Here is a 112751-nt window from a genome sequence, read left to right as displayed (position 1 = left end):
CTTTCCCCAGCGGGCTCGGGAACTCAACGTCGAGACAGCTACGCAGCATGTCGCCAATGTTGATCATCCCGGTGGGCTCAACCGAGCAACATGGTCCGCACCTGCCCCTGGACACCGACACGCGCATCGCGACGGCTGTCGCCCACGAGGTCCTCGAGCAGCTCGACGACGCCTCGACCGGAGACTGGATGGTCGCCCCGCCGGTTTATTACGGGGCCAGCGGCGAGCACGAGGGATTCCCCGGCACGATATCGATCGGCACGGCCGCTTTGCGGTCGTTGCTGGTGGAGTACGGACGCTCGGCCTCGAGCTGGGCCGGCAGGCTCGTCTACGTCAACGGTCACGGTGGAAATGTGGAGGCGCTGGTCGCTGCGGTGGCCCTGTTGCGCCAGGAGGGCCGCGACGTTGGCTGGGTTCCGTGCATCGCCACGGGGGCCGACGCCCACGCGGGGCATACCGAAACATCTGTATTGCTACATATTTCGCCTGGCGATGTCTGGACCGATGATCTGACTGCGGGGAACACGGCCCCGCTGGCCGAGCTGATGCCTGCGATGCGCAGTGGCGGAATCGCGGCCGTCAGCGAAGCCGGGGTACTCGGTGACCCGACAACCGCCACGGCTGTCGAAGGGGAGCGTATCTTTGCTGAAATGGTCAACGGCTGCGCCGGTCGCATTAGGCGGTGGCAGCCCGACCGGAACGGATTACTGACATGACCGGACCCAGGCTGCCCGACGGTTTCGCCGTGCAGGTGGACCGCCGTGTCAAGGTGCTCGGGTCCGGCGCGGCGCTGCTCGGCGGGTCGCCGACTCGGTTGCTGCGGCTGGCGCCGACGGCGCGGACCATGCTCAACGGTGGCCGCCTGGAGGTGCACGACGCCCAGAGCGCGCAACTGGCGCGGACTTTGCTCGACGCCACCGTCGCCCATCCTCGTCCGCCCAGTGGGCCGTCGCATCGGGACGTGACGGTGGTTATCCCGGTGCGCGACAACGTATCCGGTCTGCATCGGCTGATCACCGCGCTGCGGGGGCTACGGGTGATCGTGGTCGACGACGGCTCGGCGGTGCCCGTCGCGCAATCGGAGTTCGCCGGGATGCATTGCGACGTGCAGGTACTGCGGCACCTCCGTAGCAACGGTCCGGCGGCCGCTCGCAACACCGGTCTGGAGGCGTCCGAGACCGACTTCGTGGCGTTCCTCGACTCCGACGTGGTGCCCCGGCGCGGGTGGCTGGAGGCGTTGCTCGGACACTTCTGCGACCCGGCGGTGGCTCTGGTGGCTCCGCGCATCGTCGGTCTGCACACCGCCGACAATGTGGTGGCCCGGTACGAGGCGGTGCGTTCGTCGTTGGATCTCGGGGTGCGCGAGGCGCCGGTGGTGCCGTATGGCCCGGTGTCCTACGTGCCGAGCGCTGCCATCATCGGCCGGCGATCGGCGCTGGCCGCGGTGGGGGGATTCGACGAGACCATGCAGTCCGGTGAGGACGTGGACCTGTGCTGGCGTCTGATCGAGTCGGGAGCCCGGCTGCGGTACGAGCCGATTGCGCTGGTGGCGCACGACCACCGGACAGATCTGCGAGAGTGGTTCAACCGCAAGGCTTTCTACGGGACCTCGGCGGCACCGCTGAGTGTCCGGCACCCAGGTAAGACCGCCCCCGTGGTGATCTCCGGGTGGACGTTGATGGTGTGGCTGTTCCTGGCCATGGGGTCGTGCTTCGGCTATCTGGGCTCCGTGGTGATCGCGATCGTCACCGGCAGGCGCATCGCACGCTCCCTCAGTACCGTCGACACCGAACCCACCGAGGTCGCCGCGGTGACCGCACGCGGACTGTGGTCGGCGGCCCTGCAGTTGTGTTCGGCGATCTGCCGCCACTACTGGCCCGTTGCCTTGATCGCCGCCCTGCTGTGCCGGCGGGCCAGACACGCGGTCGTGGTGGCCGCGGTGCTCGACGGCGTGGTGGACTGGGCGAGCCGGCGCGGCAATGCCGACGACGACACCAAGCCGGTCGGCCTGCTGGCTCATATCCTGCTCAAGCGCCTGGACGATCTGGCCTACGGGGTAGGCCTGTGGACCGGGGTGGTGCGGGAACGCCAGCTCGGTGCCCTCAAGCCGCAGCTGCGGAGCTAAACCAGTTGCAGCTGCCATCTAGTCCTACTCGCGTGCGGGACGTCCTGATCGTCGGCGCCGGAAGCGCCGGTTCGGTTCTGGCTGAACGGCTTTCCAGCGATCCCAGCTGCAACGTCACCGTTGTCGAGTCGGGTCCGGCGCCCAGCGACCCTCGGGTGGAAGCGCAGATCACCGACGCCCTGCGGTTGCCGATCGGGGCCGCCAGCTCGGTGGTACGCCACTATGCGTCGGTGCTGACGGAGAACCCGCCGCGGCCCACCCAGATCATGCGCGGGGCGGTCGTGGGTGGTTCCGGTGCCGTCAACGGTGGTTACTTCTGCCGGGGGTTGCCGACGGATTTCGATGCCTGGGCGGTGCCTGGCTGGGCTTGGGACGATGTGCTGCCGCATTTCCGCGCCATCGAGACGGACCTGGATTTCGGCACCTCGCTGCATGGGGACCGCGGCCCGATCACGGTCCGCCGGGTGCGTGAATTCGACGGTTGCACAGCTTCATTCGTCGACGCTGCGACACGCTCAGGATTCGGGTGGATCGAGGACCTGAACGGCTCGGACGCCGGCGCCGCCTTGCCGGCCGGTGTGGGCGCGGTCCCGCTGAACATCAACGGCGGCACCAGGGTTGGGCCCGGTGGTGCCTACCTGAAACCGGCGCTGGAGCGGCCCAATCTCGAGCTCCGGGCCGACACCCGGGTCCATCGCGTGTTGTTCCGCGCGAACCGGGCGGTCGGGGTGTCCTGTACGGACGGTTCTGTTCTGCACGCCGATCGAATTGTGCTGTGTTCCGGTGCGATTGGGTCAGCGCATCTGCTGCTGCTGTCGGGCGTCGGGCCGGCGTCCGATCTCGAGCCGCTGGGCGTCGGGGTGGTGGCCGGCTTGCCGGTCGGGATGCACACGGTAGACCACCCGGAATGGGTGCTTCCGGTCTCGTGGGTGCCCACCCATGACCTGCCTCCCCTGGAGGCGGTCCTGACCACTTCGGACGGCATCGAGGTGCGACCGTACACGGCCGGCTTCGCGGCCATGGTGCACGGTCCAGGACACGACCCTGCCGAGCTTCCGCACCTCGGGGTGGCGCTGATGCGTCCGCATTCTCGCGGACGGGTCCGGTTGGTTTCGCCGGACCCGATGGTGGCGCCGATCATCGAACACCGCTACGACACGGTGGCGGCCGATGTCGACGCCCTGCGCCGGGGTTCTGCGCTGGCCCGCGAATTAGTCAGTGGTGCAACCGAAGTCGGTGAGGCATCGTGGTCGACATCGCAGCATCTGGCGGGCACCGCGCCGATGGGGGCCGGGGCGCAGGCAGTGCTCGATCCGATGTGCCGGGTGCTGGGCGTTGAGGGCCTGTGGGTCGTCGACGGGTCGATCATGCCGGCCATCACCAGCCGCGGCCCGCACGCGACCATTGCCATGATCGGTCATCGGGCGGCGGAGTTCGTCGCGTCCTGAGTCTCCGGACGATCCGGAGTTGTTCACCGTCGCGGCCCGGTGCCCAGACTCCGACGAACACTGCGGCCACCGTGAGTACCACCGCCATCACCAGCAGAGCGGAGTTCGTCGCGTCGAGGAACGCGCGCTTGGCCAGTCCGGCGACGGCCTCGCCCTGCGGGCCGAGCCGTGGTGTCACGGCAAGGGCTTCGGCCAATGAGCTGAGGATCGGCTCGCGCACTTCGGTCGGCAGTCCGGTCAGCTTGGGTAGCAACTGATTCTGGTAGTGGGCGGCCAGGATCGAGCCCGCCACCGCGATGCCCAGGGCGGCCCCCACCTCCCGGGTGGTGTCGTTGACCGCGGACGCCACCCCTTGCTTCTCGTCGGGGACCGCACCCATGATGGCCGATGTCGTCGGCGCCGTGCATAATCCGATGCCGACGCTCATGATCAGTAACGGCCAGGCGTATTGCGGATAGCTGGAGTCGATGTCGAGCCAACGCATGCACAGCAGGCCCACCGAGATCACCAAGAGTCCGATGAACACGCATGCTCGCAGGCCGAGCCGCGGCAGATATAAGTGGGTGGTGGCACTGAGGATCAGCAGCGGTACAGCCAACGGGCACAACGCGATTGCGGTTTGAATCGGGCTGTAGCCCATCACCAGCTGGATGTATTGCATGCTGACGTAGAAGTAGCCGAAGTTCACGAAGAACAGGAATGTCACGCCCACGGCGCCGGTCGCGAAGTCGGGTTTTCCGAACAGTCGAACGTCCAGCAATGGGTGCCGTTGTCTGAGTTGAACCACGGTGAACGCGGCGGCCAGGGCGACACCGGCGCACATGCAGCCCCACACCATCGGATGCGTCCAACCCCGGCTTGGGGCCTCCACCACGCCCAGCACGAAGACGGCCACCGCAGCACCGATCAGGATGGCCCCGAGCCAATCCACTGGAGCGCTGTTCTCGTCGCGCGAGGACGGCACGGTGCAGGTGAGGACGAACAGCCCCGCACCGGCGACGACGAAGGTGGCGAAGATGGACTGCCATGGCCAGAAGTGCAGCAAGCCACCGGTGACCAGGAAGCCCACGATGGCTCCCGACCCGACGACGCCGGCCCAGATGCCAACCGCTTTGTTGCGCTCCGTCTTTGGAAAAGCCGCGGTCAGCAGCGACAGGGTGGCCGGCATGATGAAGGCCGCACCCGCCCCGGCGACCGCGCGCGCTGCGATCAGTTGTGCCGGGGCGTCGAATACCAGTGGCGCGGCCGAGGCCAGGACGAAGACCGCGAGGCCGGTCAGCAGGGCTCCGCGGCGGCCGTAGCGGTCGCCTATCGCCCCGGCCGGCAACAGCAGGCAGGCCAGCACCAGGGTGTACCCGTCGATCACCCAGGTGAGTTGGGTCTGGGTGGCTGAGGTCTGGCGGGCGATGTCGGGGAGTGCGGCATTGAGCGCCACCATCGATGCGATCACGATCGAAACGTCCATGCAGGCAACTGCGAGCAGCCAGTACCGCTGCTTGATCGTCAGATCCGCCATGCCCGGGTCGATATCCTGGCTGGGCTCGACGAGGGTGTCGGACATGCTTGGCCCCCTCCGTCGATGAAGTTTTGAGACTAACAGTCTCGGAGCGAGATGGTAAGTCTCTTTTATGGAGGTGACGGCGAATGACTGCCGAGAGCGGTGACCCGCGCCCGGCCCGGTCCCGGGCCAGGCTGCTGGAGGCGGCGACGGCGCTGTTGCGATCGGGCGGACCCAGCGCGGTCACCGTCGATGCGGTCACCAAGCAGGCCAATGTGGCCAGGGCGACGTTGTACCGCCACTTTCCGAGCGGAAATGATCTGCTGGCAGCGGCATTTCGCGCCCTCATCCCGGCCGCGCCGATGCCGCCCGCGGAGGGAACGCTGCGTGACCGGCTGATCGCGCTGGTTCAGGCGCAGGCCGATTCGATCGCCGAGGCGCCGATCAGCATCACCGCGCTGTCGTGGTTGGCACTGGGTGGCGACCTGGAGAAGCTGCCCTGGCGGACCGGCGACAGTGCCGAGGTGCGGACGTTGCGTGAGCGGGTGGCCGAGCAGTATGCGAAGCCGTTCGAGGCCATCTTCGACAGCCCCGACGCTCTCGCCGAGCTCGGCGAGGTGGATCGTACGCAGGCCGCCGCGCTGCTGCTGGGCCCGATCGTGTTGGGCAAGCTCAGCACGGTGTCTGAATTCGACTACGCCTCATGCGTGCGGACCGCGGTGGATGGCTTCCTGGCCACCCACCTGCGAGACCCGCAAAGGCCGGGCCCTCAGCGCAACGAGTAACGAACCGGCAGGTGCTTGAGCCCGCCGACGAACGTGGTCGCGGAAAGCTCTGGGGTTCCGGCCAATTCGATGGAGTCCAGCCGGCTCATCAGCTCGGTGAACAAGCTGTTCATCTCCATCCGGGCCAGCGCCGCGCCCAGGCAGAAGTGCACGCCATAGCCGAATGCCAAGTGCTTGTTCGGATCCCGGGCGACATCGAAGCGGTGCGGGTCGTTGAACACGTCCTCATCGCGGTTTCCCGAGACGTAGGCCAGGTAGACGGAGTCGCCCTTGGCGATCGGTGTGCCGCGCACCACGGTGTCGGCCGTGGCGGTCCGCATGAACTCCTTGACCGGGGTGGACCAGCGGATCATCTCCTCGACCGCGGTGCCCATCAGTTCGGGCTGCGCCTGCAGCTTGGCCAGCTGGTCCGGATTCTCGATGAGTGCGTGCAGTCCGCCCGAGATCGCGTCCTTGGTGGTGTCGTGTCCGGCGCTGGCGACGATGACGTAATAGGACGCGGTGTCGACATCGGACAGCGGTTCCCCGTCGATGGTGCCGTTGGCGATGGCCGACGCGAGATCCTCGGTCGGGTTGGCGCGCCGTGACGCGGTGAGCGTCGAGAAGTAAGCGAAGAAGTCCATCAAGACGGCGAGCTGGTCTTCCAGGGATCCTCCGTCGCGCTTGTACTCGTCATCGTCGCCACCGAACATCTCCTGGGTCAGCATGTGCATGCGGCCGAAGTCCTCTTCGGGCAGGCCGAGTAGCGACATGATCACGTAGAGCGGGAAGTCCACGGCGATCGCGGTGACGAAGTCGCATTCGGGTCCGATGTCCCGCATCTTGTCGACATAGCGTTTGGCTAGCTCGTCGACCCGCACCTTGAGGGCTCGCATCGCCTTGGGGCGGAACCAATCTGCGCCGATGGCCCGCACCTTGCGGTGGTGTGGGTCGTCCATGTGGATCAGGGTGCGCAGGCCCATGCCTGCCTCGAGCTGCTGTTTGGCCAGATCGTCGGCGGCCGCGGTGGCCAGCAGCGGCCGAGGCTCGCTGATGAACAGCTCGTTGTCCCGCTCGACGGCCATGATGTCGGCGTGCTTGGTGATCGCCCAGAACGGTCGGTAGGGCCGATTGTCCACCCAGGCCACGGGATTGTTGGCGCGCAAATGGGTCAGCGCGGTGTGCAGCCGCGAATCGTCGGCGTAAGCCGTCGGATCGGCGAGCACCTTCGCGGCTTCGTCCATCGTCGGCGCGCTCATACAGACTCCTCCCGGGGCGGGTACTTGACGGGTGTCAATTCCCACCATATGTGATCGCCGCCACGCAAGGGAGCTGATTTTGTCGATCCGCCCCGTACGCTCGCAGCCATGCGGTCGGGACGTTGCGTCGTCGCGTTGCTGGCTGTGCTGGCGATGCTGGTGGGGGGCTGTGCGCAAGGTGGCGGCCACGCGGTGACGCCCGGCCGGCCGGTCGGTGTTCCGTCCGGACGCGCCCAGGGGCCGGACCCGGCGCTGGTGCGCACCGCGGCCGGAACCCTTCGCGGCACAGTGACATCCGACCATCGGCTGTTCGCCGGGATCCCGTATGCCGCCGCGCCGGTGGGCCCCCGGAGGTTCGCTGTGCCGGCCCCTGCGCCGGGCTGGGCGGGGGAGCGCGACGCCACCGCACCCGGACCGCGGTGTATCCAAGACCCGGATTTGGATCCCGAGCGCGGAGCCAACACCGCCGAAGACTGCCTGAACCTGAATGTCTGGACGCCGCCGGTCTCGCAGGAGAAGCGCCCGGTGATGGTCTGGATTCACGGCGGCGGGTTCGCCGGCGGCAGCAGCGGTATCTACGACGCGGGGCGGCTCGCTGCGCGCGGCGGCATCGTCGTGGTGACGATCAACTACCGGCTCGGCACCCTGGGGTTCCTCGCTCACCCGGCCCTCGGGGCCGGCGGCGATGTCGGCAACTACGGTCTGGCCGACCAGCAGGCGGCGCTGCGGTGGGTGCGGGACAACATCGCCGATTTCGGCGGCGATCCGGAAAAGGTCACTGTCGCCGGTGAATCCGCCGGAGGAATGTCGGTGTGCGACCATCTGGTCTCACCGGGTTCGGCAGGGCTGTTCCGCGCAGCGATCCTGATGAGTGCGCCGTGTCAGGCGCAGGCCGGTCTGGCCGTCGCGACCCGCCGCTCGCTCGATTACGCGGCCGCGGCCGGATGCCCTGATCCGGCGACCGCCGCCATGTGCCTACGCGCCCTGCCGGTCGACAGCGTGCGGAAACCCGTGTGGTACTTCAATATCGGAAGTGACGAGTTGACCGGTCCGGTCACCGGCTCGGCAGCGATTCCCCAGCCTCCGTTGGCGGCTTTCGGTGCCGGCCTGGCGGCCCCGGTGCCGCTGCTCATCGGCACCACCCGCGACGAGTTCACCCTCTTCGTGGCATTGCGCTACCTGCGGCAAGGTCAGCGCTACGTCCCGGCGGACTACCCGAGGTTGCTGGTGGAGACGTTCGGCTCCGACGCTGCGGCCGTCGCCGCACACTATCCGATCGATCGCTACGGCGGTGTGGCGCAGGCGTATTCGGCGGCCGTCACCGATGGTGCGTTTGCCTGCGTGTCGGAACGGGCAGCCGGTGAGCTGGCGCGCGTTGCGCCGGTCTACGCCTACGAGTTCAACGATCGCTCCGCCCCCGCTCCCGAGGTCATGCGGACGCTGCCCTTCCCGGTCGGCGCCAGTCACTCACTTGAGCTTCGCTATCTGTTCGATGTCGGTGGGGCACCACCGCTGAACCCGGCCCAGCAACAGCTCTCAAACCAGATGATCGACTACTGGAGCGCATTCGTGCGGGCCGGTGAGCCCGCGGTGGACGGTCAGCCGGACTGGCCCGAGTTCAGCGGGGGCCGAATGTCGTTGCAGGCCGAGGGGAGTCGTGTCGACAATGACTATCCGCACGTTCATCAATGCCCGTTCTGGGCGGAGCTGAAGGAGAAATGAACCCGATGGCGACACCGGATCCACAGGCCTTCGCACACGAGTGGGTGAGTGCGTGGAACGCGCACGACGTGGACGCGGTGCTGGCGCATTTCCACGATGACGTGGTGTTCAGCTCACCGGTGGCAGCACGATTGTTCCCGGAGACCGGGGGTGTGGTGCGCGGTAAGGATGCGCTGCGTCATTACTGGTCGACGGCGCTGACGGGTATGCCGGATCTGCAGTTCGAGGTGCTGGCCACCTACCGCGGCGAATCGGCCCTGGTGATCCACTACCGCAATCAGAACGGCGGGTTGGTCAACGAGGTGCTGTTGTTCGACGGTGCCCTGGTGCGCGAAGGTCACGGCACGTATCTGGATTAGCCCGCTCAGACCGGTGTCACCCAGGTGGTGATGTCGGCATGCACCACCTCGACGCCATGGCGGTCGGTGATGCTGACCGGCACCACGATGTCGGTGCCCTCGGTGATCGCACCGAAGTCCGGCGGCGCGAGTTCGGCTCTGGCCCGCAGCGAGGTGGTGGCCTTGGCCAGGTATTGCACATTCATCGCCTTGGGGATCCAGCGGTGCGTGGTGGGCACCGTGGCCTCCATGAGCATGCCCATCGCCATCTCGGCGGCGTTGCACGACGCGATGGCGTGCACGGTGTGCAGGTGGTTGTAGACGTAGAACCACTTCGGCACCGTCACCTCGGCCAGTCCCGGCTCCATGCGGACGACGTGGGGCAGGATCGACGCGAAATACGGCACCCGGGCCATGGCGGCGGCCGAAAACGCCCACGTGCCGCCGGGCAGTGGTGACATCTTCTTCCAGGCGCGATACGTGGGGCTGGGCTGCGTCATGGGGCCATACCTTACTCAAAAGTAAGTTCGGTGAAACGGGCTGGGCCCCTCGCGTGCGAAGCGCTGTGGCGGTCGGAAGCGGGATTTTCCGCCATGGCGCTTCATCCGCGGGGACCGCGTGCGGCGATCTGGCCGACGGCACGCGAAAATCGCTGGGAAACCCGGATCTCGAACGCTGTTTTTCCCGCCCGCGCCGATGGCCCCCTACCTGCTCGATCGCGGATTTGGAGGACGCCCCGATCTAGGGCATACTGTTCGGGTTGCCTTGAGCCGGGTATTTCTGGCCGGGCAAACGACCGGCGCCCCCACGGGCGCATCCGGTCCCAACACTAGATCGCGACTGATTCCCAGGGCGAGAAAGTGTGCGAGAAGGCGACACGCCCGACCGCGGGGGTCGGTGGACCATAGACAGGTAAACAGCGGCGGCAATTCTCGGCGCACCCGCGCCGGGGCACCAGGCCCGACGGGCTTTCGGTGGGATTCCCATCGAGACTCCGATACGGCCGGCCGATGTACGAAGTAGAGGTAGGAGAAGCGTGGCGGGACAGAAGATCCGCATCAGGCTCAAGGCCTACGACCATGAGGCCATTGATGCCTCGGCGCGCAAGATCGTCGAGACGGTCACCCGTACCGGTGCCAGTGTGGTGGGCCCCGTGCCGCTGCCGACCGAGAAGAACGTGTACTGCGTGATTCGGTCGCCGCACAAGTACAAGGACTCGCGGGAGCATTTCGAAATGCGCACCCACAAGCGACTGATCGACATCCTCGACCCGACGCCGAAGACGGTTGACGCGCTCATGCGCATCGATCTGCCGGCCAGTGTCGACGTCAACATCCAGTAGGAGAACAGAAATGGCTAACAGTGCTAGTTCTGCCGCTCCGCGGCGTGGCATTTTGGGCACCAAGCTGGGCATGACGCAGGTGTTCGATGAGAACAACAAAGTCGTCCCGGTGACGGTCGTGAAAGCCGGCCCCAACGTGGTGACCCTTATCCGCACCCCCGAGCGTGACGGCTACAGCGCCGTGCAGCTCGCCTATGGCGAGATCAGCCCGCGCAAGGTCAACAAGCCCGTCACCGGTCAGTACGCCGCCGCGGGTGTCAACCCGCGCCGCCACCTGGCCGAGCTGCGGGTCGACGAGGCCGCCGCCGCCGAGTACGAGGTGGGCCAGGAGCTGACCGCCGAGATCTTCGCCGACGGTGCTTACGTCGACGTGACCGGCACCAGCAAGGGCAAGGGCTTCGCCGGCACCATGAAGCGTCATGGCTTCGCCGGCCAGGGCGCCGCCCACGGTGCCCAGGCGGTGCACCGTCGTCCCGGCTCCATCGGTGGCTGCGCCACCCCGGGCCGCGTGTTCAAGGGCACCCGGATGTCGGGCCGCATGGGTAACGACCGGGTGACCACGCAGAACCTGAAGGTTCACAAGGTCGATGCCGAGAACGGCGTGCTGTTGATCAAGGGCGCCATCCCCGGACGCAACGGTGGTCTGGTGGTTGTCCGCAGCGCAATCAAGCGAGGCGAGAAGTAATGACTTTGAAGATTGACGTCAAGACCCCGGCCGGCAAGAAGGACGGCTCCATCGAGCTGCCCGCCGCGCTGTTCGACGTCGAACCCAACATTGCTCTGATGCACCAGGTCGTCAACGCTCAGTTGGCCGCCAAGCGCCAGGGCACCCACTCGACGAAGACCCGCGGTGAGGTCTCCGGTGGCGGCAAGAAGCCGTACCGGCAGAAGGGCACCGGCCGGGCGCGTCAGGGTTCGACCCGCGCACCGCAGTTCACCGGTGGTGGCATCGTCCACGGCCCGCAGCCGCGCGACTACAGCCAGCGGACCCCGAAGAAGATGATCGCCGCCGCCCTGCGCGGTGCGCTGTCGGACCGGGCCCGCAACGAGCGGATCCACGCGATCACCGAGCTGGTCGAGGGCCAGACCCCGTCGACCAAGAGCGCCAAGGCGTTCCTGGGCACGCTGGTTGCCGAGAACACGGCCAAAAACAGGAAGGTTCTCGTCGTCATCGGCCGCACCGATGAGGTCGGCGCCCGCAGCGTTCGCAACCTGCCTGGTGTGCACGTGATCTCGCCGGATCAGCTGAACACCTACGACGTGCTCAACGCTGACGACGTGGTGTTCTCGGTCGAGGCTCTGAACGCCTACATCGAGGCCAACACGAAGAAAGAGGAGGTGTCGGCCTGATGGCTACCGTGACCGACCCCCGCGACATCATCCTGGCCCCGGTCATCTCGGAGAAGTCGTACGGGCTGATCGAGGACAACGTGTACACGTTCATCGTGCATCCGGACTCCAACAAGACGCAGATCAAGATCGCGATCGAGAAGATCTTCGACGTCAAGGTGAGCTCGGTGAACACCGCCAACCGGCAGGGCAAGCGCAAGCGCACCCGCTCGGGCTTCGGCAAGCGCAAGGACACCAAGCGCGCCATCGTCACCCTGGCCGCCGGCAGCAAGCCGATCGACCTGTTCGGAGCCCCGGCGTAACGGCCGGGAACTAAGAGGATTTAACTGATATGGGAATTCGCAAGTACAAGCCGACGACCCCGGGTCGTCGCGGTGCCAGCGTCTCCGATTTCGCCGAGATCACTCGCTCGACTCCGGAGAAATCGCTGATTCGCCCGCTGCACGGCAAGGGTGGTCGTAACGCCCATGGCCGGATCACCACCCGGCACAAGGGTGGTGGCCACAAGCGCGCCTACCGCGTCATCGACTTCCGTCGTCACGACAAGGACGGCGTCGACGCCAAGGTCGCGCACATCGAGTACGACCCCAACCGCACGGCCAACATCGCGCTGCTCCACTTCCTGGACGGCGAGAAGCGCTACATCATCGCGCCGCAGGGCATCAAGCAGGGCGACGTGATCGAGTCGGGCGCCAACGCCGACATCAAGCCGGGCAACAACCTGCCGCTGCGCAACATCCCCGCCGGCACCGTGATCCACGCTGTGGAGCTGCGGCCCGGTGGCGGTGCCAAGCTGGCCCGCTCGGCCGGCGTGAGCATCCAGCTGCTGGGTAAGGAAGGCACCTACGCCTCGCTGCGTATGCCGTCCGGTGAGATCCGTCGCGTCGACGTGCGCTGCCGCGCCACCGTCGGCGAGGTCGGCAACGCCGAGCAGGCGAACATCAACTGGGGCAAGGCCGGCCGTATGCGGTGGAAGGGCAAGCGCCCGACCGTCCGTGGTGTCGTGATGAACCCGGTCGACCACCCGCACGGTGGTGGTGAAGGCAAGACCTCCGGTGGCCGTCACCCGGTCAGCCCGTGGGGCAAGCCCGAGGGCCGCACCCGCAAGCCCAACAAGCCGAGCGACAAGCTCATCGTCCGTCGCCGGCGCACCGGCAAGAAGCGCTAGGCCGCGGAAGGAGTAGCAGCGATGCCTCGTAGTCTTAAAAAGGGTCCGTTCGTCGACGACCATCTGCTCAAGAAGGTCGACGTTCAGAACGAGAAGAACACCAAGCAGGTCATCAAGACCTGGTCGCGTCGGTCGACCATCCTCCCCGACTTCATCGGGCATACGTTTGCGGTGCATGACGGCCGCAAGCATGTCCCGGTGTTCGTCACCGAGGCGATGGTCGGGCACAAGCTCGGCGAATTCGCCCCGACGCGCACCTTCAAGGGTCACATCAAGGACGACCGGAAGAGCAAGCGGCGATGAGTACCACAGTCAGCAATGTCATCGAATACCCGTCGGCAACCGCCAAGGCGCGCTTCGTGCGCGTCTCGGCCAGCAAGGCCCGCCGCGTCATCGATCTGGTCCGCGGCAAGAGCGTCGAGGAAGCCCTCGACATCTTGCGGTGGGCGCCGCAGGGTGCCAGCGAGCCGGTCGCCAAGGTGATCGCCAGCGCTGCCGCCAACGCGCAGAACAACGAGGGGCTGGACCCGACGACGCTGGTGGTTGCGACCATCACCGCCGACGAGGGCCCGACCGCCAAGCGCATCCGTCCGCGTGCCCAGGGGCGTGCGTTCCGGATCCGCAAGCGCACCAGCCACATCACCGTGATCGTGGAGAGCCGTCCGCCCAAGAGCAACGGAGGCGCGGGTACATCTACCTCGGCGCGTAGCCGTCGTGCTCAGGGCAGCAAGGCTTCCGCTGCCGCGAAGGCCACGGCCGAGACGAAGGGAGGCTCGGAGTAGTGGGCCAGAAGATCAATCCCCACGGTTTCCGGCTCGGTATCACCACCGAGTGGAAGTCCCGCTGGTACGCCGACAAGCAGTACTCGGACTATGTGAAGGAAGACGTCGCCATCCGGCGTCTGCTGGCCACTGGTCTGGAGCGCGCCGGTATCGCCGATGTGGAGATCGAGCGCACCCGGGACCGGGTCCGCGTTGACATCCACACCGCGCGTCCCGGCATCGTCATCGGCCGCCGCGGCACCGAGGCCGACCGCATCCGCGCCGACCTGGAGAAGCTGACCGGTAAGCAGGTTCAGCTCAACATCCTTGAGGTGAAGAACCCTGAGTCGCAGGCTCAGCTCGTCGCCCAGGGTGTTGCCGAGCAGCTGAGCAACCGCGTGGCGTTCCGTCGCGCGATGCGCAAGGCGATCCAGTCGGCCATGCGTCAGCCGAACGTCAAGGGCATCCGGGTGCAGTGCTCGGGCCGCCTCGGCGGTGCTGAGATGAGCCGGTCGGAGTTCTACCGCGAGGGTCGGGTTCCGCTGCACACGCTGCGCGCGGACATCGACTACGGCCTCTACGAGGCCAAGACCACCTTCGGCCGGATCGGTGTGAAGGTGTGGATTTACAAGGGCGACATCGTCGGTGGCAAGCGTGAGCTCACCGCCGCCGCGCCGGCCAGTGACCGGCCGCGTCGTGAGCGTCCGTCGGGCACCCGGCCGCGTCGTAGTGGTGCCTCGGGCACCACGGCGACGAGCACCGAGGCCGGCCGCGCCGCGACCGGTGACGATGCACCGGCCGCAACCGAGGCCGCGGCTGCTTCGGCTGGGTCTGATTCCGGCAAGCCGGAAGCAACGGAGAACTAATCATGCTGATTCCCCGCAAGGTCAAGCACCGCAAGCAGCATCACCCACGGCAGCGTGGCATCGCCAGCGGCGGCACGTCGGTGAGCTTCGGTGACTACGGCATCCAGGCACTGGAGCACGCCTACATCACCAACCGGCAGATCGAGTCCGCTCGTATCGCCATCAACCGGCACATCAAGCGTGGCGGCAAGGTGTGGATCAACATCTTCCCGGACCGTCCGCTGACCAAGAAGCCGGCCGAAACCCGCATGGGTTCCGGCAAGGGTTCGCCGGAGTGGTGGGTCGCCAACGTCAAGCCCGGTCGTGTGCTCTTCGAGCTCAGCTACCCGGACGAGAAGACCGCCCGGGACGCCCTTACCAGGGCGATCCACAAGTTGCCGATCAAGGCACGCATCGTGACTCGAGAGGAGCAGTTCTGATGGCAGTGGGAACTACGCCTGGTGAACTGCGCGAACTGTCCGACAGCGAGTTGACGGACAAGCTGCGCGAGTCGAAGGAAGAGCTGTTCAACCTGCGCTTCCAGATGGCGACCGGTCAGCTGGCCAACAACCGTCGGCTGCGCACTGTGCGCCAGGAGATCGCACGGGTCTACACCGTGCTGCGTGAACGTGAGTTGGGTCTGGCTTCCGGGCCCGGAGGTGAGGAAAGCTAATGGCGGAGACTAAGGGCCCCAAGCACACTCCGCGCACCGAGGAGACCCGTGGCCGTCGCAAGACCGCCATCGGCTACGTGGTGAGCGACAAGATGCAGAAGACCATCGTGGTCGAGCTGGAAGATCGCAAGAGCCACGCGCTCTACGGCAAGATCATCCGGACCACGAAGAAGGTCAAGGCGCACGACGAGAACGGTGACGCCGGTATCGGCGACCGCGTCTCGCTGATGGAGACCCGGCCGCTGTCGGCCTCCAAGCGCTGGCGCCTGGTCGAGGTGCTGGAAAAAGCGAAGTAGCGAAGGCCTCCGTTTTTTCTCGCGAGCAGACGCAAATGTCCCCCAAACCTTCGGGTTTGGGGGACATTTGCGTCTGCTCAGTCCAATTTGGTGGCCATTTCGAGGCGGTCCATACCCGAGGGTTCGTCGTGGTCGCCGAACGTGAACGTCACCGACTCGAACCTTCCGGTGAACGGGAACGGCGCCTTGTCGGCATAGTCGTCACAGACCGGTGAGACGTTGTCCATGCCGACGTCGAAGCATTCGGTGCCGCAGCGCTGCGGCACCTGTCGCTCGACGCGGGTCTGCGCGGCCTGGTTGCCGTCGACGGACACCGTTACCGATGCAGGTGACCCCGGTTGGGGGCCGTCCGGGGTGAAGTCGACTGTGATGACGTGTTTACCGGGGACCAGCGGTTCCTCGGCCGTCGCGTCATAGCGTTGGAGGCCGAAATAGTTGTAGTGGTAGCGAACTTTGCCTTCCCACAAGAACAATGCGAATCCTGCGGCATCACCGCCGAGGGCAGCCAGGACGCCCTCGGCCCCACCCTCGGGAATCTCGACGGGCACCGTGATCCGGTGCGGGACTCCGACCATCTTCGGCGCCGACCCTTCGGGCAGCCGGATCATGCCCGGGTGGAAGGTGACCTCCTTGCGGCCGGTGAAGAAGCTCGGCCGCAGGGTGACGTCGAGGCGTTCGGCGAACCGGTCGTCGATGGGCAGCACGTTGTACTTGGCCGCCTCGGCCAGGAACATGTCCTGCAACTCTTTGAGTTTGGCCGGTTCCTGCTCGGCCAGGTCCACCGATTCGCTGAAATCCTCGGCGATGTTGTACAACTCCCACTTGTCGTCGTCGTAGGAGAAGGTGCCCGCGGTCTCCCACGGCAGCCGGCCGTGCCGCACACAGGCGATCCAGCCGTCGTGATACATGGCCCGGTTGCCCATCATTTCGAAGTACTGCTTGTCTCGGGTGCTCTTGGCTGCGCCGTCGGCGAATGAGTACGCGAAGCTGACGCCTTCGATGGGACGCTGGATGTAGCCGTTGACCTCGACCGGTTCGCGGACTCCGACCACCTCCAAAAGGGTGGGCAGCACATCGATCACGTGATGGAACTGGGAGCGCACCGCTCCGTGCTCGGAGATCTTGTCCGGCCAGGACACGATCATGCTGTTGCGGGTGCCGCCGAAGTGCGAGGCCACCTGTTTGGTCCACTGGAACGGGGTGTCACCGGCGTGCGCCCAACCCACGGCGTAGTGCGGGGACGTCCCGGGCAGTCCCCAGTTGTCGATGAAACGTAGCGATTCCTCGATCGACGGCTGCTGACCGTTGAGGCTCATCAGCTCGTTCGGTGTGCCGATCAACGAGCCCTCGCCCGATGAGCCGTTGTCGCCGAGGATGTAGATGACGATGGTGTTGTCGAGCTCGCCGATCTTCTCGATCGCATCGACGACGCGGCCGACCTCGTAATCGGTGTGTTCCAGGAAGTCGGCGAAGTTCTCGGCCTGGCGGGCGAACAAAGCCCGATGTTCGGCGGGCTGGCTGTCCCATGAGGGGATCTGGTCTGGGCGCTCGGTCAGCTGGGTGCCGGCCGGAATGATCCCCATGTCGAGCTGGTTTTGATGGACGGTCTTGCGGTATTCGTCCCAGCCCATGTCGAAGCGGCCCTTGTTGCGTCCGCGCCAGTCCAACGGAGGCTGGTGCGGCGCGTGCGCCGCACCCGTCGAGAAGTATCCGAAGAACGGCCGGTCTGGGGCGATGGTCTTCTGAGCCTGGATCCAGGCGATCGCGTCGTCAGCGAGGTCGCGCTGCAGTTGATATCCGTCCTGGGGCCGCGCGGGTGGCTCCACCGGGGTGGTGTTGCGGATCAGCGACGGATAGAACTGATCCGTCTCGCCGGAGATGAAACCGTAGAAATAATCGAAACCCTGGTTGGTGGGCCAATTGTCGAACGGTCCGGCCGGGCTGGTCTGGTTGTCGGGGACATTGTGGTTCTTGCCCCACCAGGCACAGGTGTAGCCGGCTTGTTTGAGCAGCTCGCCCATGGTCGCGCAGCTTTTGGGGATGATGCCGCAGTAGCCCGGATAGCCGGTGGCCATCTCCTGGATGACGCCGGTGGCCACCGAGTGGTGGTTGCGTCCGGTCAACAGCGCGGCACGGGTGGGTGAACACAGTGCGGTGGTGTGGAACTGGTTGTAGAACAAGCCGCGCTTGTGCAGGCGCTCGGCTGTCGGCATCCGGACCAAACCGCCGTTGACGCTCGGCCAGCCGAAGCCGACATCGTCGAGCAGGACGAGAAGGATATTGGGTGCGCCTGCCGGGGCCAGACGCACCGGCGGGAAATCCGGAGTCGAGTCCTGCGCGTAGAGGTTGATCGTGGCGTTGGGGAATGTCCACTCCGGCTCCGGCAGGTGATAGCGATCGAGATGCAGCGGGAATTCGGAACTGCGGTCATCAGCCATGATCACGATGGTGTCACGACGGTTGCCGATTCGCCAGGATTGAGCACCAAAAATGCTGTGCTGGTAGACAATTGCGCAGAATAGCGGGCCCGGTAGTGATTCCGGGCGACGAGCGCTATCTGCGGCCAATGTACACGCTGGGCCGGCCTGCCACGGATGATTCTCAGATGAGGCTCGCGGTCAAACCGCCGTCGACGACGTACCCGGACCCGGTGCAGAACGACGACCGGTCACCGGCAAGGAACAGAGCCACTGCGGCAACATCTTTCACGTCGACATAGCCGCCCTGCGCCTGGGCGATCACGGCATCGAAGTCCACCCCGAGCGTCTCGGTGTAGGCCTGCTTGTTCCCGCTGACCAGAGCGGTCTCAGCGAAGCCCGGAAGGATGGAGTTCACCCGGATGCCATGCGGTCGCAGTTCCAGCGCAGCGGTTTTGGTCAAGTTGACCACCGCTGCCTTTGCCGCACCGTAGTGCCCGACCAGCGGTGTGCCACACAGGGCGGTGACCGAACCCATGGTGATGATCGAACCCGGCGCGCCGCCGGCCAGCATCGCCCGCGCGGCATGCTTGACGGTGAGGAACACGCCGTCGAGATTGACCGACATCATGGTCCGCCACGTTTCGAACGACATTTCGGTCAATGGTGACACCGTGGCGATCCCGGCGTTGGCCACCACAATGTCGACCTGCCCGTGGAGTTCGAGGGTGTGGTCGATCAGCTGGGACACGCTGTCCTCGCTGCGGACATCACACGCGTGCGCCGTAGCGTCCGGCAACTGTCCGGCTGCCTCGGTGGCGGCTGCACGGTCGATGTCGGAGACCATCACTTTGGCGCCGTGGGCGGCATACGTTCGCGCGATCTCGAGGCCGATGCCGCGGGCGGCGCCGGTGACGATCGCGACCTTGCCCGCCAAGGATCGGTCGGTCGCCTGGGCACGGTCGAGGGTATGGGTGTGCTGTGTCATGAATGTGCTCCTTTCAGAATAGGTTTGCGGTCAGGCCGCCGTCGACCAGGTAGTGGCCGCCGGTGATGAACTCGGCGTCCGAGGAGGCGAGGAAGGCCACCATCTCGGCGACGTCGACCGGTGCGCCGAAACGGCCCTGTTTGAGGGCGATGAGATCGTCGAACGGGATCGGTGAGATGGCCTCGATCGGGGCGGCCAGTCGGTCGGCCATCTCGGTGGCCACGATGCCCGGGCAGACCGCGTTGACGCGAATACCGGCGGTGCGCAGTTCGACGGCGGCCGATTCGGTGAACCGGACCACCGCACCCTTGGACGCACAATAGGCCGACAGCAGCGGGCCGCCCGCGGTGCCGGCCACCGAGGCAATGTTGACGATCGCCGCGCCACCGGCCTGGCCCAGAGCGGGCACGGCGGCCCTGGTGAACCGGAAGGTGCCGACGACGTTGATGTCGAGGATCCGGGTGAACTCCTCGTCGGTGATGTCGAGTACCGGTTTGGCGATCTCGATGCCGGCGTTGTTGACCAGCAGATCGAGCCCACCGAAGGCATCGACGGCAGCTGCGACGGCCGCGGTCACGTCGGCGGTCGAGCGGACGTCGCAGGCAATGCCGATACAGCCGTCGCCCAGCTCGGCGGCTGCGGACCGGGCTCCGTCGCCGTCGATGTCGGCGATGGCCACCCGCGCACCGCCGGCCACCAGGCGCTGGGCGATCGCGAGGCCGATGCCGCGTGCGGCACCGGAGACGATCGCGCGCCGATTCGTCAGGTCATTCATCGAGATACCTCCTGGTGGTGGGTCAGTTTGGTCAGTGCGGATCGCGCCGCGTGGTACCCGCACATGCCGTGGGCTCCGGGGCCCGGAGGCGTTGCAGCAGAACAGATGTAGTGGCCGGGAAGGCCGGTTGAATACGGTGACAAGGTGATTCGTGGCCCGAAGGTCAACTGCCGGATGTCTTTGGCGCCGGTCATGATGTCGCCGCCGGTGTAGTTGGCGTTGTAGTCGGCCATCGCCACCGTGGATCGCGTCGTGTGGTCGAGGATCCGATCGCGGAACCCCGGAGCGAACCGCTCTATTTGGGCGATGATCGCCTCGGTGGCGTTTCCGGTGTAACCGTTGGGCACGTGCGCATAGCTCCATACCGGGTGCACGTCGCCGACGGAGCGTTGCGGGTCGGCCAGATATTGCTGGCCGACCAGGACGAAAGGCCGATCCGGCAGCCGGCCGGCGTGGATGGCGCGTTCGGTGGAGACGACCTCTTCGAAGGATCCCCCCAGGTGTACGGTGCCGGCTCGGTGCGCATCCGGATTGCGCCACGGGACTCCGCCCTGGACGGCGAAATCGACTTTGAAGGCACCCGGTCCGCGCCGGAAATTGCGGTACGCACGGGATACCCGCCGCGGTAGGCGGTCTCCGAGAATCTGTGCGACGGCCTCGGGCGCGAGGTCGAACATCGTGATCTCCGAGGGTGGTAACTGGTTTGCCGCGCTGACCCGAACACCGGTCTCGATGCTGCCGCCGAGTCGGGTCAGCTCGGCAGCCATCGCGGTCGCGATCGCACCGGAGCCGCCGGCGGCGACCGCCCAGCCGTGCCGGTGGCCCGCGGTCAGGATGCCCAGTCCGATCGCGGAGGTCATCGGCAGGTGCAGCGGTCGGAACGCATGGGCGGCGACTCCGCCGAACAGTGCCTTGGCTGCCTCGGAGCGGAACACCCGCGCCAGGGCGGTCGCGGGCAACACCGTCGGAGCGCCGAACCGGGCCAGGGCCAGTGGGTGCCGCGGCATTCGCAGCAGCGGGCCCATGATGTCCTGCGAGAGTGCGTCGAAATCGGCTGCGGGACCGCTGAACAGGGTCCGCCACCGCGAGCCGTCGATGCCGAGTCCGGCGGCAGTGTCCTCGACCGAGCGGTGCAGCACGCCGGCCGTGCCGTCGTCGAGCGGATGCACGCAGTCGAGTTCCGGCCACCGCCACTGGATGCCGAGGTCGGCCAGCAGCGGTGAGCCGACGGCCATCGGGTGGATCGCCGAACAGTGGTCGTGCAGCAGGCCTGGCAACAGGGCTTCGCTGCTGCGGGTGCCCCCACCGATCTGGTCGGCGGCTTCGAGCACCGTGACCGTAATGCCCGCGCGGGCCAGGGTGAGGGCCGCGGCGAGCCCGTTGGGCCCGCTGCCGACCACTGTCGCGGTGCTCACGCCAGTGCCCCGTGCCGATCGTTGCGCGACCAGGTGACCTGCGTCGGGATCGGACCGTTGGGCAGCCAGGGCTGTTCGGCCACCGCGTCAGCGACGTTCCAGGTGCCGCGTTCGATCACGCCGAGGGCCGCATCGATCAGCTTGTAGTGCTGCACCTTGCTGCCCCAGGCTTGAGATTCCACCCAGGCCACGATCAGCTCGCCGGGCTCGAACTGAGCTTCGCGCTGGACTGCCTTGATCATGTTCTCGTCGTGCAGGTGCCCGTCGCCGAAGTTGAACCCGATCAGGGAATTGCAGGTGAACTCCGCCTCGCGCACGGTTCGGGAGTCGATGTCCGACAACGAGTTCAGCAGCACCGAGAACAGGCCCCGGCCCTGACTGTGCATCGTGCGCCAGGCGATCGGCTGGTTCATCGTGACCTCGGCCCACTCGGGCTCGTAGCCGAACGCGACGAACTGGTCCACCGTGTTGCGTGCCGACCGCGTGACCCGGTTCAGTTTGGCCTCGGCGCCCGGAGTGAAAGTCCAGGTGGCGCTGGCCCAGTTGCCCGCGTACTGACGCATGGACGGCAGGAAGGAGACCTTGTCCGGCCGGAAGTTACCCAGAATGGGGAAGAACGCCAGCGCCGCAACGATGGCTGCGGTCAACCATGGCGAGGACATGTCGGTCACTGCATAGCCGTCCCACGCGGGGAATCCGGCGAACACGAACACCGAGGCGTAGGCGAACAGGACATTCCACTCCAGCGGCACGGCCAGCGGGAAGGTCGACACGATGAACAGGTGGAAGCACACCATGAGGACGACGGCTGCCAGCGTGAGCGCCTTGTTCGTGGAGAAGAGCAGGGTCAGGGGGGCGAGGATCTCCACCGTGGTGCCCAGCACGTGGGCCATCACGTCGGCGACCCGGGACGGGCGCAAGTCGTGCGGAAAGTCGCGGTAATGCGCGCGTTTGACCCATTTGGACGGGATCAACGGACTGTTGCTCACCATCGGCGGGATGACGTTGGAGAAATGTTTGCCGAACTTCGAGATCCCGGCGCCGACCCAGACCACCACGATCAGCAGCTTCAGCGCGATGATCATGTCGACGAACGGCAATACGGTGAAGAAGAACAGCGCAGGCAGGTACTGCTCACCGCGGGCGCCGAGGAATATGGTCTTGTCCCGCAGGCCGATCGCCACCAGCAGCACCATGGGAGCGATCAGCAGCGCCGGGTTGACCAGACCGGAAGTGTTGTCCGGCAAAACCTTCGACAGCGACTCACTGGGAATCCCGGGGAGCACGAGCGCTACGGTCAACGTCGCCAACAGCCCCAGATAGATCGCGACGTCGCACCAGGTGCGCCGGTCGCCGGCGGTGAACGGAACCCGCTTGTACGGGCGCAGCCGGATCGTGCCCGGCCGAGCCCAGAACAAGATACCGCCGGTCATCGGCTTCACCTTGCCGGCCAGTGGCCCCCAGGATCCGGCCACACCGATGGCCTCCAGTAGTACCGTCCACAATATGGCCTTCTGATAAACGATCGGCTGGTTCCACCACTGTGAAACATGCCAGAAGGGAGGCAGGTCCGAGGTGACGGTGGCGACGATGACGCCGCCGAGCGCGTAGAAGAAGATAAGTTTGGCGATGTAGATGGTGTGCACCATCGTCGGTGAGCCGAAGCCGTGCTCGACCCAGTTGACCGACAAGATTCGCATCCGTTCCATCAACGGCTTGCCGAGGAACTCCTGGGGGTCGACCGCGGGTAGGTCGGGTTGTGTGAATCCCATTGTCAAATCTCCTGTTTCGGTGGGATAAGTCGGTCAGACCGGGTGGGTGGCGGTGGCGGTGCGCTTGCGCAGGGCCGGCTTGTCGATCTTGCCGACAGCGTTCTTGGGTAGCTCGTCGAGAATGGTGATCTCCACGGGGCGTTTGTATTTCGACAGTGCCGCGGCGAGGTGTTCACGCACCTGATCGGCCTCGATGATGCTGCCCGGCGTGGTGGTCACGAACATCACGGGCTGCTCGCCGTACAGGGGGTCGGGCCTGCCGACAACTGCTGCCTCGGCGATGCCGGTCAGGCGGTAGGCGACGGTTTCGATCTCTTTCGGGTAGATGTTCTCGCCGCCGCGGATGATCATGTCCTTGGCGCGGTCGACGAGAACCAGGTAGCCGTCTTCGTCGAGCCGTCCGATGTCGCCGGTGTGCAGCCAGCCGTCGACGACCGTCTTCGCGGTCTCGTCGGGACGGTTCAGATAGCCCCGCATGACGTTGGGTCCGGAGATCAGCACTTCACCCAACTCGCCCGTCGGCACCGCGTTGCCGTCGGCGCCGGCGATTCGGATGGTCTGTCCCGGTAGCGGCGGGCCGACGGTGCCGGGCTTGCGCTTGCCGTGCAACGGATTTCCGGTGCTCGCACATGACCCCTCGGACAGCCCATACCCCTCGATGATGGGTACGCCGTAGCGGCTCTCGAACATCTCGAGCAGTTCCGCGCTGGCCGGTGCCGCCCCGCACACGGCGAACCGCAGTGTGGAGGTATCGGGTTCCTGCTCGGCCGGCAGGTTGGCCAGCATCGTGTAGATGGTCGGCACTGCCGAGAAGTACGTCGCGCGGCTGCCTTTGACCCGATCGAAGAAGCTCTTCGGGTCGAAACGGCCGGCGATGGTGGTGCGCCCGCCCGCCAGCAGGGGCGAAAGCGTGCTCACCACAATGCCGTTGACGTGAAAGAGCGGAAGAATCAGCAGGCTGTGGTCGGCGGCGGTGAGGTCGAAGGCGTTGATGATCATCTGGCACATCGCATCGAGATTCGAGTGGTCGAGCATCACGCCCTTGGGGCGACCGGTGGTGCCGCTGGTGTAGATCAGCAGTGCCAGGGCGGAGGCATCGCACACTGGTTCGGGATCCTGTGCATCCGGTTCCGAGGTGAGATCTCCCGTCGTGACGACCACGGCAGTCGCGCCGAGATCGACTGGTTCGGCGACGAGGAGAACCTTGGCGGCGGCGTCGCTCACCTGATAGGCGGCCTCGTCGGGCGACAGTGATGGATTCAGGGGAGTCACCGCCGCACCGATGCGCCAGGCGGCGAACAGCGTGACCACCAGATCGACGGTGTTGGGCAGCATCACTGCGACCACATCGCCCGACCGGACACCGTGGCTGCGCAGTGTCGAGGCGGCGCGGCGCACGGCGTCGAGGAACTCGGCGTTGCTCAGGGACGCGTGGTCGTCGTCGAGGCACGGTGCCTCGGGTGCCGCTGCGGCGCGGCGGTCGGGCAGGGAGGGCAGGTGCACGTTCGGTTCCTGGGAGGTCGTTGGTGGTGTGCCACAACGGTAGGAAGTGGTGACCCGCCTCACACCGTGGTGACGTCACGAAGATCGCCCATCGACTTGTATCGAGAATCCAAAAGTGTGCGCGGTGGCCGATTCAGGTGTTTACCGTTCAGGTATGAGTGCTGGGCAGGGTGGATCGGAAGCCCCTACAGGCACGGTGGCCGACATCGTGGACCGGTTGGGCGAGCGCAGCGGCGAGATCATCGGCGCCATCCAGCAGCATCTGGCCACCGAGATCGGTGAGTTGCGCGGCGACCCCCAATTGCTCGAACTGTTGGGCGCCAGCGTGGCCGGCAATGTCGAAACCGTTCTGGACGCGGTGCGCTACTCCATCGACATCGAACGGGTCGAACCGCCGACCGCGGCTCTGGAGTACGCACGCCGCACCGCTCAGCACGGTGTCCCGGTTACCGCACTGGTTCGGGCTTACCGGTTGGGGCACCAGCAGATGCTGGACCACGTACTCACGGAGATCCGCCGTGCGGGACTCGAGCCCGGACGTGCACTGGTCGCCTTCGAGACCATCAGCGGTGTCACGTTCCGCTACATCGACTGGATTTCACAGCAGGTCATCGACGCCTATGAGGCCGAGCGTGAACGCTGGGTGGAGAACCGCAACAGTGTGCGCGCCGTTCGGGTGCGCGAGTTGCTCGAGATGGCGGAGGGCCAGCTTGGTCAGCTCGACATCGATGCGGCGAGCACAGCAGTTCGCTATCCATTGCGGCGCACGCACCTCGCGTTGATCCTGTGGACAGACAGTGATGACACATCCGGTGGGGAGTTGCTGCGGCTCGAGCGATTCGTACGCGAGCTCGCCGAAGCGATGGACCTGCCGGACGGAGCCTTGTTTGTCGCGGCAGACCGGGTCAGCGCGCACGGCTGGCTGGCGTTGCCCGCGGCGCAGGCCGACGCTGCGGTCGCCCGGGTTCGCCGATTCGTCGCCGACGGAGTCGATCCGCCGCGGTTGTCGGTCGGTAAACCCCTTGCGGGGCTGAGCGGATTCCGGCGATCGCATCGATTGGCGCGCATCGCCCAGCGGATCTCTGTTGCGGGTGACTCGGGCCGGCGATTCACCGCCGCCGATGAACCCGGTCTGGTGGCGACGGCGATGCTCGCAGAGGATCTGGGTCAAACCCGCGAGTGGGTGTGGGAAGCTTTGGGCGCGTTGGCCGGCAACACCGACAGCGACGCGCGCCTGCGCGACACCCTGCGGGTATTCCTGGGTGAGGGAGGCAGCTATAAGGCCGCGGCCGAGCGACTCAACTTGCACCACAACTCAGTTCGCTACCGTGTCGAACGAGCGATCGACCGACGTGGCCGTCCGATAGGCGAGGATCGCATCGACGTCGAACTCGCGCTGCTGGCCTGCCACCATTTCGGCGGCGCGGTCCTGGCCGGTCGGCAGATCGGGGTAGCCCAGTAATGGCCCAATAGGCTTTCGCCTCGCCTATTTCAGGTGATGCGGCGGACGGGTGAAGCTGGAGATCGCCAATGACGTTGACCGCCAGACATATTGGCGGTGGCGCAGATCTGAATACGCTGGTCGTCTTGGATAGCTGATTGGTCGATCCGGTGACTCCGGCCAGACAGAGAGTTATAGTCCGGGTTGGCTTCAACGGAGATTCGAGGTGCTCGTGTCCAATTGGCTGCGCACGCTACGTTTGTCGTTTGTCTGGTCGCTGGTGGTGGCGGTCGTGTTCGCCATGGCCGCCTGCGGCTCAGATGGTGAGTCGGGGGCGCCGTCAGGCGCGCCAGAAGGTTCCACCGCGTCGGAAACCGCGGGATTGCGGCAAAAGGCCAAGGATGCCTACATTTTCGCCTACCCGCTGGTCATGAACTATCGAACGATGTACAAGCAGGCAATTGAGGGCGACCACGCGTTCGGCAAGTGGCTGCATCTCGGGGTGTCGTCACCTGCCGACACCGACATTGTGACCCCCAATAACGATTCTCCGTATTCCTATGCCTGGGTGGACGTACGATCCGAGCCTTGGGTGCTGACGTTGCCGCCGATTGAGCCGGATCGGTACTACACCAGCCAGTGGGACGACCTGTGGGGTTTCGTGTTGGACAATCCCGGCTCGGTCAAGGACGGCAACAAGGGCATGTCGGTGCTGGTGGCCGGTCCGGATTACCAGGGCCAAGCGCCGCCGGGAATCTCACGGGTGATCAAAGGGGAAAGCGAATTGCTGGGCACCCTGACCCGCACACAGTTGATGGCCGCCGACAACGGGCTTGACCGGGTGAAGGAAATCCAGCAGCAGTACCAGCTGCAGCCACTCAGCGCCTTCCTCAAACAGCCCGCGCCGGCTGCCGCGCCTGCGCCGAACTGGCCGGTCTGGACCGAGGGCGACGAGGCTACCCCGAAATTCTGGGACTACGTATCCTTCCTGCTGCCGTTTACCAGCAATAATCCACAAGATCGTGCGATGTACGACGATCTGGCGGCCCTCGGTGTCAAACGCGACGAACCCTTCAAACAGGACGCGCAGTCGCAGGAGGTGCAGGATGCGCTCAAAGGTGGCATCGAGGACGCGCAGGCTGCACTCAAGGCACGCAGCCAACAGAAAGACGTGCATTCGGAGGACCTGTTCGGCGACCGGGCGAAGATGGGCACCGATTACTTCAATCGGGCACTGGGCGTCTACATGGGCATTTTCGGCAACGTGGCCGAGCAGGCCATGTACTTCACGCTTCCCTCGGATGCAGCCGGCGAGGCGCTGGACGGGAGCAAGGCCAGTTACTCGGTGACCTTCCCACCCGGTCAGATTCCACCGGTGAATTACTTCTGGTCTTTCACGATGTACAGCGTTCCGGATCGGCTTCTGGTGGCCAATCCGATCAATCGGTATTCGATCGGCAGCGGGACGCCGGGGCTCAAGCAGAACCCGGATGGTTCGTTGACGCTCTATTTCTCCGCACAGGATCCAGGAGTGGACAAATCGAGCAACTGGCTGCCCGCGCCGGCCGGCCCCTTCTGGGTGGTGCTGCGCACCTACGGTCCCAAACAGCCGATTCTCGATAAGTCGTGGCAGCCGCCGAAAGTCGAGAAGCAGGCCTGACCTGTAGTCCACGCACCGCATCCGACTGCGGTGGAGAGACGAAATCGGTTGTCCCGGGCGGACACTTGTCGCCTTACGTCAGGGCCTGTCGGGGCGAGCCGGGCATCCCGGGTGAATCGTGGAAGGCGCCGGCGGTGCGGGCAAGGTCGTTGGGTTCGTGCAGTCCGTCGCCGGCCGCCGGTGCAGGGTGACCCGTGCCCGCTCGTGTGGCAGCAGCAGCACCGTATGTGATGTCTGGATTTCATCGGATGCCGATGTTGGTGCAAACGTCATCTCCCGCAATATGGTTCGGAGTAGAACGCGAGCTTCGAATTGCGCCATTTGTCCGCCGAGGCAACGATTGATCCCGCCGCCGAACGGCAGCCAATGCGATGGATCGGGAGTGGTGCCCACGAAGCGTTCGGGCCTGAACTCGTCGGGCTCGTCGTACAGATCGCCGCGACGGTGTATCCCGTTGATGTACAGGAACACCATGGTTCCGCGGGGCAGGAACACATCGTTGACGACGACGTCGCGCTGTACCAACCGGACCGTGAACGGCACGGTGGGGCGCAAACGCAGCGTCTCGGTAATGACGGCGTCGAGGTAGGAGTCGTCACCGGCGGCTTGTGTTTCTTCGAGGCGTTGCAACACTTCGGGATGTCGCACGAGCCGCTCTGCCACCCAGGACAGCGTCGCCGCCGTCGTGTCGTAGCCGGCGACCAGTAGCAGACGTTGGAAGCCGGCGATCATCTCGTCGTCCAGGAGTCCCTCGTCGTCGGACTGCTGAATCTTGAGGAAGATGGACAGGCAGTCACGCCGATCGGCCTCTTCTTGGGTTGAACGCCGGTATGCGATCTCGTCGTAGGTCACCTGGTCGAGGTCGCGGAGTATCCGCTGGAGTGCCGGGTAGGGGAGCCAGCGCCCGCCTGAGGCCATCGATGCGGCATACCGCATGGCGAGGCCCCGGGACGCAACGCACGCGTCGAGCTTCTCCAGCTGATCGGCAAGCCGGGCGCGACGTGCGGGTTCGGTGACCCCGAAAACGACAGACAGGATCACTTCTCGCGCCAATGTTCGCATGTAACTGTGGAATTGGATTGGCCGGCCGGTAGGGATATCGCGCAGTAGATCCCGAGCCACCTCCTCCATGACCGGCTCGTACCCCTGTAGTGCCTTGCCCATGAACGCGGGTGCGATCTTTCGCCGCACCACGGTGTGGTCATCGCTGGCCCACCACTGCATGATGCGGTTGCCGAACAGCAGTTCGTGCGGCGCCAGCCGACGCAATCCGGCGCCGAAGGACATCGCCCGGGTCTTCTCCTGGAACACCGCTCGTACGTCGTCCGGCGACGTGGTCCAGAACATCTTCGGCAGCAGCGGTACATCCATGACAAACCTGTCACCGAGCTCCCGGAACTGCTGCCGGGCCGCCTCGGGTGATCGCCACAAGGTGAGCCAGCCGCCGAGGGAATGCGGGCGCGGACGTGGCAGGTCGTCGAGTGTTGTCACCGGCCCGGTCATGGTTGTGAGGGTGCTCATCGGTTCTCCCAAGAAGGTTGTCAGCGTTGACCGTCAATCAATAGTACGAAGGCGTACTTTTGTTATGCAATAGGCATGTCCGGTGGCGTAAAGTCCCTGGGGGTGAGTAGCTTGTCGGGTTCGGTCCCCAAGTCCGCCCCTGGGCTACCCCGCGGGCGGGCCAGCCTCGATCCTTCGGATGTGACCGCCCACCAGCGCGCCCGCTTGTTGCGCGCTGTCGTATCGGCAGTGGCCGACAAGGGCTTTCAGCAGACCACCATCGCTGACATCGTCGAACGGGCGAGGGTGTCGCGTGCTGTCATGTACCGCGAGTTCGACAGCAAGCTCGACTGTTTCTTGGTGGCGATCGACGCGGGCCGCACCTTGCTCATGGAACGTCTCGAGCAAGCGGTGCGAGAGGCGGGCGGCGGCCCGTTGGAATCCGTGGCCCGCGCAATCAGTCACACGTACCTGCAGACGTGCGTGCACGAGCCGGACCATACGCGTGCCTGGGTGCTGGAACTCGGCACGGCAGGCCCGGAGGGCATCGCAATGCGAACCGACTACCTGGATGCACTGGCCGCATTGATGCGGAATATCGACGCGGAGCACGGCGCGGGCACCACGCGCCCGCCGGGGCACTATGTCGCTTTGGTGGGCGGGATCACCGAACTGGTTGCACGGAAGGTTCATTCGGGCGAACAGGGCCGGCTCCTCGATATCGAAGACACCCTCGTCGCTGTCATCGTGACGATGTTGCGCTGAGGCCGCTGCGCTCATCGCACGACCATTGGATGAATTGATCGTCAATCGCATGTCGGCGGGGCTCGGACATGTGTCGGAGGCGTCGGCGTCCGCGATCGCATTGAAACGGTAGGTCGAGCACCAGACTCATCTCGAATCTTGTTGAGCCGGGGGGCTCTTCATCGCATTACTTTGCCGGAATCACCTATAACGGGTGAGTTGTCAACGCCAGGTGGACGTGGTGCGGTGCGGGCAATTCCGTTGACGGGAAAATCGCAGTGTGGGATGAGCACCGGGCTATGGTCGAAATCGATCGCTCTGCGAGATCCGAACAGAACCGGAAAGGCACTGTTGAAGACATGGATATGCAACTGACGCGCCGCGGGGTGTTCCGCACCGCAGGACTGGCAGCCGCAACAGCCGGGGTCGCCACCGCGATGGCCGCGTGCTCGACCGACAAGGAATCGACCGGCAATGATTCGACGCCGACTGACCAACCTGCATCAGTTGCACCCAACGCGCCTGCCGCTGCCGCGGACCTCACCCAACCAGCTACCGGTGTCGGGATGTTCCCCGGCTATGCCCAGACGATCGCGCAATTCGCTTACGTCTGGGGCTGGCCGATGGTCAACATGCTCAACCGGCGCACCCAGATCACCCAGGCTCCGCACCCAGGACTGCTCAACGGCGTCCTGCCGGTCGCCCCACAGGGCCGGCTCGGGATGTTGTCCAACTACATCGACCCAGCCGAGACGTTCGTAACCTGCCCCAACCAGGATGTGGTGTACGGGCTGGCGTACTTCTCGCTCGACGACCAGCCGGTGATCGCCCAAGTGCCTGATTTCGGTGACCGATTCTGGGTGTATGCGATGTACGACGCACGTACCGATCAGTTCAGTGAGGTCGGCAAACCCTATGCGACCAAACCTGGCTTCTATCTCCTGGCCGGTCCCAACTGGAAGGGTGACACCCCCGATGGTGTGCAGGCGGTGATCAGAAGCTCCACGTCACTGGCCAATGTGGTGCCACGCGTTTTCATGGACGACACTCCCGAGGACCACGCCGCCATCCAGTCGGTGATCAACCAGATCGATTTCTATCCGCTCAGCGAATTCGACGGCAAGATGAAGACCACCGAGTGGGCCAAGTTGCCTCCCATCCCGGGACCGCCGTCCGACGCGGCGGCGGGTGAGACGAAATGGGTTGTGCCCGAGAAGTTTTTCGACGAGTTCGGCACGATTCTGGACCAGGTTGATCCGCTTCCCGGCGAGGAAGCCCTCTACGCCCAGTTCCGAGCGCTGCTGGACTCGGCGAACCAGAATCCCGACATCAAAAGGGTGCTCGTCGACACCGCGGTGGCCGCCGAACGTGACGTTATCGGGCCGTTCTTCCAGTGGGCCCACAACGGCCGGCCGGCCGGCAACGGTTGGAACCGCTCGACCAACAACGCCCAGTTCGGCATCGACTACTTCGACCGCACCGGTACCGCGAGATCGAACATGTTCGACAACCGGCCCACCGAGACCCAGTACTTCTACACCGACAACGACGCCACCGGCGCACCCATGGTCGGCGAGAAGTCGTACAAGGTGACGTTCCCGGCCGGGCAGGAGCCGCCCGTCAAGGGCTTCTGGTCGCTGACGTTGTACAACGACAAGCACCTGTTCCACCCCAACGACCTCAAACGGTATTCGCTCGGTACCAAGAACAAGAACCTCAAGCGCAACTCCGACGGGTCGTTGACGCTGTATGCCGGTGCGAAATCGCCCGGGCCGGACAACGAGTCGAACTGGCTGCCTGCACCGGCCGGACCGTTCTCGCTCTACATCCGCGCCTATTGGGGCGAGCCCGGCATCACGGAGGGGACTTGGAAACCTCCGGCTATTGAGGTGATCTGAGTAGCGGGGCTTTAGAGATCAGCGGTCGATCGCCCGGACTGAATGTGAATAGACAATTCCCTCACCCAAAAAGGGTGAGGGAATGTCATCTTGTCGCCTTTTGATGGCCGCGATAATTGTGGCCAATCCGAAGGCCGAGATATCTGATTCGTACTACGGTCAAACGCGTTCGCACATTTTTCCCAGCACAGCCCGCTAGGCGAAGGTGAACATGACCGATAAAGGTATGCATTACGACGTGATCGTCATCGGTTCCGGATTCGGTGGGAGTGTCGCCGCAATGCGGGCCGCGGAGAAGGGTTACCGCGTCGCGGTGATGGAGTCCGGCAAACGTTGGCCCGATGACCAGATACCCAAGACCAGCTGGAATGTCCGGAAGTTCCTGTGGCAGCCAGAGTTCGAGATGTTCGGTGTGCAGCGCATCGAGCTGCTCGATGACGTGCTGATCCTCTCGGGAGCCGGGGTCGGCGGCGGGTCCCACGTGTACGCGAACACGCTGTATGTGCCACCGCGGCGCTTCTTCGATGCGCGGGAGTGGGCCGGAATCACCGACTGGGCTGACGAACTGGCGCCCTACATCGATCAGGCCCGGCGAATGCTTGGCGTGGTCCGGGTGCCGTACCTGCCCACCGATGTTGATCGGCACATGCAGAAGGTTGCCAACGACATGGGGATCGGGCATACCTTCAACCGGGCGCCGGTCGGCGTGTACTTCGGCACCCCCGACGAAGAAGCCGACGACCCCTACTTCGGCGGTGTCGGTCCCCGGCGGCGTGGCTGCGTCAATTGCGGCGATTGCATGATCGGCTGCGGACGCAACGCCAAGAACAAGTTGACCGTCAACTACCTGTACCTGGCCGAGAAGCTCGGCGCCGTCGTCCACGAACTGCACGAGGTCTACGAGATCGACAAGCTGGACGGCGGAGGGTTCGAGGTGCTCACCCGCCATCCTGGATGGGCGCATCGAGCGGCGCGGGCGCAGCGCCGCCGTTACACCGCCGACCAGGTGATCGTCTCAGCACACGCGTACGGGACGGCCAAACTGCTGCTGCACATGCAGCACGACGGCAAGCTGCGCGGGATGTCCAGTCACCTCGGCCAACGCGCTCGCACCAACTCCGAGCAGCTGCTCAGCGTGGTGCGGCCGCACAGCGAGTGGAAGCAAGATCCGGAGAAGATCCACATCACTCCCGGCGCCGTGTCGATCACCTCCGGTGTCTGGCCAGATGAGATGACCAGCATCGAGCCGGTCTATTACGGGGTCGACAGCAACCTCATGGCGTTCATGTTCAGCCTGCACCAGACCGGAGATCAGGCACATCCGGTCCGAAACTGGTTGAAAGAGGTGGTCAGCAACCCGCGCAACGTCTTCGGGGGCAACGATCCCCGGAGCTGGTCGGAGCGGATGGCGGTGCTGCTGTGTATGCAGGCCGACGACACGTCGCTCAATCTGTACTGGAAGAACGGCATGTTGCGCAGCCGCAAGGGCAGCGAGAAGTCGCCGCCGGTGCACATCCCGATCGTCGAGGAGTATGCCGGGAAGCTCGCGAAACAGATGGGCTGCGACCAGTACGCGTTGATGTTCGAATCGCTCAACCGCACCGCGTCTGCTCATTTCATCGGTGGCATGCCGATCGGCGATACCCCAGAGCAAGGTGCGGTCGACCCGTATCAACGAGTTTTCGGTCAGCCTGGACTGCACATCCTCGATGGCAGCGTGATGCCGTCCAACCCCGGCGTCAACCCGTCGCTGACCATCACCGCGATGGCCGAACGGGCAATGTCGTTCTGGCCCAACAAGGGTGACGAAGATCTACGCCCGCCGTTGGGTTCCGGCTACGAGCGGCTCAAGCCGACGATGCCGCACCGTCCGTTGGTTCCGGCCGGCGCGCCCGGCGAACTCCGCCTCGACGCCCGCCAGCAGGACGTCATCCCCGACTATCCCTACTGAGTGCCGAGAACCTGCGAGGTCACCATGACGACACCGAATACGTCGATACCGAGGCGCCTCGGCGCCGCGGACCAGCTGCCCGAAGGCTCCGTCAACCCCTACTACCTCGAAGACCGCAAGTGGCGGGTATCAGTCGCGCGGGTCGACGGGAAGCTCTACGCATTCGACGACCTGTGCACCCATGAGGCCTGTCCGCTATCGGCGGGAATGCTGACCGGCACCACGATTCTGTGCCAGTGCCACGGGTGCCGCTATGACATCACCACCGGAGCTGTGCTCAAGGGGCCGGCGGCGCGGCCCCTTGCCACCTACCACGTCGCCGAGGCGGATGGTGTGATCAGCATTTCCGATTGAGCCGTGGCGACTTTCGTGTGATCACCGGTCACGGCAATCCGACACCCATTTGGTTGCTGTGTAATTCGGTCTGCGGTCAATGCGACGGCAGTGATGGCGGCATGTCCGCAAATTGGTTCGCCCACGGTGATTTGCGCCCGAATTCGGCGGGCCGGCGGCATAATTGGCCCGCATGGATGCCAATTCGAAGTCATATCAAGCCGATAAGCCTGACGAATTGCGTGCGCAGCTCCCACGGCGCAGGATGTTGGGCGGCCTGGCCGTAGCGGGTGTCGCGACCACGCTGATCGCCGCGTGTAACGACGAGTCCAGCGGCGGATCGTCCGGCGGCAGCGGCGGTTTGAAGACCGACAACAGCGTCAAGGGAGCCAGTGAGGCAACCAAGGAGGCCAACAAGAAGGTGTTGGACTCGTTGCCCTTCAATGAAAAGGGCGACTTTGAGAATGCCAAGCGCGGTCTGCTCGAACGGCCGGACACCCTGACCATCAAGAACGACAAGGGCGACGTCGTCTGGGACATGGAGCAGTACAAGACCTACATCGGTGACGACAAGTCTGCGCCCGACACGGTCAACCCCAGCTTGTGGCGTAATGCGCAGCTGAACATGCAGTACGGCTTGTTCGAGGTGGTGCCCGACCGCATATATCAGGTCCGTGGCTACGACCTGTCGAATCTCACCCTGGTCCGAGGCGACACGGGTTGGATCATCGTCGACACCCTGGTCTCGGCCGAGACGGCCAAGGCGGCCTTGGATCTGGCGAATCAGAAGCTCGGTGCGCGGCCGGTCCTGGCGGTGATCCACAGCCATTCGCACGTCGACCATTACGGCGGGGTGCGCGGCATCGTGAATCAGGCCGACGTGGACTCGGGCAAGGTTAAGATCATCGCCCCGGTCAACTTCGTCGAAGACGTGGTCAGCGAGAACGTGATCGCCGGCAACGCGATGAGCCGCCGTTCGATCTACATGTTCGGTGCCCTGCTCCCACGCAACGCCGAAGGCGGCGTGAATGCCGGTCTCGGACAGACCAACTCGACCGGGACCGCCGGCATGATCGTTCCGACCGACATCATCTCCCAGACCGGGCAGAAGATGACGATCGACGGCGTGGACATGGAGTTCCAGTACACGCCCGGGACCGAGGCGCCCACGGAAATGAATACGTTTTTCCCGCAGTTCAAGGCCATGTGGATGGCCGAGAACACCACCAACACCATGCACAATCTTTTGACGTTGCGTGGTGCGCAGGTGCGCGATGCACGGATCTGGGCGAAGTTCATCGATGAGACGATTCGTCGCTACGGCCCGAACACGGAGGTGAAGTTCCAGAGCCACCACTGGCCGTTGTGGGGCAACGCCAACATCATCGACTACTGGAAAAAGCAACGTGATCTGTACAAGTACATCCACGACCAGTCGGTGCGGATGCTGAACAACGGTCTGGTGGGCTCTGAGATCGCGGAGGAGATCGCGCTTCCGCCGGAACTGAGCAACTTCTGGCCCGACCGCGGCTACTACGGCACGCTCAAGCACAATTCGCGGGCGGTGTATCAGCGCTACATGGGGTGGTACGACGGGAACCCGTCCGATCTCGACGACCTGCCACCGGAGCCGGCGGCCAAGAAGTACGTCGAATATATGGGTGGTGAAGGCGCCGTTCTGGACAAGGCCAAGAAGGACTTCGACAACGGGGACTACCGCTGGGCGGCAATGGTGCTCAAGCACGTGGTGTTCGCCAACCCGAACAACACCGATGCCAAGAACCTGCTCGCAGACTCGTACGAACAGATGGGGTATCAGGCGGAGTCGGGCCCGTGGCGCTCGGTATATCTGCAGGGCGCCTACGAACTGCGCAACGGCGTGCCCGACTCAGGCGGGATGGAGACCGCGAGTCCCGACACCGTCAAGGCGATGCCCCCGGACATGTTGTTCGACTATCTGGCGGTGCGGTTGAACGGGCAAAAGGCCGCAGGCAAGAACCTGACGATGAATGTGAAGTTCAAAGACATCAACAAGGAATACGGCCTCACCGTCGAGAACGGTGTGCTCAACTATGCGGCCGATGCCCCGGTGCCCAACGCGAATGCGACCGTCACCCTCGACAAGGCCACGCTCGACGACATTCAGCTCGGCAACGTGAAGCTGGAGGACGCGGTCTCGCAGAACAAGGTGACCATCGATGGAAACCGTGGGTCGTTCGACGAGTTCATGGGCCTGCTCGACACCTTCCCGTTCTGGTTCAACATCGTCACCCCTTAGCTGCGACAATGGTGTGCTGTCCCGGTTTGCCGCCGGGGCAGCACACCGTTGTCGAGGCAGTGACGGAGAGGAACCAGCGTGCAGCCCTCCGGAACAGCATCGATGCAGCCGGTGCCGTGGTTTCTCGCCACCACACCGTCCTCGAGCCCGGGGATGCTGCTGCGCCAGGCCGTCGCCGACAGGCTGGATGAGCACAGGGCCGGCCGGCGCGCCGTGCTCGTCGCCGCTCCCTCGGGGTTCGGCAAGACGGTCGCCGTCGCGCAGTGGGCCCTCGAGCGTCAACGGGCCGAACCGGGCTCAGTGGCGTGGCTGACGCTGACCGAGCGGGTCAACGACCGCAGGGATGTACAGCGCGGCATGTTGACCGCTTTGCTGAACAGCGCACGCGACGCGGGGGATGGCCCGCTGGACCAGTCCTTGTCCGGGGCGTTCGACTCAGCGTCGTACGATGCGGCGGTGGCCGCCCTCATGGCCATCGATCCGCGCCGGGACGTGACCATCGTGATCGACGACTTTCAGTTCGCGCGGTCGGTGTGGGGCGATGACGATGTGGTCGAGCTGGTCGAGAACGGGCCGCAGTGGCTGCGCTTCGTCCTGATCACGACCGACCCGGTCAGCCCGTCGTGGGCCCGGTTGCGGGTGCACGACAAGGTGGCGGTCATCGGTTCCGCCGATCTGGCCTTCACCCGCGATGACATCCAGGCGCTGGTGGAACAGCGCGATGCGTCGGCGCGGCCCGAGGACATCGAGCGAATCATGACGGCGAGCGGCGGCTGGCCCGGTGCGGTGCGCCTCATCCTGGTCAGCGGTGACGAAGCCGCGGCCTTCTCCGTCGATGTCGATCTCACCGACTACATCGACGCGGCGGTGCTGGCCCGGATACGGCCCGACCTGGCCGATTTCGCGCTCAAGGCCACCGTGTGCCCGCGCGTCGACGAACAGCTGGCGCGTACGCTCACCGGCCGGCCCGACAGCGGCGAGCTGCTCAACGACTGTATTGCTGCGGGTCTGTTCCTCGAGCGCATCGGGTCGGGGGAAAGTGCCGTCTATCAATGGCATTCGATCTTTGTCAAGCATTGTCAGGAGATCTTGAGGCGGCGAGACCCAGCGGACTGGAAGCAGCTCAACCGATTGGCGGCGGCCGAGCTGGCATCGAAGTACCCGTTGGAGGCAGTCGAGTTGTCGATTCGAGGTGACGACCGCACCGGATACGACGTCGTCGCCGATCACTGGCTCGAGCTGTTGCTGCAATCACGTTCGGGCGCACTCGATCTGGCCTGCGTACGGCTCGCCGAGGCCTTCGGCGAGACTCCTGAGATCCTGATGATCCGGTCCAGCTGTCGAGCCATGGCCGGCGACGACGTCACCGCGGCGCTGTTGTTCAATCGGGCCGCAAGGATGTCGCAGTCGGAGGCGGCGCCGGGGCGACTCGACCTCATCGCCGACCTCACCCAGCTCCTGATCTCTGACGACCGCGAGGTGATGGACCGAGCGGCGGGGCGCGTCGAGGTCGCTCTCTCGGACCGTGATCTGGTCGCGCCGCGCGTCTATGCGTGCGCGTTGTTCGTACTGGGCTGGGCGGATTCGCGGCTGCGGCGCAGCCCGACTCGCGGTTCGGCGTATCTGGAGGCCGCGGTGCACGAGTGTGCGGCTCTTGGGCTGCCGGAGGTGGCTCACCGGGCCCGGCAGAGCCTGGCCTTCGCGCTGGCCCACTCGGGCGAATTGGGCCGTGCGCAGCGGTCGCTGCACCTGGCCGTGTCATCCGACGAATCGACTCCCGAACTTTGGCTTTCGCACGACGGTGACGGTATCGAACGCTTCACGGCAGGCTGGATTCACTTCTGGCATGGTGAACTCGCCTCGGCCGTCGAGGATTTGATCCCGTCGAGCGGAACCGTCGGCGTCGGTTACCCCGACACGTCGCGGATGTTCCTGGCGTTCAGTGCGGCGACCTTGCGTGACAACCGTGTGCTCGCCGTCGCCGAGGCCGCCGTGGCCCGCATGCCCGATGCTGATACCCACGGAGTGCCGTGGATCAGCTACAAGACGGCCAGCCGTGCCCGGCTGGCCGAAGCCCGCGGTGATCGTGACCTCGCGTTGGAACTGGCCGCGAGTGTGGTTGGTTCTCAACATGTTCCGATGGTGTCGGCGGTGCTGGCCGGAATGTGCCGGCGTCTGGGTGTTCCCGATCTGGCCGATCGTCTGGCCGGCCAGGCGCTGGAGCCGCAGGTACCCGGTTACATCGCGGCCTATGCGCTGTACACGCTGGCGTTGCTGGCCTGGCAGGACGGGCGGGCTGAGCCGGCGCATGAGCGGATGGAAGAGATGTTGGCCGCCGCGTACCCGGAGCACGTGCGCTACCAGTTCGTCGACAACCCGGATTCGGTCTGCCAAGAACTGCTGGCCGCCCATCGCTCGTACACCGCGTACCCCGATTTCGTCGAGCAAGCCCTGCTGGCCAGCGAGCATCGTCGGCCGGATTCCGGTACAGCCGGCCTGACGCCACGTGAGCGTGAGATTCTGGCCTTCCTGCGAACGCCGATGACCATGCAGGAGATCGCCGGCAAGATGTCGATTTCGGTGAACACGCTCAAGACCCACCAGCGCGCCATCTATCGCAAACTCGGTGCGACCAACCGCAGGCAAGCCATCAACCGGGCGGCCCGCTAGCGTGGAGCGGTGACCGACGAACTCGTCAGCGTGTACGACACCGACGGCAATGTGGTTGGCGCGGCGCCTCGCTCACGGGTTTACGCCGAAGGTCTGTGGCATGCCAGTGCAGGCGTCTTGGTGCGTTCCGCGGATGGCGCGCGCATTTACGTCCATCGCCGCACCATGACCAAGGCGGTGTTCGCCGGTATGCACGACTGCCTGGCCGGCGGGGTTGTCGATCCGGGGGAGACCCCACACCAAGCCGCAACCCGGGAATTGGCCGAGGAACTCGGCATCAGCGGCGCCCCTTTGACGCCGCTTGCCTCGACAGCCTGGGACGGGCGGTGGGATGCAAAACCCATGCGCTGTCATCTGTTCGCGTTCGAAGTGCGCTGGGATGGCCCGATCCGCCATCAACCCGAGGAAATCGCGGATGGCTGGTGGTGGACCGATCAGGAACTCGCCGCGCACCTGGCCGATCCGGACTGGCCGTTCGTGCCGGACACCCGGGTGTTGATCCCGCAGTTGCTGCGCTTACGTCAACACCGTTGAGGTAGGGCGGGAAATCCTTCTTACTGGTGGTACCTCACCGTCAAGGAAGATTTCCGTGCAGACCGCATTTGAACGAAACGCTCCAGCTGCGAGCCTCGTCGATCACTCATTGGCCAACAGCGTGTTGCAGCCTTTCTGGCTCGACGACATGCCGGACCGGCTGGACTACCCGGTGTTGACCAGCGGCTCGTTGCACTACGACCTGGTCGTGGTCGGCGGCGGATACACCGGCCTGTGGTCCGCCCTGCTGGCGAAGCAGCGGGACCCGGGTATCCGGGTCGCCCTCGTCGAGGGGCAGACGGTCGGGTGGGCCGCGTCGGGCCGCAACGGCGGTTTCGTCGAGGCGTCGCTGACCCACGGTGCCGAGAACGGTCGCAGCCGCTGGCCGGAGGAGATCGATATCCTCGAGCGGCTGGGGCTGGAGAACCTCGACGGCATCGAGAAGACTGTCGAATCGCTCGGCCTCGATTGCGACTTTGAGCGGACCGGCTCGATCGCAGTCGCGGTCGAGCCGTACCAGGCTGCCGAGCTGGCCGGCGCCGCACTGCGGCCGGATCAGGTCTACTTCGATCAGCAGGCCATCTGCGGCGAAGTGCGCTCACCCACATACTTGGCCGGGGTGTGGTCGAAGGACGCTGCCGCGCTGGTCCATCCAGCCAAGCTCGCGAGCGAACTCGCCCGTGCCGCAGGGGCACTCGGTGTGGACATCTACGAGCACAGCAAGGTGCTGGGGCTCGATCAGGAGCGTCGCAGTGGGTCGCTCTCGGTGCGTACCGAACGGGTGTCGGTGCGTGCCGACCGAGTCGTCCTGGCGACCAACGGCTTTCCGTCACTGCTGAAGCGGTATCGCTACCACACGGTGCCGGTCTACGACTATGCCCTGATGACCGAACCGCTGACCGATTCTCAGCTGACCGAGATCGGTTGGAGTAACCGGCAGGGCATCAGCGACATGTCGAACCAGTTCCATTACTACCGGTTATCCAAGGACAACCGCATCCTGTGGGGCGGGTACGACGCGATCTATCACTTCGGTGGCCGGATCAGGCCTGAGTACGAGGACCGCGACGCCACCTATCGGCGCCTGGCCGGGCACTTCTTCACCACGTTCCCGCAACTGGAGGACGTCGCGTTCACCCACCGATGGGCCGGGGTGATCGACACCTCGACGCGGTTCTGCGCCTTCTTCGGCTCGGCGTACGGCGACCGGGTCGGATACGCCGCCGGTTTCACCGGGCTCGGTGTGGCGGCGACCCGGTTCGCCGCCGAGGTGATGCTCGATCGGTTCGCCGGTAAACCGACGGCCCGTACCGAGCTCGACATGGTCAAGTCCATGCCTCTGCCGTTCCCGCCGGAACCCTTGGCATCGGCCGGGATTCAGGCCACGCGCTGGTCGCTGGACCGTGCTGACCATCACGAGGGACGCCGTAACGTCCTGTTGAAGGCACTCGATTCCGTTGGGCTCGGGTTCGACTCGTAGTTGGTTCGCGCGCGCGCCGGTGCGGTGACGCCGCACAATGTCAGGAGGATGTTGACGTAAGCGCGCGCGAAGAAGGCAATACCGATGGCCAGAACACTGAAGTCTGAATCGCCGAAGCGACGGCGGCGGCAGACAAAGCAGGGCGTGGTGTTGTCGGAGGAGCTCATCGTCGGGGCCGCGTTGCGCGTGTTGCAGTACCACGGCGCCGCCGGTCTGACGGTGAGGCGCCTCGGCCTCGCGCTGGGGGCTGACCCGACCGCCCTGTACCGCTACTTCCGCGGCATCGAGGACGTGGTGCTCGCCATCACCGAGGAGTTGCTGCGCCGGGTGGCTGACGGGTGGGAACCGACCGGTCGGTGGCGGGAGGACATGAGGGAACTCGGGTTGCGCGTGCACCGCGTCTACGTCGAACACCCGCAGGCCGGGGTGCTTGCCGCGAGCCGGGTGACCGGTGGTGCCCACGAGATCCGGATCATCGAGACGGTCCTGGGATTGCTCCGCTCGGCCGGTTTTCCCGAGCGGGAAGCAGTCGAGGTGTACCACGCCTTCATCGACCAGATGCTGGGGTTCGCCGCGCTCGACGCCGCCTTCGAAGCCTTGCCGGTCGAACATCGCGAGCACGACGACGAGACGTGGCGCGACACGTATGCGCAGTTGCCGGCCGAGACTCACCCCAACATCGCCGCCACGAGCCGTTTTCTCGACGAGTCCATGCGGCGCAGCGGCTGTGAACCGGCCCTGGAGTTGCTGCTCGACGGCATCTCGTCGCGGCTGGACGCCTTCCGGTCTTAGCGGCTCAGACCGCGTTGGCCGCGATCGACGGCTCCGCCAGTTTCCCCGCTGAACACCCGCAAGCAGGTGTAATCTCCTCCGCGATCACTCTTACCGGTGCTGCATTGCCAACCAGGATGAGGTCGCCATGGCTACCGGATTCAACTCAGCGTTCAACGGCAAGATCGAGCTGGACATCAGGGATTCCGAACCGGACTGGGGGCCATACGCGGCACCCACCGCCGTCGAGAACGCCCCGAACGTGCTGTATCTGGTGTGGGACGACACCGGCATCGCCACCTGGGACTGTTTCGGTGGCCTGGTGGACATGCCCGCGATGAGCCGGATCGCCGAACGCGGAATTCGACTGTCGCAGTTCCACACCACCGCGCTGTGCTCACCCACTCGCGCCGCACTGCTCACGGGACGCAACGCCACCACGGTCGGGATGGCCACCATCGAGGAGTTCACCGACGGGTTCCCGAACTGCAACGGCCGGATTCCGTACGAGACCGCCCTGCTCTCGGAGGTGCTCGCCGAGAACGGCTACAACACCTACTGTGTGGGCAAGTGGCACCTGACTCCGCTGGAGGAGTCGAACCTCGCTGCGACCAAACGGCATTGGCCTTGTTCGCGGGGTTTCGAGCGGTTCTACGGATTCATGGGCGGCGAGACCGATCAGTGGTATCCGGACCTGATGTACGACAACCATCGGGTCGACCCGCCGGCCACGCCCGAGGAGGGCTATCACCTGTCGCGGGACCTGGCCGACAGGACCATCGAATTCATCCGCGATGCCAAGGTGATCGCCCCCGACAAACCTTGGTTCACCTACCTGTGTCCGGGCGCCGGGCACGCCCCGCATCATGTGTTCAAGGAGTGGGCCGACCGGTACGCCGGGCGGTTCGACATGGGCTACGAGGCTTACCGCAACATCGTGCTGGAGAACCAGAAGCGGCTCGGTATCGTGCCGGCCGACACCGAGCTCTCACCAGTAAATCCTTATGCGGAAGTCAAGGGGCCCAACGGCGAACCGTGGCCCGCGCAGGACACCGTCCGGCCGTGGGACACCTTGAGCGAAGACGAGAAACGGTTGTTCGCCCGCATGGCCGAGGTGTTCGCCGGGTTCCTGTCCTACACCGACGCCCAGATCGGCCGGGTGCTGGATTTCCTCGAAGAGACGGGGCAACTCGACAACACGATCATCGTGGTGATCTCCGACAACGGGGCCAGCGGGGAGGGCGGGCCGAACGGCTCGGTCAACGAGACCAAGTTCTTCAACGGCTACATCGACACCGCCGAGGAGGGGCTGCGGTTCGTCGACCGCCTGGGCTCACCGGAGACCTACAACCATTACCCGATCGGGTGGGCCATGGCGTTCAACACGCCCTACAAGCTGTTCAAGCGCTACGCCTCCCACGAGGGTGGCATCGCTGACACCGCAATCATCTCCTGGCCCAAAGGCATTCGCGCCCATGGTGCGGTGCGTGACAACTATGTCAACGTTTGCGACATCACCCCGACGATCTACGACCTGCTCGACATCACGCCGCCGGCCAGCGTGCGCGGCGTTCCGCAGAAACCGCTTGACGGTGTGAGCTTCAAAGTGGCCCTGGACAACCCGGAGGCGCCGACGGGCAAGGAGACGCAGTTCTACACCATGCTCGGCACCCGGGGCATCTGGCACAAGGGTTGGTTCGCCAACACCGTCCACGCCGCGACGCCGTCGGGGTGGTCGCACTTCGACGCCGACCGATGGGAGCTCTTCCACATCGAAACCGACCGCAGCCAGTGCCGTGACCTGGCCGACGAAGAGCCCGACCGGCTCGCCGAACTGAAACAGCTGTGGTTCAGCGAGGCCGACAAGTACAACGGCCTGCCGTTGGCCGACCTCAACATCCTCGAGACGATGACCCGGCGGCGGCCCTACCTGGTCGGCGAGCGGTCCCGCTACACCTATTACCCGCACACCGCGGAGGTAGGACTGGGTGCGGCCGCCGAACTGCGCGGGCAGTCGTTCACCGTGCTGGCCGATGTCACGGTGGACGGCGCCGACGCTCAGGGCGTGTTGTTCAAACAGGGTGGCGCGCACGGCGGTCACGTGCTGTTCCTGGCCGACGGGCACCTGCACTACGTCTACAACTTCCTCGGCGAATACGAGCAGTCGTTGGTCTCGCCCGATCCGATTCCGTTGGGGCGGCACATATTCGGCGTCCAGTACGTGCGGGCCGGCACCGTCGAGGGCAGTCACACGCCATTGGGTGACACCACCCTGTACGTCGACGACACCGCGGTGGCCACGCTGGCCGGGATGCAGACCCACCCGGGCATGTTCGCGCTCGCCGGTGGCGGCATCTGTATCGGCCGCAACACCGGATCCGCAGTGTCCCGGCAATACCGGGCACCGTTCGCGTTCACCGGCGGTACCATCGGGCAGGTCACCGTCGACCTGTCCGGCGAGCCGTACCAGGACCTGGAGCGCGAACTCGCCGTCGTGTTCGCCAAGGACTGAGCGGATGAACGCCATGCTGATCCACTTGGGTACGGGCGCGATTGCCGTCGCGGCATTGTCAGCCTGTGGCAGCAGCCCCGTCGAGGGACCACGTGCCTCGACGACGATTCCCAGAACGACCCCGACCGACCCAACGCCACCCCGGACCACGACGACGTCTGCGGACGCGACATCGTCGGCGCCGTCGTTCGAGATGCCGGCCTACGGCGTCGAACCGACCACCACCCGGGTGCTCGCGCCTGGTGAGGTCACCTGTCCGGCCCCGGGTGGACCCGCCGTCACCGTCTACAGCTCGGTGCCGGGCTCGCCGACGCTCACCGTCGAGATCCCGGCGGGGTTCACCGAGGTGACATCGCACGGCGAGGGGGCGAAGTTGGCCGGGCCCGCCGGGATGACCGTCGAGATCACGCTCAGCCCGACGAACAAGGACGCCAAGGATGCGTTCGCGCAATACAGCGACGATCGGGTCGCGAAGTACCCGATCAACAGCGTCAGCGTGATACCCGGTGACCTTTGTGGTTACAGCGGCCAGGAGCTGATCGGCATCCTGGCCGAGCAGCCGGGCAAGGGCACCGAGTACGCCGATCGGATCGTTCACCTGTGGACCGGCAGCGGCGATTACCTGGCGGTCGTGCGCCTCGAAGCGCCAAGCGGGACAGCGGGATTCGACGAAGCCAGGCCGGCGGTGCTGGCCGACTTCGGAATCACCATGCCGGGCTGAACCGGTCGTTCATCGGTTCCGACTAGCCTCGTGCCGTGGCCACCGAACTGATCGAGCTTCCCGGCGGGACCTTCCGGATGGGTTCGACGGCGTTCTACCCGGAAGAGGCGCCGGTGCACCCCACGACCGTCGCCGCCTTCGCCATCGAGAAGGACCCCGTCACCACCGCGCAGTTCGGCGCATTCGTCGAGGCCACCGGATACGTCACGATCGCCGAACGCCCGATGGATCCAGAGCTGTATCCCGGGGTGGACGAGGCCGACCTGGTGCCCGGTGCCCTGGTGTTCAGGCCCACCGACGGCCCCGTCGACCTGCGGGATTGGCGCCAGTGGTGGGACTGGGCGCCCGGCGCCAACTGGCGGCATCCCTTCGGGCCCGATCGTGACCCGGCCGCGCCTGACCACCCCGTCGTGCAGGTGGCCTACCCCGATGCCGCGGCGTACGCGGCGTGGGCCGGGCGGCGCCTGCCCACCGAAGCCGAGTGGGAGTACGCAGCCCGCGGGGGAGTCGAGGGCACCTATGCCTGGGGCGACGAGGTGACCCCCGGCGGCCAGTTGATGGCCAATACCTGGCAGGGGCGGTTCCCATACCGCAACGAGGGCGCGCTCGGCTGGCGCGGCACCTCGCCGGTCGGAAGTTTCCCGGCCAACGGGTTCGGGTTGTCGGACATGATCGGCAACGTGTGGGAGTGGACCACCACGCGGTTCACCGGACAGCACCGGCCAGCGGCCGACGCGCCGGCGTGCTGCCCACCGCCGTCCGACCCGGATCCCATGGTCAACCAGGTGCTCAAGGGCGGTTCGCACCTGTGCGCACCGGAGTACTGCCACCGGTACCGTCCGGCGGCACGGTCGCCGCAGTCACAGGACAGCTCGACCACACACATCGGATTTCGCTGCGTGAAGTCTTGAAGCTTTGTCAGTGCAGGGGAGTTTGATGGGCGGCATCCGCCTTCTTGGCCTGGGGGGGGCGAGGCGCAGGCTTGGGTGACGTTGATCGTTGGAGGCCTGGCGGCGATCGGCGTGATCGTCACCTGGCAGCAGAAGAACAAGGCCGACCGACGGAGCGAGTGGTGGCGACGCACCACCTGGGCGCTGGAGCGCACGTTCACCCCGGATGACATCCAAGCGGAGGTCGGGTGGAGCGCGCTGACGTCGAGCGGTCTCACCGCACGCTCGAGAGGAAACGTCGGCGATTTGGCGCATTCGCGGTGCTCACCTAGTATGTAGGGGTTGCCTTGGGCAGACCTCGGTTGACTGCTGTTCTGAGTCAGCCCCGCGTGCCCTTCGGAAACAAAGACCGCGCACGTCCAGGTCGGTATCTGGCGTGCATACAAAACCAGGTCAGGAGATCGAGTGATTCAGCAGGAATCGCGGTTGAAGGTCGCCGACAACACGGGCGCCAAGGAGATCTTGTGCATCCGCGTGCTCGGTGGCTCATCGCGACGCTACGCAGGCATCGGTGATGTTATCGTCGCGACCGTCAAGGACGCCATCCCCGGCGGCAACGTCAAGCGCGGCGATGTCGTCAAGGCCGTCGTGGTGCGCACCGTCAAGGAGCGCCGCCGTGCCGATGGCAGCTACATCAAGTTCGACGAGAACGCGGCCGTGATCATCAAGGCCGACAACGACCCCCGCGGGACCCGCATCTTCGGGCCCGTCGGCCGGGAACTGCGCGAGAAGCGCTTCATGAAGATCGTCTCGCTGGCGCCGGAGGTTTTGTAATGAAGGTCCACAAGGGCGACACCGTGCTGGTGGTCTCGGGCAAGGACAAGGGCGCGAAGGGCAAGGTCATCGAGGCCTATCCGACCCGCGACAAGGTCCTCGTCGAGGGCGTCAACCGGATCAAGAAGCACACCGCGCAGTCGCAGAACGAGCGCGGCGCATCGTCGGGCGGCATCGTCACCCAGGAAGCCGCGATCCACGTGTCCAACGTGATGGTCGTCGATTCCGACGGCAAGCCGACCCGTGTGGGTTACCGCGTCGATGAGGAGACCGGCAAGAAGGTCCGCATCGCCAAGACCAATGGCAAGGACATCTGATGACTGCACCAGAGAAGGTTCAGCCCCGGCTGAAGCAGCGCTACCGCGAAGAGATCCGTGAGGCGCTGAACAAGCAGTTCGAGTTCGACAACGTCATGCAGATCCCGGGCGTCGTCAAGGTCGTCGTCAACATGGGTGTCGGCGACGCCGCCCGTGACGCCAAGCTGATCAACGGCGCGGTCAACGACCTGGCCCTGATCACCGGCCAGAAGCCGGAGATCCGCAAGGCCCGCAAGTCCATCGCACAGTTCAAGCTGCGTGAGGGCATGCCCATCGGCGCCCGCGTCACCCTGCGTGGTGACCGGATGTGGGAGTTCCTGGACCGGCTGATCTCCATCGCCCTGCCCCGTATCCGCGACTTCCGCGGCCTGAACGCCAAGCAGTTCGACGGCACCGGTAACTACACCTTCGGCCTCAACGAGCAGTCGATGTTCCACGAGATCGACGTGGATTCCATCGACCGTCCCCGCGGCATGGACATCACCGTCGTCACCTCGGCGACCAACGACGACGAAGGCCGTGCGCTGCTGAAGGCGCTGGGCTTCCCCTTCAAGGAGAACTGAGCACATGGCAAAGAAGGCGTTGATCCACAAGGCCAACAAGAAGCCCAAGTTCGCGGTCCGCGCGTACACGCGGTGCAACAAGTGCGGTCGTCCGCACTCGGTTTACCGCAAGTTCGGGCTGTGCCGTATCTGCCTGCGCGAGATGGCGCACGCGGGTGAGCTGCCCGGCGTGCAGAAGTCCAGCTGGTAACCAGCAGACACCGCGCGCGAGCGCAAGCAGACCACAGACCAATCCAAACAGGTTGCGGAAGGCCCTGACCAGGGAACCGCCGCGAGGAAGGTGAGCCGGTTGTCATGACGATGACTGACCCGATCGCAGACTTTTTGACACGTCTGCGCAACGCCAATTCGGCGTACCACGATGAGGTGACTCTGCCCCACTCGAAGCTCAAGGCGAACATCGCCGAGATCCTCAAGAAAGAGGGCTACATCAACGACTACCGCACCGAGGATGCTCGTGTCGGCAAGTCTCTGGTGGTCTCGCTCAAGTACGGCCCCAGCCGTGAGCGCAGCATCGCCGGCCTGCGACGGGTGTCCAAGCCCGGCCTGCGGGTCTACGCAAAATCCACCAATTTGCCTCGGGTGCTCGGCGGCCTGGGCGTGGCGATCATCTCCACGTCCTCGGGCCTGCTGACCGACCGCCAGGCATCACGACAGGGCGTGGGCGGCGAAGTCCTCGCTTACGTCTGGTAGGGGGCAGCAGAACATGTCGCGTATTGGAAAGCAGCCGGTTCCGGTTCCCGCCGGGGTCGATGTGACGATCGACGGCCGCAACGTCTCGGTCAAGGGCCCCAAGGGCACCCTGGTCCTGGACGTCGCCGAGCCGATCACCGTCGAACGCAACGAAGACGGCGCCATTGTGGTGAGCCGTCCCGACGATGAACGACGCAGTCGCTCCCTGCACGGGCTGTCCCGCACCCTGGTGGCCAACCTGGTCACCGGCGTCACCGAGGGCTACAACCAGAAGATGGAGATCTTCGGCGTCGGCTACCGCGTCCAGCTCAAGGGCTCCAGCCTGGAGTTCGCACTCGGTTACAGCCACCCCGTGGTGATCGAGGCGCCCGAGGGCATCACGTTCGCTGTCGAGACGCCCACCAAGTTCTCGGTCTCGGGCATCGACAAGCAGAAGGTCGGTCAGATCTCGGCGGTCATCCGCCGCCTGCGCCGCCCCGACCCATACAAGGGCAAGGGTGTGCGTTACGAGGGTGAGCAGATCCGCCGCAAGGTCGGAAAGACAGGTAAGTAAGTCATGGCTACTACAAAGACTGACGCAGCAGCTGTCACGAAGAAGAAGCCGGTGGGGCAGAACATCTCTGAGGCCCGCCGCAACTCCCGGCTGCGCCGGCATGCCCGGTTGCGCAAGAAGGTCTCCGGCACCGCCGAGACCCCGCGTCTGGTGGTCAACCGCTCGGCACGGCACATCCACGTCCAGCTCGTCGACGACCTGGAAGGCGTCACGCTGGCTGCCGCCTCGTCGATCGAGGCCGACGTGCGTGCGGTCGAAGGCGACAAGAAGGCACACAGCGTTCGGGTCGGTCAGCTGATCGCCGAGCGCGCCAAGGCTGCCGGCGTCGAGACCGTGGTGTTCGACCGTGGTGGCTATACCTATGGCGGCCGGATCGCCGCGCTGGCGGATGCCGCGCGCGAGGGCGGGCTGAAATTCTGATGACTGTCAACGAGAGGACTGCATGATGGCCGAGCAGGCAGGAGCCGCTCCGGCGCAGGAGAACCGTGGCGGCCGCGGCCGTCGCGACGACCGCGGTGGCCGTGGCGGCCGCGACAGCGGCGAGAAGAGCAATTACATCGAGCGCGTGGTGTCGATCAACCGCGTCTCCAAGGTGGTCAAGGGTGGTCGGCGCTTCAGCTTCACCGCTCTGGTCATCGTCGGTGACGGCAAGGGCATGGTCGGCGTCGGCTACGGCAAGGCCAAGGAAGTTCCGGCCGCCATCGCCAAGGGTGTCGAGGAAGCTCGCAAGAACTTCTTCCGCGTCCCGCTGATCGGTGGCACCATCGTCCACCCGGTCCAGGGTGAAGCGGCCGCCGGTGTGGTCATGCTGCGCCCGGCCAGCCCCGGTACCGGTGTGATCGCCGGTGGCGCGGCCCGTGCCGTGCTGGAATGCGCCGGGGTGCACGACATCCTGGCCAAGTCGCTGGGCAGCGACAACGCGATCAACGTGGTGCACGCCACCGTTGCCGCGCTGAAGATGATCCAGCGGCCGGAAGAGGTGGCGGCCCGTCGCGGCCTGCCCCTCGAGGACGTGGCGCCGGCCGGCATGCTGAAGGCCCGGCGCGAGAGCGAAGCGCTGGCTGCCGCAGCAGCGCGTGAGGGATCGGCATAACCATGGCAGAACTCAAGATCACGCAGGTGCGCGGAACCATCGGCGCACGCTGGAAGCAGCGCGAAAGCCTGCGCACCCTGGGGCTGAAGAAGATCCGTCAGTCCGTGGTTCGTGAGGACAACGCGCAGACCCGCGGTCTGATCAAGACTGTGCATCACCTCGTTGATGTGGAAGTGGTGGAGTCCTAATGTCTGTTATCAAACTGCACGACCTGAAGCCCGCTCCCGGGGAGAAGAAGGCCAAGACCCGCGTCGGTCGTGGTGAGGGCTCCAAGGGTAAGACTGCCGGTCGTGGTACCAAGGGCACCAAGGCCCGCAAGAACGTCCCCGCGACGTTCGAGGGTGGCCAGATGCCGATCCACATGCGGCTCCCGAAGCTCAAGGGTTTCAAGAACCGCTTCCGGACCGAGTACGAGGTCGTCAACGTCGGCGACATCGCCAAGGCCTTCCCGCAGGGCGGCACCATCGGTGTCGACGAGCTGGTGTCCAAGGGCCTGGTTCGCAAGAACAGCCTGGTCAAGGTTCTCGGCGACGGCAAGTTGGCCGTCAAGGTCGAGGTGACCGCCAACAAGTTCAGCGGTAGCGCCCGCGAGGCGATCACCGCTGCCGGCGGTTCGGCCACCGAACTGTAATTACTGCGCGAGCAGACGCAAAACTGCCCCAAAACTTCGGTTTTGGGGCAGTTTTGTTGGGGGCCCTCCCGCTCGCGGGGGACTGCTCGGCTAACTGCCGGGCGCGCGCGCAAGGTGCGGATCGGTAGGCTCGATTCATGTTCGCCTTTCTCCCCGGGATACCGGGCCAGGACGATCTCAAGGTGTTGGCCCGGCGGATCGACACCGCCCGTCACAATGGAGTCCCCAGCGGATGCGTGCTGGAGTTGGATCTGCTGTCGATACCGCCGGAGACCGCCGGCTTCGACCCGCTGGCGATGATCGCGGGTGGCGGCCGGCCGCTCGTGCTGCGGCAGGCCATCGCGGCAATCCACCGAGCCGCTGAGGATGATCGGGTGGCCGGACTGATCGCGCGGGTGCAGCTTCCCGCCGCCGCGCCAGGTCCGGTGCAGGAACTGCGGGCCGCCATAGCGGAATTCAGTGACACCAAGCCCACATTGGCCTGGGCCGAGACCTACCCGGGCACGCTGTCGTACTACCTGGCTTCGGCGTTCCGCGAGGTCTGGATGCAGCCGTCGGGAACGGTGGGCCTGGTCGGTTTCGCCACCAATGCGATGTTCCTGCGAGACGCGCTCGACAAGGTGGGTATCGAGCCACAGTTCGTCGCGCGCGGTGAATACAAGTCGGCTGCAAACGTTTTCACCGAGGATCGCTACACCGATGCACAGCGCGAGGCCGACGGCCGGATGATCGAGAGCCTGCAGTCGCAGGTGTGGCAGGGCATCGCCGAATCCCGCCAGTTGAGCACCGAGGCGGTCAACGCACTGGCCGACCGGGCACCCGTGCTGCGCGATGATGCGGTGACGGCCGGTCTGGTCGACCGCATCGGGTTCCGCGACGAGGCCTATGCGCGTATCGGCGAACTGTCAGGCGGCCCGGTCGAGGCCGGTATCGACGCCGACAACCATCCGGATGCCTCGCCGCGACTTTATCTTTCGCGATACGCACGGACGTCTCCCAAGGTCCCCGCGCCGCAGATCCCGGGCCGCAAATCCAAGCCGACGATCGCGGTGGTGACCTTGCACGGCCCCATCGTCAGCGGCCGCGGCGGACCGCAGGTACTTCCGATCGGCAATTCCAGTGCCGGCGGCGACACCATCGCCGCGGCACTGCGTGAGGCTGCCGCCGACGACGATGTCTCGGCGATCGTCCTGCGTGTGGACAGCCCGGGCGGGTCGGTCAGTGGCTCGGAAACCATTTGGCGCGAGGTGGTTCGGGCCCGTGAGCGGGGGAAGCCCGTCGTTGCCTCGATGGGCGCGGTCGCCGCGTCGGGTGGTTACTACGTGTCGATGGCCGCCGACGAGATCGTGGCCAACGCAGGCACCCTCACCGGATCGATCGGCGTGATCACCGGCAAGCTGATCTCACGTGAGCTCAAGGACAAGCTCGGGGTTGGCTCGGATTCCTTGCGTACCAACCCCAATGCCGATGCCTGGTCGTCGAATGCACCGTTCACCGACGAACAGCACACCCAGATCGAAGCCGAGACCGGCCTGCTGTACCGAGATTTCATCGCCCGGGTGGCCGAAGGTCGCAAACTGGCGGTCGAGGAGGTCGACGAGGTGGCCCGGGGCCGGGTGTGGACCGGTGCCGACGCCAAGGAGCGTGGGCTGGTCGACGAGCTCGGAGGTCTGCGTACCGCGATCACCCGCGCGAAGGTCCTTGCCGGCCTCGATCCGGACACCAAGGTCCGAGTGCTGACCTATCCCGGATCGTCCTTGCTGGACATGCTGCGGCCGAAGCCTTCCTCCCAACCGGCAGCCGCATCGGTGCCGCTCGCGGTCGGTGCACTCTTCGGGCAAGCGGCGGTGCGAGCCGTTGAGGGCTTCGAGCGTTCCATGACCGGTACCAACGCGTTGTGGGTTGGGGATCACCGGTTCTGACTCCCGGCGGCGGTTACGAGGTGGTAACTGCGCCCGGAGCGACGCGGTAAGGCTGATAACGTCAGGTCTGGCAACTGATGAATTGTCGACGAGACGACGGCCTGGTCCTGCGGTGATCCGCTCAGTCCAGCCGTAAGAGAATGCACGGTGGGAGCGGTGTCGTCTGACACTTGGAGGAACCGTGCCTGCGCGAAAGAGCCCGATGAAGGGCTTCGGCGACAAACCAGACCTCGACCACCGTGATCCCGAGCCGGACGCGCCCGAACCCGGGGTGCTCAGACGAGCGATTGCCGCATCGGCGATCGGCAACGCCACCGAATGGTTCGACTACGGTATCTACGCCTACGGCGTTGGCTACATTTCGGCGGCCATCTTTCCCGGTGACGCGCAGCAGGCGACCCTGCTGGCGTTGGCCACCTTCGCCATCTCGTTCCTGGTGCGCCCCCTGGGCGGATTTGTGTGGGGTCCGTTGGGGGATCGAGTCGGCCGCCGACAGGTATTGGCCATCACCATTGTCCTGATGGCCGGTGCGACGTTCTGTGTCGGGCTGGTCCCGTCCTACGACATGATCGGGATGTGGGCGCCGGCGTTGATGGTCCTGCTCCGCATGGTTCAGGGATTCTCGACCGGCGGCGAGTACGGCGGCGCCGCGACGTTCATGGCCGAATATGCACCGTCGCGGCGGCGCGGATTCCTCGGTAGTTTCCTCGAATTCGGTACGTTGGCCGGATTCTCGCTCGGCGCGCTGTTGATGCTGGGCTTCTCGGTGCTACTCAGCGACGATCAGATGGGTTCCTGGGGTTGGCGTTTGCCGTTCCTGGTTGCCGCCCCACTCGGCCTCGTCGGTGTTTACCTGCGGTCCAAATTGGAGGACACGCCGATCTTCCGTGAACTCGAGCAAAGCGGGGAGCGGGAGGGCAGCCCGGTGTCCGAGCTCAAGGATCTGGTCGTCGAGTACTGGGGTCCCATCCTGCGATTGGCCGGCCTGGTGGTCGCGCTCAACGTGGTCAACTACACGCTGCTGACCTACATGCCGACCTATCTCGAGCAGACAATCGGTCTGTCGAGCCGTCATTCGCTGATCGTCCCCATCATCGGGATGTTGTCGATGATGGTGTTCCTGCCGGTGGCCGGCTACATCTCCGATCGGGTGGGCCGAAAACCGATGTGGTGGTTCTCGCTGGTCGGGCTGTTCATCGCCGGAATTCCGACGTTCCTGTTGATGTCGACGAACATGGTCGGCGCGATCATCGGGTTCGCGGTGCTGGGCCTGCTGTATGTGCCACAGTTGTCGACGATTTCGGCAACCTTCCCGGCAATGTTTCCCACCCAGGTCCGCTACGCCGGGTTCGCGATCGCCTACAACGTGTCGACCTCCGTATTCGGTGGCACTGCTCCGGCGGTCAACGACTGGCTGGTGGGGTTGACCGGCGACAAGTTGGTCCCCGCGTACTACATGATGATCGCGTGTGTCATCGGAGCGCTGGCATTGATCAAGGTGCCCGAAACTGCTCGGTGCCCGATCAGTGGCACCGAGATACCTGGAACCCCGGAGGCGCCGGCACAGCTGGATTACGACACCGAGGCCGACGCGTCGGCAGGGTCAGCCGGCCGGTAGCCGGGCGATCAGCCGTTCCACGGCGTCCTCCATGTGGGTCAGCATCACCTTGTCGGTCAACGCGACATCGCCGGACCGGATGGCACTGGCCAGTGTCTGATGCTCGCTGACCCGGTCGGTGGGGGAGCCGTAGGTGTCGGCCAGCGCGTGTACGCACATCCTGGTTTCCACCAGGAACGTCTGGTGCAGACGGGACAGCCGCGGGCTCCCCGCAAGCTCCACCAGCAACTCGTGGAAGCGCATGTCGGCCTCGCTGGCCTCGTCCAGGTCCTCGGCCGCAGCCATCTCGTCGACGATCGCGAGCAAGGCATCCCCGGCGCTCGCATAGTCGCCCTGCAGGATCTGGCGGCTCGCCGTGCGCTCGATCGCCTCGCGGGCCAGGTACATGTCGCGAATCTCGCCGGTGTCCATGTTGTTGACGAACACTCCGCGGTTGCGGATCGAGATCAGCAGCCCTTCCTGGGTAAGGCGCTGCATGCCTTCCCGCAGGGGCCCGCGGCTGACTCCGAACTTGCGCGCGAGTTCGGCCTCCCCGAGTTGGGTGCCCGGAACCAGCTCGCCGTACGCGATGGCCTGCCGGAGCTTCTCGGCGACGATGCTCGGCGTCGACTCCTGCTCGACGGGGGTGATGAAGTCGGTCACAGTTGCGCTCCGAACAGCCGGCCCATCCCGGGGAGCGCCGGCACCGGGCCGATCAGCTGCAGGCCTTTCCACACCGTGACCTGATTTGCGGTGAGGACCGGTTTTCCGACGGCGGATTCCAGTCGGTCGATGAAACTCATTGTGTGCATGGCGGTGTCGGGCACCAGGACGGCCTCGGCGTCGGGGTGGTCGGCCGCCCGGACCATCGCGAGCACCTCGGCCTGCTCCAGCCGGCCCACTTCCGCCGCGGTGATGATGCCGTGGCTGCCGATCGAGACCACGTTGACTCCGCCGCCGGACAGAAAAGCGACGAAGTGTGCCGCGACATCCTCGGGATACGAGGCGGCCACCGATACGCGGTGGATGTCCAGGTGCCGCAAAGCATCTACGAATGCGATCGATGTCGACGATGCGGGGACGCCCGAAGCGGCAGACACCGCGTCGGCCTGGCGTCGGGCACCGTCGCGGCCGAAGACGAAACTGCCTGAGGTACAAGCCCACATCATCGAGTCCGGACGGGACGGGCCCAGGCGGGCCACCCCGTCGGCGAGGCGTTCGGTGCGGCCGAGGTCGAGGAGGGCGTCGACACGATGTGCATCCTCGCCGACCGAGGTGATCGCCACCGGCAGGCGCAGCGTCCCAGGCAGGCGTGCCTGCAGTGCACCGAAGTCGTCCTCGGCGCTGTGGCCGGGATAGAGGATCCCCACCGTCGCCATGCAGTCTCCTTTCGCTTGTCTGCGTTCAGGTTTCCAGCAGCCGCTGACCGGGGCCGACGGCTTTGCGCCCGGCCACCGCCAGGGCCGCCCACATGGTCACCTGGTTGGCGGTGACCACCGGTTTGCCCAATTCACGCTCCAGCGGGGCGATCAGATCGTAGGTCGGCAGGTTCGTGCAGCTGATGACGATGGCCTGCGCATCCGAACAGTCGGTGGCACAGACCAACTCGGCCGTGGTGCGGTACGGAACCGCCCAGATCCGCGATGTCATTCCCAGGCCCGCGGTGGCGGCCACCTCGATACCGGCCTCCATCAGATAACTGGTCAGCCCGCTCGTCAGGTCGGCGGTGTAGGGCGTCACGGTCGCGACCGTTCGCACCCCGAGGTGGCGGAGTGCGGCGAGCATGGAGCCGCTGGTGGTCACGGCAGCAGGGGCTCCGGCGGCCCGCATCGCCGTGACCAAGGCGGCTTCACCGGCCATGCCTTTGACGAAGCTTCCCGCGGTACATGCATACGCCGTCACCAACGGTGAGACCGCGAGCACGTTCGCGGCACCGGCCTCGACCTGCTCGGGTTCGGAGACATGCACCGCCATGTCGACCGTCACCTGCATCGGGGCGTACCGCAACCGGGTGACGTACAGGCTGACGTCATTGGGCACCCAGCGCCACAGTTCGCGGTCGAGCGCGAAGTCGTGAGGCGTCACAACGCCGATCCCCACCTGCTGCAACGGTGGGGGAGGAACGACATCCTCGAGCGTCATGTCCATAGTGTGAGGCCGAGGGGGCAAACCGGCAACAGATTGTTGACAATCATACGAATGCGTTCCTAGCCTCGGAACGATGCCGCCTCTCGCAGCCCGCCCCGTGATCGCGGTGTTGTGCGAGCGTGAGAGCGACCGGGTGCCGGGGCTGGCCGACGTGGACGCGGAGTTCCGCTACTGCGACGCCGCCGGGCTGAAGCAGGCCGTCACGGGCGCTCGGGCGGTGCTGCTGTGGGATTACTTCTCCACCGCACTGCGTGAGGCATGGGAATGCGCGGACACCCTCGAGTGGATCCACATCGCGGCGGCCGGCGTCGACACCTTGCTGTTCGACGGGTTGCGGGAGTCCGACGTCGTGGTCACCAACGCCCGCGGCGTATTCGACCGTCCCATAGCCGAATACGTGCTCGGCGCAGTCATCGCCCATGCCAAGGGCAGCCAGGCCAGCCACGACCACCAAAGGCGTCATGAGTGGAGCTACCGGGAGACTCGCAGTATCACGGGCGCGAACGCCCTCGTGGTCGGGACCGGCGGCATCGGCCGCGAGATCGCGCGTCTGCTGCGCGCGGCCGGCCTGTCCGTGCGGGGCGCCGGGCGCGTGGCGGTCGACGAGGATCCGGATTTCGGAACCGTGGTGGCCACTGCCGAGCTGGCCGAGGCCGTCGGTTGGTGCGATCACCTGGTGCTGGCCGCGCCGCTCACCCCGGCGACCGAGGGACTCGTCGACGCGACCGTGCTGAAGGCGATGAAATCCGATGCGCACCTTGTCAATATCGCGCGTGGCCCGATCGTCGACGAGGACGCACTGCTTGCCGCGTTGACCGAGCACCGCATCGGCGGAGCCACCCTCGACGTGTTCAGTACCGAACCGCTACCGGCCGAACACCCGTTGTGGGACGCGCCCGGTGCCGTCGTCACCGCGCACATGTCCGGCGACGTCGTCGGCTTTCGTGACATCCTGGCGGCGCAGTTCACCGACAATGCGCGCCGCTGGCTGGCCGGGCAGCCGCTGCTGAACGTGGTGGACAAGACGCTGGGGTACGTGCCGGGGGATGTGCGGTGAGCATCCCGCAGGCGGTCGAGTTGGTTGAGGCCTACCGCGCCAAGACGATATCTCCGGTGGAGGCCACCGAGGAGGCCCTGCGCGCCATCGACCGACACGACGATGCGGTGAACGCCTTTGTGCTCGTCGATCCCGACAATGCGCTGGCCTGCGCGCGGAGATCCGAAAAGCGTTGGTATGCAGGCGATCCCCTCGGCCCGGCCGACGGAGTCCCGACCTCGATAAAGGATGCGCTGTGGACCGCGGGCTGGCCGACCCTACGTGGCAGCTGGCTCATCGACGACGCAGGCCCCTGGCAGGAGGATGCGCCCAGTGCGGCCCGGCTGCGCGAATCCGGTGCGGTGCTGCTCGGAAAGACCACCACACCGGAGTTCTCGTGGAAGGGCGTCACCGACTCCCCGCGTTACGGGGTGACCGCAAACCCGTGGAATCCCGCCATGACCGCAGGCGGATCGAGCGGGGGAAGCGCGGCCGCTGTGGCACTCGGAATGGGCCCGTGGTCGGTCGGCACCGACGGCGGCGGTTCCGTGCGCATCCCCGCCGCGTTCACCGGCACCGTCGCACTCAAACCCACCTACGGCCTGATTCCGCTGTATCCACCCAGCCCGTTCGGCACGCTCTCGCACGCCGGCCCGATGGCCCGCACGGTCGCCGACGTTGCCGCATTACTGGACGTGATCACCGGGTTCGACGCGCGAGACTGGTCGGCGATGCCCTCTCCGAGTTCGTCATTCGGGGCCGCCCTCAGCGGGGGAATCGCCGGACTGCGCATCGCCTATTCGCCGAACCTCGGCTTCGGTGCCAACGATCCCGAGGTCGACGCCGCGGTGCGCGCCGCGGTGGACGTGCTCGCGGCGGCGGGCGCCCACGTCGAGCAGGTGGACCCCGGCTTCACCGACCCGGTGCACGCCTTCCACGTGCTGTGGTTCGCCGGCGAGGCAAAGGTGTTGGAAGGCAAGCTGACCGGCCCGGCCGCCGAGCGTCTGGATCCCGGCCTGCGCCGTACGGCCACGACCGGGGCGGGCTTCACCGCGTCGGACTACCTCGACGCGACCGCTGTCCGGATGAAGCTCGGCGAGCTGATGGGCAGGTTCCACCAGGCCTACGACCTCCTCGTCACCCCGACGCTGCCGCTGACCGCGTTTCCGGTCGGCCAGGATGTGCCCGACGGTTCGACCTCACCGGATTGGACGAGCTGGACGCCCTACACCTACCCGTTCAATCTGACTCAGCAGCCCGCACTTTCGGTGCCGTGCGGGTTCACCACGGCCGGCCTGCCCGTCGGGCTGCAGATCGTGGGACCGCGCCACGCCGATGCGCTGGTGCTCCGCGCCGGGCAGGTCTACCAGGACGCCACGGACTGGCACCGCCGGGTGCCGGTGCTGCTCACCGAGGAGGTTGCATGAGCCGGTTGATCACGGTGTCGCTGGACAAACGCGGAGTCAGTTGCGTCGCCAGGCTTCTCGACGAAGCGGCGCCGCGCACCTGCGCCGCCGTGTGGGACGCCCTGCCGCTGGCCGCGCAGGTGTTCCACGGCAAGTACGCCCGCAACGAGATCTACACGCTGCTACCGGCATTCGGCTCCGACCCCGGCAAAGAGAACACCACTGTCACCCCGATACCGGGCGACCTGTGCTGGTTCTCGTTCGACTCCGACGATCTGGGCAACCCCGCGTACGGATACGAGGACAGCGCCGGCACGGGAACCACCGGCGCGATCGTGGACCTGGCGCTGTTCTACGGTCGCAACAACCTGCTGATCAACGGCGACCAGGGCTGGGTGCCCGGTAACGTGTTCGGCGAGATCATCGACGGGCTCGACGACATGGCGGCAGCGTGCCAGGACCTGTGGATGGGTGGAGCCAGGGGCGAGACCCTGCGCTTTGCCAGGGTCTCCTGACGGCGCTCAGTTCACAGTGCCGCTGATGTAGACGATTTCGCCCATCGGGTCGTTGTCGTCGTGGGCGGGAACTGGCAGGCCGTGGCGGACGAACAGCTCCGAACGCGCCACGCCCGTCATCTGCCAGCCCTTGGCACTCAAATAGTCGGCAGCCGAATGCCTCTCGCCGTGATAGATCAACGACGGCATGTCCATGTTCAACCCGATCTGGTTGAACATCGAGGTGGCGGCGCGGGCCTTTTCCGGGTCGAAGTCCTTGAGCCCCGGCACGAACTCGGTGGCCACCGCACTGCCCGGCGCGCTGAGCGCGGCGATGTTGTCGAACAACCGGTCCTGCGCCTCCGGCGGCAGGTAGATCAACAACCCTTCGGCGCACCAGGCGGTCGGAGCGGCCGGATCAAACCCCGCTGCCCGCAGAGCAGCCGGCCAGTCCTCGCGCAGGTCGATCGGTACGGTCCGCCGTTGTGCCGTGGGTTCGGCACCCAGACCGGCCAGCGTGCGCGTCTTGAACTCGATCACCTCGGGCTGGTCGATCTCATAGACCACGGTGCCCTCGGGCCACGGCAGCCGGTACGCACGCGAATCCAGCCCGGAGGCCAGGATCACCGCCTGCCGGATGCCGGACTCACCGGCCGCACCGAAGAAATCATCGAAGAACCTGGTCCGCACGGCCATCTCGTCGATGTTGGAACGGGCCCGCTCAGCGGCGTCCGGTGCCAGCTGAGTCAGTGCCTCCAGACTCAGCTCACCGTCGACCATCTTGGTGAACACCTCGATGCCCACCGCGCGGACCAACGGTGCGGCGAACGGATCGTCGATCAGGCCGTGGGAATCCCGGCTGGCGATCGCCCGCCCCGTCGCCACCATCGTTGCGGTCGCGCCGACGCTGGAGGCCAGGTCCCAGCTGTCGCCATCGGTACGTGCCATCGTGCGCCTCCCGACTGTCTAGTTCGATGCCTTCAGGGTTGCTGACAGATAACCAGAGTCTCCCGCGAGATCGGCGAGCTCCTCGGGAAAGTCGAAGCCGTGCGACTCGTACGCCGCCCGGCTGGACTGCACCGTGACGTTCCACCCCTGGGGGGTGAGGTGGTCACGGACCGCGGTGCGCTCGCCGGAATAGAACAGGTCCTTCAGATCCACGTCGGACCCGACCTTCTTGGACCACTGGCTGACCCGCTCGGTCCACTTCTCGGTAAGCATTGCGGCGTCCATGTGTTCGGTCGCCAGCCGGCTGCCCGGGGCGCTGAGCACGGTGATGTTGTCGAGCAACCGATCCTGAGCTTCCGGGGGAAGGTAGATGAGCAGACCTTCGGCGATCCAAGCGGTCGGAACCGCTGGATCGAAGCCGTTGTCACGCAGGGCTTTCGGCCAGTCATCGCGCAGATCGACCGGCACAGTGTGCAGCTCGGCTGCCGGGGTGGCGCCGAGGTCGGCCAGGGTGCGGGTCTTGAACTCCAGCACCGCCGGCTGGTCCACCTCGAATACCACGGTGCCGGCAGGCCAGGCGAGCCGGTAAGCGCGAGTGTCCAGGCCCGCGGCCAGGATCACGGCCTGGCCGATCCCGGCCGCACCGGCTGCCAGGAAGAAATCGTCGAAGAACCGGGTGCGGACCGCGATCTGCTCGCACATCCGCTGCCGGTCGAGCATCACGTCGCCCTCGACGCACACCTCACCGTCGGCGAGTCGGATGCTGTGTTCCAGACCCACCGCGCGTACGAGTGCGTCGGCGTATGGATCGGTGATCAGCGGGTCGGTTTGCTTGCTGGCCAGGGCGCGTGACGCCGCGACACCGGTCGCGGTGGCCCCGACGCTGGTGGCGAGATCCCAGCTGTCGCCTTCGGTGCGGGTCATGGTGCTCCTAGTTTCGTATCGCGATAACGGATTGCGAATTACGTTGCAGCGCAGCGGAGTCCGCGGTGGGGAAGGTGCGGCCATAGTCGGCAAAAAGATCGGGCCGTCGTCGGGCGGTCACCGACCATCCGCGGTCTGTGAGGTAGTCGACCACCGAGTTGCGCTCGCCGTCGTACCAGAGGTTGGCGAGGTCGAGGTCGAGCCCGTGCTGACGCCACTGCTCGCTCAAAACCTGTCCGCGCTCGCGCAGGTCCGCCGCCATGCCGGGCAGGTGGTACTCGGTGGCCAGCCTGCTGCCCGGGCTGCTGAGCGCGGTGATGTTGTCGAACAACCGGTCCTGGGCCTCCGGAGGCAGATAGGCCAGCAGCCCCTCGGCGCTCCATGCGCTCGGCGCCGCCCGATCGAACCCGGCGGCTTCGAGCGCCGCGGGCCAGTCGTCACGAAGGTCGACGGCCACGGTGCGGCGTTCGGCCGTGGGGGTGGCCCCGATCTTCGCCATGGTGGCGGTCTTGGCGCCGATCACGGCGGGCTGGTCGAGTTCGTAGACCACGGTGCCGTCGGGCCACGGCAGCCGGTATGCGCGCGAGTCCAGCCCGGAGGCCAGGATCACCGCCTGGCGGATCCCGGCGTCCGTGGAATTGCCGCCTACGGCGACCTCCGTGGAATTGCCGCCTACGGCGGCGGTGAAGAAGTCGTCGAAGAACTTCGTCCGCACCGCCATCACGCCGGTCATCAACGCGGCACCTTCGGCCAGTTCGCCGTCGAGAGCGATCTCGCCGTCGACAAGCTTGGTGAAGAACTCCACTCCGACTGCGCGGACCAGATCGGCCGCGTAGGGGTCGTCGATCAGCGGGTCGGGCTCAGCACTCGCAATCGCGCGGGCCGCCGCGACCATCGTCGCCGTCGCGCCCACACTGGAGGCCAGATCCCAGCTGTCGGTGTCAGACCGTGCCATCGCCGGCTCCCTCAGTTCTCGGCGTTGATGTAGAGCACCGATGCTGCGTGGGCCTCGTCCTCGACCGGCGGCAGACCCGTGCGGATCAGCAGATCGTTGGACGAGATGGCGGTGGTCCTCCAGGCATGCCCTTCCAGATACGTCGTGACGTCGGCGCGGTCGCCCAGGAAGATCAGCTCGTTGAGGTCCATGTCCAGGCCGTGTGCCCGCCAGCGGTCGGTGAACTCCTGCATCCGGGCCCGGATCGTCTCTTCGTCGTTGGTCTCGGTCGCGGGCACGCCCTCGACACCAAAGCGGCTGCCCGGGGCACTCAGCTCGGTCACCTGATCGAGCAAACGGTCCTGCGCGTCTCCCGGCAGGTAACCCAGCAACCCCTCGGCGATCCATGCGGTCGGCACCAAGGGGTCGAACCCGGCCTCGGTCAGTGCGGTGGGCCAGTCGAACCGCAGATCGATGGCCACGGTGCGGCGGTCGGTCGTCGGCACCGCGCCCAGGCTCGCCATGGTCGTGCTCTTGAACTCGATCACCTCGGGTTGGTCGACCTCGTAGACCACCGTTCCGTCCGGCCATGGCAGCCGGTAGGCGCGCGAGTCCAGACCGTCCGCCAGGATGACCGCCTGTCGGATGCCGGCACGACAGGCGCTCAGGAAGAAGTCGTCGAAGAAACGCGTGCGGGCGGCCATGCCGTTGGCGAACCGGATCAGGCCCGTGGCCGCCTCTTCGTCGAGTCCTTCGGTGGTGAAGTTCTCGTCGGCCAGCTTGGTGAAGAATTCCATGCCGACCGCGCGAACCAGGGGAGCGGCGAACGGGTCGTCGATCACCGGATCATCGGAGTTGGTGGCCATCGCGCGCGCTGCCGCGACCATCGTCGCCGTCGCACCCACGCTGGAGGCGAGATCCCACGAGTCGTCAGCAGTCCGGGCCATGAATTCCCCTTTGTTCAGTCAGAATCAACGTGTTAGTTAGGTGGTGTAATGAGCTGTCGCCGACTGTACGCCCCGATTCTGAAGAGCAGCTCTGCTCGCAGCTAGGCGGTATGGCGCGGGGATCGCAGAGGGTCGACTCGGGTGCGCACAGGGGTCCTCTCCGCGGCAACTGTTACTCTCGTAGACTGATTTGACGGCTGAGTCCGCAGGCTGCGCGCCTGCTGGGCGGCCGGACATGACTTGACCATTGACGCTGGCTTCACCCAGCCCCATTTGGCACGCCGCGCTGAGAGGTCGGCTGCGCAGGAGGAAGAGTGCTTTCGGCTTTCATCTCATCGCTGCGGACGGCCGACCTCAGACGCAAGATCCTGTTCACGTTGGGCCTGGTGATCCTGTACCGGGCCGGCGCGTCGATCCCGTCTCCGGGGGTTAACTACCCGAACGTCCAGAAGTGCATCGAGCAGGTCAGCGGCGGAGATTCGGCGCAGATCTACTCATTGATCAACCTGTTCTCCGGTGGCGCGCTGCTGCAGCTGACGGTGTTCGCGGTGGGCGTCATGCCCTACATCACCGCCAGCATCATCGTCCAGCTGCTGGTCGTGGTGATCCCACGCTTCGAACAGTTGCAGAAGGAGGGACAGGCCGGTCAGGCCAAGATGACGCAGTACACGCGTTATCTGTCGATCGCGCTGGCCGTTCTGCAGGCCACCAGCATCGTGGCACTGGCCGCCAACGGCGGCCTGCTGCAGGGCTGCAGCCTCGACATCATCCAGGACAGCTCGGTCTTCGGGCTGGTCGTCATCGTGCTGGTGATGACGGCCGGCGCCGCGCTGGTGATGTGGATGGGCGAGCTGGTCACCGAGCGCGGTATCGGCAACGGCATGTCCCTGCTGATCTTCGCCGGCATCGCGGCCCGGATCCCGTCCGAAGGCCAGACCATCCTGGAGAGCCGCGGCGGCCTGGTGTTCACCGCAGTGGTGGCCGCGACGCTGCTGATCATCGTCGGCGTGGTGTTCGTCGAGCAGGGCCAGCGCCGCATCCCGGTCCAGTACGCCAAGCGCATGGTGGGCCGCAAGATGTACGGCGGCACCTCCACCTACCTTCCGCTCAAGGTCAACCAGGCCGGCGTCATCCCGGTGATCTTCGCGTCGTCGCTGATCTACATCCCGCACCTGATCACCCAGCTGATCCAGAGCGGGAGCTCCAACCCGGGCACGGGTTGGTGGGACAAGTTCGTCGCCGACTATCTGACCAACCCGGCGGACCCGGTCTATATCGCGATCTACTTCGGCCTGATCATTTTCTTCACGTACTTCTACGTGTCGATCACGTTCAACCCGGACGAGCGTGCCGATGAGATGAAGAAGTTCGGTGGATTCATCCCGGGCATCCGGCCCGGCAAGCCGACCGCGGACTACCTGCGCTATGTGCTCAGCCGGATCACTCTGCCCGGCTCGATCTACCTCGGTACGATCGCCGTTCTGCCCAACGTGTTCCTGCAGATCGGCAACACCGGCTCGGTACAGAATCTGCCGTTCGGCGGAACCGCGGTTCTGATCATGATCGGTGTCGGTCTGGATACCGTTAAACAGATCGAGAGCCAGCTCATGCAACGCAACTACGAAGGGTTCCTGAAGTGAGAGTCGTTCTACTCGGACCGCCCGGTGCGGGCAAAGGCACGCAGGCCGAGAAGCTGTCCGAGAAGCTCGGCATCCCGCAAATCTCCACCGGAGACCTGTTCCGCAAGAACATCGGTGACGGCACCCCGCTCGGGCTGGAGGCCAAGCGCTACCTGGACGCCGGGGATCTGGTGCCCGCCGAACTGACGAACCGTCTGGTCGAGGACCGCATCGACCAGGCCGACGCCGCTGACGGATTCATCCTGGACGGCTACCCGCGCTCGGTCGAGCAGGCCGGCGCGCTCAAGGACATGCTTGCCGCCCGCAACACCAAGCTCGATGCGGTGGTGGAGTTCCAGGTGTCCGAGGACGAGTTGCTGACCCGCCTCAAGGGCCGCGGCCGCGCCGACGACACCGATGAGGTCATTCGCAACCGCATGAAGGTCTACCGCGACGAGACCGAGCCGCTGCTGGAGTACTACCGCGACGACCTGAAGACCGTGGATGCGGTGGGCGGCCTCGACGAGGTGTTCGCCCGCGCATTGCACGCACTGGGTAAGTGATCAGATTGCCGGGGTTGCGTAAGCGCAAGGTCGTTGCGCAGCGTAGCGCCGGAGAGTTGGACGCGATGGCGGTCGCCGGGGCCCTGGTCGCCTCGGCGCTGAGCGCGGTGCGCGCAGCCGCCGCCCCCGGTGTGTCCACACTCGAGCTGGATCAGATCGCCGAGGCCGTCATCCGCGACGGCGGCGGCACCCCGTCTTTCCTCGGCTATCACGGGTTCCCGGCCAGCATCTGCGCATCGGTCAATGACCGTGTGGTGCATGGCATTCCGTCAGCCGACGAGAAATTGGCGGCCGGGGATCTGGTGTCCATCGACTGCGGTGCCATCGTCGACGGCTGGCACGGCGACTCGGCAGTGACGTTCGGGATCGGCACGCTGATCGCGGCCGACGAAGCCCTCTCTGCCGCAACGAAATCGGCCATGGAGGCCGGCATCGCGGCGATGCTGCCCGGAAACCGGCTGACCGATGTCTCGCACGCGATCGAGGTCGAGACCCATGCCGCCGAAGCTCGCCACGACCGCAAGTACGGGATCGTCGAGGGCTATGGCGGACACGGCATCGGCCGGCAGATGCACATGGACCCGTTCCTGCCGAACGAAGGCTCGCCGGGCCGTGGCCCGTACCTGGAGCCGGGCTCGGTGCTGGCCATCGAACCCATGCTGACCCTGGGCACCACCGAGACCAAGATCCTCGACGACGAGTGGACCGTCGTCACCGCCGACGGGACCCGCGCGGCGCACTGGGAGCACACGGTCGCAGTGACCGAAGACGGCCCACGAATCCTCACCCGGTAATCAACGACAGCAATCCCTGCCCGAACCGCGCGTCGGCGTTGGTGTACGCCCGCGTGCAAAGGTAGTAGTTGAACCGGATCGCCACCAACGTCGTATCACAGACGGAGGTAGGGAATGGATGATCCGGAGGCCGCCATGATGCGGGTGCTCTACGACGAGCATGCTGCCGCGCTGTGGCGCTACGCCCTGCGGCTGACAGGGGACAGGGCGCGCGCCGAGGACGTGGTGCAGGAAACGTTGCTGCGGGCGTGGCGTCACCCTGAAGTCACCGCCGACACCGACCGTTCGGCCCGGGCGTGGTTGTTTACGGTGGCGCGAAACATGATCATTGATGAACGCCGGAGTGCCCGTTTTCGGAACGAAACCGGGGTGCCGGACCCCGAACAGGTGGCAGACCATTCCAAAGCGGCCGCCGCCCCCGACCAGGTGGACAATGCGTTGGACCGAATCTTGCTGAGCACGGCGCTGAGCCAACTTTCCGACGAACACCGCGCAGTGGTCCGCCGGGCGTACTACCAGGGGTGGAACACCGGCCAGATCGCCGAGGACCTGCAGATACCCGAGGGCACCGTGAAATCACGGCTGCACTACGCGGTACGTGCACTACGACTGAACTTGCAAGAGATGGGGGTGACACGATGACACAGTTCGGTGTACCCCACATCCCTGATCCGGTGGAATCCGACCGTTATCGGACCTGGGATGCGGCCTATGTGCTCGGATCGCTCGACAGTGGCGAGCGCCGCGAGTACGAGGCCCATCTGGACGGTTGCGCGCAGTGCCGTGCCGCGGTGGCCGAGCTGAGCGGCATGCCCGCGCTTCTGGCCATGCTCGACCTGGACGAGGTGAACGCCCTCGAATCCGAACAGCCCGACCCGCCGCTGCGGCCCGAGGTGCTGCAGTCCGTGCTGGCCAAGGTCAGCTGGCGTCGCCGCCGCTCGCGGTGGGTGACCACGGCCGCGGTGGGCGTGGCCGCGGCCCTGCTGGCGATCGGTGTGGTGATCGGTGTCCGTCCGGAGGTGTTCGGCCTGCACAGCGGCACCGAACAGCAGAACTCGCAGATGATGGCGATGGCCAAGATGTCCGAGACGCCCATCAACGCCAGCATCGCGATGACCAGTTACTCCTGGGGCACCCGGATCGACATGGCCTGCAGCTACGGAAGCTGGGGTAAGCAGGATGCGCCCCCGCAGAACCTGGGCATGGTGGTGATCGGCCGGGACGGCAGCCGCAACGAGATCGCGACGTGGCTGGGATTGTCCGGCGCGACCGCGCTGCCCAGCGGCAACACCCAGATGCCGGCGACGGATATCGCTGCCGTGCAACTGGTTACGTCCCCCGACGGCAAGGTGCTGCTGGAAAAGCAGCTCTGAGCGGTCCGGCCCGCGGGGCAGCTGGCGCGGCTTTTGTCACGCTGGAGTGGCCCTAGAATCCGAGGGCCACTCCAGCGTGACATTTGGGCGGCCCGGCGGTCTGACGGCTCGGCGGCCCGGCGGTCTGACGACCTTGGGAACCTTCGAAAGTTCTGCGTAAACCCCGGGAGTTTGCACAAATACGTGCTCGGGGTGAACCACCGCCACTCATGTGTCGTGTCTCTGGCAGAGCACGGAAGTAGGTGGCACATGGTCAACATGCACCGGGTGGTGGACCACATCGTCGGTCAGCTGGCCGCGAACGGGGTCACACATATCTTCGGCGTGGACGGTGCCAACATCGAGGACCTCTACGATGCCGCGTACTTCCGCGAGGACATCACCGCGGTGCTGGCCAAACACGAATTCTCCGCTGCCACAATGGCAGACGGGTTCAGCCGCAGTGGCGGCCGGATCGGCGTCGTGGCGGCGACCTCCGGCGGTGGTTGCCTGAACGCCGTGCCCGGGCTGGCGGAATCGCTGGCCAGTCGGGTGCCCGTGCTGGCCCTGATCGGGCAGGCGCCGACGACGCTCGACGGCCGCGGCGCGTTCCAGGACACCAGCGGGGACAACGGAAGCCTGGATGCGCATGCCTTGTTCTCCGCGGTCTCGCTGTACTGCCGCAGAGTGCTGAAGCCCACAGACATTCTCACTGCGCTCCCGGAAGCACTTGCTGCGGCACACACCGGCGGGCCCGCGGTGCTGTTGCTGCCCAAGGACATTCAGCAGGCCGAGCTGGGGGCGCCGGGTGCCGGCAACGGCCGGACCGGAGCGGCCGGATCGACGATGGCACGCCACTGCGACCTCAACGCGCTCGAGCAGGCGCTGCGCCGCGCCGACGGCCCCATCACCGTCATCGCCGGTGAACAAGTGGCCCGCGACGATGCCCGGGCTGAACTGGAACGGCTGCGGTCCATTCTGCGGGCACGGGTGGCCACGGTGCCCGACGCCAAGGATGTGGCGGGCACGCCGGGTTTCGGCTCCTCCTCGGCGTTGGGGGTGGCCGGTGTGATGGGCCATCCCGGGGTGGCCGTTGCCGCAGCACAGAGTGCGTTATGCCTGCTCGTCGGCACTCGCATGACGGTGACCGCCCGGGCCGGCCTGGATGAGGCGCTGGCTTCGGTGCCGACCCATTCGATCGGCGCCCAGGTGCCCTACCCGCCGTGCACCCATACCCACTCAGACGATCTGCGCGTCTCGCTGACCCTGCTGGCCGGGGCGCTGTCGGGGCCCGGCCGTCGCGCCCAGGTGCGGGTGCCGGACCCGGCGCCGCCCACCGAACTGCGCCCACCGGTCCACGACGGCCCGGGCATCAGGTATCGCGACGCGATGCGCGTACTCGACGACGTCCTGCCCGACGGCACCGACATCGTCGTCGACGCAGGCAACGTGGGGGCCTCGGCCATCCACCATCTGCCGGCTCGGCGTGACGGCCGCTTCATGGTGGCGCTGGGCATGGGAGGCATGGGATACAGCTTCGGCGCCGGAATCGGGATGACGTTTTACCGGGCCGCGCCGGCAGGTATGGTGCCCACTCGGCGTACCGCTGTGATCGCCGGCGACGGCTCATTCTTCATGCACGGCATGGAGATTCACACCGCGCTGCAGTACCGGCTTCCGATCACCTTCGTGCTGTTCGACAACCACGCCCACGCCATGTGCGTCACCCGGGAGCAGCTGTTCTACGAAGATCGCTACTCCTACAACAGATTCGGCCCGAGCCGGCTGGGTGCTGGGCTGGCGGCGATGTTCCCCGGACTGCCCGCTTACGACGTCGCCGAGATCCGCCACCTGCCCCAGGCGCTGGGCATGGCTCTCGACGCCGACGGCCCTTCGGTGCTGAGCATCGAATGTTCAGCCGACGAAATTCCGCCGTTCGCTGCCTTTCTCACCACCACGACCAGCCCACCTTCGATTTCAGAGGAGAACCCGTCCCATGTCACTGCCCGCGCTTGAAGACATCACGGCCCATCGCGCCACCCGCACCCCGCTGGACGGACTGATCCGGATCGAGACCTCGCCAAAGGAGCAGGCCACACCGATCATCATGGAGATGATGCGGTCGGTGTACCCGCACGACCAGGTGTTCGGCCAGTACTGCACCGTCAACGACTACATCGAGTGCCCGCCCGACGAACTGTTCGACTACATGTCCGATACCCGCTGTCTGGAGGAGTGGACATACAGCCTGCGTGGTTTCACCCCGACCGAGGAGCCCGGGCTGTGGTTGGCTCACGACCGGCTCGGCGCCGGGCCGTCGGGACCAGGTAGCGAGATCTACACCCGCACGGCGGCCAACCGCGATGCGCTCACCGTGGACTACCACTGCGCCTGGGATCAGGGCAAGCATCTGTGGATGATCTACCTGATGCGCATCGTCGACGCGCAGGTGGTCCTCGACAAGCCGGGATCGGTTGTGCTGTGGACGAATTGCCATCACCCGTTCTACGACGAAAACCCATACCCGGAGACCGCGCCCCCGGCGCGACCGGTCTGGGTGGGCGACTTCTGGGACATGTTCGGCCCCGGCCATCTGCTGGAGTTGCGAAACCTCAAGGCAATCGCCGAATACCGGCACCGAAACGGCCTGCCGGTCACCCCGGACTGGATGAGATGAGACGCGCCATGACTGCGAACATGTCCACGTACAAACCCGTCAGCCTCATCGACGTGTCCACCTACCTGCCCGGTGACCCGATCGGTGCCGACTACTACGCCGGGTTCGCCGAAACCGATGAGCTGGCCGACAACGTGATGTTCCGGGCGCCGCGATTCCGACATCACGTGGGGCCCGAGGAAACCGCGATCGACATGGTCGAGCGGGCTGCCGCCGGGGTGGTCGAGCGGCACGGTTCCGACGTCATCACCGGAGCCGACGTGTTGATCACCCACACCCAGCTGCCGGACATGCCGTTCTACGGCGGCGGGGGCGGCATGGCGCACCGGCTGGGTATGAAACCCAACTGGGTGATCGATCTGCACAACGGCGGGTGCGCGGCATTCATCCTCGGGCTCAAGGTGGCCCGGACGCTGCTCGGCGCGGGAGAAGGTCGTACCGCGGTGATCGCGATCGCCCAGAACTCGGCCGGCCAGGTCTTCGATCAGCAGACCATCCGGCGCAAGGCGCAGGCCGCGGTGCCCGGCGACGGGGCCGCCGTCGGGCTGGTGACGCTGTCCGACGCGTCGCCAGTCCTCGACATCGAATGCCGCACTTACGGGGAGTTCGCCGGGGACATGACCGTGGTGATGGACCCGCCGCGCAAATGGTGGCAGGCCGGTCCGGGTGAGGCCTGCATCGGGTTCACCGAGAGCAAGATCACCAAGGTGCTGGCCCGGGGCAACCGGCAGGTGCCCGAGGTGTCCTACGCGGTGTGCGACCGGATCGGGGTGCAGCCCAGGGACATCGATCTGTTCGTGACCAATCAGCCCAACCGGGTGTTCCTGCGCAATTGGCGTGAGGCGCTGGAATTGCCACCCGAACGCCACGTGGACACCTTTGACGAATGCGGAAACCTGTTCGCCGCAGGGATTCCCGTCAATCTGGACCGGGCCGTCGCCGGCGGTCGGGTGAAGGCCGGCGATACCGTGCTGATGGCCGCCTTCGCCCACGCCGGTGACTTCGCCGGGGCCGCGGCGGTGCGATGGGGCGGCCTGGTAGGCGACAGTGCCGATGCGGGGCGGGTGTGATGGCAGCACCGCGCACCGCACTGTCCGGCGTGGTCGGCGCGCTGCCGCAGGCGGTCAACCCGTTGGCGTTGTCGCTCAACGAATGTCCGTTTCCGCCGCTGCCCGCGGTGCGCTCGGCGCTGCGGGCCTGCGACGGGGCGGCAAACCGGTATCCGGAGTTTCTGCCGCAACGGTTGCGTTCACTGATCGCCGGGCATGACGGGGTGGCCGAGGAGCAGGTGATCGTCGGCGCCGGCGCCACCGGGGTCATCATGCAGGTGCTGCATGCGGTGACCAGCCCGGGCGACACCATGGTGATGGCGGCGCCCACCTTCGACGGGTATCCGATCTTCGCGCAGATGGCACGATTGCGGACGATCACGGTTGCGCTCGATGCGCACGGCCATCACGACCTGGACGCGATGGCCGAGGCCGGCCAGCGCGCGAAAGTGGTGGCGGTCTGCCGGCCGCACAACCCGACGGGCACCATCGAGCCGGACGTCGAGATCGAGCGACTCCTGACCCGGCTTCCCGAGGACACCGTGGTGCTGCTCGACGAGGCATACGTGGAGTTCTTGACCGCCGATCAACGTATCGACGGGCCCAGCCTGGTAGCCAGGTTCGGCAATGTCGTGGTGGTGCGCACCTTTTCGAAGGCCTACGGCCTGGCCGGGCTGCGGATCGGCTACGGGTTCTGCGCCGCGGACCTCGGCAGGCAGCTGTGGCAGATGCAGCTGCCGTTCGGGATCGGGCTCAGTGCCCAGGTCGCGGTGGCGGCCTCCTATGATGCGGAAAATCAACTGCACCAACGCATCCGAATGATCGCGGCGGAGCGGCGCTACCTACAGGCCCGGTTGCGCGCACTCGGCGTCTACAGCACGGATGCCCACGCCAACTTCCTGTACCTACCCGGCGGGGCCATGTCGTGGCCGGAGGTGTTCGACGGCACCGGACTTCAGGTCCGCCATTACGCCGACGGCGGTGTGCGGATCACCGTCGGATCACGGCAGTCCACTCGCGCCGTGCTGGGGGCGGTGACCGCGGCCGGCTGAACGCGCTGTGCGGGGCCGGATGCGCGCGGAATGCGTGGTCCCCGCGCGGTGATGCGGTAAGAAGAGGCGTGCCCTCGCCACCAGACAAACGTGACCCCATCGCGCAGGCCCGCGCGAACTGGGAGGCCGCCGGATGGGGCGACGTGGCCGGCGGCATGGTGGCGGTGACCTCGGTGATGCGGGCCCACCAGATCCTGCTGGCCCGGGTGGAGTCCGCACTGCGGCCGTACGATCTGAGCTTCTCGCGGTTCGAGCTGCTGCGGCTGCTGGCATTCAGCCGGGCCGGCGCATTGCCGATCACCAAGGCCTCCGATCGCCTCCAGGTGCATGTCACCAGCGTCACCCACGCCATCCGGCGCCTGGAAGCCAGTGGTCTGGTGGAGCGCGTCCCGCACCCGACCGACGGGCGCACCACATTGGTGCAGATCACCAAACTCGGGCGGTCGACGGTCGAGGACGCCACGGTGACCCTGAACCAGCAGGTGTTCGCCGATGTCGGGATGTCCGATGAAGAATCTCAGGCGCTGGTGGCCTCGATCGAGACGCTGCGCCGACACTCCGGGGATTTCTGAGGCCGCTTTCTGCGCCGTCGGGGCTGACGCGCCTACGCTCGAACACAGTCGAGGGGAGCGCGCATGAACACCAAGCGGGTGGGTGCGGCGTTGGGTGCCGCCGCCGTCGTGTTGATGGCGGCCTGCAGTAGCACGACCACCGGCGTGGCCACCGCGCCCGACGACGTCACGCCGTTCACGACGTCGTCGAAGGCGCCCAGGTCCACTGCCGCCAAGAGTCCCGGCCCGCCCCCAGGCGTCGGGCGTGGTCCGGCGGACCTGCCTGCGGAGGCGTACGCCGAGGTCCGTGCCGCCGGTATTCAGGGTTCTGACACGGCGATCGGGGAGCAGCTGATGCTGGCGTGCATCATGGCCGGCGGCAGCTTCAACAAGACGAAACAAGATGTCGTCGACGTGTTGATCCAGATGGGCAGCCGCCTCAGCCCTCCCGCGCTCATGACGATCGTGACCGTGGCGCTCAAGTACGAGTGCCCCGAACTCGCCGGGAAACTCGGCGGTTAGTCGGCGACCCGCAGGCTGAGAAACTCCGGGGCTTTGATCACGCGGCGCAGCATGAACCTGATGAACGCCGGCATGCCGGTGGCGTTCTCGTCGCGGTAGACCTCGGGTGCGGTCAAGCGGTACCGACGGCGTCGGGCCTCCAGTTCGCAGCCGCCTGCGGCCAGTACGTTGCGCACCCAGTCGGCCTGCGAGCCGTAGGTCAGGGCGATGACGAAACCGTTCGGCCGTCGAAATGCCCACAGCGGTGTGCGGAAGGTGCGGCCGGACTTGCGGCCCCGGTGGATGACGACTGCCCAGCCCGGTGCCCATGGGGCGATGAACTGGGTGAGCTTGTTGAGGCCGATCTTGTTGACGTGGGCGACCCAGCGTGGAGCGGGCATCGTTTTAACTCCTCGGTTGTGGAATTAATGATTCGAGCGTAGACCTGGCCTGATCGGGAAGTCAACGACTGTAGAATTTCTTCACTATGCCGCCCCGTGGACGACGGCCGGGACAGTCCGGCACCCGTGAGGAGTTGGTGGCCACGGCCCGGCGGATGTTCGCCGAAGGCGGCTACGACAAGACCTCACTGCGCGACATCGCGACCGCCGCCGGTGTGGACCCGGCCCTGATCCGGCACTATTTCGGAGGCAAGGCCGAGCTGTTCCGGGCCGCCGTGGGCTGGCCGTTCGACCCGGAGCAGTTCAGCGACCGGATTCTCGGTGACGCCGAGACCGGCTTGGCCGAACGCCTCGCCCGGCTCTTCTTCGAACTGTGGGAACAACCCGACACCCGGGCGCCCCTGCTGGCCATCCTGCGTGGTGCGGCCACCCACGAGGAATCGGCCGCACTGGTCCGCCAGTTCATCGAGCAGCGCCTCTACCCGCAGATCGCCACCGCACTCACCGGTGCCGACGCCGAACTACGGGTGGACCTGGCCATGGGCCAACTACTCGGCATCGCCTACCTGCGTCACATCCTGCGGATCGAACCCATCGCATCGCAATCGGTCGAGGAGCTGATCGCCCGGGCGGTACCTGCGGTGCGTGTGCACCTTGAGGACCCACCTTGAAAACGGTCGACTACTGCGTGACGGACGGCAGCGGAATGGTCGCGGTGACCGTGGTACCCGCGCCCGGCCGCGACCGGATGTGCAGCCGCCCGCCGACGATCTCGGCCCGCTCGGCCATCGAGAGCAGTCCGTAGCCACCCATCTCGTCGCTGCCCAACGGGTGTTCGAAGGTATCGAAACCCTTTCCGTCATCAACGATTTCGAGGCGTGCCACACCGTCGTCGACGGCGAAGGTGAGCCGGGCCCGATCCGCGTCGGCATGTTTGACCACATTCTGCAGACATTCCTGGGCGATCCGGTACAGCGCCAGCTCGATGTGATCGGGCACGCGGGTCTCGGCGAGGTCGACCTCGATCGGGATCCGCGGAATCGAGCGGGCCAGGCTGGCCAACCCACCCGACAAACCGAGATCGTCGAGCACCGGCGGACGCAGCCCGCTGATCGCTGCCCTGGCCTCCTGCAGAGTCAGCGCAACCAGCTCGCGGGCGGCCGCCAACTGCTCGGCCACCGCCTGCGGTTCGACCGCGCGCGCCGCGGCGTCGAGCCGGTAGGACAGCGTCACCAGCCGCTGGGAGATGCCGTCGTGAATGTCGCCGGCCAACCGGCGCCGCTCGATCTCCTGAGCCTGGATCACCTGCTCGACGAAATTCTCGTGGGCACGCTCGCGAGCCACCAACTGGCGGTGCAACCGGGCCTGGTGCAATGCCCCGGCGATCAGCCGGCCGATCACCAGCAGCAACTCCACGTCGCGCGGCGTGAACTCTCGGCGTTCGACGGTGTGCACGTTGAGCACACCGACCAGCCCGCCCGGCCCGGTCTCCATCGGGACCGACACCATCGAGGTGAAGTCTCGTCCGCGCAGCGACTCGAAGGGCTTGTAGCGGGGGTCGGACTCCTTGTCGTGGCTGATCACCACGGGCTGGCGATGGCTGGCCACCCAACCGGAGATGCCCTGCCCCAGCGGTAGCCGGATCTTGCCGATCTCGGCGTCGAACGGCGGAGTGGCCCCGGCCAGCGTCAGGGCGCGGTCCGAGTCGTCGAGCACGTGGACGAAGCACACGTCGGTGGCGGTGGCCTCGGTGATCATCCCGGCCGCCGCGGCGGCCAGCGGTTCCACCCCCGGGCCGCTCGACGCGGCGCGGATGAGCTCACGCAGCAGGGCCAGCTCCCGGTCGGCGGTGAGGTCGATCGGCCCGAGTTCGCGTCCGGATTTCTCGGCGGTCATTGGTAGATGCCTTCGCGCAGCGCGGTGGCCACCGCACCGGCCCGGTCGCTGACCCCGAGCTTGCGGTAGATGGAGCGTAGGTGCGTCTTCACGGTCTCCTCGCCGATCACCAGCTTGTTGGCGATCCCCCGGTTGGACAGGCCCGCGACCACGAAAGACAGGATCTCGCTCTCGCGCTGGGTCAGCCCCTGCCGGACCCCGGGCCAGAACTCGTCGCGCTGCAACCGGGCCGCGGTGCCGGCCGCGCGGGCCGCCATCCCCGGATCGATCGCGGTCTGGCCGCTGTGGGCGAATTCGAGCTGACGCACCAGCTCGTCGCTGCTGATGCTCTTGAGCAGATAGCCCGCGGCGCCCACCCGCAGGGCCTGGAACAGGTACTGCTCGTCGTCGTAGACCGACAGCATGACCACCTTGCGTTCCGGTTCGCGCTCACGCAGCACCCGGCACAGGTCCAACCCGCTGGAACCTTCCATGCGCACGTCGCACAGCACGATGTCGGGATCGAGTGTCTCGATGACGCTGAGTGCGCGTTCCGCGCCCACGGCCTGGCCGACCACCTCGACCCGGTCGTTGAACGCAGCAAGCATGGCCTTGAGACCCTCGATGACCATTTCATGGTCGTCGACCAGCACAAGGCGCACTGGATTGGAGGGCGCCATGGCATCACCCTAGAGGGGGTGAGGTCCGGAGTAGATGAACTTGACCGGCCCAATCCCCCCTACGGGGGACGCGCGGACGATGTGACGTGGGCCACTCTCATGGGGTGTCGTCAACACAAGAGAAGTCATGGCGGGCCGGGCGGTTCTGGTGGGACTGTTCGCGGCCTGATACGAGTGCCCATCCGCTGCGTGCGGTGATCCTGGACCTCGATGCGCTGTCGGATCTCGACGTCGACGGACATCGCGTTGTCTTCAACGCCGCGTTCGCCGCGCACGGTCTGCCCATCGAGTGGGAGGTCGCGCGGTATCAGCAGCTCCTTGCGCTGCACGACGAACGTCAACGGGTGACTGCCGAGCTGCGCAAGCGCTGCGTGGGGCCGGACTGCGATGTCCTCACCGAAGTGCTCGCCGACGAGATCTGCACGACCAAGGACATGATGTTCGACGAGATGATCCTCGATGCGGGCCTGACGCCACGGCCGGGCCTGGAGGATCTGATGAACGACGCGTTCCTGGCCGGCCTGCCGGTCGGCGTGGTCGCCGCGGGCCGTCGCCGCTGGGCCGAACCGCTGGTGCGCCAGCTGGTCGGTGACGGCCTGGTGGAAACCGTCGTCACCACCGACGACGTCAGCGCCTCCGGGGCCGACCTGTACCGGCATGCCCTGGGTGAGCTGGGTGTGGCCGGCCACGATGCGTTGGCCATCGCCGGCTCGGTCTCGGGCCTGCGCGCCGCCAACGACGCGGGGATGGCCAGCCTGCTCATCGATCCCGACGGCGGTTCCGGGTCATACGCGGCCGTTGCGGTCCGGCCGGATTTCGCCGGCGCCGAGCCGCTGCGTTTGCCGGTGTGCCAGCGCCTGCACAGCCAGTGGTGGGCTCAGCGCAGCCCGTCTGCGGCCTAGCTCCTGTCGCGTATCCGCGTTTGTAACCTGGTGGCGGCGAGACGCGAATTCTGGCGCCACCACGTTACGAACGTGAGGTTGTCGGTGGGCGCGGGCACACTTTTCCCGCATGGTGGAGCCGTTCATCGGCAGTGAGGCCGTTGCGGCCGGCAGGCTGACACGCCACGATCTGCGTGCCCGGTTCACCGCTGTGCACCACGACATCTATGTGCCCAGGGGGACTCGGCCCACCGCGGTGCTGCGCGCCAAGGCGGCCTGGTTGCGATCACGGCGGCGGGGCGTATTGGCTGGGTATTCCGCGTCGGCGCTGCATGGAGCACGTTGGATCGATGCTGCGCTTCCCGCCAACATTCTCGACACGAATCGGCGACCGACCCGGGGAGTCGTCGCCTGGGCCGACGTGATCGATGACGACGAAATCTGTCAGATCGGCGATATCCGATTGACCAACCCGCTACGGACGGCGGTCGACCTCGCCTGCCGACTGCCAGAAGACGCCGCTGTGGCAGCGATCGATGCGCTGGCGCGGGCCACGCGGCTGAAAGTCGCTGACATCGAATTGGCCGCGCAGCGGTATACCGGCCGCAAAGGCATCAAACAGGCACGTGCGAGCATTGCCCTGGTCGACCCCGGAGCGGAATCCCCGCAGGAAACCTGGTTGCCGCTGTTGGTTGTTCGCGCGGGCTATCCACCACCACAGACACAGCACCCGATCTACAACGAGTACGGCGCATTGATCGGAGACGCCGATCTCGCCTGGCCGGAGCTAAAGATCGTCATGGAGTACGAAGGCCTGCACCACACCGATCCCGACGTCCTCCGCAAGGACATCGCCCGTATCGACGCGATGATCGAAATGGGCTGGAGCATCATTCGGGTTACCTGCCGCGACGGCGAGGCCAATGTTCTCGGCAAGCTTGCCAGGGTGTGGGCTTCGCGTTCGTAACACCGCGGCGGGCCGCGTTCGTAACCTGGTGGCGGCCAAACACGAATTTCACCGCCACCTGGTTACAAACGCGAGGAGGAATCAGTCGCGCAGCGTCTCGATCACCGCGCTGAAGTCCTCGTCAGCGTGCTCGTCGGCGAACGCGGCGTAGATCTGTGCCGCATGTGTGCCGAGCGGAGCCGAAGACCCGGTGGACATCACCGCAGCCATCGCCAACCCGAGGTCCTTGTTCATCAGGGCGGTGGCGAAACCCGGCTTGAAGTCGTTGTTGGCCGGAGACGTCGGGACCGGGCCTGGCACCGGGCAATTCGTGTGGACGGCCCAGCAGTTGCCGGTGGCGCCGGTGATCACGTCGAACAGCGACTGTGCAGGCAGGCCCAGCTTCTCGGCCAGCACGAAAGCTTCGCCGACCGCGATCTGTTGCACCGCGAGCACCATGTTGTTGCAGAGCTTGGCGGCCTGGCCGGTGCCCGAGCCGCCGCAGTGGATGATCTTGCCCGCCATGGGATCCAGCACCGATAACGCCGCTTCGAATGCTTCATCGGTGCCGCCGACCATGAACGCCAACGTGCCCGCGGTCGCGCCCTTCACGCCGCCGGAGACCGGGGCGTCGAGCTGAGCGTGCCCGTGTTCACCTGCCTTTGCGTGAATCTCGCGGGCGTCGTCGACCGAGATGGTCGAGGTGTCGATGAACAACGTGCCTTTCGTGGCAGCCGGCAGCACCTCGGCATAGCACGCTTTGACGATGTTGCCGTTGGGCAGTGAGGTGATCACCACGTCGGCACCGGACACCGCCGCAGCGCCGGTGTCGAAGACCTTGGCGCCGTTGGCTTCAGCGGCTGCCTTCGACGCGGGCACGGGATCGAAGCCGTGCACGGTGAGGCCCGCTGCCACCAGGTTGGCCGCCATCGGGCCGCCCATGTGCCCCAAACCGAGGAACGCGATCGTGGTCACGTATGTCTCTCCCTATGCAGAGTTGCGGGTGCGGGACGACTCGGAACGCCCGATGACCACCCGCATGATTTCGTTGGTTCCCTCAAGGATGCGGTGCACCCGTAGATCCCGGACGATTTTCTCCAGACCGTACTCACGCAGATAGCCGTAGCCGCCGTGCAACTGCAGCGCCTGATCGGCCACCTCGAAGCACGTGTCGGTGACGTACAGCTTGGCCATCGCGCACAGCGTCACCTTGTCAGGGTGGTCGGCATCCAGCGCGGAAGCCGCCCGCCACAACATGTTTCGTGAGGTCTCCAGGCCGGTGGCCATGTCGGCCAAGGTGAACCGGATGGTCGGCTCGTCGAGCAGTGACCCACCGAAGGCCTGGCGGTCGGCCAGGTAGGCCAGCGCTTTGTCGTAGGCGGCCTGGGCCCCGCCGAGCGAGCAGGCCGCGATGTTGATCCGGCCACCGTTCAGACCGTTCATCGCGATGCCGAACCCGGTGCCCTCCGTGCCGCCCAGCAGGGCATCGGCCGGAACCCGCACACCCTCGAGGATCACCTGTGCCGTGGGCTGGGCATTCCAGCCCATCTTCTGCTCCTGGACGCCGAAACTCAGCCCTGGTGCGTCCTTTTCGATCACGAACGCCGAGATCCCCCTCGGGCCGTCAGCGCCGGTGCGGGCCATCACCACGTACACATCGGAGCTGCCGGCCCCGGAGATGAACTGCTTGACCCCGTCGAGGACGTAATCGCTGCCGTCGCGGACCGCCCGGGTGCGCAGCGCCGCCGCGTCCGAGCCGGCACCCGGTTCGGTGAGGCAGTAGCTGGCGATGGCGTCCATCGACGCCAGCTTGGGCACCCAGGCCTTGCGCTGCTCCTCGGTGCCGTAGCTGTCCACCATCCACGCGCACATGTTGTGGATGGACAGGAACGCCGCCAGGGTGGGATCGGCAGCGGCCAGTTGCTCGAAGATGCGTACCGCATCCAGTCGACGCAGCCCGCTGCCGCCGGTGTCCTCACCGCAGTAGATGGCGCCCATGCCGAGTTCGGCCGCCTCGCGTAACACGTCGGTGGGGAAGTGATGGGTCTCATCCCACTCCAACGCGTATGGCGCGATGCGCTTTTCGGCGAACGCGGCCGCCGTCTCGGCGATCACGCGCTCGTCTTCATCCAGGTCGTGCAGATTCACCGGTGCGCTACTTCATGGTCGGGATGACGAACTCGGCGCCATCCTTGATGCCCGACGGCCACCGCTCGGTGACGGTCTTGGTCTTGGTGTAGAACAGGATCGAGTGCGGCCCGTGCTGGTTGAGGTCGCCGAATCCGGACCGCTTCCAGCCGCCGAAGGTGTGGTAGGCCACCGGGACCGGGATCGGCACGTTGACGCCCACCATGCCGACCTGCACCCGGGACACGAAGTCGCGTGCGGCATCGCCGTCGCGGGTGAAGATCGCCACGCCGTTGCCGTACTCGTGCTCGGACGGCAGCTTCAACGCTTCTTCGTAGTCGTGAGCGCGGACGATGCACAGCACCGGACCGAAGATCTCGTCGGTGTAGATCGACATGTCGGTGGTGACGTTGTCGAACAGGGTCGGGCCGATGAAGTAGCCCTTCTCCAGGCTGGTGTCGCCGAAAGTCAGCTCGTTGCTCGCCCGCTCGCGACCGTCGACCACGATCTCGGCGCCGGCCTCGACACCCTGGCCGATGTAGTCGCGAACCCGTTCGAGTGCCGCGCCGGTGACCAGTGGCCCGTAATCGGCCTTGGGGTCGAGGCTGTGTCCGACCCGCAACTGGTTGATCCGCTCGACGAGCCGATTTCGAAGCCGTTGCGCTGTTTCTTCGCCCACCGGGACCGCGACGCTGATGGCCATGCAGCGCTCGCCGGCGCTGCCGTACCCGGCGCCGATCAAGGCATCCACGGCCTGGTCCAGATCGGCATCGGGCATCACGATCATGTGGTTCTTGGCGCCGCCGAAGCACTGCGCGCGCTTACCGTGCGCGGCCGCGCCCGAGTAGATGTACTGCGCGATGTCGGAGCTGCCGACGAAGCCGACCGCCTTGATCTCGGGGTGCTCCAGGATCGCGTCGACGGCCTCCTTGTCGCCCTGCACCACCTGGAACACGCCCGCGGGCAGCCCGGCCTCGATGAACAGCTCGGCCAGCCGCAGCGGCACCGAGGGATCGCGCTCGGAAGGCTTCAGCACGAAGGCATTTCCGCATGCGAGCGCGGGGCCGGCCTTCCACAGCGGAATCATCGCGGGGAAGTTGAACGGGGTGATGCCGGCGACCACGCCCAGCGGCTGACGGATCGAGTACACGTCGATGCCGGTGCCTGCGCCCTCGGTGAACTCGCCTTTGAGCAGGTGGGGGATGCCGACGGAGAACTCGATGACCTCGAGGCCGCGCTGGATGTCGCCGTGCGAGTCGGCCACGGTCTTGCCGTGCTCCAAACTGAGCAGCTCAGCCAGCTCGTCTGCATTCTGGTGCACCAGTTCGATGAATTTCATCAGCACCCGGGCCCGGCGCTGCGGGTTGTAGGCGGCCCATTCCTTCTGGGCCTCGGCCGCGCCGGCCACCGCGGCGTCGACGTCGGCGGCCGAGGCCAGGGCCACCTGCGCCTGCACCTCGCCGGTGCTGGGGTTGAGCACATCGGCGGTGCGGGTCGATCCGGCAGTGGTGCGTTGGCCGTTGATGAAGTGGGGGATCTGAGTGGTCATGGCGTTCCGTCCAAAGGGGATGTGCACAGTGAGTGGCTCGAGCAGTACCCGAGATACTTGGATATCCTAGTAATTGGTCGACGGAGTTCGCAAGGGTTCTGCGGTTCTGATGCGATCTCCCTGTGCCGTTACCGGCGGAGTTGATTCAACCGAGCGAGACTCGGTCACCGATCTGCATGGTGCCCTCGGAAAGCACCTGCAGGTACGCGCCGGCGCACGGCAGCAGGCCGAGTCCGAAGGCGTCGACCCGATTCTCGTCGGCGGGTGTGCGGAGCGCATGTGCCGCGCGGGGCAGGCGGCCGTGTTCGAGCGTCGGAATGACGCAGCGGGGCGTGGGCCCCATTGCGCGAAGCCGCGTTTCGCCCACGTTGAGAATGTGATCGGTCCACTCGTTCTCGGTGTACGGGGGATATCCGGGTGGCGTGGCGATCACCAGGTTGGGCCGATAGCGCGCGGCCTCGACGCCGACGTGCTCGAGCGTCGCCGTGGTGATCGCGTGCACGGGAGCCAGATCGGTGAATGAGGTCCCCGGAGTGGCCAGAGCCAGTTCCAGGATCGGGGCGTCGACCTGGGCGTCGACGCCCAGGTCGAGCACTTGATCGGGGTCCGCGCGTTGAATCGAGGCGCCGGCGGGTCTGCTGTCGATCAGGTGAACCGAGCGCCCCACGAACTGTGACAACAGGTCGTCGACGTCGTCGTCATCCGACGTGGTCGTGCGGCCGTCGGGCAGGTGGATGCGCACCTGGCGCCGTTCGGTGACAGCGCCGCACGACAAGAGTCCGCGCCACAGTCGGGCCTGCTTCGCGCTCGCCACCCGGCCGCTGGATTCATCGATGAGCGCGTACTTGCGGTCGCCGTCGGCTCCACCGGCGTTGACGAGCAACGTGTCCACGCGCTCCCCGAGCATCGACTTGACCGGGTATCGGTACAGGCTGTCAACCTGCATGTGCTCATCTGCGGCCATGCTCATGGACCGAAGATAACCGGGTGGGGCGTGGCTGGGGGCGACCTCTTTAAATTACGGAACGGTATCGTTATGCTATTGGCATGGTTTCCTGGGATGAGAGCCTGGATGTGGTGGTGGTCGGTGCCGGCCCGACCGGGTTGACGCTGGCCTGCTCGTTGCGCCTACACGGCCTCTCCGTGCGCGTCGTCGACCGCGCACCGGGGCCGGCGACCACGTCGCGGGCCAACTTTCTGCACGCCCGAGGCTCGGAAGTGCTGGGCCGGATCGGCGCACTGGGCAACTTGCCGAACGAGTCGTTGCGCGCCATGCGCATCACCAACTATCTCGGCGACCGCCCCGTGATGACCCTGGAGTTCGGTGATCCGGGCATGCGGACCGCCGCACCGCCCATGGTGGTGTCGCAGGCGAAAGTCGAAGCGGCACTGCGGGCCCGACTGGCCGAGCTCGGGGTCGAGCCCGAATGGGGCCGAGGCGTGGTCGGTGTGCTGCAGGAGGGCGACGTCGTCGTTGCCGAACTCTCCGACGGTGAACGCGTGCGGGCGAAGTGGCTGGTGGGATGCGACGGCACCTCCAGCGTCACCAGGCAGCAGGCTGGTATCGCGTTCCCCGGGGTCAAACTCTCCGAACGATTCCTGCTCGCCGATGTCCATCTGGACTGGACGCTCGACCGTGGCGGCACGACCGGCTGGGTTCACCCCGACGGAGTGGTCGGCGCGATGCCCATGCCCGATGCCAGCGGTCGCGACGACTTGTGGCGGCTGTTCGTCTACGATCCCACGCTCGCGCAAAAGCCCAGCGAGAGTGAGATTCTGGACCGAATCAAACAGGTGGTGCCACAGCGGACCGGCCGCGCGGTGACCGTCGGCGACGCCGAGTGGCTGTCGGTGTTCACCGTGCACCGCCGGCTCGCCGATACGTACCGGCACGGGCGCATCCTGATCGCCGGTGACGCCGCGCACGCGCATGCGCCCTTTGGTGGTCAGGGCATGCTGACCGGCATCGGCGATGCGGAGAACTTGGCCTTCAAACTGGCGCTGGTGATCCGAAACCTGGCCTCCGACAAGCTCATCGACACCTACGAAGCCGAGCGCAGGCCCCTGGCCACCGAAGTGCTGCGCGGCACAAGTGCGGTCACCCGGGTCAACGTCGCGAGCAATCCGGTCGGCCGGTTCCTGCGTGACCACGTGGCCACCCGCCTGTTCAGCTCGGCCTTCATCCAGCGCTGGACGACGTACACGGCTTCACAGCTGTGGGTGAGCTACCGCAAGGGCCCGCTCGGCGGCCGCGGCCGCAAGCCGCGATCCGGCGATCGGATCGCGGATCTGCCCTGCACCCGCTCCGACGGGGCGGCCACCCGATTACACGGCGAGCTCGGCGGGCGCTGGGCACTACTGTTGCCCGACGGCGTACCCGACGATCTCGAACCGCTGCGGCCCCACCTGGGCGAATTCGTCGTGGCCCTGCACCACGACAGCTCAGAGGCCATGTTGATCCGGCCGGATGCCCATCTGGCATGGCGGGGGAGTCCCGACGATGTCGGCGAGCTCGACCGTTGGCTGACAGCCGCTCTGGGGACGGGGGCGGTGCGGTGACCACGGCCGGCCGTGGCCGGCCCCGGGACGCGGCGGCTGAGCGCGCAATCCTGCAAGCAGCGCTGGACCTTTTCATCGAGCGCGGGGTCGAGGGCTCGAGCATCGAACAGATCGCCAAACGTGCCGGTGTCGGCAAGCCGACCATCTATCGACGGTGGTCGACCAAGGAGGACCTGATCGCCGCGGCGATGGAGACGCTGGTCGCCGAGGAGGTGGGTTGGGCCTCACCTGAGGCCATCGACATCGAATCCCCTCATGAGCTTGTCGAGGCCGCGATCGAAAGCGCGGCGGCTGTCACCACCACACCGTCCTATCGCGCGCTGGTGGCGCGGGTTTACGGTTCGGCGGTCAGTCACCCGGCGCTCATGACGGTCTACTGGGATCGCTACATCCGGCCACGACGCGCGCTCGCCACTCGTCTGCTCGAGCATGCGCAGGAGTGTGGAACTGTCGCTGCCGATACCGATTTCGACGTGGCGATCGACATGATGGTCGGTGCGATCACATATCGCGTACTGCAACCAGACCCGCCCGACGTCGAGGAGATGCGGCACTACTTGCGTGCGGTCTACCGTCAGGTGGGCTTGTTGCCCTGAGTGCGGTGTTCACGCCACCGGTCCAGGATCGCGGGCAGCTCGGCCATCAGAAAGGCATAGAAATCCCGCATCTGGGAGAGGCGCTGGTGCGCCACGCTTCCGGGGTCTGTGGCGGCGATGCCGGATTCGGCGGCGGCCTGCATGGCCGCGATCGTCTCGTTCTGGTTGGTGAACAGAATGGCCCAAGCGTCATCCCGCAGCCGGAAGTGGTCGCGGCGGCTGGCCGGCACGGGTACCCGTTCGGCAAGGCCGACCGACGTGAGCATCTTGAGGGCGCTGGATATTGCGCCGGCACTGGCACTCAGATTCTCGGAAAGCTCGCCCATGGTCAGGTTGGGTTGCTCGGTGAACAGAAGCGTCGCGAGTACCCGCGCCGTCATACGTTGCATCCCATGGCTGGTCAGTGCCAGGGCGAGCTCTTCGGCGGCGTGCTGCAGATCTGACGCCAACGTCATCGAATCCTCCTCGGCCCAAACTATCTTCACAAATTACTGAAAGTTTAGTACAGTCGGTCGCGGTGTTCCGGGAAGTCTGGTCGGAAATTGTCTATTCGCACGACAGAAGGGCGATTGAGAAACAATGCAACACCTGACATCCACGGCCGACCCGAACACCGCGACGGCTGTCATCCACGTCGAGAACTTGACGTTCACGTACCCCAAGTCAACCGAACCCGCTGTGCGCGGTATGGATTTCACCGTTGGGCGCGGAGAGATCTTCGGATTCCTCGGCCCCAGCGGCGCCGGCAAATCCACCACGCAGAAGCTGCTCATCGGCCTCTTGCGAGGTCACGGCGGTCAGGCCACGGTGTGGGGCCGCGACCCACTCGAGTGGGGCTCGGACTACTACCAGCGCGTCGGAGTCTCGTTCGAGTTGCCGAACCACTATCTCAAGCTCACCGGCCTGGAGAACCTGCAGTTCTTCGCCTCCCTCTACGACGGGCCCACGGCGGATCCGATGGAGTTGCTCGAATCCGTGGGTCTCAAGGATGCGGCCCACACCCGAGTGGGCAAGTATTCCAAGGGAATGCAGATGCGGCTGACGTTTGCACGGTCGCTGGTCAACAACCCCGAATTGTTGTTCCTCGATGAGCCGACCTCTGGACTCGACCCGGTCAACGCGCGCAAGGTCAAAGACATCATCCTGGGATTGAAGGCGAGTGGTCGCACGATCTTTCTCACCACCCACGACATGTCCACCGCCGATGAGCTGTGCGACCGGGTGGCCTTCGTCGTCGACGGAGCCATCGTCGCGCTGGACACACCTGCCGAATTGAAGATTGCGCGCAGCCAACGCCGGGTGCGGGTCCAATACCGCGTACCCGGAGAGGGTCTCACCACGACAGAGTTCGGAATGGACGGCTTGGCCGACGATCCGGATTTCCACGCGGTATTGCGCAACTTCCACGTCGAGACCATTCACAGTCGCGAAGCCAGCCTGGACGACGTCTTCGTCGAGGTGACGGGACGGCAGCTGATATGACCAGATTGACCAGTGCGATCCGGCTCGAGCTGACGGTTCAGTACCGGCAGAAATTCCTGCACGCAGGGATCTTCTCCGGGCTGATATGGCTGGCGGTGCTGCTGCCCATGCCGCACCACCTCCGCCCGGTCGCCGAACCCTATATGTTGGTCGGCGACATCGCGATCATCGGATTTTTCTTCATCGGCGGCTCGGTGTTCTTCGAGAAGCAGGAACGCACCCTCGGCGCCATCATCTCGACCCCTTTGCGGTTCGGGGAGTACCTCACGGCCAAACTCGCGGTGCTGCTGTCGATCTCGCTGTTGGTCGCGCTCGTTGTGTCGACCATCTCCAGTGGCACCTCCTACCATCCGGTGCCCCTGGTCCTCGGCGTGGTGCTCGGCACCCTGTTGATGCTGCTGGTCGGGTTCATCAGCTCGCTGCCGTTCGGATCGGTCACCGACTGGTTTCTCGCAGCGGTCATCCCACTTGCCGCCATGCTCACTCCGCCGATCCTGCTCTTCTCCGGGGTCTGGCCCAATCCAGTGCTCTTCGTCGTGCCCACCCACGGGCCGATGCTGTTGCTGGGTGCCGCATTCGACCAGGTGACGTTGAGTGGTTGGCAGCTCGCCTATGCGGTGCTCTATCCGATCGTGTGCCTGGTCGCGCTGTGGCGGGCCGCCCACGCGCTGTTCGACCGCTACGTCATCGAAAGGTCAGGTGTGCTGTGACCGCCATGATCGGTTCCAACCGGGGTCGGGCTCTGGCGGCCTTCGGTCGCAATGACCTGCGCGGCACCTACCGCGATCCGCTCCTGGTGATGCTCGTGCTCGCGCCGGTTATCTGGACCACGGGAGTTGCAGTTCTCACGCCGATGTTCACCGACATGCTGGCCGAGCGCTACGACTTCGATCTGGTGCCGTACTACCCGTTGGTGCTCACCGCATTCCTGCTGCTCACCAGCATCATCATCGCCGGCGGCCTGGGCGCATTCCTGGTTCTCGACGAGATCGACGCCGGCACCATGTCCGCCCTGCGGGTGACACCGGTGCCGATGTCGACGTTTTTCGGCTATCGGGCGGGGACGGTGATGGCGGTCACGGCCGTCTATGTGGTTGCGACGCTGTCGTTCAGCGGGATTCTGGAACCTGGTTTGATCCCGGCGCTCATACCGATCGGGATGGTCGCGGGCTTGTCCGCCGTGGTGACGCTGCTACTGATAATCGCCTTGGCGGGCAACAAGATCCAAGGCATTGCGATGTTGCGGGCACTGGGCATGATCATCGCCGGATTGCCATGCCTGCCGTGGTTCATCGATTCGTCATGGAACCTGGCCTTCGGTGTGCTGCCGCCGTACTGGGCGGCCAAGGCGTTCTGGGTCGCCAGCGACCACGGCACCTGGTGGCCGTACCTGGTGGGCGGCGTGGCATACAACCTGGCGATCGCCTGGCCCTTGTTCCGTCGGTTCCTCGCCAAGAACCGCTGACAGTTCCTCGCGCCGACCTCCTGGCTGACCGCGGCGATCACCACCAGGAGTGCGGCGCGGCGGCTCACGTAGGCACCGGAAGTGAAGCCCCCGTGGTCAGTTCGGCGTACCCCCGCATCAGGCGCAGCGCAGTGGCTCGGTCGAGGTCGGGGTCTCGCGCCACGATGCGGTAACCGAGATAGTCCTCCATGGACATCAGTGTCATCGCGATATCCTGCGCGGGTGCGGCCAGTGTGAATGTGCCTGCAGCGCAACCAGCTTCGAGGATCTGCGTGTAGAGGCCCACCTGTCGGTGAAAGATGTGCTGGATGTCGGGGCGCTGGTCGAGGACGAACCCGGCGGCCAGCACGGCCCGCCAGATGGTGCGCCACTCGGCATCCTCGGGTCCGGACGGCAACCCCGCGGCGATCATGAACGCGATCTGGTCCCGGGCGTCGGCGGTACGTTGCACCACCGCGAGCCGGTCGTCGTAGAACCTGCTGTCCGAGCGCTGCGCGAGGGCCGAGAGCAGCTGGTCCATTTCTCGGAAGTAGTAGCGCACGGCATTGGGGGTCAGTCGAAGCTCGGCGGCCACATCGGCGATCCGCAGCGTGGTCAGATCATTGCGTTCGATCAGCGCGGTCGCTGCATCGAGGATCTCCTCGCGTCGCTGCGCCTGGCGGTTCGGCCGTCCCACGGGTCCCATCCTTCACGAATCTGCCACTTCGGTTGACGCCGGTGGTTGCCCGGCGCCATTATTTTCCAATCTTGAAAACAATTTCGTCAGAACTTTCCGGAGGATGCATGCTGGACTGCGCCTCGCGGCGTCCCCGTGCCCGTGACATCGGCGTCGTGATCGGCGAACATCCCACGGGCCCCGACAACGCGATCACCGACGTGGCCGGCGTGCGCGTCGGCCACACCACGATCCAGCGGCCCGGGCCCCACCCGGTCAACACCGGCGTCACCGTCGTGATCCCGCACCCGGGAATCTTCACCGAGCCGCTGTTCGCCGGTGCGCACCGGCTCAACGGCAGCGGCGAACTCACCGGCCTGGAATGGATCCGCGAATCCGGCGAGCTCACCTCACCGATCGCGCTGACCAACACCCACAGCGTCGGTGTCGTGCGGGACACCCTCGTCCAGGCCCAGGTCCAGACCCGCGGCGAGGGCCTGTACTGGTCACTGCCGGTGGTGGGGGAGACCTATGACGGCTTGCTCAACGACATCAACGGCTACCACGTCCGCCCAGAGCACGTCGCCGCGGCGCTGGCCGAAGCCACGAGCGGCCCGGTCGCCGAAGGCAACGTCGGCGGCGGGACCGGCATGATCTGCCACGGCTTCAAAGGCGGGATCGGAACGGCCTCCCGGGTCACCGACACGGTGGCCGGGACCTACACCGTCGGAGTGCTCGTCCAAGCCAATCATGGCCGGCGGGAACGTCTTCGGGTCAACGGGGTGCCCGTCGGAGAAATGGTCGGACCCGAGCTGGTGCCGACCCCCGACCTGCCGATCCCTTATCCGGCGGGATCGGGGTCGATCATCGTGGTGGTCGCCACCGACGCGCCGTTGCTACCGCATCAGTGCACGCGGCTCGCGCAACGGTCCGCGCTGGCCGTCGGCCGAGTCGGTGGCAGCGGGGAGCAGTACAGCGGTGATCTGATGCTGGCTTTCTCCACCGGCAACCGGGGCATCCCACCGTACGGATGGGACGAGAACCCCGACGCCAACCGGCCCGAGATCGCGGTGCGCATGGTGGCGCCTCAGTTGATGACCAGGCTGTTCGACCTGGCCATCGAAGCCACCGAGGAGGCCATCGTCAACGCGTTGGTGGCCGCCGAGACCGTGACCGGCCGGGGCGGGGTGACCGCCCACGCCCTCGACCACAAGCTGCTGCACTCGGCACTGGTTCTCGAGGGGCACTGACCTCGTTCGGCGATCCGCCGTCGCGGATCGTCAGGCGGGGGGCCGGGCGCGCAGCTCGTCGACGAACGCGCGGGTCTCGTCCCACGTAGGCAACAGCCCCGCGGCACGCACCTGCTCGAGGGTCGGGGCGGCCGCGTCACGCTCGGACAACACCGGCTCGCCTTCGATCGGCCAGTCGATCCCGAAATCCGTGGCCAAGATGGTGTGCTCGCGCTCCGGGGCGTACGGCGCCGAACACAGGTACATCACCGTCGAATCATCTTGCAGCGCAAGGAAAGCGTGACCAAGCCCCTCCGACAGGTAGACCGAACGTCGGGTCTGATCGTCCAGCAGGACCGAATCCCACTGCCCGAAGGTCGGGGAGCCGACCCGGATGTCGACCACCACATCGAGCACGGCGCCGCGCACGCACGTCACGTATTTGGCCTGGCTGGGCGGCACTTCGGCGAAATGCACGCCGCGCAGCACCCCGGCCGCCGACACCGAACAGTTGACCTGCCGTACGTCGAAGCGGTGCCCGGTCATCTCGGCGAAGCCGGCCTCGGTGAACCATTCGAAGAACAGTCCGCGCGTGTCGCCGTGCAGCTTGGGTGTGATCTCCCAGGCGCCGGGAACGGTCAGTTCCCGCGCGGTCACTGGCCGCGCTCCGAGTAGTTGGTCTCCACGTTGTCTTTCAAAGGACCCCACCAGGATTCGTTGTCGCGGTACCAGTCGATGGTGGCCGCCAAGCCCTCGTCGAAATCGGTGTGTTCGGGCGCCCAGCCCAGTTCGCCGTGCAGGGTCGACGGATCGATGGCATAACGCAGATCGTGGCCCTCGCGATCGGTGACGTGGTCGAAGTCGTCCGGGTCGCGGTCCATCAAACGCAGCAGGGTGCGCATCACCGTGAGATTACTGCGCTCGCATTCCGCGCCGATCAGATACGTCTGCCCGATGCGGCCGTTCTTCAGGATCTGCCACACCGCGCGGTTGTGGTCGTCGACGTGGATCCAGTCGCGGACATTGGCTCCGGAGCCGTAGAGCTTGGGGCGCCTGCCGGTGAGGACGTTGGTGATCTGGCGCGGGATGAACTTCTCCACGTGCTGATAGGGGCCGTAGTTGTTCGAGCAGTTCGAGATCGTGGCGCGCACCCGGTACGACCGCACCCAGGCCCGCACCAGCAGGTCGGCGGCAGCCTTGGTCGACGAGTACGGGCTCGACGGGTTGTACGGCGTGCCCTCGGTGAACCGGGCCGGATCGTCGAGCTCAAGGTCGCCGTACACCTCGTCGGTGGAGATGTGGTGCAGACGGGCTCCGTGCGCGCGCGCCGCCTCCAGCACCGTGAACGTACCGACCACGTTGCTCTGCAGGAATGGTTCCGGGTTGGCCAGGGCATTGTCGACGTGGGTCTCCGCGGCGAAGTGCACCACGGCGTCGGCCTCGCCGACCAGCTGATGTACCAGAGGTGCATCGGCGACATCGCCTTGCACCAGCCGGATCTGGTCGGCCACCGCCGCCAGGGACTCTCGGCTGCCCGCGTACGTCATGGCATCGAGCACGGTCACCGAGGTGGTCAGTGCGTCGTTGACGGCGAGGCGTACGAAGTTCGCGCCGATGAACCCGGCGCCGCCGGTGACCAGTAACCGCATGCGCCAACCCTAACCGGCCGGCGGGTCAGCCCTTCAGACCCAGCGGCCCGGCCAATTCGGTCAGTGTCGGGATCAGTTTGTCCGGCCCGCCGAGGACTTGGATTGCCACATGGTCGGCGCCGTTGGCGACGTGCTGTCGCAGGCGCGCGGCGATGTTCTCGGCAGTGCCATGCGCGACGACGGCGTCGATCAGCTTGTCGCTACCCGGCTTGGCGATGTCGTCTTCGGTGAAACCGAGGCGACGCCAGTTGTTGAGGTAATTGCTGAGGTTCAAGTAGAAGTCGACCGTCTCGCGCCCGATCGCGCGTGCTGCCGCGCCGTCGGTGCTCAGCACCACCTTGTGCTCAGGGGCCAGGAACACCGACTCACCCAGCACGTCCCGGGCATGGGCGGTGTGCTCGGGGGTAGTCAGATAAGGGTGCGCGCCGGCACTGCGGCCGGCGGACAGCTTCAGCACCTTGTCACCCAGTGCGGCGATCACCAGCCGGCTGGTCGGCACCTTGGCTGCGTCCAGGGCGTCGAGATATTCCACCAGCGCGTCGTAGGGCTTGCGGTACTCGTCGGTGTGCTCGGGATGCCCGACGCCGACGCCCAGCAGGAATCGGCCGGGGTGCGCCGATTCGATGCGATGAAACGATTCGGCCACCGCCTCGGCCTCGGCCGTCCAGATGTTGACGATGCCGGTGGCGAGCTGAAGACCTTCGGTGCGCTCCAGGATGGGTTCGGCGAACGAGAGGTCGGCCGCGGGGGACCCGCCCACCCACAGTGCGCCGTAACCCAGTCCCTCGATTTCGGCGGCCTGATCAGGCTCCACCGCCCCGAACGTCCACACCCCGTAGCGGCCCAGATCCGGCTTGAGCGAAAGCGATTCGGTCATCTACGAGTCCTTGTCTGTTGGGTGCGCGGTGTTTTGGTCGCTAGGCCAGGCCGAGCGGCCCGGCGAGCTCGGCCAGTGCCGATACCAGTTTGTCGGGTCTGGTCAACACTTGTACAGGCACGTGATCGGCGCCGGCGTCGCGATGCTGCCGCAGCCGCGCGGCCACCTCGTCCACCGTGCCATGCGCGACGACGGCGTCGATGAACCGGTCACTGCCCGGTTTGGCCAGGTCCTCATCGGTGAAGCCGAGGCGCTTGAAGTTGTTGCAGTAGTTGGTCAGACCGAGGTAAGGGTCGAGCGCCTTGCGGCCGATCGATCGGGCCTTTTCCACATCGGTGCTGAGCACCGCCTTGTGTTCGGGAGCCAGGAACGCGTCCGGCCCGACCAGCTCGCGGGCCTGTGCGGTGTGCTCCGGCGTGGTCAGATACGGGTGCGCACCTGCCGAACGAGCCGCCGACAGCCCCAGCACTTTCGGGCCGAGTGCGGCCACGACCCGACGGTTCGTCGGCACGCCGTACTCGTCGAGCTTGTCGAGGTAATCGGTGAGTGCGTCGAGAGGTTTGCGGTACTCGCCGATGACCTCACGGTGCCCGACGCCGATGCCCAGCAGGAACCGGCCCGGGTAGGCGGCCTCGATGCGGTGAAACGATTCGGCGACCGGGCCGGCGGCCGCACTCCAGATGTTCACGATCCCGGTGGCCAACTGCAACGTGGTGGTGGCGGCCAGGATCGGATCGATCCACTCCAGCTCGGCAGGTGGCGACCCGCCGGCCCAGATCGCGCCGTAGCCCAGCGCCTCGATGTCGCGCAGTTGCTCGGCCGACAGGCGCTGGAACTGCGCGTAATGGCCGAACGCGCCGAATGTGCCGAGATCGGGCTTGGTGTCCGCAGTGGTCTGGGTCATGAACCTCTCAACTCGGCTCTGGTCGGGGGCTATTCCGAACCGATCACTCTGGATCTGTGCCTTGGCCGTGTGGCGTGTGCCGTGTGGCCGCCCCCATTGTCACTCCAGCGTGGCGTTCGAGGTCGACCGCCGCTCCAGCGTGACATTGGGGCGCTGGCGGCGTTGCCCGGGCGCGACGGACTACTCCGACGCTTGAGCTTCTGCCTCGGAGGCCTGCGTCTCGGGCACGGGTGCCTGCAACGGCAACAGCACGATGAAGCGGGTGTCGCCCGGCTTGGACTGCACCCGCAGGTCCCCATGATGCTTCTCCACCACGATGCGCCAGGCCAGATCCAGGCCCAGGCCAGTGCCCTGGCCGAACGGTTTGGTGGTGAAGAACGGTGTGAAGATCCGGCTGATGTTTTCGGCGGGGATGCCCGGCCCGTCGTCGCCGATCTCCACCCGGATCATCTCGTCGGTTTCGCGGCTGGTGCGCAGCGTCAGCCTGCCGTGGCCACCCATCGCCTGGATGGCGTTGTCGATGATGTTGGTCCACACCTGGTTGAGATCGCCTGGGTAGCAATGTAATTCAGGAAGGGACTTGTCGAGGTCCTTGCACAGGCTGACCGGCTTGTCCTTACCGATCTTGTCGCCGAACATCATCAGCGTGCTGCGCAGCAGCTCGTGGACATCGGCGCTCTGGTAGTCGCCGCGGTCCATCTGCGAGTACTGCTTGGCGCCGGCCAGCAACGCCGAGATCCGCTTGCTCGCCTCGGCGATCTCGTTCATCCGAAGCTCGGTGTCGATCGTGTACTTGAGCCAGCCGAGAGCCGCCTGCAGTGTCGCCGAGGCCTCCCCGTCCTTGAGCGCGTCGTCTACGGAGCCTGAGATGCGTTCCAGCCAGTCGATGTCGAGACCGGCTTCGACGAAGGTCGGGGCATAGTCCCAAGCGCCCACGATGTCGTGGTCCTCGAGCCAGTCGCCCATCTCGTCCTCGCGGTCGGACGTCTCCAGCGCGGTCAGCTCCAACCCCTTGTTCTTGGCGACCTGCTCGGCGACCTCGTCCTGGATCGTCACCAGCATCCGCAGGGCCTGCGGGGTGAACTTGCCGTCGGCCAGCATCGCCAGCTTGTGCCGCATCTTGCCGACGCCCTCGCGCAGGTCGGCCACGGCGCGCGCGGTGGCCGCCGCCGGATTGTTGAGCTGATGGGTGAGCCCCGCGGTGATGTTGCCGAGCGCCAGCAGCTTCTCCCGCTGACCGATGATCTGGCTCTGGCGCCGGCCGCCGACCTTGTGGCCTTCGAGCAGGTGCACGGCCATCGGGAACTGGGACTGCATGAAGCCGGCGAACGCGTTGGCGTCCAGCACGAACACCCGCGACGGCTTGGTCAGGCGCACCGACGCTTCGTAGATGTGCTCCTCACCCGGGATGTAGGCCGACCAGGCACCGAAGTACACACCGCGCATCGAAGTGCGGTTGGTCTGGATGTCGACGCCGCCGGATCGCTTCGACATCACCAGTTCGCCGTCGAGCATCACGTAGAAGCACGTGGCCGGATCACCTTCGGTGACGATCGGGCCGGCGGGGAATCGCTCGATGCTGCCGGCCTGGCACAACGTGTCGAGTTGCGCGTCGGACAGATGCTCGAACAGGAACAGCGTCCGCAGTTCGTCCCGCAGGCACGTCTCGCCCATCTTCAGTTGCTCCTCACGCTTCTGCCAGGTACCGGTGCACGAGCATCACGGCCATCGACCCTTCGCCGACGGCGGCAGCCACCCGTTTGGCGGACTCGGCACGCACATCTCCTGCAACAAACACACCGGGCACACTTGTTTCCAGGTGATGCGGTGGACGTTCCAGCGACCAGCCGCACACGTCGCGCAGATCCGGACCGGCCAGGATGAAACCGTGGTCGTCGCGGGCCACCACGCCGTCGAGCCACTCGGTGCGCGGGGTCGCTCCGATGAAGCAGCACAGGCGCGTCGCCCGCACTTCCTCGTGCTCGCCCGTCTGCCGGTTCACCAGCTCCAAGCCCACCAGATGATCGTCTTCGCCGATGGCACTGATCACCTCGGTGCAGGTACGCACGAAGATGTTGGGCGTCTGTTCGATCTGCTGGATCAGGTAGTACGACATCGAGGCTTCCAACGACGGACCGCGCACCAGCAGCGTCACCGACTTGGCCTCGCGCGACATGAACATCGCGGCCTGCCCGGCCGAGTTGGCGCCGCCGACGATGTAGACGTCCTCGCCCTTGCATTCGGACGCGTCGGACACCGAGGCGCCGTAGTACACGCCCCGGCCCACGTAGTTGTTCGGGTTGTCGGGATCGGCCCAACAGCCCGGCACCGGGAGTTGGCGGTACTCGACACCGGTGGCCAGGATCACCGCGCGCGCACCGATGGTCTCGCCGTCGGCGAAGGTGATGGTGCGGGCCGCGCCGGCGATGTCGAGCGCGACGGCCTCGCGAGTGGTGATCACCTCGGCGCCGAACCGCTCGGCCTGCCGGCGCGCCGAGGTGGCCAGTTCCGCGCCCGACACTCCGGTCGGGAAGCCCAGGTAGTTCTCGATCCGGGAACTGCGGCCGGCCTGCCCGCCCGTGGTGGTGCCCTCGATCAGCACAGTCTTGAGCCCTTCAGAGGCGCCGTAGACCGCCGCGGCCAGACCCGCCGGACCGCCGCCGATCACCGCGAGGTCATACATGGTCAGCGACGGGGTGGTCGACAACCCCAGCATGTCGGCCAGCTCGCCGTCACTGGGTTCGACCAGGGTCTCGCCCCCCTCGGTGATCACCACCGGCAGTTGCAGACCGTCCAATCCGGCGGCATCCAGAAGCTGACGGCCCGTGGATTCGTCGGAGGTGAAGGCCCGGAACGTGTGCTGGTTGCGGGCCAGGAACTGGCGCACCTCCCAGGACCGCGAACTCCACTGGTGCCCGATCACCTTGGTGTGCGGGATGGCCCGGTCGCCGACGGCGTGCCAGGCCTCCAGAAGGCCGTCGACGACGGGGTAGAGCTTCTCCTCGGGCGGATCCCACGGCTTGAGCAGGTAGTGGTCGAGGTCGACGACGTTGATGGCGTCGATGGCCGCGGTGGTGTCGGCGTATGCCGTCAACAGCACGCGCCGGGCCATCGGGTAGAGGTCCATCGCGGATTCGAGGAACTCGATGCCGCTCATCTGCGGCATCCGGTAGTCGGCGACGAACACCGCGACGACGTCGCCGCGCAGCTTCAACTCGTTGAGGGTTTCCAGGGCGTCCGGGCCGGATTCGGCACGCACGATCCGGTAGCGCTCGCCGTAGTGGCGGCGCAGATCCCGGGCGACGGCGCGCGAGACCGCGGGATCGTCGTCGACGGTCAGGATTACGGGTTTACGGGGCTGGGAGGCGGGGCCAGTCATCGCTAGCAATTATGCGCCCCGCCGCCAGCAGTTTTCTCAGCTCGGGTGTGCGCTGTCCCCGTTGCTCGCATTGGACCCCTGCAGCATGGACGCCACGTCGATTCCCGAGGCCTTCAGCGACTCCAAGATGTTGGCCACCGCGAGCGGGCTGATGCCCAGCAGGCCGCCGACCGCGCCCTGGGTGTCGTTTGCCCCGCCGATGATCGACAACCGGTCGATCTCGGCCAGCGGGGCGGCCGCGGCCTCGGTCGCCTTGACCACAGAGTCCAGCACGTCGGGCAGCATCAGCAGGCGCGCGGCCTCGGCCGAGTAACCGTTGAGCGCCGCGGCGATCTCCTTCTTGCCGTTGGCCTCGGCCAGCAGCTTGGCCTCGATACCGGCGGCCTCGGCCTGCTGTTCGACGCGCAGCGCGTCGGCCAGCTCCTTCTTACCGGCGGCCTCGGCGACCAGCTTGGCCTGGAGGCTGTCCGCCTCGGCCTGCTTCTCCACCCGCAGCGCGTCGGCGGCGGCTTTACGGGCGTCGGCCTCGGCCTGGCCCTTGCGCCGCTCGGTCTCGGCAGCCGCCTCGGCGGCCAGGATCGTGGACTGACGCTGGCCTTCGGCGATCGCGATGTCGGCCTGCCGTTTCGCCTCCGCCGGCGCGATCACGTCGGCCTGCAGCGCGGCCTGCGCCTGCTCGGCGCGGCGCTGCTCCACTTCGATGCGTGCCTGCACCCGGGCGGCCTCGGCCTGTTCGGTGGCGATGCCGACGTCCTTCTGGGCGCGGGCGTTGGCCAGCGGGCCGGCCTGGTCGGCCTGGGCGTTCTCGGCCTCGGTCTGCGCGCGCAGCCGGGCCAGTTCGACGTCGCGGCGCTGGTTGGCGGTGGCGATCGCGGTGTCGGCCTCGGCCTGCGCGATCGACCCTTCCTGGCGGGCCTTGGCCGACTGGATCTGGGCGTCGCGCTCGGCTTCGGCGGTGCCGACGGTGGCATCGCGCTTCACCTCGGCGATGCGGCGCTGGCCGAGGGACTTCAGATAATCATTGGCGTCGGAGATGCCGGCGATCTTGAGGACGTCGACCTCCATGCCGATGCGGGCCAGGTCGCCGCCGGCCTCCTCGACCACGCTGCGGGCCAGGCTGTCGCGGTTCGAGTTGAGGTCTTCGACGGTCATGGTCGCGGTGATGCCGCGCAGTGAACCGGCCAGGATCTCGTTGATCTGGCGCTGCAACTCGTTGAGGTCGGAGGTCAGGAAGCGCTGCACCGCGGTCTGCACGGCCTCGTCGGCCGAGCCGATACGCACCAGGCCGACGGCCTCGACGTTGACCGGCACACCGTTGTTGGACAGCGCGTTCTGCAGGTTGATGCTGACGTTGAACGGTTCCAGGCTCATGATGTCCACCCGTTCGATGCCGGGCATCCGGAACCGGGCCCCGCCGCGCACCACCTTGGGTGTGCCGCGGCCGGTGAACACGGCCACCTCGTTGGGCGGGACCTTGATGTAGTTCTTGACGTAGACCATCGGCAACACCACCAGGATCAGGATCGCGGCGATGGCGGCGAGGACGACGATGAGCAGCAGGGACACTGTTGTGCCTTTCTGAAGGTTCGGTGCTCGGGTACTTCTCAGGTTTCTGGAACTGCGACGACGTGGACGTAGTCGGGATCGATATCGGCGATGTAGACGCGGGTGGCCTTGGGCAGTGCGTCGGCCTCGTCGCTCCTGGCGCGGGAGAACACCCGGTTGCCGTCGGCGTCGACGAAGGACACCTCGCCCCAGCCGCCCGGCGGAACCTCGAGGGTGACCGTGCCGAGCAGGCCGACATAAGAAGATCGACCGCGATGGGAGTTGGACTGCTGGCGGCGCATGTAGGGCAACAGCAGACCATTGAGAATGAACACCAGCACCACGGCGCAGGCCGCGGCCAGGGCTGCCGACCAGACGGAGCCCCACCCCAGCCAGGTGCCGATCAGGCCTCCGGTGCCGGCGCCGAGCAGGGCGACCGACAGTCCGGTCAGGCTCAAAAACGGCATTCCGTCGCCGTGTCCGACGTCGGCGAGCAGTAGGGCCGCCAGTACAGCGATGCCGCCGACGACGAACGCGGCCAGATACACAACCATCACGTGCTCGCGGTCTCCGTTCGGCGGGTGCGGATCAGTTCGTACTATTCTCGCCTGGTTCGCGGCCGCGCCGCGCACCAATCTTCGGCCCGGATCTGGCAGGCCAGAGCTGATCAGCCGTGATTTTGGTACAGCCCGATGAACGGGTATTGTGGACCAACGGTGCGGCTATCGCGCCGACTTTTTGCGTGCCCCGTCTTGGAACTGCTGAGTTTCTGCAAGTCCGCCTCGATCCGGCTCACGTTTTGAAGTTGGTCGGTTTCCGCAGCACGACGGGCTGCATTGTGACTGATGAAGCTACGAAACGAAAGCAAGGATCGCCGAAAAGTATGGCCAAGAAAGACGGTGCCATCGAGGTCGAGGGTCGCGTGGTCGAACCTCTGCCCAATGCGATGTTCCGCATTGAGCTGGAGAACGGACACAAGGTCTTGGCCCACATCAGCGGCAAGATGCGGCAGCACTACATCCGCATCCTGCCCGAGGACCGGGTAGTGGTGGAGCTCTCTCCATACGACCTGTCCCGGGGCCGCATCGTGTACCGGTACAAGTGACCCGATAGAAGCCCGACCAGTAACGACGAGAAACGGTGACGTGCGCGCCTGCGCGACACCAACAAGCCAGAAGGATCGAAACAGCCGTGAAGGTGAACCCGAGCGTCAAGCCCATCTGCGATAAGTGCAGGGTGATCCGCCGGCATGGGCGGGTCATGGTGATCTGCAGCGATCCCCGCCACAAGCAGCGGCAGGGCTGATCTGTCAGCCGAGCGCTGACCGATCGCAACACAACTGAATGATGAACTCCCAGCACCACTGAACGGATAGGCCGTTCAATCGCGATGAGCACTCATCCACGTCCGGCACGGAGGCCGGACCCCGGGGAGCCCTTAGGGGCTGAAGGGAACGGGCTGGGACCAGACCTCCGCAGAGAAAAAGGAAACCGCCACATGGCACGGCTCGTGGGCGTCGATCTTCCGCGCGACAAGCGCATGGAGATCGCGCTGACCTACATCTACGGCGTCGGCCGTACCCGTTCGAACGAGATTCTCTCCGCGACGGGCATCGACAAGAACATGCGCACCAAGGACCTGACCGACGATCAGGTGACCATCCTGCGCGATTACATCGAAGGCAACCTCAAGGTTGAGGGTGACCTGCGCCGCGAAGTGCAGGCCGACATTCGCCGCAAGATCGAGATCGGCTGCTACCAGGGCCTGCGGCACCGCCGCGGTCTGCCGGTGCGCGGCCAGCGGACCAAGACCAACGCGCGTACCCGCAAGGGCCCGAAGCGCACCATCGCCGGCAAGAAGAAGGCTAGGTAACCCCGATGGCACCACCGAAGAAGGCTGCCGGCGCCAAGCGCGGTAAGACCACCCGTCGCCGGGAAAAGAAGAACGTCCCGCACGGCGCCGCTCACATCAAGAGCACGTTCAACAACACGATCGTCTCGATCACCGATCCTCAGGGCAACGTCATCGCCTGGGCGTCGTCGGGTCACGTCGGCTTCAAGGGTTCGCGCAAGTCGACCCCGTTCGCCGCACAGCTGGCCGCCGAGAACGCTGCCCGCAAGGCGCAGGAGCACGGCGTGAAGAAGGTCGACGTGTTCGTGAAGGGTCCGGGTTCGGGCCGCGAGACCGCCATCCGCTCGCTGCAGGCCGCAGGCCTCGAGGTGGGCGCGATTTCCGACGTCACTCCGCAGCCGCACAACGGCTGCCGTCCGCCCAAGCGGCGCCGGGTCTAGGGAGGATCTAGAAAATGGCACGTTATACCGGACCCGCCACCCGCAAGTCGCGTCGTCTCGGCGTCGACCTGGTCGGCGGCGATCAGTCGTTCGAGAAGCGCCCCTACCCGCCCGGCCAGCACGGCCGTGCGCGGATCAAGGAGAGCGAATACCGCACCCAGCTGCAGGAGAAGCAGAAGGCTCGCTTCACCTACGGCGTGCTGGAGAAGCAGTTCCGCAAGTACTACGAAGAGGCCAACCGCCAGTCGGGTAAGACCGGTGAGAACCTGCTGCAGATCCTGGAGAGCCGCCTGGACAACGTCATCTACCGTGCGGGCCTGGCCCGGACCCGGCGGATGGCCCGTCAGCTGGTCAGCCACGGCCACTTCACCGTCAACGGTGTCAAGGTGAACATCCCGAGCTACCGGGTGTCGCAGTACGACATCATCGACATCAAGGAGAAGTCGCTCAACACCCTGCCGTTCGAGGTTGCTCGGCAGACCGCGGGTGAGCGTCCGATCCCGTCGTGGCTGCAGGTCGTCGGGGAGCGTCAGCGCATCCTGGTGCATCAGCTGCCCGAGCGCGCCCAGATCCAGGTGCCGCTCACCGAACAGCTCATCGTCGAGTTCTACTCGAAGTAATGACACCCTCGGGGGCTCCGCCCCCGAGAACCCCCAAGAGACGTCATATAGCGGGCGTCGAAAGGAAGTGAAACACCATGCTGATCTCTCAGCGACCCACACTGTCCGAGGAAACCCTCGCCGACAACCGCTCCAAGTTCGTCATCGAGCCGTTGGAGCCCGGTTTCGGTTACACGCTGGGTAACTCGCTGCGGCGCACGCTGCTGTCGTCCATCCCGGGCGCAGCGGTCACGAGCATCCGCATCGACGGTGTGCTGCACGAGTTCACCACCGTCCCCGGGGTGAAGGAAGACGTCACCGACATCATCCTGAACCTCAAGGGCCTGGTCGTGTCCTCCGAAGAGGACGAGCCGGTCACCATGTACCTGCGCAAGCAGGGCCCGGGTGCGGTCACCGCCGGTGACATCGTGCCCCCGGCCGGTGTGACGGTGCACAACCCGGACATGCACATCGCCACCCTCAACGACAAGGGCAAGCTGGAGGTCGAGCTCGTCGTCGAGCGCGGTCGCGGCTATGTCCCGGCCGTGCAGAACAAGGCCTCGGGTGCCGAGATCGGCCGTATCCCGGTCGATTCCATCTACAGCCCGGTGCTGAAGGTGACCTACAAGGTCGAGGCCACCCGCGTCGAGCAGCGCACCGACTTCGACAAGCTGATCCTCGATGTCGAGACCAAGAACTCGATCAGCCCGCGTGACGCCCTGGCGTCGGCCGGCAAGACCTTGGTCGAACTGTTCGGTCTGGCACGGGAACTCAACGTCGAGGCCGAGGGCATCGAGATCGGACCGTCGCCGGCCGAGGCAGATCACATCGCCAGCTTCGCGCTGCCGATCGACGACCTGGACCTGACCGTCCGTTCGTACAACTGCCTCAAGCGCGAGGGTGTGCACACGGTGGGCGAGCTCGTCGCCCGCACGGAGTCCGACCTGCTGGACATCCGCAACTTCGGCCAGAAGTCCATCGACGAGGTGAAGATCAAGCTGCACCAGCTGGGTCTCTCGCTCAAGGACAGCCCGGCCACGTTCGATCCGTCGGAGGTCGCCGGCTACGACGCCGCAACCGGCACCTGGACCAGCGACGCCGGCTACGACCTGGATGACACCCAGGACTACGCCGAGACCGAACAGCTCTAAACCAGCTCCACAGAAGAACATTCGTCCCGGTCCTACCTGATACGGGGGCCGGCCCCATTTAGGAGATAGTCGCAATGCCCAAGCCCACCAAGGGTGCTCGCCTCGGCGGGTCGTCCTCACACCAGAAGGCGATCCTGGCCAACCTGGCCACCTCGCTGTTCGAGCACGGTCGTATCAAGACGACCGAGCCTAAGGCCCGGGCGCTGCGTCCGTACGCCGAGAAGCTGATCACTCATGCCAAGAAGGGTGAGCTGCACAACCGGCGCGAGGTGATGAAGAAGATCCGCGACAAGGACGTCGTGCACGTCCTGTTCGCCGAGATCGGCCCCTTCTTCGCCGATCGCGAGGGCGGCTACACCCGCATCATCAAGGTCGAGAACCGTAAGGGCGACAACGCTCCTATGGCGGTCATCGAGCTGGTGCGGGAGAAGACCGTGACCTCCGAGGCGGACCGCGCTCGTCGCGCCGCCGCCGCGCAGGCCAAGGCCGCCGAGGCTCCCAAGGCTGACGAGGCCGAAGAGGCCGAAGAGGCCGCTGCCGAGGAAGCTCCGGCCGACGAGGCAGCTTCTGAGGATGAAGCCAAGTCCTAGTCAGGCATCGAACGACATGCCCGCCATCGATTCCGGTGGCGGGCATGTCGCATTCGTCCGCCTGCGGCTCGACGTTGCCTACGACGGCACCGATTTCGCCGGCTGGGCGGTGCAGGCCGGTCAGCGCACCGTCGCCGGGGTGATCGACGAAGGCCTTTCGACGGTGTTCCGTACGCCCGTGGTGACGCGCACCGCGGGACGTACCGATACCGGGGTACACGCCACCGGCCAGGTGGCACACGTCGACATCCCTGTCGATGCACTCGCCCACGCGTACCCCCGAACCACCCGCCCGGGCGACGCTGAATTCACGCCGCTGGTGCGGCGTTTGGCGCGATTGCTGCCGACCGATGTCCGGATCCGCGACATCGTGCGGGCTCCTGCGGGTTTCGACGCCAGGTTCTCGGCATTGCGCCGCCACTACACCTACCGGCTGAGTCTCGCGCCTTACGGCGTGGAGCCGGCCGAAGCGCGGTTCGTCATACCGTGGTCAAAGCCTCTCGACCTTGGAGCGATGGCAGCCGCGTCGCGGGAGTTGGTCGGGCTCAACGATTTTGCAGCGTTCTGTCGCCATCGGCCAGGGGCAACCACGATCCGTGACCTGCAGCGGCTGGATTGGCTGCGAGACGGGTTCTACGTGACGGCGTATGTCACTGCGGATGCGTTCTGCTGGAACATGGTTCGCTCGTTGGTCGGTGCGCTGCTGGCAGTCGGGGAGGGCAGGCGGCCACCTGAGTGGACCGCCGGGCTGCTCACCGAGACGAGTCGGTCCAGTGATTTCGCCGCTGCCCCCGCCCGTGGGCTCACCCTGGTGCGGGTCGACTACCCGCCCGATGACGACATGGCCGCCAGGAACGTCGTCACCAGGGACCTGCGTACGCTCTGACTTTCTGTGCAGCCGCGGCCGCCCCCGGCATATGTCGCTCCGGAACACTGTGGCGAAACTGCAAGATTCTGCGGCAATTCCGCAGTTCTGGCGCAACAGGCTGCAGGTTCGTCACAGTGGCGGCGAGCGGACCTTCAGCCGTACTGCGCGCGCTGTGCGGCCCACAGTTTCTGCTGCACTCGCCGCACGATGCTGCGCCTGCCGGAGATCATCGCCTTGGTCACCCACACCACGACCCAGCCGCGCGATTCGAGGTCGGCAGTGTGCGAATGCACCCACGTTCGATGCTCCGTGGAATCCCGTTCGTCGTCGCACTCGACCGCCACTTTCCATCGGCGCCAGCCCATCGTCGCTCGGGTACACACCAGACCCCACTCGTCGTAGAACGGGATCTGAGTCTCGAGTCCCGGCACGGCGGTGTTTCGGAGCAAGAGTCGAGTCTGCGTCTCGAACGGGGATTCGGCTCCGCCGTCGGCCTGTGCCAGCGACATTCGAAGGCGGTCAATGCCTCGAATCCCTGGATTTTCCTCGACCAAACGCCATATCGCGTCAGGGTCGATCTTGGTCTTGTTCATCAGCGCATCCAAGACGGGCACTGCTTCGGTGTTCGGCAACAGGCGACCAAGATCGAAAGCAGTCCGGGCAACAGTAGTGACCCGCATCCCGTCGACCTCGCGGATGTGTTCTGGTGCAAGGGCATACGATCGAACACGGAGCCCGTTCGGCGCGTGGCAGTTGGCTCGCACGACCTCGGCCGGGGCGTTGACGTTCAGCCACTGGGTTCCGTACACGGCCGCGGCTGAAATCCCGCTCAAGACCGCATCGGGCCCGGTGAACAGCCACGCCGCCTGTGCCCGAAGCAGTGGTGAGAGGGCTACGTCCTTGGCCAGATACACGTTGCGGTACACGGCACGATAATTCTTGCGTAGTTGGTGCACAGTGAGCACTCCGGAACTTACCGCGTCGCTACCCAAGAACGGACTGGGCTGACGTCCGGGAAACCCGCCGAGGAATGGTTGGTTCATGGGCCAAGCATCGGCGGGTCCCCTGACAATTCGGAACGCCAGGCCGCAAGTTATCCACAGCCCTCAGAGGCGCGCGGAGACGAATCTGGCCGCCTGGGCCACCATTCCGGACCGGATGTAGCCGGGCGCCAGGTGATCCTGCCAGCCGGCCCGCCAGTTGTACGGGCTGCTCGGGTTGCAGATCGGATCATCGGAGTGGCACAGGTCGATCGTGCGGTTGCGGTAGGCCGGGTTCAACAGCGTGATCGGCGCGGCCCAGTTGGCACCGTTACCGAACAGTGCCACTGCCGCCACGTGACGTTCGGCGCCGGCGGGCAGCGGACTGGTGAAGGTGAACGCCCGAATGGGCATGGCCAGAACAAGGTCGGTGGCAGCCGCTCCGAGCGAGTAGCCACCCAGTATGAGCCGGGTTCTCGGGCAGTTGCGCATCATCCACTGCACGTGGCGGCTCATGTCATTGGCGCCCACGTCGACCTGGGTGTCGGCCGGGTATTTCACCGGATAGAGGGCGATGTTCGGCCCGCGCAGCGTGCGCAGCGCGTTGACGAACGAGGCCCCGACTTGTCCGGGGCCTGGGGGCTCCATGCGGCCGCGGGCGAACACCACCTCCGCCGGAGGACACGTGGCGGCATTTGCAGCGCCGATCATGCTGGGCGCCACCGCTATTGGTGCCACAACGGTAGTCAAAGCGGTGATCACTGCGGCCGACATGCGGCGGCCGATCACGGGTTAGATGGTATTTACGGTGCCGTCGAGAATGGGTGCCGGTTCGGCAACGATCCAGCGACGAAGTGTGTACGTGTCAGAGGCGCCCGGCCACGAAATCCGCGGCCTGGTTGACCATCCCGCCGTCGATGTAGGCGCCGGCCAGGTGATCGGGCCAGTTGTTCTTCCACGTGTCGGGATCGGCCGGATTGCAGATGGGATCCGCACCATGGCATAACTCGATGGTCCGGTCGGCGTAGACCGGGCTGAAGCGGGTGATGGGACCGACCCACGCGGCGCCATTGCCGAACAGGGCGACCGCGGCGATGTGGCCGTCGGCGCCTGCGGCGAGCGGAGTCTTGAAACCGAAGCCCGTGAACGGCACGGCCAGCACCACGTCGGCGACGGCCGCACCCAGCGAGTACCCGCCGACCACCAACCGGGTGTCCGGGCAGTTGTTCATCATGTACTGAATGTGGCCGCTCATGTCGTTGGCCCCGATGTCGACTTCGTTGTCCGCCGGGTATCGGACGGCGTAGACGCCGATGTTCTTGTTGGTCTTGGCCCGCAGCGCATTCACGAACGCGTTCCCGAGGGTACCGACGCCGGCGGGTTCGGTACGACCGCGGGCGAACACCACCTCGACCGGGGGGCATGGGGCGGCGTTTGCCACCGCTACCGAACCGGTATGGCCGGCAGAGATGACCGGCAGAAGGGCTACCGCTGCCGCGATGATCGCGGCCAGACCGATCCAGCGCCGAATCGGTCGGGCGGCGTGGTATTGGGTGGAATGTTCGACCACCTCAGCGATCGTAGCGGACGCCGCCTACAACAGGCCTGCCACGAAGTTCGCGGCATCGTTGGCCGGACCTTCGTACGCCCGGTGTGCCGAGACGCTTTCGCCGTCGCCGCAGATCGGGTCGCCGGGGTTGCACAGGTCGATCGCCCGAGACCCGTATACCGGGCTGGCGGTCATCGGCAGGCCGAGCTTGGCCGACGGGTTGCCGAAGACCGCGACGGCGGCGACGTGTTCGGGGACGTTCGGCGGCAGCGGTGCGGTGAAGCCGACGGCCGGGAAGGGGACGGCGGCGATCACATCGATCACGGCCGCGCCCTGGGAGTAGCCACCGAGCACCAGGCGGGTGGCGGGGCAGTTGTCCACCATCCACTGGATGTGGCCGGAGGCGTCGTTGGCGCCGCCTGCCGCGGCCAGGAAGTCGTAGCTGGCGGGATAGTTCACCGCGTACGCGCCGACGGAACGGCCGCCGACCTTGTTGCGCAGCGAACTGACGAACGCATTGCCGATCCGGCCCAGGCCGGGGGTGTCATTGGTGCCGCGGGCGAAGACCACCTCGATGTCGGGGCAGGCTGCCGAGGCCGTCGGCAGCGCCGGCGACATGGCGGGCACCACGACCGGTGCGACGAACGCGGCGGCGGCAGTCAGCCCGGCCGCCAGGAGCACGGTGCAGCGACGAACAAGATCAATGGCCACACCGAATCCTAACGTCTCCCGGGACTAGACGATTCCCGCGACGAAGTTTGCGGCCTGATCCGCCATGCCGGAGGTCACGTAGTCGCTGTGTGCGAATGGGTTCCGCCCGCGGGAACAGATCGGATCGCCGTCCTTGCACAGATCGATCGCCTTGCCGCCGAACACCGACGAAGTGATCGGGAGGCCGAACTTCGCCGACGGGTTGCCGAACACGGCCACGGCGGCGACCTGGGGCACCAGGTCGCCGGCGAGCGGCGGGGCTGAGCCGATCTCGCCGACCCTGTTGCCGAGCGGCGGGATGCCGGCCAGCATGTCCACGACCGCGGCGCCCTGTGAGTAACCACCGAGGACGACTCGGGTGGAGGGACAGGACGACGCCAGCGTGGCAATGCGATTGGCGGCGTCGTTGGCGCCGTCGGCGGCGGCCAGGAAGTCGTAGCTGGCCGGGTAGTTCACCGCATAGGTGCTGACGGTGCGGCCTCCCAGTCGCGAGCTCAGCCCGTCGGCAAAGGCTTGACCTGGGCGGCCGAGTCCGGGGGCGTCGTTGGTGCCGCGGGCGAAGATGACCTCGACGTCCGAGCAGGGTGCCGCCGCGGCCGGCGCGGCGAGCGCCAGCGGGAAAGCTGCACTGACCAGGGTTGAGACGATCGCGGCCACCCGGGCCGACTTCCGGAGGAGACTCACGGGGGACATATTCACACAAAATCGTTAGCCGCGGCTAATCGTTTGCCTGGTCCGTCGTCTCCTGCAGGGCCAGATCGGGCCAGGTCGCGAGCTCGACCTGGGTGGCGGCGTGCGCCTCCGGGTTCGCCTGCTCGCTGCGGTCGCCTTGGCGGGCCACAGCCAGACCCGCCAGCACCACCGCCCCGCCGATCGCCTGGCTCACCGACATGGCCTCGCCGAGCATGATCCACGCGATCAGGACCGCGAACAGCACTTCGGACAGCCCGACCAGGGAGGCGAAGCGCGGCTGGAGCCTGGCGATCCCGACGATGCCCAGGGTGTAGGCCAGGGCGGTGGGGATCAGGCCCAGGGCGATCACCGGCACGAGCCATGCCGTGGTGTGGCCGGCCAGGGTGACGGGGTTGGTGGTGAATGTCAGCGGCATCACGCCGGCGACGCCGAGGAACGCCACGGCTGCGGTGCCGATGATCAGGCCGCCGGCGGCCAGGCTGATCGGGCTGAGTCCGTCGCCGTCGGCGCCGGCCTGGTTGGACATCATGAAGTAGCAGGCGGCGCACACCGCGGCGGCCAGACCCCAGGCCACCCCGGTGACGTTGATCTCGGCGCCGCTGAACACGTCGAGCACCAGGACGATGCCTGCGATCGCGACCGCCACGCCGCCGAAGGTCATGGCACTGGGGCGGTGACGGGTAGTGGCCCAGATCCAGCCGACGACGAGGATGGGTGCGGTGTACTCCAGCAGCAGGGCGACACCGACGGACAGATGTGCGACGGCGTTGTAGTAGCACAGCTGTGCGCCGGCGATCGGGATCAGGCCGTAGCCGATGACGGTCTTGGCGTGGGCGAGCACCTCGTGGATCCAGCCGGGCCGGACGATGCCGGCGAAGACGGCCATCATGACCGCGCCGCCGGCGAGTCGGGCCGTGACCGCCGCGGTGGGGCTCCAGCCGGATTCCATCAGGGCTTTCGCGAAGGGGCCCGAGGAGCCGAACGCGAGCGCGGAGCTGACGGCGAACAGTAGGCCGAGCCGGAAGTGGTTGTCGGCGGTCGCGCGGTTGAGCTGGGCTTCGGCAGTCATCGGTGCACCTCCCCTGGCGCATGTCATTAGTAAAAGCAACTATGGTAGTGACATCGAGGTGGACGCTACTGGGACAGGAGGTCATGAGTCAAATGCTTTTTACCTATGACACGGAGCTCACCATCCGGGCCGCGATGGTGTTGGTCAACACCGATCGGGTAGAAGGCGAACAACTGGCCGACCAGGCGGCCTTGAACGCCTACCTGGATGAGTTCGGCTGGACCGGACGGCGGGACCGCGACGACGCCGAGCTGGAGGCCGTGCGCGACCTACGCGGCCGCATCGGGGAGATCTGGGCGGTGGCCGGGGACGAGGAGCAGACGGTGCACCGGGTCAATGCCCTCCTGAGCGACACCAAGGCGGCGCCCTGGCTGACCAGACACCGGGAGATGCCCGAGTGGCACCTGCATCTGGCCTCGGTCGACGACCCGCTGGCGCAGCGGATGGGTGCCGAGATGGCGATGGCGTTCGCCGATCTGATCCGCGGCGGAGAACTACGCCGTCTCAAGATCTGCGCCGCACCGGACTGTGAGGCCGTGCTGACCGATCTGTCACGCAACCGTTCCCGCATATTCTGCGACACCGGCAACTGCGGCAACCGCCAGCACGTCGCGGCCTATCGGCAACGTCGGCGTGCGGACTAGCGCGCTGCGCGATTCTGTGTCATCAGGCTGTCCCCGGTCGGGTTAGGGTTGCCCACGGGGGACATATGGCACGGCGACCGGCCACTCGGTTACAGCTCAGCGGGCATCGATTCCTGTTGCGGCGCATGGCTCACGCGCTGGTTCGCGGCGACGCCCGCATGCTCGACGATCCGTTGCGCGCACAAGCTGTCGCATACGGCGCGGGGTGTGTGCTGGCGGCTGTCGCGGTCGGGGCGTGTGCGGTGTTCGCCTTGGTACGACCGGGTTCGACGCCCGGCGATGCGCCGATCCTGATGGCGCGTGACACCGGCGCGCTCTACGTACGCATCGACGACACAGCGCATCCGGTGGCCAACCTCGTCTCGGCCCGGCTCATCGTCGGTGCTCCGGCCAAACCGGTTGTGGTCGACGAGGCGGTGATTGCGAAGTTACGGCGGGGGCCGCTGGTCGGCATCCCGGGGGCTCCCGAGCAGATCGGTCGACCGCTCGGCCTCGACGAGTCCGGCTGGGAGATATGTGATCTCGCCGAGCCTGCCGAGACCGTGCTGGTGGCCGGCCGATCGGATCGTGAGACCTCGCCGTTGCGCGCCGGCCAGGGGCTGCTGGTGGCGGCACGCGCCGTGGGGGCCCCGACCTATCTGCTGGTCGACGGGTGGCGAGCCCGGGTCGACCTTCGCGACATCGCCGTCGTTCGTGCGCTACACCTGGAAGGTGTGCCGGTCCAACGGGTTTCGCAAGCACTGTTGGACTCTGTGCCCGAGGCTCCCGCCCTGCAGGCACCGTTGATCGCGGGCCTGGGCGCTCGAGGACCGGCCGTGTTGGGAGGGCTCTCCGTGGGCACCGTGGTCCGCGTGGTGCGTGCCGGCCCCACCGAGTTCTACGTGGTACTGGCCGACGGGCTGCAACGCATCGACAGAGTTGCGGCCGATGTCATCCGCTTCAGCGTGACGCAGTCCGATGATGAACCGCCCGTCGTCCCCGCCGATGTGGTGGCCGACGTACCGGTCGCCGGCAGCCTCGCGGTGGCCCGGTTCCCGGAGCGGGTCCTGCCTCGTGTTCGGGCCGCGGTGTGCGCCCGCTGGGACCCGAGACAGCCCGGACCTGACACGAACACCACTGTGGTGGTGTCTGATTCATTGGCGGCGGCCGGTATTGCGCTGGCCCAGGCAGACGGGGCCGGGCCGAACATCGACCGCGTCCACATCCCGGTCGGCCGCAGCGTTCTGCTCCAGGCCGGCGGTGTGGTCCGCGGCGCGACCGTAGGTGGACCGCTGTATCTGCTGGGCGATCTCGGTGTGCTGTACGGGATCCGCGACGCGCACACTGCCGAACGCGTCGGCCTGGGAACCACCGTCGTACCCGCACCGTGGCCCATGCTGGCCATGCTGCCGCGCGGTCCCGAACTCAACCCGGACGCGGCCTCAATTATGCGGGACGTATTCCCCGCCACCGCAGCCGCGCCGGCGTAATCGCTTGGCTGCCAGCATTACTGCGGTCAGCACCGTCAAGGCGACACACACTGCGGCGCCACCGAAGGCGACACGCCGGGGCGCGGAATCGGCCGGCGGGTGCATCGTGGGTGCTACCGACGCCGGATTGGTCGGCGTGGAGGCCGGCGGCGAAGTGCTGCCGCTGACCGCGGCCAGGGCGTCGACCACACCGTGGCCGACGTAAGGATTCCAATCGTCGGCGGGGTTGTGCGCGGTGTCTTCGATCAGACGCATCACCTCTCGCGCACTCAATTGCGGGAAACGGGACCGCACGAGTGCGGCGATGCCCGCGACCACCGGCGCGGCATAACTGGTTCCCGATATCGGGGCATCCCGTCCGACCGTGTCGATCAACCGTTCGCCGTCGGGATGCAGCGACACCAGGTTCTCGCCGGGAGCAGCCACATCCACCCACGGGCCAGCCAAGCTGAAAGCCGATGCGGTGCCGTCGGATCCGACAGATCCGACGGCCAGCACCAAATCGTCGTACCAGGCCGGGCTGGACACCGAGCGCACGCTGTTCCAGTCGGGTTCGCCGAACTGTCCGACCGGACCGTCCTGCTGGGTGCAGCCTGCGCCCACGTTGCCTGCCGCGGCGACCACCACGACGTTGCGCACGTCGACGGCGTAGCTCAGTGCGGCGCCGAGGGTGCCGTCATCGGGTGCGGCGGCGGCCGGCACGCAGGCAGGAGACGAGATGTTGATGACCGTGGCGCCGAGGTCGGCGGCGGTGCGGACGGCCATGGCGAGGGTATCGACGTTCCCGACCCCGCGCGCCGCGCCGTCAGCGGCGAACTTGTTGCTGGACTGCCGGATGGCCAGGACGGCGGCATCGGGCGCCACCCCGCTGAATCCGGCGCTCGGTGTGCCGGCGGCGATTCCGGCGACGATCGTGCCGTGCCCATCGCAGTCTGCCGTCCCGTCACTCCCGGACACGTAGTCGCCACCGCCGATCAGGCGCGGCAACAGTCGGTGCCGGGCCACCCCGGTGTCGATCACCGCGATCTTCTGGCCAGCTCCGCGGGTGAGCGCCCAGACCGCGTCCAGATTCAGCGGGCCACCCTCGGCGCCCGAAGCCTCGGTTGCCGACTGGTAGCAGGGTTGGCGTTGTTCTGTGGGCTCGACCGGTGCCGGCGGCGCCGGCCGAGGCAGCAAGGTGGAGTCCACCGCGGGCGGAACGACGGTCGGTGGAACGACCGCTGAGGCCGGTCCGCCGGCCAGCAGCGGAAGCCCGGTGATCAGCGCCGCAGCCAATCGCGCTGGATGGTTCACCGCAGCCCCAGACCGTCCAAGAGATCAAATGCGCCGATGAGCCAACATGCCAGGGGCACCACCGCGGCCAGCGCGCCGTATTCGATGACGTCGGCGAGCCGAGCCGCCACGGGACCTCGGACGGTAGCCGGCCAGATCGCGGCGATTCCGGCGCTCACGGCGAGTACGCCGATCCAACTGCCGTGCGCGGGAGCCCATGCCACCACGAGCGCGAAAGCTGCGGTGAGAGAGAGTGTTCCGCAGATCATTGTCATGGCAAGGCAGCGGCCGCAGGCATAGGTGCGTGAGCGCAACAGCAGTGCCACACCCACGGCGGCGACGAACGCGACCTCGACGGCGCTGACCTGACGAACACTGGACAGGCACACGATCGTGGTTCCCAGCGCTCCTGCGGCCGCACATCCGGCGACCAGGCCCACCAGGTTCTGAAAACCGAGCAACGCTCGCGGATCGTCGTCGGATCTGCTGCTGCCCAACGCGTCTTCCTCGGTGTCGGGATATCCCGGCACCGCAGGGGTCAGGCCTGCCAGCGCGATGGACAATCGCGGGGTCAGGGGCAGCAGTCCCAGCCCGAGGGCGCTCACCATCGCGCCCAACGCGGGGGTGGGCACCGGCCACAACGCCGACACCCCGGTCGCCGTGGCGAGCACCACGGCCACGGTCATGACCGCGAGCAAGATCTCTCTGCCGCAGTCGGACGCCCGGATCAACAGCGCGCCCGATGACGCCGCCGCGATGGCAGCCAGGAAGAAGTTCGCCGCCGCAGGCCCGGCCGGAACGACGAGGAAGCCGAGCACCCCCGCGAATGCCACGGCGACAACGTTGAGTGTCGCGGTCACGGTCGGGCTCAGTCCCATACGCGGTGCGGACACGGTGATACCGGCCATGGTGATGGCCACCGCCGCGGCGACGGCGATGCGGTTCCATCCGAGGCTGCCGATCCCAGCCCACGCCACGGCCACGAGACCCAGCGCAGAGGCCCACAGACAGGCAGCGACCCGCAGC

118 protein-coding genes and 1 pseudogene (2 of these 119 only partly in view) are annotated in these 112751 nt (G+C 66.2%); 77 read left to right on the top strand and 42 right to left on the bottom strand.

All coding sequences use genetic code 11. The features are described 5' to 3' along the window. The 3 genes in view from mftE to mftG are tightly spaced (at most 32 nt apart) and all read left to right on the top strand, a layout consistent with a single transcriptional unit that may run on beyond the window. Positions 1–716, top strand: the 3' portion of a protein-coding gene (gene mftE / locus BKG60_RS27300; RefSeq protein WP_075910222.1) for a mycofactocin biosynthesis peptidyl-dipeptidase MftE. It extends 28 nt beyond the left edge of the window; 716 of the gene's 744 nt are visible here — the last part of the coding sequence; the start codon falls outside the window, past its left edge; the stop codon is at positions 714–716. Further along, complete coding sequence (gene mftF, locus BKG60_RS27295; protein ID WP_070186350.1) at positions 713–2125, top strand: mycofactocin biosynthesis glycosyltransferase MftF; 1413 nt, start codon at positions 713–715, stop codon at positions 2123–2125. Before mftE ends, mftF begins: the two co-directional genes overlap by 4 nt. Positions 2126–2157: 32 nt before the next feature. Beyond that, positions 2158–3573 carry a mycofactocin dehydrogenase MftG gene (gene mftG / locus BKG60_RS27290; RefSeq protein ID WP_070186349.1) on the top strand — a complete coding sequence of 472 codons (1416 nt, stop codon included), beginning with the start codon at positions 2158–2160 and terminating at the stop codon, positions 3571–3573. Here the strand turns inward: mftG and BKG60_RS27285 are convergent. Next, entirely contained in the window at positions 3503–5134 is a 1632-nt protein-coding gene (locus BKG60_RS27285; RefSeq protein WP_070186348.1) for an MFS transporter, read from the bottom strand. The genes mftG and BKG60_RS27285 overlap by 71 nt on opposite strands. 83 nt (positions 5135–5217) lie before the next feature. Here BKG60_RS27285 and BKG60_RS27280 point away from each other — a divergent pair, with 83 nt between their 5' ends. Further along, the gene (locus BKG60_RS27280; RefSeq protein WP_070944298.1) at positions 5218–5856 is read left to right on the top strand and encodes a TetR/AcrR family transcriptional regulator; all 639 of its coding nucleotides are present in this window, start codon (positions 5218–5220) and stop codon (positions 5854–5856) included. Here BKG60_RS27280 and BKG60_RS27275 read toward each other — a convergent pair. Next, positions 5841–7094, bottom strand: a complete 1254-nt coding sequence (locus BKG60_RS27275; RefSeq protein WP_070186346.1) for a cytochrome P450 — start codon at positions 7092–7094, stop codon at positions 5841–5843. The two genes, BKG60_RS27280 and BKG60_RS27275, sit on opposite strands and share 16 nt — an antisense overlap. A gap of 108 nt (positions 7095–7202) precedes the next feature. Between BKG60_RS27275 and BKG60_RS27270 the strand changes: the two genes are divergently transcribed. Both BKG60_RS27270 and BKG60_RS27265 read left to right on the top strand, forming a co-directional pair. Continuing rightward, a complete protein-coding gene (locus BKG60_RS27270; protein WP_070944297.1) occupies positions 7203–8816 on the top strand; it encodes a carboxylesterase/lipase family protein in 1614 nt (537 codons plus the stop codon). Positions 8817–8821: 5 nt separating this feature from the next. Continuing rightward, the gene (locus tag BKG60_RS27265; RefSeq protein WP_070186362.1) at positions 8822–9175 is read left to right on the top strand and encodes a nuclear transport factor 2 family protein; all 354 of its coding nucleotides are present in this window, start codon (positions 8822–8824) and stop codon (positions 9173–9175) included. A 5-nt stretch (positions 9176–9180) separates the two neighbouring features. Here the strand turns inward: BKG60_RS27265 and BKG60_RS27260 are convergent, their stop codons facing one another. Next, the gene (locus BKG60_RS27260) at positions 9181–9654 is read right to left on the bottom strand and encodes a hotdog fold domain-containing protein (RefSeq protein ID WP_070186344.1); all 474 of its coding nucleotides are present in this window, start codon (positions 9652–9654) and stop codon (positions 9181–9183) included. Between the two features lie 536 nt (positions 9655–10190). Between BKG60_RS27260 and rpsJ the strand changes: the two genes are divergently transcribed. The 11 genes and pseudogenes from rpsJ to rpsQ all read left to right on the top strand — a co-directional run bounded on the left by rpsJ (position 10191) and on the right by rpsQ (position 15589). Beyond that, positions 10191–10496: a 30S ribosomal protein S10 gene (gene rpsJ / locus BKG60_RS27255; protein WP_003883485.1), complete on the top strand. Its 306-nt coding sequence runs from the start codon at positions 10191–10193 to the stop codon at positions 10494–10496. A gap of 10 nt (positions 10497–10506) precedes the next feature. Then, positions 10507–11181 (top strand): 50S ribosomal protein L3, encoded by a 675-nt coding sequence (gene rplC, locus BKG60_RS27250; protein WP_070186343.1) that lies wholly within the window; start codon positions 10507–10509, stop codon positions 11179–11181. Beyond that, positions 11181–11846 carry a 50S ribosomal protein L4 gene (gene rplD, locus BKG60_RS27245; RefSeq protein WP_070186342.1) on the top strand — a complete coding sequence of 222 codons (666 nt, stop codon included), beginning with the start codon at positions 11181–11183 and terminating at the stop codon, positions 11844–11846. Before rplC ends, rplD begins: the two co-directional genes overlap by 1 nt. Further along, positions 11846–12148 (top strand): 50S ribosomal protein L23, encoded by a 303-nt coding sequence (rplW, locus tag BKG60_RS27240; protein ID WP_070186341.1) that lies wholly within the window; start codon positions 11846–11848, stop codon positions 12146–12148. Before rplD ends, rplW begins: the two co-directional genes overlap by 1 nt. Before the next feature lie 29 nt (positions 12149–12177). Beyond that, positions 12178–13014 (top strand): 50S ribosomal protein L2, encoded by an 837-nt coding sequence (rplB, locus tag BKG60_RS27235; RefSeq protein WP_070186340.1) that lies wholly within the window; start codon positions 12178–12180, stop codon positions 13012–13014. Positions 13015–13035: 21 nt separating this feature from the next. Beyond that, a complete protein-coding gene (rpsS, locus tag BKG60_RS27230) occupies positions 13036–13317 on the top strand; it encodes a 30S ribosomal protein S19 (RefSeq protein WP_003883480.1) in 282 nt (93 codons plus the stop codon). Next, positions 13314–13781 (top strand): annotated as a pseudogene (gene rplV, locus BKG60_RS27225) (50S ribosomal protein L22); the annotation flags it as partial. The gene rpsS and the pseudogene rplV, both read left to right, overlap by 4 nt. Before the next feature lie 14 nt (positions 13782–13795). Continuing rightward, entirely contained in the window at positions 13796–14641 is an 846-nt protein-coding gene (rpsC, locus tag BKG60_RS27220; protein ID WP_070186338.1) for a 30S ribosomal protein S3, read from the top strand. Positions 14642–14643: 2 nt separating this feature from the next. After that, the gene (gene rplP, locus BKG60_RS27215) at positions 14644–15060 is read left to right on the top strand and encodes a 50S ribosomal protein L16 (RefSeq protein WP_070186337.1); all 417 of its coding nucleotides are present in this window, start codon (positions 14644–14646) and stop codon (positions 15058–15060) included. Beyond that, the gene (gene rpmC / locus BKG60_RS27210) at positions 15060–15293 is read left to right on the top strand and encodes a 50S ribosomal protein L29 (RefSeq protein ID WP_070186336.1); all 234 of its coding nucleotides are present in this window, start codon (positions 15060–15062) and stop codon (positions 15291–15293) included. The genes rplP and rpmC overlap by 1 nt, the downstream gene beginning before the upstream one ends. After that, positions 15293–15589 carry a 30S ribosomal protein S17 gene (rpsQ, locus tag BKG60_RS27205; protein ID WP_070186335.1) on the top strand — a complete coding sequence of 99 codons (297 nt, stop codon included), beginning with the start codon at positions 15293–15295 and terminating at the stop codon, positions 15587–15589. Before rpmC ends, rpsQ begins: the two co-directional genes overlap by 1 nt. A 77-nt stretch (positions 15590–15666) precedes the next feature. Here rpsQ and BKG60_RS27200 read toward each other — a convergent pair whose 3' ends face one another. From BKG60_RS27200 to BKG60_RS27175, 6 genes are all read right to left on the bottom strand, one after another. Next, complete coding sequence (locus tag BKG60_RS27200) at positions 15667–18027, bottom strand: arylsulfatase (RefSeq protein ID WP_075910302.1); 2361 nt, start codon at positions 18025–18027, stop codon at positions 15667–15669. A gap of 163 nt (positions 18028–18190) precedes the next feature. Next, positions 18191–18994 (bottom strand): SDR family NAD(P)-dependent oxidoreductase, encoded by an 804-nt coding sequence (locus BKG60_RS27195; protein WP_075910221.1) that lies wholly within the window; start codon positions 18992–18994, stop codon positions 18191–18193. A gap of 13 nt (positions 18995–19007) precedes the next feature. Further along, entirely contained in the window at positions 19008–19769 is a 762-nt protein-coding gene (locus BKG60_RS27190) for an SDR family NAD(P)-dependent oxidoreductase (RefSeq protein WP_075910220.1), read from the bottom strand. Beyond that, positions 19766–21184 carry a phytoene desaturase family protein gene (locus tag BKG60_RS27185; RefSeq protein WP_075910219.1) on the bottom strand — a complete coding sequence of 473 codons (1419 nt, stop codon included), beginning with the start codon at positions 21182–21184 and terminating at the stop codon, positions 19766–19768. The genes BKG60_RS27190 and BKG60_RS27185 overlap by 4 nt, the downstream gene beginning before the upstream one ends. Further along, positions 21181–22956 (bottom strand): DUF3556 domain-containing protein, encoded by a 1776-nt coding sequence (locus BKG60_RS27180; protein WP_070944292.1) that lies wholly within the window; start codon positions 22954–22956, stop codon positions 21181–21183. The genes BKG60_RS27185 and BKG60_RS27180 overlap by 4 nt, the downstream gene beginning before the upstream one ends. Positions 22957–22989: 33 nt before the next feature. After that, positions 22990–24459: a class I adenylate-forming enzyme family protein gene (locus tag BKG60_RS27175; RefSeq protein ID WP_070944291.1), complete on the bottom strand. Its 1470-nt coding sequence runs from the start codon at positions 24457–24459 to the stop codon at positions 22990–22992. A gap of 154 nt (positions 24460–24613) precedes the next feature. Here BKG60_RS27175 and BKG60_RS27170 point away from each other — a divergent pair, with 154 nt between their 5' ends. Both BKG60_RS27170 and BKG60_RS27165 read left to right on the top strand, forming a co-directional pair. Further along, the gene (locus tag BKG60_RS27170) at positions 24614–25921 is read left to right on the top strand and encodes a PucR family transcriptional regulator (RefSeq protein ID WP_070944290.1); all 1308 of its coding nucleotides are present in this window, start codon (positions 24614–24616) and stop codon (positions 25919–25921) included. 211 nt (positions 25922–26132) lie between these two features. Then, complete coding sequence (locus BKG60_RS27165; RefSeq protein WP_239251651.1) at positions 26133–27560, top strand: DUF1254 domain-containing protein; 1428 nt, start codon at positions 26133–26135, stop codon at positions 27558–27560. A 78-nt stretch (positions 27561–27638) separates the two neighbouring features. On the opposite strand, the gene BKG60_RS27160 is transcribed toward BKG60_RS27165, so the two are convergent. Next, entirely contained in the window at positions 27639–29081 is a 1443-nt protein-coding gene (locus tag BKG60_RS27160; protein WP_070944289.1) for a cytochrome P450, read from the bottom strand. A 75-nt stretch (positions 29082–29156) separates the two neighbouring features. Here BKG60_RS27160 and BKG60_RS27155 point away from each other — a divergent pair, with 75 nt between their 5' ends. The 25 genes from BKG60_RS27155 to BKG60_RS27035 all read left to right on the top strand — a co-directional run bounded on the left by BKG60_RS27155 (position 29157) and on the right by BKG60_RS27035 (position 54066). Continuing rightward, positions 29157–29825, top strand: a complete 669-nt coding sequence (locus BKG60_RS27155; RefSeq protein ID WP_083339211.1) for a TetR family transcriptional regulator — start codon at positions 29157–29159, stop codon at positions 29823–29825. 338 nt (positions 29826–30163) lie between these two features. Then, the gene (locus BKG60_RS27150; RefSeq protein ID WP_239251649.1) at positions 30164–31702 is read left to right on the top strand and encodes a DUF1254 domain-containing protein; all 1539 of its coding nucleotides are present in this window, start codon (positions 30164–30166) and stop codon (positions 31700–31702) included. A 211-nt stretch (positions 31703–31913) separates the two neighbouring features. After that, the gene (locus BKG60_RS27145) at positions 31914–33653 is read left to right on the top strand and encodes a GMC oxidoreductase (RefSeq protein WP_070944369.1); all 1740 of its coding nucleotides are present in this window, start codon (positions 31914–31916) and stop codon (positions 33651–33653) included. A 24-nt stretch (positions 33654–33677) separates the two neighbouring features. Next, positions 33678–34007 (top strand): Rieske (2Fe-2S) protein, encoded by a 330-nt coding sequence (locus BKG60_RS27140; RefSeq protein ID WP_083339210.1) that lies wholly within the window; start codon positions 33678–33680, stop codon positions 34005–34007. Between the two features lie 172 nt (positions 34008–34179). Continuing rightward, on the top strand, positions 34180–36264 hold the full coding sequence (locus tag BKG60_RS27135) for an alkyl/aryl-sulfatase (RefSeq protein ID WP_239251647.1): 2085 nt from the start codon (positions 34180–34182) through the stop codon (positions 36262–36264). A 78-nt stretch (positions 36265–36342) separates the two neighbouring features. Continuing rightward, entirely contained in the window at positions 36343–38934 is a 2592-nt protein-coding gene (locus tag BKG60_RS27130) for a winged helix-turn-helix domain-containing protein (protein WP_131823367.1), read from the top strand. Between the two features lie 9 nt (positions 38935–38943). Next, positions 38944–39468, top strand: a complete 525-nt coding sequence (locus BKG60_RS27125) for an NUDIX domain-containing protein (RefSeq protein ID WP_070944286.1) — start codon at positions 38944–38946, stop codon at positions 39466–39468. 55 nt (positions 39469–39523) lie between these two features. After that, positions 39524–40948, top strand: coding sequence for an NAD(P)/FAD-dependent oxidoreductase (locus BKG60_RS27120; RefSeq protein ID WP_070944285.1), 1425 nt, complete (start codon positions 39524–39526; stop codon positions 40946–40948). Positions 40949–41032: 84 nt separating this feature from the next. After that, positions 41033–41740, top strand: coding sequence for a TetR/AcrR family transcriptional regulator (locus BKG60_RS27115; protein ID WP_070944284.1), 708 nt, complete (start codon positions 41033–41035; stop codon positions 41738–41740). Positions 41741–41867: 127 nt separating this feature from the next. Beyond that, on the top strand, positions 41868–44231 hold the full coding sequence (locus BKG60_RS27110; protein ID WP_070944283.1) for an arylsulfatase: 2364 nt from the start codon (positions 41868–41870) through the stop codon (positions 44229–44231). A 4-nt stretch (positions 44232–44235) separates the two neighbouring features. Continuing rightward, the gene (locus BKG60_RS32625) at positions 44236–44952 is read left to right on the top strand and encodes a hypothetical protein (RefSeq protein WP_239251645.1); all 717 of its coding nucleotides are present in this window, start codon (positions 44236–44238) and stop codon (positions 44950–44952) included. Positions 44953–44987: 35 nt separating this feature from the next. Then, the gene (locus BKG60_RS27100; protein WP_070944282.1) at positions 44988–45863 is read left to right on the top strand and encodes a formylglycine-generating enzyme family protein; all 876 of its coding nucleotides are present in this window, start codon (positions 44988–44990) and stop codon (positions 45861–45863) included. A gap of 75 nt (positions 45864–45938) precedes the next feature. Then, positions 45939–46181, top strand: coding sequence for a hypothetical protein (locus tag BKG60_RS27095; protein ID WP_075910218.1), 243 nt, complete (start codon positions 45939–45941; stop codon positions 46179–46181). Between the two features lie 126 nt (positions 46182–46307). Continuing rightward, on the top strand, positions 46308–46676 hold the full coding sequence (rplN, locus tag BKG60_RS27090) for a 50S ribosomal protein L14 (RefSeq protein ID WP_003883432.1): 369 nt from the start codon (positions 46308–46310) through the stop codon (positions 46674–46676). Continuing rightward, complete coding sequence (rplX, locus tag BKG60_RS27085) at positions 46676–46993, top strand: 50S ribosomal protein L24 (protein WP_003883431.1); 318 nt, start codon at positions 46676–46678, stop codon at positions 46991–46993. Before rplN ends, rplX begins: the two co-directional genes overlap by 1 nt. Then, entirely contained in the window at positions 46993–47556 is a 564-nt protein-coding gene (gene rplE, locus BKG60_RS27080) for a 50S ribosomal protein L5 (RefSeq protein ID WP_070186319.1), read from the top strand. Before rplX ends, rplE begins: the two co-directional genes overlap by 1 nt. Positions 47557–47560: 4 nt before the next feature. Next, a complete protein-coding gene (locus tag BKG60_RS27075) occupies positions 47561–47746 on the top strand; it encodes a type Z 30S ribosomal protein S14 (protein ID WP_003883429.1) in 186 nt (61 codons plus the stop codon). 104 nt (positions 47747–47850) lie between these two features. Beyond that, entirely contained in the window at positions 47851–48249 is a 399-nt protein-coding gene (gene rpsH, locus BKG60_RS27070) for a 30S ribosomal protein S8 (protein ID WP_070186318.1), read from the top strand. A gap of 13 nt (positions 48250–48262) precedes the next feature. After that, entirely contained in the window at positions 48263–48802 is a 540-nt protein-coding gene (gene rplF / locus BKG60_RS27065) for a 50S ribosomal protein L6 (RefSeq protein ID WP_070944281.1), read from the top strand. Between the two features lie 3 nt (positions 48803–48805). Beyond that, positions 48806–49222, top strand: coding sequence for a 50S ribosomal protein L18 (rplR, locus tag BKG60_RS27060; protein ID WP_070186316.1), 417 nt, complete (start codon positions 48806–48808; stop codon positions 49220–49222). 25 nt (positions 49223–49247) lie between these two features. Next, the gene (gene rpsE / locus BKG60_RS27055; protein WP_075910301.1) at positions 49248–49895 is read left to right on the top strand and encodes a 30S ribosomal protein S5; all 648 of its coding nucleotides are present in this window, start codon (positions 49248–49250) and stop codon (positions 49893–49895) included. A 2-nt stretch (positions 49896–49897) separates the two neighbouring features. After that, positions 49898–50083 carry a 50S ribosomal protein L30 gene (gene rpmD, locus BKG60_RS27050; RefSeq protein ID WP_070186314.1) on the top strand — a complete coding sequence of 62 codons (186 nt, stop codon included), beginning with the start codon at positions 49898–49900 and terminating at the stop codon, positions 50081–50083. Then, positions 50083–50526, top strand: coding sequence for a 50S ribosomal protein L15 (rplO, locus tag BKG60_RS27045; protein ID WP_070944280.1), 444 nt, complete (start codon positions 50083–50085; stop codon positions 50524–50526). The genes rpmD and rplO overlap by 1 nt, the downstream gene beginning before the upstream one ends. 137 nt (positions 50527–50663) lie before the next feature. Next, complete coding sequence (gene sppA / locus BKG60_RS27040; RefSeq protein ID WP_070944279.1) at positions 50664–52448, top strand: signal peptide peptidase SppA; 1785 nt, start codon at positions 50664–50666, stop codon at positions 52446–52448. A 202-nt stretch (positions 52449–52650) separates the two neighbouring features. After that, positions 52651–54066 carry an MFS transporter gene (locus tag BKG60_RS27035; RefSeq protein WP_075910217.1) on the top strand — a complete coding sequence of 472 codons (1416 nt, stop codon included), beginning with the start codon at positions 52651–52653 and terminating at the stop codon, positions 54064–54066. Here BKG60_RS27035 and BKG60_RS27030 read toward each other — a convergent pair. From BKG60_RS27030 to BKG60_RS27020, 3 genes are read right to left on the bottom strand one after another with little or no spacing between them, the layout of a single operon-like run. Continuing rightward, positions 54052–54708, bottom strand: coding sequence for a GntR family transcriptional regulator (locus BKG60_RS27030; protein WP_070186310.1), 657 nt, complete (start codon positions 54706–54708; stop codon positions 54052–54054). The genes BKG60_RS27035 and BKG60_RS27030 overlap by 15 nt on opposite strands. Continuing rightward, the gene (locus BKG60_RS27025; protein WP_207549546.1) at positions 54705–55424 is read right to left on the bottom strand and encodes a maleate cis-trans isomerase family protein; all 720 of its coding nucleotides are present in this window, start codon (positions 55422–55424) and stop codon (positions 54705–54707) included. Before BKG60_RS27025 ends, BKG60_RS27030 begins: the two co-directional genes overlap by 4 nt. 25 nt (positions 55425–55449) lie before the next feature. Then, positions 55450–56187 carry a maleate cis-trans isomerase family protein gene (locus BKG60_RS27020; RefSeq protein ID WP_239251643.1) on the bottom strand — a complete coding sequence of 246 codons (738 nt, stop codon included), beginning with the start codon at positions 56185–56187 and terminating at the stop codon, positions 55450–55452. Positions 56188–56266: 79 nt separating this feature from the next. Between BKG60_RS27020 and BKG60_RS27015 the strand changes: the two genes are divergently transcribed. The 3 genes from BKG60_RS27015 to BKG60_RS27005 are packed head-to-tail and all read left to right on the top strand — an operon-like array spanning position 56267 to position 59150. Next, positions 56267–57250 (top strand): D-2-hydroxyacid dehydrogenase, encoded by a 984-nt coding sequence (locus tag BKG60_RS27015; RefSeq protein WP_070944277.1) that lies wholly within the window; start codon positions 56267–56269, stop codon positions 57248–57250. Next, the gene (locus BKG60_RS27010) at positions 57247–58656 is read left to right on the top strand and encodes an amidase (RefSeq protein WP_239251641.1); all 1410 of its coding nucleotides are present in this window, start codon (positions 57247–57249) and stop codon (positions 58654–58656) included. Before BKG60_RS27015 ends, BKG60_RS27010 begins: the two co-directional genes overlap by 4 nt. Continuing rightward, on the top strand, positions 58653–59150 hold the full coding sequence (locus tag BKG60_RS27005; protein WP_070944276.1) for a DUF3830 family protein: 498 nt from the start codon (positions 58653–58655) through the stop codon (positions 59148–59150). The genes BKG60_RS27010 and BKG60_RS27005 overlap by 4 nt, the downstream gene beginning before the upstream one ends. Positions 59151–59156: 6 nt before the next feature. On the opposite strand, the gene BKG60_RS27000 is transcribed toward BKG60_RS27005, so the two are convergent. From BKG60_RS27000 to BKG60_RS26985, 4 genes are read right to left on the bottom strand one after another with little or no spacing between them, the layout of a single operon-like run. Beyond that, the gene (locus BKG60_RS27000) at positions 59157–60077 is read right to left on the bottom strand and encodes a class I SAM-dependent methyltransferase (protein ID WP_070944275.1); all 921 of its coding nucleotides are present in this window, start codon (positions 60075–60077) and stop codon (positions 59157–59159) included. Positions 60078–60095: 18 nt separating this feature from the next. After that, entirely contained in the window at positions 60096–61001 is a 906-nt protein-coding gene (locus BKG60_RS26995) for a class I SAM-dependent methyltransferase (protein ID WP_070944274.1), read from the bottom strand. Between the two features lie 7 nt (positions 61002–61008). Beyond that, positions 61009–61956: a class I SAM-dependent methyltransferase gene (locus BKG60_RS26990; protein WP_070944273.1), complete on the bottom strand. Its 948-nt coding sequence runs from the start codon at positions 61954–61956 to the stop codon at positions 61009–61011. An 11-nt stretch (positions 61957–61967) separates the two neighbouring features. Then, positions 61968–62882 carry a class I SAM-dependent methyltransferase gene (locus BKG60_RS26985; RefSeq protein ID WP_070944272.1) on the bottom strand — a complete coding sequence of 305 codons (915 nt, stop codon included), beginning with the start codon at positions 62880–62882 and terminating at the stop codon, positions 61968–61970. 314 nt (positions 62883–63196) lie between these two features. Between BKG60_RS26985 and secY the strand changes: the two genes are divergently transcribed. The 11 genes from secY (at position 63197) to BKG60_RS26930 (ending at position 73061) form a co-directional block, all read left to right on the top strand. Continuing rightward, complete coding sequence (gene secY / locus BKG60_RS26980; RefSeq protein ID WP_070186303.1) at positions 63197–64522, top strand: preprotein translocase subunit SecY; 1326 nt, start codon at positions 63197–63199, stop codon at positions 64520–64522. Further along, positions 64519–65064: an adenylate kinase gene (locus BKG60_RS26975; RefSeq protein ID WP_070944271.1), complete on the top strand. Its 546-nt coding sequence runs from the start codon at positions 64519–64521 to the stop codon at positions 65062–65064. Before secY ends, BKG60_RS26975 begins: the two co-directional genes overlap by 4 nt. Continuing rightward, the gene (gene map / locus BKG60_RS26970) at positions 65061–65858 is read left to right on the top strand and encodes a type I methionyl aminopeptidase (protein WP_070186301.1); all 798 of its coding nucleotides are present in this window, start codon (positions 65061–65063) and stop codon (positions 65856–65858) included. The genes BKG60_RS26975 and map overlap by 4 nt, the downstream gene beginning before the upstream one ends. 114 nt (positions 65859–65972) lie before the next feature. Next, on the top strand, positions 65973–66500 hold the full coding sequence (locus tag BKG60_RS26965) for a sigma-70 family RNA polymerase sigma factor (RefSeq protein ID WP_070944270.1): 528 nt from the start codon (positions 65973–65975) through the stop codon (positions 66498–66500). After that, positions 66497–67231, top strand: coding sequence for an anti-sigma factor family protein (locus tag BKG60_RS26960; protein WP_070944269.1), 735 nt, complete (start codon positions 66497–66499; stop codon positions 67229–67231). Before BKG60_RS26965 ends, BKG60_RS26960 begins: the two co-directional genes overlap by 4 nt. Positions 67232–67480: 249 nt before the next feature. Then, positions 67481–69226, top strand: a complete 1746-nt coding sequence (locus BKG60_RS26955; RefSeq protein ID WP_070944268.1) for a thiamine pyrophosphate-binding protein — start codon at positions 67481–67483, stop codon at positions 69224–69226. Next, positions 69207–69887 (top strand): hypothetical protein, encoded by a 681-nt coding sequence (locus BKG60_RS26950; protein ID WP_070944267.1) that lies wholly within the window; start codon positions 69207–69209, stop codon positions 69885–69887. The genes BKG60_RS26955 and BKG60_RS26950 overlap by 20 nt, the downstream gene beginning before the upstream one ends. A gap of 20 nt (positions 69888–69907) precedes the next feature. Continuing rightward, the gene (locus tag BKG60_RS26945; protein ID WP_070944363.1) at positions 69908–70957 is read left to right on the top strand and encodes a 3-oxoacyl-ACP synthase III family protein; all 1050 of its coding nucleotides are present in this window, start codon (positions 69908–69910) and stop codon (positions 70955–70957) included. Then, positions 70957–71988 (top strand): pyridoxal phosphate-dependent aminotransferase, encoded by a 1032-nt coding sequence (locus tag BKG60_RS26940; protein WP_070944266.1) that lies wholly within the window; start codon positions 70957–70959, stop codon positions 71986–71988. The genes BKG60_RS26945 and BKG60_RS26940 overlap by 1 nt, the downstream gene beginning before the upstream one ends. 68 nt (positions 71989–72056) lie before the next feature. After that, positions 72057–72560, top strand: a complete 504-nt coding sequence (locus tag BKG60_RS26935; protein WP_070944265.1) for a MarR family transcriptional regulator — start codon at positions 72057–72059, stop codon at positions 72558–72560. A gap of 63 nt (positions 72561–72623) precedes the next feature. Continuing rightward, positions 72624–73061, top strand: coding sequence for a hypothetical protein (locus BKG60_RS26930; protein ID WP_070944264.1), 438 nt, complete (start codon positions 72624–72626; stop codon positions 73059–73061). Here the strand turns inward: BKG60_RS26930 and BKG60_RS26925 are convergent. Further along, positions 73058–73441 carry a nitroreductase family deazaflavin-dependent oxidoreductase gene (locus tag BKG60_RS26925; RefSeq protein ID WP_070944263.1) on the bottom strand — a complete coding sequence of 128 codons (384 nt, stop codon included), beginning with the start codon at positions 73439–73441 and terminating at the stop codon, positions 73058–73060. The genes BKG60_RS26930 and BKG60_RS26925 overlap by 4 nt on opposite strands. An 86-nt stretch (positions 73442–73527) precedes the next feature. Here BKG60_RS26925 and BKG60_RS26920 point away from each other — a divergent pair, with 86 nt between their 5' ends. Then, on the top strand, positions 73528–74112 hold the full coding sequence (locus BKG60_RS26920; protein WP_070186095.1) for a TetR/AcrR family transcriptional regulator: 585 nt from the start codon (positions 73528–73530) through the stop codon (positions 74110–74112). Between the two features lie 10 nt (positions 74113–74122). Here BKG60_RS26920 and BKG60_RS26915 read toward each other — a convergent pair whose 3' ends face one another. Both BKG60_RS26915 and BKG60_RS26910 read right to left on the bottom strand, forming a co-directional pair. After that, positions 74123–75337, bottom strand: a complete 1215-nt coding sequence (locus tag BKG60_RS26915) for a GAF domain-containing sensor histidine kinase (protein WP_070186096.1) — start codon at positions 75335–75337, stop codon at positions 74123–74125. Beyond that, a complete protein-coding gene (locus tag BKG60_RS26910; RefSeq protein WP_070186097.1) occupies positions 75334–75996 on the bottom strand; it encodes a response regulator in 663 nt (220 codons plus the stop codon). The genes BKG60_RS26915 and BKG60_RS26910 overlap by 4 nt, the downstream gene beginning before the upstream one ends. Before the next feature lie 104 nt (positions 75997–76100). Here BKG60_RS26910 and BKG60_RS26905 point away from each other — a divergent pair, with 104 nt between their 5' ends. After that, complete coding sequence (locus BKG60_RS26905) at positions 76101–76898, top strand: HAD family hydrolase (RefSeq protein WP_070944262.1); 798 nt, start codon at positions 76101–76103, stop codon at positions 76896–76898. Between the two features lie 109 nt (positions 76899–77007). Then, positions 77008–77844 carry a PDDEXK family nuclease gene (locus BKG60_RS26900; protein WP_070944261.1) on the top strand — a complete coding sequence of 279 codons (837 nt, stop codon included), beginning with the start codon at positions 77008–77010 and terminating at the stop codon, positions 77842–77844. Positions 77845–77925: 81 nt separating this feature from the next. Here the strand turns inward: BKG60_RS26900 and mmsB are convergent, their stop codons facing one another. From mmsB to BKG60_RS26880, 4 genes are all read right to left on the bottom strand, one after another. After that, positions 77926–78798 (bottom strand): 3-hydroxyisobutyrate dehydrogenase, encoded by an 873-nt coding sequence (gene mmsB, locus BKG60_RS26895; protein WP_070944260.1) that lies wholly within the window; start codon positions 78796–78798, stop codon positions 77926–77928. A 12-nt stretch (positions 78799–78810) separates the two neighbouring features. Beyond that, the gene (locus BKG60_RS26890) at positions 78811–79971 is read right to left on the bottom strand and encodes an isobutyryl-CoA dehydrogenase (RefSeq protein ID WP_070186101.1); all 1161 of its coding nucleotides are present in this window, start codon (positions 79969–79971) and stop codon (positions 78811–78813) included. Between the two features lie 7 nt (positions 79972–79978). Then, complete coding sequence (locus tag BKG60_RS26885) at positions 79979–81499, bottom strand: CoA-acylating methylmalonate-semialdehyde dehydrogenase (RefSeq protein WP_070944259.1); 1521 nt, start codon at positions 81497–81499, stop codon at positions 79979–79981. 145 nt (positions 81500–81644) lie between these two features. Continuing rightward, on the bottom strand, positions 81645–82469 hold the full coding sequence (locus BKG60_RS26880) for an MOSC N-terminal beta barrel domain-containing protein (protein WP_070944258.1): 825 nt from the start codon (positions 82467–82469) through the stop codon (positions 81645–81647). A 77-nt stretch (positions 82470–82546) separates the two neighbouring features. Between BKG60_RS26880 and BKG60_RS26875 the strand changes: the two genes are divergently transcribed. Further along, positions 82547–84058, top strand: coding sequence for an FAD-dependent oxidoreductase (locus tag BKG60_RS26875; protein ID WP_070944257.1), 1512 nt, complete (start codon positions 82547–82549; stop codon positions 84056–84058). After that, on the top strand, positions 84055–84654 hold the full coding sequence (locus BKG60_RS26870; RefSeq protein ID WP_070186105.1) for a TetR/AcrR family transcriptional regulator: 600 nt from the start codon (positions 84055–84057) through the stop codon (positions 84652–84654). The genes BKG60_RS26875 and BKG60_RS26870 overlap by 4 nt, the downstream gene beginning before the upstream one ends. On the opposite strand, the gene BKG60_RS26865 is transcribed toward BKG60_RS26870, so the two are convergent. Continuing rightward, a complete protein-coding gene (locus BKG60_RS26865; protein WP_200806104.1) occupies positions 84633–85091 on the bottom strand; it encodes a GbsR/MarR family transcriptional regulator in 459 nt (152 codons plus the stop codon). The genes BKG60_RS26870 and BKG60_RS26865 overlap by 22 nt on opposite strands. A 142-nt stretch (positions 85092–85233) precedes the next feature. Between BKG60_RS26865 and BKG60_RS26860 the strand changes: the two genes are divergently transcribed. From BKG60_RS26860 to BKG60_RS26850, 3 genes are read left to right on the top strand one after another with little or no spacing between them, the layout of a single operon-like run. Beyond that, the gene (locus BKG60_RS26860) at positions 85234–86136 is read left to right on the top strand and encodes an ABC transporter ATP-binding protein (protein WP_070944256.1); all 903 of its coding nucleotides are present in this window, start codon (positions 85234–85236) and stop codon (positions 86134–86136) included. Further along, on the top strand, positions 86133–86846 hold the full coding sequence (locus tag BKG60_RS26855; protein ID WP_070944255.1) for a fluoroquinolone export ABC transporter permease subunit: 714 nt from the start codon (positions 86133–86135) through the stop codon (positions 86844–86846). Before BKG60_RS26860 ends, BKG60_RS26855 begins: the two co-directional genes overlap by 4 nt. Before the next feature lie 5 nt (positions 86847–86851). Then, the gene (locus BKG60_RS26850) at positions 86852–87601 is read left to right on the top strand and encodes a fluoroquinolone transporter permease (RefSeq protein WP_070944362.1); all 750 of its coding nucleotides are present in this window, start codon (positions 86852–86854) and stop codon (positions 87599–87601) included. Between the two features lie 64 nt (positions 87602–87665). Here BKG60_RS26850 and BKG60_RS26845 read toward each other — a convergent pair whose 3' ends face one another. Then, on the bottom strand, positions 87666–88286 hold the full coding sequence (locus BKG60_RS26845; RefSeq protein WP_120765044.1) for a TetR/AcrR family transcriptional regulator: 621 nt from the start codon (positions 88284–88286) through the stop codon (positions 87666–87668). 98 nt (positions 88287–88384) lie between these two features. On the opposite strand from BKG60_RS26845, the gene BKG60_RS26840 reads away from it, so the two are divergent. Continuing rightward, complete coding sequence (locus BKG60_RS26840) at positions 88385–89506, top strand: DmpA family aminopeptidase (RefSeq protein ID WP_070186108.1); 1122 nt, start codon at positions 88385–88387, stop codon at positions 89504–89506. Positions 89507–89536: 30 nt separating this feature from the next. Here BKG60_RS26840 and BKG60_RS26835 read toward each other — a convergent pair whose 3' ends face one another. The 8 genes from BKG60_RS26835 to BKG60_RS26800 form a co-directional block, all read right to left on the bottom strand. Continuing rightward, positions 89537–90142: a dTDP-4-dehydrorhamnose 3,5-epimerase family protein gene (locus BKG60_RS26835; RefSeq protein ID WP_070944253.1), complete on the bottom strand. Its 606-nt coding sequence runs from the start codon at positions 90140–90142 to the stop codon at positions 89537–89539. Next, the gene (gene rfbB / locus BKG60_RS26830; RefSeq protein ID WP_070944252.1) at positions 90139–91134 is read right to left on the bottom strand and encodes a dTDP-glucose 4,6-dehydratase; all 996 of its coding nucleotides are present in this window, start codon (positions 91132–91134) and stop codon (positions 90139–90141) included. The genes BKG60_RS26835 and rfbB overlap by 4 nt, the downstream gene beginning before the upstream one ends. 25 nt (positions 91135–91159) lie before the next feature. Further along, positions 91160–92011, bottom strand: a complete 852-nt coding sequence (locus tag BKG60_RS26825) for an LLM class F420-dependent oxidoreductase (protein ID WP_070186111.1) — start codon at positions 92009–92011, stop codon at positions 91160–91162. A 40-nt stretch (positions 92012–92051) separates the two neighbouring features. Then, the gene (locus BKG60_RS26820) at positions 92052–92915 is read right to left on the bottom strand and encodes an LLM class F420-dependent oxidoreductase (protein ID WP_070186112.1); all 864 of its coding nucleotides are present in this window, start codon (positions 92913–92915) and stop codon (positions 92052–92054) included. 180 nt (positions 92916–93095) lie between these two features. Beyond that, complete coding sequence (locus tag BKG60_RS26815) at positions 93096–94589, bottom strand: ATP-binding protein (RefSeq protein WP_070186113.1); 1494 nt, start codon at positions 94587–94589, stop codon at positions 93096–93098. Between the two features lie 13 nt (positions 94590–94602). Then, positions 94603–96294 carry an NAD(P)/FAD-dependent oxidoreductase gene (locus BKG60_RS26810; RefSeq protein WP_070186114.1) on the bottom strand — a complete coding sequence of 564 codons (1692 nt, stop codon included), beginning with the start codon at positions 96292–96294 and terminating at the stop codon, positions 94603–94605. A 36-nt stretch (positions 96295–96330) separates the two neighbouring features. Further along, positions 96331–97860, bottom strand: coding sequence for a flotillin family protein (locus BKG60_RS26805; RefSeq protein ID WP_070186115.1), 1530 nt, complete (start codon positions 97858–97860; stop codon positions 96331–96333). 38 nt (positions 97861–97898) lie between these two features. Next, on the bottom strand, positions 97899–98393 hold the full coding sequence (locus BKG60_RS26800; protein WP_070186116.1) for an NfeD family membrane protein: 495 nt from the start codon (positions 98391–98393) through the stop codon (positions 97899–97901). 329 nt (positions 98394–98722) lie between these two features. Between BKG60_RS26800 and infA the strand changes: the two genes are divergently transcribed. The 8 genes from infA (at position 98723) to truA (ending at position 103356) form a co-directional block, all read left to right on the top strand. Beyond that, positions 98723–98944 (top strand): translation initiation factor IF-1, encoded by a 222-nt coding sequence (infA, locus tag BKG60_RS26795; protein ID WP_003418601.1) that lies wholly within the window; start codon positions 98723–98725, stop codon positions 98942–98944. Between the two features lie 86 nt (positions 98945–99030). Next, entirely contained in the window at positions 99031–99144 is a 114-nt protein-coding gene (rpmJ, locus tag BKG60_RS26790; RefSeq protein ID WP_003879483.1) for a 50S ribosomal protein L36, read from the top strand. Positions 99145–99336: 192 nt separating this feature from the next. After that, positions 99337–99711: a 30S ribosomal protein S13 gene (gene rpsM, locus BKG60_RS26785; protein WP_070944251.1), complete on the top strand. Its 375-nt coding sequence runs from the start codon at positions 99337–99339 to the stop codon at positions 99709–99711. A gap of 5 nt (positions 99712–99716) precedes the next feature. Further along, positions 99717–100130 (top strand): 30S ribosomal protein S11, encoded by a 414-nt coding sequence (rpsK, locus tag BKG60_RS26780; RefSeq protein WP_004571524.1) that lies wholly within the window; start codon positions 99717–99719, stop codon positions 100128–100130. A 14-nt stretch (positions 100131–100144) separates the two neighbouring features. Continuing rightward, positions 100145–100750 (top strand): 30S ribosomal protein S4, encoded by a 606-nt coding sequence (gene rpsD, locus BKG60_RS26775; RefSeq protein ID WP_070944250.1) that lies wholly within the window; start codon positions 100145–100147, stop codon positions 100748–100750. A 77-nt stretch (positions 100751–100827) separates the two neighbouring features. Next, positions 100828–101880: a DNA-directed RNA polymerase subunit alpha gene (locus BKG60_RS26770; protein WP_004571526.1), complete on the top strand. Its 1053-nt coding sequence runs from the start codon at positions 100828–100830 to the stop codon at positions 101878–101880. Between the two features lie 74 nt (positions 101881–101954). Then, entirely contained in the window at positions 101955–102470 is a 516-nt protein-coding gene (rplQ, locus tag BKG60_RS26765) for a 50S ribosomal protein L17 (protein ID WP_070944249.1), read from the top strand. A gap of 16 nt (positions 102471–102486) precedes the next feature. Beyond that, positions 102487–103356 (top strand): tRNA pseudouridine(38-40) synthase TruA, encoded by an 870-nt coding sequence (gene truA / locus BKG60_RS26760; protein ID WP_070944248.1) that lies wholly within the window; start codon positions 102487–102489, stop codon positions 103354–103356. Positions 103357–103490: 134 nt separating this feature from the next. On the opposite strand, the gene BKG60_RS26755 is transcribed toward truA, so the two are convergent. The 6 genes from BKG60_RS26755 to BKG60_RS26730 all read right to left on the bottom strand — a co-directional run bounded on the left by BKG60_RS26755 (position 103491) and on the right by BKG60_RS26730 (position 108340). Then, positions 103491–104381 carry a hypothetical protein gene (locus tag BKG60_RS26755; protein ID WP_070944247.1) on the bottom strand — a complete coding sequence of 297 codons (891 nt, stop codon included), beginning with the start codon at positions 104379–104381 and terminating at the stop codon, positions 103491–103493. 63 nt (positions 104382–104444) lie between these two features. After that, positions 104445–105092 carry a cutinase family protein gene (locus BKG60_RS26750; RefSeq protein ID WP_070944361.1) on the bottom strand — a complete coding sequence of 216 codons (648 nt, stop codon included), beginning with the start codon at positions 105090–105092 and terminating at the stop codon, positions 104445–104447. 91 nt (positions 105093–105183) lie between these two features. Then, positions 105184–105888, bottom strand: a complete 705-nt coding sequence (locus BKG60_RS26745; RefSeq protein ID WP_070944246.1) for a cutinase family protein — start codon at positions 105886–105888, stop codon at positions 105184–105186. Between the two features lie 24 nt (positions 105889–105912). Next, positions 105913–106578 (bottom strand): cutinase family protein, encoded by a 666-nt coding sequence (locus BKG60_RS26740; protein WP_070944245.1) that lies wholly within the window; start codon positions 106576–106578, stop codon positions 105913–105915. Between the two features lie 24 nt (positions 106579–106602). Further along, complete coding sequence (locus tag BKG60_RS26735; protein WP_075910214.1) at positions 106603–107271, bottom strand: cutinase family protein; 669 nt, start codon at positions 107269–107271, stop codon at positions 106603–106605. A gap of 25 nt (positions 107272–107296) precedes the next feature. After that, the gene (locus tag BKG60_RS26730; protein WP_070944243.1) at positions 107297–108340 is read right to left on the bottom strand and encodes an EamA family transporter; all 1044 of its coding nucleotides are present in this window, start codon (positions 108338–108340) and stop codon (positions 107297–107299) included. Between the two features lie 92 nt (positions 108341–108432). On the opposite strand from BKG60_RS26730, the gene BKG60_RS26725 reads away from it, so the two are divergent. Next, positions 108433–108984 (top strand): CGNR zinc finger domain-containing protein, encoded by a 552-nt coding sequence (locus BKG60_RS26725; protein ID WP_070944242.1) that lies wholly within the window; start codon positions 108433–108435, stop codon positions 108982–108984. 65 nt (positions 108985–109049) lie between these two features. Further along, positions 109050–110453, top strand: a complete 1404-nt coding sequence (gene eccB, locus BKG60_RS26720; protein WP_070944241.1) for a type VII secretion protein EccB — start codon at positions 109050–109052, stop codon at positions 110451–110453. On the opposite strand, the gene mycP is transcribed toward eccB, so the two are convergent. Further along, positions 110406–111746, bottom strand: coding sequence for a type VII secretion-associated serine protease mycosin (mycP, locus tag BKG60_RS26715; protein WP_070944240.1), 1341 nt, complete (start codon positions 111744–111746; stop codon positions 110406–110408). The genes eccB and mycP overlap by 48 nt on opposite strands. Continuing rightward, positions 111743–112751: the 3' portion of a type VII secretion integral membrane protein EccD gene (gene eccD / locus BKG60_RS26710; protein WP_070944239.1), read on the bottom strand. 338 nt of this gene lie beyond the right edge of the window; only the last 1009 of its 1347 coding nucleotides appear in the window; its start codon lies off the right edge, out of view — the gene reads right to left on this strand; it ends in the stop codon at positions 111743–111745. The genes mycP and eccD overlap by 4 nt, the downstream gene beginning before the upstream one ends.

This window comes from Mycobacterium syngnathidarum (assembly GCF_001942625.1).
GTDB lineage: Bacteria > Actinomycetota > Actinomycetes > Mycobacteriales > Mycobacteriaceae > Mycobacterium > Mycobacterium syngnathidarum.
Note: the sequence above shows the minus strand (reverse complement) of the source record. Positions and strands in the feature narration are given on the sequence as shown.

Excerpts from the sequence above, each read along its gene's own strand:
- BKG60_RS26925 (WP_070944263.1), bottom strand. The coding sequence starts at position 73,441 with ATGCCCGCTCCACGCTGGGTCGCCCACGTCAACAAGATCGGCCTCAAC.
- BKG60_RS26770 (WP_004571526.1), top strand. The coding sequence starts at position 100,828 with ATGCTGATCTCTCAGCGACCCACACTGTCCGAGGAAACCCTCGCCGAC.
- BKG60_RS27180 (WP_070944292.1), bottom strand. The coding sequence starts at position 22,956 with ATGGGATTCACACAACCCGACCTACCCGCGGTCGACCCCCAGGAGTTC.
- BKG60_RS27200 (WP_075910302.1), bottom strand. The coding sequence starts at position 18,027 with ATGGCTGATGACCGCAGTTCCGAATTCCCGCTGCATCTCGATCGCTAT.
- rpsQ (WP_070186335.1), top strand. The coding sequence starts at position 15,293 with ATGGCGGAGACTAAGGGCCCCAAGCACACTCCGCGCACCGAGGAGACC.
- BKG60_RS27005 (WP_070944276.1), top strand. The coding sequence starts at position 58,653 with ATGAGCCGGTTGATCACGGTGTCGCTGGACAAACGCGGAGTCAGTTGC.
- BKG60_RS26850 (WP_070944362.1), top strand. The coding sequence starts at position 86,852 with ATGATCGGTTCCAACCGGGGTCGGGCTCTGGCGGCCTTCGGTCGCAAT.
- BKG60_RS26820 (WP_070186112.1), bottom strand. The coding sequence starts at position 92,915 with ATGACCCAGACCACTGCGGACACCAAGCCCGATCTCGGCACATTCGGC.
- BKG60_RS27035 (WP_075910217.1), top strand. The coding sequence starts at position 52,651 with ATGAAGGGCTTCGGCGACAAACCAGACCTCGACCACCGTGATCCCGAG.
- BKG60_RS26810 (WP_070186114.1), bottom strand. The coding sequence starts at position 96,294 with ATGACTGGCCCCGCCTCCCAGCCCCGTAAACCCGTAATCCTGACCGTC.
- BKG60_RS26845 (WP_120765044.1), bottom strand. The coding sequence starts at position 88,286 with ATGGGACCCGTGGGACGGCCGAACCGCCAGGCGCAGCGACGCGAGGAG.
- BKG60_RS27275 (WP_070186346.1), bottom strand. The coding sequence starts at position 7,094 with ATGAGCGCGCCGACGATGGACGAAGCCGCGAAGGTGCTCGCCGATCCG.
- truA (WP_070944248.1), top strand. The coding sequence starts at position 102,487 with ATGCCCGCCATCGATTCCGGTGGCGGGCATGTCGCATTCGTCCGCCTG.
- BKG60_RS26940 (WP_070944266.1), top strand. The coding sequence starts at position 70,957 with ATGGCAGCACCGCGCACCGCACTGTCCGGCGTGGTCGGCGCGCTGCCG.
- rfbB (WP_070944252.1), bottom strand. The coding sequence starts at position 91,134 with ATGCGGTTACTGGTCACCGGCGGCGCCGGGTTCATCGGCGCGAACTTC.
- BKG60_RS26750 (WP_070944361.1), bottom strand. The coding sequence starts at position 105,092 with ATGTCGGCCGCAGTGATCACCGCTTTGACTACCGTTGTGGCACCAATA.
- rplE (WP_070186319.1), top strand. The coding sequence starts at position 46,993 with ATGACTGCACCAGAGAAGGTTCAGCCCCGGCTGAAGCAGCGCTACCGC.
- rplX (WP_003883431.1), top strand. The coding sequence starts at position 46,676 with ATGAAGGTCCACAAGGGCGACACCGTGCTGGTGGTCTCGGGCAAGGAC.
- BKG60_RS26800 (WP_070186116.1), bottom strand. The coding sequence starts at position 98,393 with ATGGTTGTGTATCTGGCCGCGTTCGTCGTCGGCGGCATCGCTGTACTG.
- eccB (WP_070944241.1), top strand. The coding sequence starts at position 109,050 with ATGGCACGGCGACCGGCCACTCGGTTACAGCTCAGCGGGCATCGATTC.
- BKG60_RS27170 (WP_070944290.1), top strand. The coding sequence starts at position 24,614 with ATGAGTGCTGGGCAGGGTGGATCGGAAGCCCCTACAGGCACGGTGGCC.
- BKG60_RS27135 (WP_239251647.1), top strand. The coding sequence starts at position 34,180 with ATGGATGCCAATTCGAAGTCATATCAAGCCGATAAGCCTGACGAATTG.
- BKG60_RS26880 (WP_070944258.1), bottom strand. The coding sequence starts at position 82,469 with ATGAGCATGGCCGCAGATGAGCACATGCAGGTTGACAGCCTGTACCGA.
- rpsE (WP_075910301.1), top strand. The coding sequence starts at position 49,248 with ATGGCCGAGCAGGCAGGAGCCGCTCCGGCGCAGGAGAACCGTGGCGGC.
- rpmD (WP_070186314.1), top strand. The coding sequence starts at position 49,898 with ATGGCAGAACTCAAGATCACGCAGGTGCGCGGAACCATCGGCGCACGC.
- rpsS (WP_003883480.1), top strand. The coding sequence starts at position 13,036 with ATGCCTCGTAGTCTTAAAAAGGGTCCGTTCGTCGACGACCATCTGCTC.
- BKG60_RS27000 (WP_070944275.1), bottom strand. The coding sequence starts at position 60,077 with ATGGCACGTACCGATGGCGACAGCTGGGACCTGGCCTCCAGCGTCGGC.
- BKG60_RS26985 (WP_070944272.1), bottom strand. The coding sequence starts at position 62,882 with ATGGCCCGGACTGCTGACGACTCGTGGGATCTCGCCTCCAGCGTGGGT.
- BKG60_RS27150 (WP_239251649.1), top strand. The coding sequence starts at position 30,164 with ATGGATATGCAACTGACGCGCCGCGGGGTGTTCCGCACCGCAGGACTG.
- BKG60_RS26910 (WP_070186097.1), bottom strand. The coding sequence starts at position 75,996 with ATGGCGCCCTCCAATCCAGTGCGCCTTGTGCTGGTCGACGACCATGAA.
- BKG60_RS32625 (WP_239251645.1), top strand. The coding sequence starts at position 44,236 with ATGAACGCCATGCTGATCCACTTGGGTACGGGCGCGATTGCCGTCGCG.
- BKG60_RS26900 (WP_070944261.1), top strand. The coding sequence starts at position 77,008 with ATGGTGGAGCCGTTCATCGGCAGTGAGGCCGTTGCGGCCGGCAGGCTG.
- BKG60_RS27015 (WP_070944277.1), top strand. The coding sequence starts at position 56,267 with ATGCCGCCTCTCGCAGCCCGCCCCGTGATCGCGGTGTTGTGCGAGCGT.
- BKG60_RS26815 (WP_070186113.1), bottom strand. The coding sequence starts at position 94,589 with ATGGGCGAGACGTGCCTGCGGGACGAACTGCGGACGCTGTTCCTGTTC.
- BKG60_RS27160 (WP_070944289.1), bottom strand. The coding sequence starts at position 29,081 with ATGAGCACCCTCACAACCATGACCGGGCCGGTGACAACACTCGACGAC.
- BKG60_RS26840 (WP_070186108.1), top strand. The coding sequence starts at position 88,385 with ATGCTGGACTGCGCCTCGCGGCGTCCCCGTGCCCGTGACATCGGCGTC.
- BKG60_RS26945 (WP_070944363.1), top strand. The coding sequence starts at position 69,908 with ATGTCCACGTACAAACCCGTCAGCCTCATCGACGTGTCCACCTACCTG.
- BKG60_RS26885 (WP_070944259.1), bottom strand. The coding sequence starts at position 81,499 with ATGACCACTCAGATCCCCCACTTCATCAACGGCCAACGCACCACTGCC.
- sppA (WP_070944279.1), top strand. The coding sequence starts at position 50,664 with ATGTTCGCCTTTCTCCCCGGGATACCGGGCCAGGACGATCTCAAGGTG.
- infA (WP_003418601.1), top strand. The coding sequence starts at position 98,723 with ATGGCCAAGAAAGACGGTGCCATCGAGGTCGAGGGTCGCGTGGTCGAA.
- BKG60_RS26995 (WP_070944274.1), bottom strand. The coding sequence starts at position 61,001 with ATGACCCGCACCGAAGGCGACAGCTGGGATCTCGCCACCAGCGTCGGG.
- BKG60_RS26725 (WP_070944242.1), top strand. The coding sequence starts at position 108,433 with ATGCTTTTTACCTATGACACGGAGCTCACCATCCGGGCCGCGATGGTG.
- BKG60_RS27020 (WP_239251643.1), bottom strand. The coding sequence starts at position 56,187 with ATGACGCTCGAGGATGTCGTTCCTCCCCCACCGTTGCAGCAGGTGGGG.
- BKG60_RS26990 (WP_070944273.1), bottom strand. The coding sequence starts at position 61,956 with ATGGCACGGTCTGACACCGACAGCTGGGATCTGGCCTCCAGTGTGGGC.
- BKG60_RS27115 (WP_070944284.1), top strand. The coding sequence starts at position 41,033 with ATGGCCAGAACACTGAAGTCTGAATCGCCGAAGCGACGGCGGCGGCAG.
- BKG60_RS26825 (WP_070186111.1), bottom strand. The coding sequence starts at position 92,011 with ATGACCGAATCGCTTTCGCTCAAGCCGGATCTGGGCCGCTACGGGGTG.
- BKG60_RS26920 (WP_070186095.1), top strand. The coding sequence starts at position 73,528 with ATGCCGCCCCGTGGACGACGGCCGGGACAGTCCGGCACCCGTGAGGAG.
- rplB (WP_070186340.1), top strand. The coding sequence starts at position 12,178 with ATGGGAATTCGCAAGTACAAGCCGACGACCCCGGGTCGTCGCGGTGCC.
- rplD (WP_070186342.1), top strand. The coding sequence starts at position 11,181 with ATGACTTTGAAGATTGACGTCAAGACCCCGGCCGGCAAGAAGGACGGC.
- rplF (WP_070944281.1), top strand. The coding sequence starts at position 48,263 with ATGTCGCGTATTGGAAAGCAGCCGGTTCCGGTTCCCGCCGGGGTCGAT.
- BKG60_RS26930 (WP_070944264.1), top strand. The coding sequence starts at position 72,624 with ATGAACACCAAGCGGGTGGGTGCGGCGTTGGGTGCCGCCGCCGTCGTG.
- BKG60_RS26755 (WP_070944247.1), bottom strand. The coding sequence starts at position 104,381 with ATGAACCAACCATTCCTCGGCGGGTTTCCCGGACGTCAGCCCAGTCCG.
- rpsH (WP_070186318.1), top strand. The coding sequence starts at position 47,851 with ATGACGATGACTGACCCGATCGCAGACTTTTTGACACGTCTGCGCAAC.
- rplW (WP_070186341.1), top strand. The coding sequence starts at position 11,846 with ATGGCTACCGTGACCGACCCCCGCGACATCATCCTGGCCCCGGTCATC.
- BKG60_RS26965 (WP_070944270.1), top strand. The coding sequence starts at position 65,973 with ATGGATGATCCGGAGGCCGCCATGATGCGGGTGCTCTACGACGAGCAT.
- BKG60_RS27265 (WP_070186362.1), top strand. The coding sequence starts at position 8,822 with ATGGCGACACCGGATCCACAGGCCTTCGCACACGAGTGGGTGAGTGCG.
- BKG60_RS26960 (WP_070944269.1), top strand. The coding sequence starts at position 66,497 with ATGACACAGTTCGGTGTACCCCACATCCCTGATCCGGTGGAATCCGAC.
- BKG60_RS27075 (WP_003883429.1), top strand. The coding sequence starts at position 47,561 with ATGGCAAAGAAGGCGTTGATCCACAAGGCCAACAAGAAGCCCAAGTTC.
- BKG60_RS26875 (WP_070944257.1), top strand. The coding sequence starts at position 82,547 with ATGGTTTCCTGGGATGAGAGCCTGGATGTGGTGGTGGTCGGTGCCGGC.
- BKG60_RS26915 (WP_070186096.1), bottom strand. The coding sequence starts at position 75,337 with ATGACCGCCGAGAAATCCGGACGCGAACTCGGGCCGATCGACCTCACC.
- BKG60_RS27195 (WP_075910221.1), bottom strand. The coding sequence starts at position 18,994 with ATGACACAGCACACCCATACCCTCGACCGTGCCCAGGCGACCGACCGA.
- rpsD (WP_070944250.1), top strand. The coding sequence starts at position 100,145 with ATGGCACGTTATACCGGACCCGCCACCCGCAAGTCGCGTCGTCTCGGC.
- BKG60_RS26955 (WP_070944268.1), top strand. The coding sequence starts at position 67,481 with ATGGTCAACATGCACCGGGTGGTGGACCACATCGTCGGTCAGCTGGCC.
- BKG60_RS26730 (WP_070944243.1), bottom strand. The coding sequence starts at position 108,340 with ATGACTGCCGAAGCCCAGCTCAACCGCGCGACCGCCGACAACCACTTC.
- rplR (WP_070186316.1), top strand. The coding sequence starts at position 48,806 with ATGGCTACTACAAAGACTGACGCAGCAGCTGTCACGAAGAAGAAGCCG.
- BKG60_RS27285 (WP_070186348.1), bottom strand. The coding sequence starts at position 5,134 with ATGTCCGACACCCTCGTCGAGCCCAGCCAGGATATCGACCCGGGCATG.
- BKG60_RS27110 (WP_070944283.1), top strand. The coding sequence starts at position 41,868 with ATGGCTACCGGATTCAACTCAGCGTTCAACGGCAAGATCGAGCTGGAC.
- mftF (WP_070186350.1), top strand. The coding sequence starts at position 713 with ATGACCGGACCCAGGCTGCCCGACGGTTTCGCCGTGCAGGTGGACCGC.
- rpsK (WP_004571524.1), top strand. The coding sequence starts at position 99,717 with ATGGCACCACCGAAGAAGGCTGCCGGCGCCAAGCGCGGTAAGACCACC.
- BKG60_RS27145 (WP_070944369.1), top strand. The coding sequence starts at position 31,914 with ATGACCGATAAAGGTATGCATTACGACGTGATCGTCATCGGTTCCGGA.
- BKG60_RS27260 (WP_070186344.1), bottom strand. The coding sequence starts at position 9,654 with ATGACGCAGCCCAGCCCCACGTATCGCGCCTGGAAGAAGATGTCACCA.
- BKG60_RS27190 (WP_075910220.1), bottom strand. The coding sequence starts at position 19,769 with ATGAATGACCTGACGAATCGGCGCGCGATCGTCTCCGGTGCCGCACGC.
- rplO (WP_070944280.1), top strand. The coding sequence starts at position 50,083 with ATGTCTGTTATCAAACTGCACGACCTGAAGCCCGCTCCCGGGGAGAAG.
- rplQ (WP_070944249.1), top strand. The coding sequence starts at position 101,955 with ATGCCCAAGCCCACCAAGGGTGCTCGCCTCGGCGGGTCGTCCTCACAC.
- rpmC (WP_070186336.1), top strand. The coding sequence starts at position 15,060 with ATGGCAGTGGGAACTACGCCTGGTGAACTGCGCGAACTGTCCGACAGC.
- BKG60_RS26855 (WP_070944255.1), top strand. The coding sequence starts at position 86,133 with ATGACCAGATTGACCAGTGCGATCCGGCTCGAGCTGACGGTTCAGTAC.
- BKG60_RS27140 (WP_083339210.1), top strand. The coding sequence starts at position 33,678 with ATGACGACACCGAATACGTCGATACCGAGGCGCCTCGGCGCCGCGGAC.
- rplC (WP_070186343.1), top strand. The coding sequence starts at position 10,507 with ATGGCTAACAGTGCTAGTTCTGCCGCTCCGCGGCGTGGCATTTTGGGC.
- rpsM (WP_070944251.1), top strand. The coding sequence starts at position 99,337 with ATGGCACGGCTCGTGGGCGTCGATCTTCCGCGCGACAAGCGCATGGAG.
- BKG60_RS27280 (WP_070944298.1), top strand. The coding sequence starts at position 5,218 with ATGACTGCCGAGAGCGGTGACCCGCGCCCGGCCCGGTCCCGGGCCAGG.
- BKG60_RS27270 (WP_070944297.1), top strand. The coding sequence starts at position 7,203 with ATGCGGTCGGGACGTTGCGTCGTCGCGTTGCTGGCTGTGCTGGCGATG.
- BKG60_RS26860 (WP_070944256.1), top strand. The coding sequence starts at position 85,234 with ATGCAACACCTGACATCCACGGCCGACCCGAACACCGCGACGGCTGTC.
- rplP (WP_070186337.1), top strand. The coding sequence starts at position 14,644 with ATGCTGATTCCCCGCAAGGTCAAGCACCGCAAGCAGCATCACCCACGG.
- BKG60_RS27155 (WP_083339211.1), top strand. The coding sequence starts at position 29,157 with ATGTCCGGTGGCGTAAAGTCCCTGGGGGTGAGTAGCTTGTCGGGTTCG.
- BKG60_RS27025 (WP_207549546.1), bottom strand. The coding sequence starts at position 55,424 with ATGGCGACGGTGGGGATCCTCTATCCCGGCCACAGCGCCGAGGACGAC.
- BKG60_RS26735 (WP_075910214.1), bottom strand. The coding sequence starts at position 107,271 with ATGTCCCCCGTGAGTCTCCTCCGGAAGTCGGCCCGGGTGGCCGCGATC.
- BKG60_RS26950 (WP_070944267.1), top strand. The coding sequence starts at position 69,207 with ATGTCACTGCCCGCGCTTGAAGACATCACGGCCCATCGCGCCACCCGC.